General features: G+C 67.6%; 113 protein-coding genes, 1 pseudogene and 1 riboswitch (2 of these 115 only partly in view). Of the genes and pseudogenes, 63 read left to right on the top strand and 51 right to left on the bottom strand.

Features of this window, described 5'->3' with window-relative positions:
- The 6 genes in view from ACFV4R_RS03790 to ACFV4R_RS03765 are tightly spaced (at most 11 nt apart) and all read right to left on the bottom strand, a layout consistent with a single transcriptional unit that may run on beyond the window.
- Positions 1–1,551, bottom strand: the 5' portion of a protein-coding gene (locus tag ACFV4R_RS03790; RefSeq protein ID WP_377201113.1) for a dipeptide ABC transporter ATP-binding protein. It extends 156 nt beyond the left edge of the window; 1,551 of the gene's 1,707 nt are visible here — the first part of the coding sequence; it begins with the start codon at positions 1,549–1,551; the stop codon falls past the left edge of the window.
- Entirely contained in the window at positions 1,548–2,528 is a 981-nt protein-coding gene (locus tag ACFV4R_RS03785; RefSeq protein WP_377201112.1) for an ABC transporter permease, read from the bottom strand. The genes ACFV4R_RS03790 and ACFV4R_RS03785 overlap by 4 nt, the downstream gene beginning before the upstream one ends.
- Before the next feature lie 8 nt (positions 2,529–2,536).
- Positions 2,537–3,484 carry an ABC transporter permease gene (locus ACFV4R_RS03780; RefSeq protein ID WP_377201111.1) on the bottom strand — a complete coding sequence of 316 codons (948 nt, stop codon included), beginning with the start codon at positions 3,482–3,484 and terminating at the stop codon, positions 2,537–2,539.
- Positions 3,481–5,142, bottom strand: coding sequence for an ABC transporter substrate-binding protein (locus ACFV4R_RS03775; protein WP_377201110.1), 1,662 nt, complete (start codon positions 5,140–5,142; stop codon positions 3,481–3,483). Before ACFV4R_RS03775 ends, ACFV4R_RS03780 begins: the two co-directional genes overlap by 4 nt.
- Positions 5,139–6,566, bottom strand: a complete 1,428-nt coding sequence (locus tag ACFV4R_RS03770; protein WP_377201109.1) for an NtaA/DmoA family FMN-dependent monooxygenase — start codon at positions 6,564–6,566, stop codon at positions 5,139–5,141. The genes ACFV4R_RS03775 and ACFV4R_RS03770 overlap by 4 nt, the downstream gene beginning before the upstream one ends.
- A gap of 11 nt (positions 6,567–6,577) precedes the next feature.
- Positions 6,578–7,672: an LLM class flavin-dependent oxidoreductase gene (locus ACFV4R_RS03765; RefSeq protein WP_377201108.1), complete on the bottom strand. Its 1,095-nt coding sequence runs from the start codon at positions 7,670–7,672 to the stop codon at positions 6,578–6,580.
- A gap of 35 nt (positions 7,673–7,707) precedes the next feature.
- Positions 7,708–7,816, bottom strand: a riboswitch (SAM riboswitch).
- Positions 7,817–8,031: 215 nt separating this feature from the next.
- Between ACFV4R_RS03765 and ACFV4R_RS03760 the strand changes: the two genes are divergently transcribed.
- Together ACFV4R_RS03760 and ACFV4R_RS03755 are read left to right on the top strand one after the other, a co-directional pair.
- Entirely contained in the window at positions 8,032–9,276 is a 1,245-nt protein-coding gene (locus tag ACFV4R_RS03760) for an LLM class flavin-dependent oxidoreductase (protein ID WP_377201107.1), read from the top strand.
- Between the two features lie 41 nt (positions 9,277–9,317).
- Complete coding sequence (locus ACFV4R_RS03755) at positions 9,318–9,698, top strand: rhodanese-like domain-containing protein (protein ID WP_377201106.1); 381 nt, start codon at positions 9,318–9,320, stop codon at positions 9,696–9,698.
- On the opposite strand, the gene ACFV4R_RS03750 is transcribed toward ACFV4R_RS03755, so the two are convergent.
- Together ACFV4R_RS03750 and ACFV4R_RS03745 are read right to left on the bottom strand one after the other, a co-directional pair.
- Positions 9,695–11,239 carry an MFS transporter gene (locus tag ACFV4R_RS03750; RefSeq protein ID WP_377201105.1) on the bottom strand — a complete coding sequence of 515 codons (1,545 nt, stop codon included), beginning with the start codon at positions 11,237–11,239 and terminating at the stop codon, positions 9,695–9,697. The genes ACFV4R_RS03755 and ACFV4R_RS03750 overlap by 4 nt on opposite strands.
- Positions 11,236–11,412, bottom strand: coding sequence for a hypothetical protein (locus ACFV4R_RS03745; RefSeq protein WP_377201104.1), 177 nt, complete (start codon positions 11,410–11,412; stop codon positions 11,236–11,238). The genes ACFV4R_RS03750 and ACFV4R_RS03745 overlap by 4 nt, the downstream gene beginning before the upstream one ends.
- Positions 11,413–11,700: 288 nt before the next feature.
- Here ACFV4R_RS03745 and ACFV4R_RS03740 point away from each other — a divergent pair, with 288 nt between their 5' ends.
- On the top strand, positions 11,701–13,233 hold the full coding sequence (locus tag ACFV4R_RS03740) for a PLP-dependent cysteine synthase family protein (RefSeq protein ID WP_377201103.1): 1,533 nt from the start codon (positions 11,701–11,703) through the stop codon (positions 13,231–13,233).
- Between the two features lie 431 nt (positions 13,234–13,664).
- Here the strand turns inward: ACFV4R_RS03740 and ACFV4R_RS03735 are convergent, their stop codons facing one another.
- The gene (locus ACFV4R_RS03735; protein WP_377201102.1) at positions 13,665–14,192 is read right to left on the bottom strand and encodes a hypothetical protein; all 528 of its coding nucleotides are present in this window, start codon (positions 14,190–14,192) and stop codon (positions 13,665–13,667) included.
- A gap of 272 nt (positions 14,193–14,464) precedes the next feature.
- Between ACFV4R_RS03735 and ACFV4R_RS03730 the strand changes: the two genes are divergently transcribed.
- Positions 14,465–15,001 carry a GNAT family N-acetyltransferase gene (locus ACFV4R_RS03730; RefSeq protein ID WP_377201101.1) on the top strand — a complete coding sequence of 179 codons (537 nt, stop codon included), beginning with the start codon at positions 14,465–14,467 and terminating at the stop codon, positions 14,999–15,001.
- Between the two features lie 96 nt (positions 15,002–15,097).
- Here the strand turns inward: ACFV4R_RS03730 and ACFV4R_RS03725 are convergent, their stop codons facing one another.
- Both ACFV4R_RS03725 and serS read right to left on the bottom strand, forming a co-directional pair.
- A complete protein-coding gene (locus tag ACFV4R_RS03725; RefSeq protein WP_377201100.1) occupies positions 15,098–16,153 on the bottom strand; it encodes a hypothetical protein in 1,056 nt (351 codons plus the stop codon).
- A 163-nt stretch (positions 16,154–16,316) separates the two neighbouring features.
- Positions 16,317–17,597, bottom strand: a complete 1,281-nt coding sequence (serS, locus tag ACFV4R_RS03720) for a serine--tRNA ligase (protein WP_377201099.1) — start codon at positions 17,595–17,597, stop codon at positions 16,317–16,319.
- A gap of 90 nt (positions 17,598–17,687) precedes the next feature.
- On the opposite strand from serS, the gene ACFV4R_RS03715 reads away from it, so the two are divergent.
- Positions 17,688–18,767 carry a diacylglycerol/lipid kinase family protein gene (locus ACFV4R_RS03715; protein ID WP_377201098.1) on the top strand — a complete coding sequence of 360 codons (1,080 nt, stop codon included), beginning with the start codon at positions 17,688–17,690 and terminating at the stop codon, positions 18,765–18,767.
- Between the two features lie 27 nt (positions 18,768–18,794).
- Here the strand turns inward: ACFV4R_RS03715 and ACFV4R_RS03710 are convergent, their stop codons facing one another.
- The 3 genes from ACFV4R_RS03710 to ACFV4R_RS03700 form a co-directional block, all read right to left on the bottom strand.
- On the bottom strand, positions 18,795–19,013 hold the full coding sequence (locus ACFV4R_RS03710) for a hypothetical protein (protein ID WP_015935510.1): 219 nt from the start codon (positions 19,011–19,013) through the stop codon (positions 18,795–18,797).
- A 94-nt stretch (positions 19,014–19,107) separates the two neighbouring features.
- Positions 19,108–20,088, bottom strand: a complete 981-nt coding sequence (gene pheA / locus ACFV4R_RS03705; RefSeq protein WP_377201097.1) for a prephenate dehydratase — start codon at positions 20,086–20,088, stop codon at positions 19,108–19,110.
- Entirely contained in the window at positions 20,088–20,414 is a 327-nt protein-coding gene (locus tag ACFV4R_RS03700) for a rhodanese-like domain-containing protein (protein ID WP_091717352.1), read from the bottom strand. The genes pheA and ACFV4R_RS03700 overlap by 1 nt, the downstream gene beginning before the upstream one ends.
- Before the next feature lie 111 nt (positions 20,415–20,525).
- On the opposite strand from ACFV4R_RS03700, the gene ACFV4R_RS03695 reads away from it, so the two are divergent.
- The 4 genes from ACFV4R_RS03695 (at position 20,526) to ACFV4R_RS03680 (ending at position 23,245) form a co-directional block, all read left to right on the top strand.
- Positions 20,526–21,935 (top strand): amidase, encoded by a 1,410-nt coding sequence (locus ACFV4R_RS03695; RefSeq protein WP_377201096.1) that lies wholly within the window; start codon positions 20,526–20,528, stop codon positions 21,933–21,935.
- Positions 21,936–22,053: 118 nt separating this feature from the next.
- Positions 22,054–22,284 (top strand): hypothetical protein, encoded by a 231-nt coding sequence (locus tag ACFV4R_RS03690; RefSeq protein ID WP_091717348.1) that lies wholly within the window; start codon positions 22,054–22,056, stop codon positions 22,282–22,284.
- Positions 22,285–22,393: 109 nt separating this feature from the next.
- Complete coding sequence (locus tag ACFV4R_RS03685; RefSeq protein WP_377201095.1) at positions 22,394–22,597, top strand: hypothetical protein; 204 nt, start codon at positions 22,394–22,396, stop codon at positions 22,595–22,597.
- Positions 22,598–22,804: 207 nt separating this feature from the next.
- Positions 22,805–23,245, top strand: coding sequence for a lipopolysaccharide assembly LapA domain-containing protein (locus ACFV4R_RS03680; protein ID WP_377201094.1), 441 nt, complete (start codon positions 22,805–22,807; stop codon positions 23,243–23,245).
- 160 nt (positions 23,246–23,405) lie between these two features.
- Here ACFV4R_RS03680 and ACFV4R_RS03675 read toward each other — a convergent pair whose 3' ends face one another.
- From ACFV4R_RS03675 to ACFV4R_RS03665, 3 genes are all read right to left on the bottom strand, one after another.
- Positions 23,406–24,923, bottom strand: a complete 1,518-nt coding sequence (locus ACFV4R_RS03675) for a carboxyl transferase domain-containing protein (RefSeq protein WP_377201093.1) — start codon at positions 24,921–24,923, stop codon at positions 23,406–23,408.
- Between the two features lies 1 nt (position 24,924).
- Complete coding sequence (locus ACFV4R_RS03670) at positions 24,925–26,151, bottom strand: CaiB/BaiF CoA transferase family protein (RefSeq protein WP_377201092.1); 1,227 nt, start codon at positions 26,149–26,151, stop codon at positions 24,925–24,927.
- Positions 26,152–26,212: 61 nt separating this feature from the next.
- Positions 26,213–27,580, bottom strand: coding sequence for an SLC13 family permease (locus ACFV4R_RS03665; RefSeq protein ID WP_377201091.1), 1,368 nt, complete (start codon positions 27,578–27,580; stop codon positions 26,213–26,215).
- A gap of 136 nt (positions 27,581–27,716) precedes the next feature.
- On the opposite strand from ACFV4R_RS03665, the gene ACFV4R_RS03660 reads away from it, so the two are divergent.
- Complete coding sequence (locus ACFV4R_RS03660) at positions 27,717–28,415, top strand: FadR/GntR family transcriptional regulator (protein WP_091717336.1); 699 nt, start codon at positions 27,717–27,719, stop codon at positions 28,413–28,415.
- A 108-nt stretch (positions 28,416–28,523) separates the two neighbouring features.
- Here ACFV4R_RS03660 and ACFV4R_RS03655 read toward each other — a convergent pair whose 3' ends face one another.
- Entirely contained in the window at positions 28,524–29,096 is a 573-nt protein-coding gene (locus tag ACFV4R_RS03655) for a DUF4190 domain-containing protein (RefSeq protein WP_377201090.1), read from the bottom strand.
- A 59-nt stretch (positions 29,097–29,155) separates the two neighbouring features.
- The gene (locus ACFV4R_RS03650) at positions 29,156–29,728 is read right to left on the bottom strand and encodes a LysE/ArgO family amino acid transporter (RefSeq protein WP_377201332.1); all 573 of its coding nucleotides are present in this window, start codon (positions 29,726–29,728) and stop codon (positions 29,156–29,158) included.
- A gap of 94 nt (positions 29,729–29,822) precedes the next feature.
- Between ACFV4R_RS03650 and ACFV4R_RS03645 the strand changes: the two genes are divergently transcribed.
- Entirely contained in the window at positions 29,823–30,770 is a 948-nt protein-coding gene (locus tag ACFV4R_RS03645) for a LysR family transcriptional regulator ArgP (protein WP_377201089.1), read from the top strand.
- Here the strand turns inward: ACFV4R_RS03645 and ACFV4R_RS03640 are convergent.
- Positions 30,730–31,674 (bottom strand): nuclease-related domain-containing protein, encoded by a 945-nt coding sequence (locus ACFV4R_RS03640; protein ID WP_377201088.1) that lies wholly within the window; start codon positions 31,672–31,674, stop codon positions 30,730–30,732. The two genes, ACFV4R_RS03645 and ACFV4R_RS03640, sit on opposite strands and share 41 nt — an antisense overlap.
- Positions 31,675–31,947: 273 nt before the next feature.
- Between ACFV4R_RS03640 and pgm the strand changes: the two genes are divergently transcribed.
- Positions 31,948–33,609: a phosphoglucomutase (alpha-D-glucose-1,6-bisphosphate-dependent) gene (gene pgm / locus ACFV4R_RS03635; RefSeq protein WP_377201087.1), complete on the top strand. Its 1,662-nt coding sequence runs from the start codon at positions 31,948–31,950 to the stop codon at positions 33,607–33,609.
- Between the two features lie 169 nt (positions 33,610–33,778).
- Here the strand turns inward: pgm and ACFV4R_RS03630 are convergent, their stop codons facing one another.
- Positions 33,779–34,384 carry a malonic semialdehyde reductase gene (locus tag ACFV4R_RS03630; RefSeq protein ID WP_012631002.1) on the bottom strand — a complete coding sequence of 202 codons (606 nt, stop codon included), beginning with the start codon at positions 34,382–34,384 and terminating at the stop codon, positions 33,779–33,781.
- Between the two features lie 249 nt (positions 34,385–34,633).
- On the opposite strand from ACFV4R_RS03630, the gene ACFV4R_RS03625 reads away from it, so the two are divergent.
- Together ACFV4R_RS03625 and ACFV4R_RS03620 are read left to right on the top strand one after the other, a co-directional pair.
- On the top strand, positions 34,634–35,986 hold the full coding sequence (locus ACFV4R_RS03625; protein ID WP_377201086.1) for a uracil-xanthine permease family protein: 1,353 nt from the start codon (positions 34,634–34,636) through the stop codon (positions 35,984–35,986).
- 75 nt (positions 35,987–36,061) lie between these two features.
- Positions 36,062–36,550, top strand: a complete 489-nt coding sequence (locus tag ACFV4R_RS03620; protein WP_377201085.1) for a hypothetical protein — start codon at positions 36,062–36,064, stop codon at positions 36,548–36,550.
- Here ACFV4R_RS03620 and ACFV4R_RS03615 read toward each other — a convergent pair.
- A complete protein-coding gene (locus ACFV4R_RS03615; RefSeq protein WP_377201084.1) occupies positions 36,547–37,452 on the bottom strand; it encodes an SGNH/GDSL hydrolase family protein in 906 nt (301 codons plus the stop codon). The genes ACFV4R_RS03620 and ACFV4R_RS03615 overlap by 4 nt on opposite strands.
- The gene (locus ACFV4R_RS03610) at positions 37,449–38,336 is read right to left on the bottom strand and encodes a GAF domain-containing protein (RefSeq protein WP_377201083.1); all 888 of its coding nucleotides are present in this window, start codon (positions 38,334–38,336) and stop codon (positions 37,449–37,451) included. Before ACFV4R_RS03610 ends, ACFV4R_RS03615 begins: the two co-directional genes overlap by 4 nt.
- 132 nt (positions 38,337–38,468) lie before the next feature.
- Between ACFV4R_RS03610 and ACFV4R_RS03605 the strand changes: the two genes are divergently transcribed.
- A complete protein-coding gene (locus ACFV4R_RS03605) occupies positions 38,469–39,173 on the top strand; it encodes a LysE family translocator (RefSeq protein WP_377201082.1) in 705 nt (234 codons plus the stop codon).
- 11 nt (positions 39,174–39,184) lie between these two features.
- Here the strand turns inward: ACFV4R_RS03605 and ACFV4R_RS03600 are convergent, their stop codons facing one another.
- A complete protein-coding gene (locus ACFV4R_RS03600; RefSeq protein WP_377201081.1) occupies positions 39,185–41,698 on the bottom strand; it encodes a beta-glucosidase in 2,514 nt (837 codons plus the stop codon).
- A gap of 91 nt (positions 41,699–41,789) precedes the next feature.
- On the opposite strand from ACFV4R_RS03600, the gene ACFV4R_RS03595 reads away from it, so the two are divergent.
- Positions 41,790–42,377 carry a TetR/AcrR family transcriptional regulator gene (locus ACFV4R_RS03595; protein ID WP_377201080.1) on the top strand — a complete coding sequence of 196 codons (588 nt, stop codon included), beginning with the start codon at positions 41,790–41,792 and terminating at the stop codon, positions 42,375–42,377.
- A gap of 74 nt (positions 42,378–42,451) precedes the next feature.
- On the opposite strand, the gene ACFV4R_RS03590 is transcribed toward ACFV4R_RS03595, so the two are convergent.
- Positions 42,452–43,672 carry an ROK family protein gene (locus tag ACFV4R_RS03590; RefSeq protein WP_377201079.1) on the bottom strand — a complete coding sequence of 407 codons (1,221 nt, stop codon included), beginning with the start codon at positions 43,670–43,672 and terminating at the stop codon, positions 42,452–42,454.
- 193 nt (positions 43,673–43,865) lie between these two features.
- On the opposite strand from ACFV4R_RS03590, the gene ACFV4R_RS03585 reads away from it, so the two are divergent.
- The 13 genes from ACFV4R_RS03585 (at position 43,866) to ACFV4R_RS03525 (ending at position 56,503) form a co-directional block, all read left to right on the top strand.
- Positions 43,866–44,969, top strand: a complete 1,104-nt coding sequence (locus tag ACFV4R_RS03585; protein WP_377201078.1) for a Gfo/Idh/MocA family protein — start codon at positions 43,866–43,868, stop codon at positions 44,967–44,969.
- Entirely contained in the window at positions 44,966–45,793 is an 828-nt protein-coding gene (locus ACFV4R_RS03580) for a hypothetical protein (RefSeq protein ID WP_377201077.1), read from the top strand. Before ACFV4R_RS03585 ends, ACFV4R_RS03580 begins: the two co-directional genes overlap by 4 nt.
- A gap of 110 nt (positions 45,794–45,903) precedes the next feature.
- Positions 45,904–47,232, top strand: coding sequence for an ABC transporter substrate-binding protein (locus tag ACFV4R_RS03575; protein ID WP_377201076.1), 1,329 nt, complete (start codon positions 45,904–45,906; stop codon positions 47,230–47,232).
- 13 nt (positions 47,233–47,245) lie between these two features.
- Complete coding sequence (locus ACFV4R_RS03570) at positions 47,246–48,208, top strand: carbohydrate ABC transporter permease (RefSeq protein ID WP_167265100.1); 963 nt, start codon at positions 47,246–47,248, stop codon at positions 48,206–48,208.
- A complete protein-coding gene (locus tag ACFV4R_RS03565; protein ID WP_377201075.1) occupies positions 48,208–49,101 on the top strand; it encodes a carbohydrate ABC transporter permease in 894 nt (297 codons plus the stop codon). Before ACFV4R_RS03570 ends, ACFV4R_RS03565 begins: the two co-directional genes overlap by 1 nt.
- A 44-nt stretch (positions 49,102–49,145) precedes the next feature.
- On the top strand, positions 49,146–49,892 hold the full coding sequence (locus tag ACFV4R_RS03560) for a sugar phosphate isomerase/epimerase family protein (protein WP_377201074.1): 747 nt from the start codon (positions 49,146–49,148) through the stop codon (positions 49,890–49,892).
- A complete protein-coding gene (locus ACFV4R_RS03555) occupies positions 49,889–51,010 on the top strand; it encodes a Gfo/Idh/MocA family protein (RefSeq protein WP_377201073.1) in 1,122 nt (373 codons plus the stop codon). The genes ACFV4R_RS03560 and ACFV4R_RS03555 overlap by 4 nt, the downstream gene beginning before the upstream one ends.
- Positions 51,011–51,042: 32 nt before the next feature.
- Positions 51,043–52,251, top strand: coding sequence for a Gfo/Idh/MocA family protein (locus tag ACFV4R_RS03550; RefSeq protein ID WP_377201072.1), 1,209 nt, complete (start codon positions 51,043–51,045; stop codon positions 52,249–52,251).
- A 2-nt stretch (positions 52,252–52,253) separates the two neighbouring features.
- On the top strand, positions 52,254–53,255 hold the full coding sequence (locus ACFV4R_RS03545; protein ID WP_377201071.1) for a sugar phosphate isomerase/epimerase family protein: 1,002 nt from the start codon (positions 52,254–52,256) through the stop codon (positions 53,253–53,255).
- Between the two features lie 3 nt (positions 53,256–53,258).
- A complete protein-coding gene (locus ACFV4R_RS03540) occupies positions 53,259–54,131 on the top strand; it encodes a DUF1080 domain-containing protein (RefSeq protein ID WP_377201070.1) in 873 nt (290 codons plus the stop codon).
- Positions 54,132–54,133: 2 nt separating this feature from the next.
- On the top strand, positions 54,134–55,018 hold the full coding sequence (locus ACFV4R_RS03535; RefSeq protein WP_377201069.1) for a TolB family protein: 885 nt from the start codon (positions 54,134–54,136) through the stop codon (positions 55,016–55,018).
- Positions 55,019–55,022: 4 nt separating this feature from the next.
- A complete protein-coding gene (locus tag ACFV4R_RS03530; protein ID WP_377201068.1) occupies positions 55,023–56,039 on the top strand; it encodes a Gfo/Idh/MocA family protein in 1,017 nt (338 codons plus the stop codon).
- Complete coding sequence (locus tag ACFV4R_RS03525) at positions 56,036–56,503, top strand: heme-degrading domain-containing protein (protein ID WP_377201067.1); 468 nt, start codon at positions 56,036–56,038, stop codon at positions 56,501–56,503. Before ACFV4R_RS03530 ends, ACFV4R_RS03525 begins: the two co-directional genes overlap by 4 nt.
- 104 nt (positions 56,504–56,607) lie before the next feature.
- On the opposite strand, the gene ACFV4R_RS03520 is transcribed toward ACFV4R_RS03525, so the two are convergent.
- Both ACFV4R_RS03520 and ACFV4R_RS03515 read right to left on the bottom strand, forming a co-directional pair.
- Positions 56,608–56,964, bottom strand: a complete 357-nt coding sequence (locus ACFV4R_RS03520; RefSeq protein WP_377201066.1) for a hypothetical protein — start codon at positions 56,962–56,964, stop codon at positions 56,608–56,610.
- Positions 56,965–57,007: 43 nt separating this feature from the next.
- On the bottom strand, positions 57,008–57,922 hold the full coding sequence (locus ACFV4R_RS03515; protein WP_377201065.1) for an SDR family oxidoreductase: 915 nt from the start codon (positions 57,920–57,922) through the stop codon (positions 57,008–57,010).
- A 211-nt stretch (positions 57,923–58,133) separates the two neighbouring features.
- Between ACFV4R_RS03515 and ACFV4R_RS03510 the strand changes: the two genes are divergently transcribed.
- A complete protein-coding gene (locus ACFV4R_RS03510; RefSeq protein WP_377201064.1) occupies positions 58,134–58,646 on the top strand; it encodes a DUF6328 family protein in 513 nt (170 codons plus the stop codon).
- Positions 58,647–58,678: 32 nt separating this feature from the next.
- Complete coding sequence (locus ACFV4R_RS03505) at positions 58,679–59,341, top strand: DUF6766 family protein (RefSeq protein ID WP_377201063.1); 663 nt, start codon at positions 58,679–58,681, stop codon at positions 59,339–59,341.
- 57 nt (positions 59,342–59,398) lie between these two features.
- On the opposite strand, the gene ACFV4R_RS03500 is transcribed toward ACFV4R_RS03505, so the two are convergent.
- From ACFV4R_RS03500 to ACFV4R_RS03485, 4 genes are all read right to left on the bottom strand, one after another.
- The gene (locus ACFV4R_RS03500) at positions 59,399–60,523 is read right to left on the bottom strand and encodes a glycerate kinase (protein WP_377201062.1); all 1,125 of its coding nucleotides are present in this window, start codon (positions 60,521–60,523) and stop codon (positions 59,399–59,401) included.
- A 99-nt stretch (positions 60,524–60,622) separates the two neighbouring features.
- A complete protein-coding gene (locus tag ACFV4R_RS03495) occupies positions 60,623–61,075 on the bottom strand; it encodes a hypothetical protein (protein ID WP_377201061.1) in 453 nt (150 codons plus the stop codon).
- 503 nt (positions 61,076–61,578) lie between these two features.
- Positions 61,579–62,379, bottom strand: a complete 801-nt coding sequence (locus ACFV4R_RS03490; protein WP_377201331.1) for a class I SAM-dependent methyltransferase — start codon at positions 62,377–62,379, stop codon at positions 61,579–61,581.
- A gap of 141 nt (positions 62,380–62,520) precedes the next feature.
- A complete protein-coding gene (locus tag ACFV4R_RS03485; protein ID WP_377201060.1) occupies positions 62,521–62,895 on the bottom strand; it encodes an STAS/SEC14 domain-containing protein in 375 nt (124 codons plus the stop codon).
- 52 nt (positions 62,896–62,947) lie between these two features.
- Here ACFV4R_RS03485 and ACFV4R_RS03480 point away from each other — a divergent pair, with 52 nt between their 5' ends.
- The 3 genes from ACFV4R_RS03480 (at position 62,948) to ACFV4R_RS03470 (ending at position 67,448) form a co-directional block, all read left to right on the top strand.
- Positions 62,948–64,663 carry an ATP-binding protein gene (locus ACFV4R_RS03480; RefSeq protein WP_377201059.1) on the top strand — a complete coding sequence of 572 codons (1,716 nt, stop codon included), beginning with the start codon at positions 62,948–62,950 and terminating at the stop codon, positions 64,661–64,663.
- A 20-nt stretch (positions 64,664–64,683) separates the two neighbouring features.
- Entirely contained in the window at positions 64,684–66,225 is a 1,542-nt protein-coding gene (locus tag ACFV4R_RS03475) for a putative bifunctional diguanylate cyclase/phosphodiesterase (protein WP_377201058.1), read from the top strand.
- Positions 66,226–66,389: 164 nt separating this feature from the next.
- Positions 66,390–67,448 carry an EAL domain-containing protein gene (locus tag ACFV4R_RS03470; protein ID WP_377201057.1) on the top strand — a complete coding sequence of 353 codons (1,059 nt, stop codon included), beginning with the start codon at positions 66,390–66,392 and terminating at the stop codon, positions 67,446–67,448.
- An 89-nt stretch (positions 67,449–67,537) separates the two neighbouring features.
- Here ACFV4R_RS03470 and ACFV4R_RS03465 read toward each other — a convergent pair whose 3' ends face one another.
- The 3 genes from ACFV4R_RS03465 to ACFV4R_RS03455 form a co-directional block, all read right to left on the bottom strand.
- Positions 67,538–68,368 carry a glycerophosphodiester phosphodiesterase gene (locus ACFV4R_RS03465; protein WP_377201056.1) on the bottom strand — a complete coding sequence of 277 codons (831 nt, stop codon included), beginning with the start codon at positions 68,366–68,368 and terminating at the stop codon, positions 67,538–67,540.
- A 47-nt stretch (positions 68,369–68,415) separates the two neighbouring features.
- Positions 68,416–68,664 (bottom strand): hypothetical protein, encoded by a 249-nt coding sequence (locus tag ACFV4R_RS03460; RefSeq protein ID WP_377201055.1) that lies wholly within the window; start codon positions 68,662–68,664, stop codon positions 68,416–68,418.
- 126 nt (positions 68,665–68,790) lie between these two features.
- Positions 68,791–69,609 (bottom strand): HAD family hydrolase, encoded by an 819-nt coding sequence (locus tag ACFV4R_RS03455; RefSeq protein ID WP_377201054.1) that lies wholly within the window; start codon positions 69,607–69,609, stop codon positions 68,791–68,793.
- Between the two features lie 278 nt (positions 69,610–69,887).
- Between ACFV4R_RS03455 and ACFV4R_RS03450 the strand changes: the two genes are divergently transcribed.
- The 3 genes from ACFV4R_RS03450 (at position 69,888) to ACFV4R_RS03440 (ending at position 72,282) form a co-directional block, all read left to right on the top strand.
- A complete protein-coding gene (locus ACFV4R_RS03450) occupies positions 69,888–70,421 on the top strand; it encodes a hypothetical protein (RefSeq protein WP_377201053.1) in 534 nt (177 codons plus the stop codon).
- A gap of 122 nt (positions 70,422–70,543) precedes the next feature.
- Positions 70,544–70,975 (top strand): LexA family protein, encoded by a 432-nt coding sequence (locus ACFV4R_RS03445; RefSeq protein WP_377201052.1) that lies wholly within the window; start codon positions 70,544–70,546, stop codon positions 70,973–70,975.
- 26 nt (positions 70,976–71,001) lie between these two features.
- Positions 71,002–72,282, top strand: coding sequence for a Y-family DNA polymerase (locus tag ACFV4R_RS03440; protein WP_377201330.1), 1,281 nt, complete (start codon positions 71,002–71,004; stop codon positions 72,280–72,282).
- A gap of 99 nt (positions 72,283–72,381) precedes the next feature.
- Here ACFV4R_RS03440 and ACFV4R_RS03435 read toward each other — a convergent pair.
- From ACFV4R_RS03435 to ACFV4R_RS03420, 4 genes and pseudogenes are all read right to left on the bottom strand, one after another.
- Positions 72,382–72,471, bottom strand: a pseudogene (locus tag ACFV4R_RS03435) (low molecular weight phosphatase family protein); the annotation flags it as partial.
- A gap of 13 nt (positions 72,472–72,484) precedes the next feature.
- Positions 72,485–73,891: an FAD-dependent oxidoreductase gene (locus ACFV4R_RS03430; RefSeq protein WP_377201051.1), complete on the bottom strand. Its 1,407-nt coding sequence runs from the start codon at positions 73,889–73,891 to the stop codon at positions 72,485–72,487.
- A 150-nt stretch (positions 73,892–74,041) separates the two neighbouring features.
- Positions 74,042–74,464 carry an arsenate reductase ArsC gene (locus ACFV4R_RS03425; protein ID WP_377201050.1) on the bottom strand — a complete coding sequence of 141 codons (423 nt, stop codon included), beginning with the start codon at positions 74,462–74,464 and terminating at the stop codon, positions 74,042–74,044.
- Between the two features lie 157 nt (positions 74,465–74,621).
- A complete protein-coding gene (locus ACFV4R_RS03420) occupies positions 74,622–75,296 on the bottom strand; it encodes a helix-turn-helix domain-containing protein (RefSeq protein WP_377201049.1) in 675 nt (224 codons plus the stop codon).
- Positions 75,297–75,342: 46 nt separating this feature from the next.
- Between ACFV4R_RS03420 and ACFV4R_RS03415 the strand changes: the two genes are divergently transcribed.
- The 14 genes from ACFV4R_RS03415 (at position 75,343) to ACFV4R_RS03350 (ending at position 87,304) form a co-directional block, all read left to right on the top strand.
- Entirely contained in the window at positions 75,343–76,086 is a 744-nt protein-coding gene (locus tag ACFV4R_RS03415; RefSeq protein ID WP_377201048.1) for an aquaporin, read from the top strand.
- A 58-nt stretch (positions 76,087–76,144) separates the two neighbouring features.
- On the top strand, positions 76,145–76,492 hold the full coding sequence (locus ACFV4R_RS03410; protein WP_377201047.1) for an ArsR/SmtB family transcription factor: 348 nt from the start codon (positions 76,145–76,147) through the stop codon (positions 76,490–76,492).
- Between the two features lie 23 nt (positions 76,493–76,515).
- Positions 76,516–77,001, top strand: coding sequence for a GNAT family N-acetyltransferase (locus ACFV4R_RS03405; RefSeq protein WP_377201046.1), 486 nt, complete (start codon positions 76,516–76,518; stop codon positions 76,999–77,001).
- A gap of 22 nt (positions 77,002–77,023) precedes the next feature.
- Positions 77,024–77,554, top strand: a complete 531-nt coding sequence (locus ACFV4R_RS03400; protein WP_377201045.1) for a DinB family protein — start codon at positions 77,024–77,026, stop codon at positions 77,552–77,554.
- A gap of 69 nt (positions 77,555–77,623) precedes the next feature.
- Positions 77,624–78,682 (top strand): D-2-hydroxyacid dehydrogenase, encoded by a 1,059-nt coding sequence (locus tag ACFV4R_RS03395; RefSeq protein WP_377201044.1) that lies wholly within the window; start codon positions 77,624–77,626, stop codon positions 78,680–78,682.
- Positions 78,683–78,701: 19 nt separating this feature from the next.
- Positions 78,702–79,439 carry a fumarylacetoacetate hydrolase family protein gene (locus ACFV4R_RS03390; RefSeq protein WP_377201043.1) on the top strand — a complete coding sequence of 246 codons (738 nt, stop codon included), beginning with the start codon at positions 78,702–78,704 and terminating at the stop codon, positions 79,437–79,439.
- Between the two features lie 111 nt (positions 79,440–79,550).
- Positions 79,551–80,348 carry an IclR family transcriptional regulator gene (locus ACFV4R_RS03385; RefSeq protein WP_377201042.1) on the top strand — a complete coding sequence of 266 codons (798 nt, stop codon included), beginning with the start codon at positions 79,551–79,553 and terminating at the stop codon, positions 80,346–80,348.
- A 172-nt stretch (positions 80,349–80,520) separates the two neighbouring features.
- The gene (locus ACFV4R_RS03380; RefSeq protein ID WP_377201041.1) at positions 80,521–81,870 is read left to right on the top strand and encodes an MFS transporter; all 1,350 of its coding nucleotides are present in this window, start codon (positions 80,521–80,523) and stop codon (positions 81,868–81,870) included.
- A complete protein-coding gene (locus ACFV4R_RS03375; protein ID WP_377201040.1) occupies positions 81,867–82,781 on the top strand; it encodes an NAD(P)-dependent oxidoreductase in 915 nt (304 codons plus the stop codon). Before ACFV4R_RS03380 ends, ACFV4R_RS03375 begins: the two co-directional genes overlap by 4 nt.
- Positions 82,778–83,548, top strand: coding sequence for an SDR family oxidoreductase (locus ACFV4R_RS03370; protein ID WP_377201039.1), 771 nt, complete (start codon positions 82,778–82,780; stop codon positions 83,546–83,548). The genes ACFV4R_RS03375 and ACFV4R_RS03370 overlap by 4 nt, the downstream gene beginning before the upstream one ends.
- A gap of 179 nt (positions 83,549–83,727) precedes the next feature.
- Positions 83,728–84,909, top strand: a complete 1,182-nt coding sequence (locus tag ACFV4R_RS03365; RefSeq protein ID WP_377201038.1) for an ABC transporter substrate-binding protein — start codon at positions 83,728–83,730, stop codon at positions 84,907–84,909.
- 222 nt (positions 84,910–85,131) lie between these two features.
- Positions 85,132–85,953 carry a matrixin family metalloprotease gene (locus ACFV4R_RS03360; protein ID WP_377201037.1) on the top strand — a complete coding sequence of 274 codons (822 nt, stop codon included), beginning with the start codon at positions 85,132–85,134 and terminating at the stop codon, positions 85,951–85,953.
- Positions 85,954–86,046: 93 nt separating this feature from the next.
- Complete coding sequence (locus ACFV4R_RS03355) at positions 86,047–86,769, top strand: VIT family protein (RefSeq protein ID WP_377201036.1); 723 nt, start codon at positions 86,047–86,049, stop codon at positions 86,767–86,769.
- 49 nt (positions 86,770–86,818) lie between these two features.
- Positions 86,819–87,304, top strand: coding sequence for a hypothetical protein (locus tag ACFV4R_RS03350; protein WP_377201035.1), 486 nt, complete (start codon positions 86,819–86,821; stop codon positions 87,302–87,304).
- 140 nt (positions 87,305–87,444) lie between these two features.
- Here ACFV4R_RS03350 and ACFV4R_RS03345 read toward each other — a convergent pair whose 3' ends face one another.
- The 3 genes from ACFV4R_RS03345 to ACFV4R_RS03335 are packed head-to-tail and all read right to left on the bottom strand — an operon-like array spanning position 87,445 to position 90,277.
- On the bottom strand, positions 87,445–88,857 hold the full coding sequence (locus ACFV4R_RS03345; protein ID WP_377201034.1) for a rhodanese-like domain-containing protein: 1,413 nt from the start codon (positions 88,855–88,857) through the stop codon (positions 87,445–87,447).
- 50 nt (positions 88,858–88,907) lie between these two features.
- Entirely contained in the window at positions 88,908–89,666 is a 759-nt protein-coding gene (locus ACFV4R_RS03340) for a sulfite exporter TauE/SafE family protein (RefSeq protein WP_377201033.1), read from the bottom strand.
- On the bottom strand, positions 89,663–90,277 hold the full coding sequence (locus tag ACFV4R_RS03335) for a rhodanese-like domain-containing protein (RefSeq protein WP_377201032.1): 615 nt from the start codon (positions 90,275–90,277) through the stop codon (positions 89,663–89,665). Before ACFV4R_RS03335 ends, ACFV4R_RS03340 begins: the two co-directional genes overlap by 4 nt.
- Before the next feature lie 123 nt (positions 90,278–90,400).
- Between ACFV4R_RS03335 and ACFV4R_RS03330 the strand changes: the two genes are divergently transcribed.
- Complete coding sequence (locus tag ACFV4R_RS03330) at positions 90,401–90,658, top strand: metal-sensitive transcriptional regulator (RefSeq protein WP_056077164.1); 258 nt, start codon at positions 90,401–90,403, stop codon at positions 90,656–90,658.
- A gap of 182 nt (positions 90,659–90,840) precedes the next feature.
- On the opposite strand, the gene ACFV4R_RS03325 is transcribed toward ACFV4R_RS03330, so the two are convergent.
- The 4 genes from ACFV4R_RS03325 to ACFV4R_RS03310 all read right to left on the bottom strand — a co-directional run bounded on the left by ACFV4R_RS03325 (position 90,841) and on the right by ACFV4R_RS03310 (position 93,688).
- Positions 90,841–91,239, bottom strand: a complete 399-nt coding sequence (locus ACFV4R_RS03325; RefSeq protein ID WP_377201031.1) for a hypothetical protein — start codon at positions 91,237–91,239, stop codon at positions 90,841–90,843.
- Positions 91,240–91,322: 83 nt separating this feature from the next.
- On the bottom strand, positions 91,323–91,820 hold the full coding sequence (locus tag ACFV4R_RS03320; RefSeq protein WP_377201030.1) for a MarR family winged helix-turn-helix transcriptional regulator: 498 nt from the start codon (positions 91,818–91,820) through the stop codon (positions 91,323–91,325).
- A gap of 92 nt (positions 91,821–91,912) precedes the next feature.
- A complete protein-coding gene (locus ACFV4R_RS03315) occupies positions 91,913–92,851 on the bottom strand; it encodes a carbohydrate kinase (RefSeq protein ID WP_377201029.1) in 939 nt (312 codons plus the stop codon).
- A gap of 42 nt (positions 92,852–92,893) precedes the next feature.
- The gene (locus ACFV4R_RS03310; RefSeq protein ID WP_377201028.1) at positions 92,894–93,688 is read right to left on the bottom strand and encodes an alpha/beta hydrolase; all 795 of its coding nucleotides are present in this window, start codon (positions 93,686–93,688) and stop codon (positions 92,894–92,896) included.
- A 79-nt stretch (positions 93,689–93,767) separates the two neighbouring features.
- On the opposite strand from ACFV4R_RS03310, the gene ACFV4R_RS03305 reads away from it, so the two are divergent.
- The 3 genes from ACFV4R_RS03305 to ACFV4R_RS03295 all read left to right on the top strand — a co-directional run bounded on the left by ACFV4R_RS03305 (position 93,768) and on the right by ACFV4R_RS03295 (position 96,264).
- Entirely contained in the window at positions 93,768–94,424 is a 657-nt protein-coding gene (locus ACFV4R_RS03305) for a cyclodeaminase/cyclohydrolase family protein (protein WP_377201027.1), read from the top strand.
- A gap of 107 nt (positions 94,425–94,531) precedes the next feature.
- Entirely contained in the window at positions 94,532–95,455 is a 924-nt protein-coding gene (locus ACFV4R_RS03300) for an AEC family transporter (RefSeq protein WP_377201026.1), read from the top strand.
- Positions 95,456–95,523: 68 nt separating this feature from the next.
- The gene (locus ACFV4R_RS03295; RefSeq protein ID WP_377201025.1) at positions 95,524–96,264 is read left to right on the top strand and encodes an SDR family NAD(P)-dependent oxidoreductase; all 741 of its coding nucleotides are present in this window, start codon (positions 95,524–95,526) and stop codon (positions 96,262–96,264) included.
- A gap of 65 nt (positions 96,265–96,329) precedes the next feature.
- Here the strand turns inward: ACFV4R_RS03295 and ACFV4R_RS03290 are convergent, their stop codons facing one another.
- From ACFV4R_RS03290 to ACFV4R_RS03275, 4 genes are all read right to left on the bottom strand, one after another.
- Positions 96,330–97,307 carry a ribokinase gene (locus ACFV4R_RS03290; protein ID WP_377201024.1) on the bottom strand — a complete coding sequence of 326 codons (978 nt, stop codon included), beginning with the start codon at positions 97,305–97,307 and terminating at the stop codon, positions 96,330–96,332.
- On the bottom strand, positions 97,304–98,731 hold the full coding sequence (locus ACFV4R_RS03285; protein WP_377201023.1) for an MFS transporter: 1,428 nt from the start codon (positions 98,729–98,731) through the stop codon (positions 97,304–97,306). The genes ACFV4R_RS03290 and ACFV4R_RS03285 overlap by 4 nt, the downstream gene beginning before the upstream one ends.
- Entirely contained in the window at positions 98,732–99,799 is a 1,068-nt protein-coding gene (locus ACFV4R_RS03280; protein WP_377201022.1) for a nucleoside hydrolase, read from the bottom strand.
- A 357-nt stretch (positions 99,800–100,156) separates the two neighbouring features.
- Complete coding sequence (locus ACFV4R_RS03275) at positions 100,157–100,996, bottom strand: GAP family protein (RefSeq protein ID WP_377201329.1); 840 nt, start codon at positions 100,994–100,996, stop codon at positions 100,157–100,159.
- Positions 100,997–101,130: 134 nt separating this feature from the next.
- Here ACFV4R_RS03275 and ACFV4R_RS03270 point away from each other — a divergent pair, with 134 nt between their 5' ends.
- From ACFV4R_RS03270 to ACFV4R_RS03260, 3 genes are all read left to right on the top strand, one after another.
- Positions 101,131–102,276 (top strand): sensor histidine kinase, encoded by a 1,146-nt coding sequence (locus tag ACFV4R_RS03270; protein ID WP_377201021.1) that lies wholly within the window; start codon positions 101,131–101,133, stop codon positions 102,274–102,276.
- Complete coding sequence (locus ACFV4R_RS03265; protein WP_377201020.1) at positions 102,273–102,914, top strand: response regulator; 642 nt, start codon at positions 102,273–102,275, stop codon at positions 102,912–102,914. Before ACFV4R_RS03270 ends, ACFV4R_RS03265 begins: the two co-directional genes overlap by 4 nt.
- A gap of 88 nt (positions 102,915–103,002) precedes the next feature.
- A complete protein-coding gene (locus tag ACFV4R_RS03260; protein ID WP_377201019.1) occupies positions 103,003–104,040 on the top strand; it encodes a LacI family DNA-binding transcriptional regulator in 1,038 nt (345 codons plus the stop codon).
- Here ACFV4R_RS03260 and ACFV4R_RS03255 read toward each other — a convergent pair.
- The gene (locus tag ACFV4R_RS03255) at positions 104,030–105,508 is read right to left on the bottom strand and encodes a M1 family metallopeptidase (protein ID WP_377201018.1); all 1,479 of its coding nucleotides are present in this window, start codon (positions 105,506–105,508) and stop codon (positions 104,030–104,032) included. The genes ACFV4R_RS03260 and ACFV4R_RS03255 overlap by 11 nt on opposite strands.
- A gap of 263 nt (positions 105,509–105,771) precedes the next feature.
- Here ACFV4R_RS03255 and ACFV4R_RS03250 point away from each other — a divergent pair, with 263 nt between their 5' ends.
- The 3 genes from ACFV4R_RS03250 (at position 105,772) to ACFV4R_RS03240 (ending at position 107,773) form a co-directional block, all read left to right on the top strand.
- Positions 105,772–106,878, top strand: coding sequence for a GTP pyrophosphokinase family protein (locus tag ACFV4R_RS03250; protein ID WP_377201017.1), 1,107 nt, complete (start codon positions 105,772–105,774; stop codon positions 106,876–106,878).
- 172 nt (positions 106,879–107,050) lie between these two features.
- Positions 107,051–107,197 (top strand): lmo0937 family membrane protein, encoded by a 147-nt coding sequence (locus ACFV4R_RS03245; protein WP_156368333.1) that lies wholly within the window; start codon positions 107,051–107,053, stop codon positions 107,195–107,197.
- 93 nt (positions 107,198–107,290) lie between these two features.
- Positions 107,291–107,773 carry a nucleoside deaminase gene (locus ACFV4R_RS03240; RefSeq protein WP_377201016.1) on the top strand — a complete coding sequence of 161 codons (483 nt, stop codon included), beginning with the start codon at positions 107,291–107,293 and terminating at the stop codon, positions 107,771–107,773.
- Between the two features lie 31 nt (positions 107,774–107,804).
- Here ACFV4R_RS03240 and ACFV4R_RS03235 read toward each other — a convergent pair whose 3' ends face one another.
- Positions 107,805–108,482 carry a GntR family transcriptional regulator gene (locus tag ACFV4R_RS03235; protein WP_377201015.1) on the bottom strand — a complete coding sequence of 226 codons (678 nt, stop codon included), beginning with the start codon at positions 108,480–108,482 and terminating at the stop codon, positions 107,805–107,807.
- 107 nt (positions 108,483–108,589) lie between these two features.
- Here ACFV4R_RS03235 and ACFV4R_RS03230 point away from each other — a divergent pair, with 107 nt between their 5' ends.
- Together ACFV4R_RS03230 and ACFV4R_RS03225 are read left to right on the top strand one after the other, a co-directional pair.
- Positions 108,590–109,348: a LamB/YcsF family protein gene (locus tag ACFV4R_RS03230; RefSeq protein ID WP_377201014.1), complete on the top strand. Its 759-nt coding sequence runs from the start codon at positions 108,590–108,592 to the stop codon at positions 109,346–109,348.
- Between the two features lie 73 nt (positions 109,349–109,421).
- Positions 109,422–109,758 carry the beginning of an MFS transporter gene (locus ACFV4R_RS03225; protein WP_377201013.1) on the top strand. It continues 1,013 nt past the right edge of the window, so only the first 337 of its 1,350 coding nucleotides appear in the window; its start codon is at positions 109,422–109,424; the stop codon falls past the right edge of the window.

The following is a 109,758-nucleotide window of genomic DNA, read 5'->3' as shown; positions in this document are numbered from 1 at the left end:
GAGGTCGTGCGAGATGAAGAGGTAGCTCAACCTGTCCTGCACCTGGAGCTCGGCAAGAAGGGCCAGGATCTGGGCCTGCACTGACACATCCAGCGCGGACACTGCTTCATCCAGCACCACCAGTTCCGGACGCAGGGCCAGGGCGCGGGCAATGGCCACCCGTTGGCGCTGCCCGCCGGACAGTTCTGCGGGATGCCGCCGCCCGTAGTCGGCCGGCAGGTGCACCGCGTCCAGCAGCCCGGCCACCCTCGCCCGGCGGTCCGACGGCGTCCCCTCACCGAAGGCGCGCAGCGGTTCGGCCACGCTGTCCGCCACGGTGAAGCGGGGATCCAGCGAGGCGTAAGGGCTCTGGAAAACCACCTGGAAGCGGCGCCGGAGCTGTCGCAGCCGCTCACCCCGCGCGGCGGTGAGGTCCTCGCCGTCGAACGTCACGGAACCGCTGGTTGGCTTGTCCAGCCGCAGCAGCAGCCGGGCCACTGTACTTTTGCCCGATCCGCTCTCCCCCACCAGCGCCAGGGTTTCGCCGCGCAGGATCTCGAGCGAGACGTTGTTGACCGCGGTGAGGGTGCGCGGCCCCTTGGCCGTCCGCGGCAGGTGGAAGACCTTCCGCAGGTTCCGCGCCTCCACCAAGGGACCCTCGGAACCAGTAGGCCCCGGGGCAGCCGCGGCGGCGGTGCCATCCGGCCGGGTGACGCCGGCCACGGCGGGCCGGAGCCGTTTGGGGCTCAGCCCGGGTGCAGCGGCGATCAGCTGCCGGGTGTAGGCGTGCCGGGGACTGCCCAGGACCTGGGCAGCTGACCCTGCTTCCACGATCTCGCCCTGGCGCATCACGATGATCCGGTCGGCACGGTCTGCTGCCACGCCAAGATCGTGCGTGATCAGCAGGACGGCGGTCCCCAGCTCCGCGGTGAGCGCCGCAATGTTGTCCAGGATCTGCCGCTGCACGGTGACATCCAAGGCACTGGTGGGTTCGTCGGCGATCACCAGCCGGGGCCGCGCGGCGAGCGCGGAGGCAATCAGCACCCGCTGGCGCATCCCGCCGGAGAACTGGTGCGGGTACTGCCGTGCCCGGGATTCGGCGTCCCGGATGCCGCTCTCGGCCAGCAGCCGGACGGCATCCCGGCGGGCCTCCTTCTTCGGCTGCAACCGGTGGATGGTGAGGGCCTCGGCCACCTGCGCCCCCACTTTCTGCAGCGGATCCAGCGACGCCGTGGGGTCCTGCGGGATCAGGCCGATGTCCCGGCCCCGGACGCCCTGCCACTCCTTGCGGGTGAGCCGGGAGAGGTCCGCACCGGCAAAGACCACGGACCCGGAATCCGTCCGCGCGTTCCCCGGCAGCAGGTTGATGATGGCGTGCGCGGTGGTGGTTTTACCGGAGCCGGATTCGCCCACGATCGCCACCACTTCCCCGGCGTTGACCTCGAAACTTACGCCGTGCACGGCTTCCCTGGGCGTGCCGTCCACCAGGTAGCTGACGCGCAGCCCCTCGACTTTCAGGAGCGGTTCGGCGGCTCCTGTGGGCGGGCTGTCCTGCGCTGGAGTAGCCGTCATGTCCTGTTCCTTTCGGGGTCCTGGAAAGCGTGCGAGATGCGGTTGGTGGAGAGGACCACGGCGGCGATCACCAGGCCGGGCAGCGTCACCAGCCACCATGCGGCCACCAGGTAGTCGCGTCCGCCGGCCACCAGTGAACCCCATTCGGCGGCCGGCGGCGGGGCGCCGAAGCCGAGGAAGCTCAGCGAGGAGATGGACAGCACTGCCATCCCGAATTCCAGGGCGGACAGCGCCAGCACCGGCCCGGCGGCGTTCGGCAGGACATGCCGGAGCAGGATGCCGTGCCAGCGGACGCCGGAGGACCGGGCCGCCTCAACGTAGACCGCCGATCCCACGCGGAGGGATTCGGCGCGCATGATACGGGCGAAGTTGGCCACGCTGGCGATGCCCACCGCGATGGCGATGTTCACCGTGCCGAAGCCCAACACCGTGATGAGCGCCAGCGACAGCAGCAGGCTGGGGATGGCGAGCAGGACGTCCATGACGCGCATGATGGCGTCGTCCACCCATCCGCGCAGGAACCCTGCGAGCAGGCCGAGCAGCGAACCTGCCACCAGCCCCACTGCCACCGCAACGGCTGTGGCCGCCAGCGATGTCGCTGAGCCGTGCACCACCCGGGAGAACAGGTCCCGGCCCAGGCTGTCCGTCCCGAACCAGTGTTCGGCGGACGGCGGTTTTAGCCGGGCCGACGGAACGCCGGTGTCCGGCGGCCAGTGCGTGAACGCCCCCGGAATCACGGCCCACAGGATCACCACGGCGATGACCAGGACGGCCAGGACCAGTCCCGGGCTCTTGAGCAGGACCCTCCCCGTGCGGGCAAGCCGCACAACCGCAGGGGGTCCTGCAGTCCCGCGTCCGACGGCGGCGGGTGCGGTTGTCCGCCCGGCGGCGGGCAGCGGGTCCCGCACCTCATCCCTTCCGGGGTCTGGTGCGTCCGCTGCCGGTCCCGGGCTGTCCCGGAGAAGTTGCTGCGACATGATGCCTCCTAGGCGGTGGCCCTGGCCGCGGTGTTGATGCGGGGGTCCACAAGCGGGTAGATCAGGTCAACGATCAGGCTGGTGATCACGAAGATGGCGGCGGCCAGCACCACGAGCGTCTGGACCACCGGGATGTCACGGCTGTTGACGGCGGTGACGGTGAGCCGGCCAATTCCCGTGCGGGAGAAAACCGTTTCGCTGACCACGGCCCCGGCCAGCAGGTTTCCGACCAGGATGCCCAGCATGGTCAGGGTGGGAATGGCCGCGTTGCGCAGGGCGTGCCCGAAGTGGATCAGCGCGTCGCTGGCGCCCTTGGCCCGGATCTGCTCAATGTACGGTTCACCGAGGGTCTGGTGCAGGCTGCGGATCAGCAGCTGGGCAATCACCGCCGAGGTGGGGATCGCCAGGGTCAGCGCGGGAAGCACCAGGCTCTGGGCGCCGTCGTTCCCCAGTGCAGGGAACAGCCGGAGCCGGAAGGAAAAGAACTGCAGGAGCAGCAGCCCGATCCAGAACGTCGGCACCGCGATGCCCAGCGGCGGCAGCGAGGCCACCAGCTGGCGGACCCAGCGGTTGCGGCTGAACGAGGCCGCGATAGCCAGTGCACTGCCCAGCAGCACGGCCAGCGCAAACCCGGCCGCCGCGAGCTTGATGGTTTCGGGCAGGACTTCCCCCACTGCCTGGGTGGCGGCCACACCGTTCTTGATGGACACCCCGAAGTCCAGCTGCAGGGCCTTGAACAGCGCTATCACGTACTGCTCGTGCAGCGGCCGGTCCAGCCCGTACTCGCTGCGCAGCTTGGCTACCAGCGCCGGGTCCACCGAGTTCTGTTCGTCCCCGCTGGCCATGATGCTCACGGCGTCCCCGGGAAGGAGGTAGAGGATCAGGAAGGACACGGTGTACGCGGCCCAGAGGACGAACGCCCCCTGCAGCAGCCGCCGTCCGACGTAGCGGATCACTGGGACAGCCAGGCGTCGTAGAAGTCCAGGCGGCTGGAGGCTTCAAACGCCAGGCCGTGGACCTTTTCGTTGGCGGAAATGGTGGTGGACAGTTCATAGATGGGGATGGAGTGGGCGTCCTTGATCAGGGTTTCCTGCCCCTGGTCCACCAGTTTCTGGCGGGCGTCCTTGTCCAGTGCGGCTGCCTGCTCGCCCAGGGTGTCGTCCACAGGAAGCTTCTCGCGCAGGTTGCTGCCGCCGCGGGCAGTGGTGGAAGCGAAGACGGTGCGCAGCACGTCCGGGTCGCTGCGGGTCAGGTTGCCGTAGGAGAAGTCGTAATCCTTGGTGGCCTGCGCGGCGGTGACGTCGGCGATGGTGGTGAACTTCAGCTGCAGGTCCACGCCCACGGCCTTAAGCTGCTGCTGGACCAGTTCCAGGACTTCCTTGGGCGACTGCCAGTAGGTGACCTTGAAGGCGAGCTTCTCGCCGTTCTTTTCCCGGACCCCGTCCGCCCCTTCCTTCCAGCCGGCGTCCTCCAGAAGCTTCTTCGCGCCGTCGGGATCATGGCCCAGCAGCCCGCTGAAGTCCTTGAAGTACGGGGTGGTGTGGGACAGCACGCCCTTGGCGGGCTGGTCCTTTTCGGTCAGCAGCGTGGTGGTGATTTCCTCGCGGTTGATGGCCTTGGAGATCGCCTGGCGGACAGCTGTTTCCTTGAGCTTGGGCGTGGACTCGTTCGGGTACAGGTTGTAGACGACGCCGGGGTTGGCCCGGGTTTCGTTCCAGAAGCCATTGCCGTTGAAGAGGGTGATGTCCGCCGCGGAGATGGCCGCCGTCGCGTCGATCTGGCCGGACTGCAGGCTGCCGGTGCGGTTGCCGGCCTCGGGGATGATCTTGAACGTGACCGTATCCAGGTAGGCCTCGCCCGTGTTGGTGTTGGTAGCGGCCGGCCAGCTGTAGCCGGCGCGGCGTTCCAGCACCGCTTCCTTGTCCACCGTGTAGCTCTTGACGCTGAACGGGCCGGAGCCGGAGAACTTCCCGGCGCAGCGGTCCGCCTCGGACAGGGACGCTGACGACGGCGAAAGCAGGCCCAGCGTGAAGGTGGAGGTGGCCTGCAGGAACTGGGCGTTGGGCTTGCTGAAGTCCACCACAACGGTCTGCGGGTCCTTGACGGTGATGGCGCTGACGTCGCTAAGGTACGTGGAACCCAGGCTCGCCTTGGCCCCCAGTGCCTTGATCGCTTCGAAGTTGGTCTTCACGGATGCAGCGTCAATGGCCGTGCCGTCCGCGAAGGTGGCGCCGGTCCGGAGCGTAAAGGTGAAGCTGGTGGCATCGGCGTTGGATTCGAATTTCTCTGCCAGCCAGGGCACGATTTCGCCGGACTTCGGGTCCTGCGAGGTCAGTGACGCCACGGTCTGCCGGGCGATCGCGATGGCATCGTTGTTGCCCACCTGCTGCGGATCAATGCAGCCGCGGTCCACGGACAGGGCAAAGTTCAGGTTCCCGCCGGACACCGGGGTGGCGTCGGCGCTTTGCTGCGTGCCGGCGTCGGCCCCGCCGCCGCAGGCCGAGAGCAGCAGCGCTGCGGTTCCAAGAAGGCCGACGACGGCGGTCGGCCGGCGAAAGGGACCGGCGGGCAGGGTGCGGGGCTGGTTGCTGCGGGGCTGGTTGGGGCGGGTCATGCGACGTTTTCGCTTTCGGTCAGGCCGGCGCCGTTACGGCCGGAGTGCAGGGATGCGCGGCGGGTCAGTGGGGCGCGGAGGCCCAGGTTTTCGCGGAGGTTGGTGCCTTCGTATTCGGTGCGGTACACGCCGCGGTCCTGCAGGCGCGGGACCAGTTCGTTGACGATGTCGTCCAGCCCACCGGGAACAATCCAGGGGGTGATGTTGAAGCCGTCCACGGCTCCGGTGTGGGCATATTCGGCGAGCTTGTCGGCGATGCCGTCGTAGGATCCCACCAGGCCACGGCCGTTGAGCCGGGACCGCGCGGCGACGAACTGGCGGATGGACTGGCCCTTGTCCTTGGCCTCGGCGCGCCACTGGGCTGCGAGTTCCTTGGCGCTTGCGCCGTGGAAGGCGTTGCCGCGGGTGGGGTTGGTGACGTCCACAATGGGGTCCGTTTCGGGAAGCGGCCCGTCGGGGTCGTACCCGGTGAGGGTCCGGCCCCAGAACTGCTCCAGGTACGCGATGGCGGTCTCCGGGCCCACCTGCTGTTCGCGGACCCACTGGTGCTTCTCCTCGGCCTCGGCCTCGGTGGCGCCGAGGATGAACTCCTGGCCGGGGAAGATCTTGACGTCGTCCGCGGGGCGGCCGGCCTTAAGGGTGCGCGCCACGATGTCCTCGCGGAACCTCTTGGCATCCTCAAGCTCGGCATGCCGGGAGAAGATCACGTCGGCGTTCCGGACGGCGAAGTCCCGCCCGTCCGGCGAGTCGCCGGCCTGGAAGAGAACCGGGTGGTGCTGGGAGGAGCGCGGCAGGCGGCCGGTGATCTCGACGTCGAAACTTGCGTCCGTGCGCCGGACCGGAGTGATGCTGCCTTCCTCGAGCCAGCGCCCGGCATCCCGGGACCCGGCGATTGCGCCGTCGGCCCAGGAATCCCAGATCGCTTTGGCCGTCTGGACGAAGGCCTCGGCCCGGATATAGCGGTCCTCGTGCTTGAGGAACCCGCCGCGCCGGAAGTTGGCACCGGTCCAGGCGTTGTCCGTGGTGACGATATTCCAGGCCGCCCGCCCGCCAGAGAGCAGGTCCAGGCTGGCCAGGCGGTGCGCCAGGTCTGCGGGGTCGTTGTAGGTGGTGTTCTGGGTGGCCACCAGGCCGATGTTGGTGGTGACGGCGGCCAGGGCCGCGAGGGCCGTCTGGGCATCGGGGCGGCCGGCGACATCGAGGTCGTGGATCCGGCCCAGGTGCTCGCGCAGGCGGAGTCCCTCACCGAGGAAGAACGCGGTGAAAAGGCCGCGCTCCGCCGTCTGGGCCACCCGGCGGAAGGATTCGAAGTCGGTTTGGGAACCGCTCTCCGGGGTCTTCCAGACGGTGGTGTGGTTGACGCCCTGGAAGAAGACGCCAAACTGGATCTGGCCGTTGCCGGCGGTGCGGTGGTGCGTGCTCATGATGCTCTCTTTCAGGCCGCGGCGTAGCGGTTGGCGGGGCGGGGAAGGCCGAAGGTTTCGCGCAGGGTGGTTCCGGTGCGCGGCGCGGCCACACCGGCGCGGTGCAGTTCCGGCAGGACCTGGGCGGCGAGTTCGGGCAGGTCGATGTCCAGGACGGCCGGGTGGAGCCGGACCCCGTCTGCTGCGCGGAAGAGTTCAACCAGCAGCTCGACGAGCCCTGCCGCATTGCCGGCGTACCGGGCGCCGCCCTGCCAGGGTTCGTACGCATCAAGCTCCGCGAGGCGCTCCGCCGCGGACTGGCCGCGGGAGTCGAGGACGACGTCGAGCTCCACCAGGGTGCGCGGGGTTCCGGCCGCTGCTGCAGCCACCGCCGCGGCTGCCAGTCCGTCCACCGAACCGGCGGCGGCGAGCGCCACGTCCGCTTCGACGGCAGGGATCAGGTCCGCCGGTGCGAAGACCACCAGCTGCCCCTGCAGCGGCCGGGGAATGATGGACGGGCCCTTCACGGAGAATCTGTCACCGTCGAAGTCGGCGTAGTGGAGCTTGTCCCGGTCCAGGTAACGGCCGGTGGCTGCGTCCCGGATGACAGCGCCGTCCTCCCAGGAATCCCAGAGCCGGCGGCCGGCCTCCACCACGTCTGCTGCCTCGGCCAGGACATCGGCTTCGGCGAGTGCCTGGCGGCCCACGGACCGTGCCTCGGCGGGTTCGTTGGCGGCGCTGACCAGCCAGCCGGCCCGGCCGTGGGAGGAATAGTCCAGGCTGGCCAGCTGCGTGGCCACATGGAACGGCTCGGTAAACAGCGTTCCCGCCTCGGGGACCAGTCCAAGGGACCGGGTCAGCGGGGCCGCGAAGGCCGCACGCTGCACGGCGTCGATCCGGCCGGCGATGCCGGTGCTGCCGGCATCCAGGACGCGGGAATCGCGGAAGGTGGCCAGGTGGAAGCCTGCGATATCCGCGGCCTGGGCGGTTTCCCGGATCCGGCCGCCGCCCAGGAGGGCGCCGGGAAGGTGGGACGCGCGGCGCCACGCGGCCGGGTGGGCGCCGTCGCCGTCGAGCTCGAGCGCAACGATTTTGGAGCGCAGTTCAGGGACAGGTGTTGAAGCCATGGTTTCCTTCTTCAGGGCCGCAGCGCGGCCGGGACGACATTCACTTGCCGCGGTGCGGCCAGGTCTGTTTCCGGAGCACCCCGCCACAAAATGCCTGAGGGTTGCCGCAGCACCAGCCGGTCCTTGGCGTGCTGACTCTTGACCTATGGCTTGAATGTAGGAGCCGGCCCAATGCGTTGACAAACGCGGTTGTCGCGCGGCGTCAACGCAGGAAATCCCGCGTCAAACAGCGGCTTTTGGCGTCATCTTTGCACTTTTGCCCAGCATCGGAAACGGGCTCCGTGACGGCCTGTTTCCCCCGGTTGAGCCCGGTGACAGGGCCGCTTGGGACAGGGTGGGCCGGCTCGTAGGGTCATGCCATGCCTACCGCTTCCCCCGTCCCCCTGTCAGTACTCGATCTCAGTCCAGTCCCTGCCGGGCAGTCGGCCGGCGACGCGCTGCGCAACAGCATTGACCTTGCTGTAGCCGCAGAGGACCTTGGCTACCACCGCTTCTGGCTGGCCGAGCACCACCTGAACCCCGGCGTCGCCGGTTCCGCCCCGCACGTGCTCTCGGCCCTGGTTGCGGCGGCCACCCGGACCATCCGTGTGGGCACCGCCGCCACCATCCTGGGCAACTACCGGCCGCTGCAGGTGGCGGAGAACATCGGCACCCTCGCGGCCCTGTACCCGGACCGGCTGGACCTGGGGTTCGGACGGTCGGGGCAGCCCAGCACGCCGGCCGCGGATTCAACGGATGCGGGACGGACGACGCCGGAGCCCGCCGCCGCCCACGGCTCCGCTGCGGGTGCTACGCATGCGGACGGCCCCGCGCACGCCGCGGGCGCGGTCGCTGCGGCGCAGCCGGACGAGGGAGCCCGGGTGGTGGACGGGCTCCTGGTCCCGGCGGCTCGGCGGCTCTTCAATTCCGTCCTCCCGCGGAAATTCCGCCTCCAGGCCGAACTCCTGGGCCGCGAACCCGGCGACGCGGACAACTTCGAAAGCGACGTCCAGGACGTGATCGGGTTCTTCACCGGCGGCTACCGGACCCGGCACGGCGAGGAGATCACGGTAACTCCGGCACGGGGCACCACGCCCCAGTTCTGGATCCATGGCTCAACGGCCGGTCCCAGCGCCCGGCTGGCAGGGAAACTCGGCCTGCCGTTTGGGGCGAACTACCACGTCTCCCCTGCCACAGTGCTGGATTCGGTGGCAGAATACCGGACCCATTTCAAGCCGTCGGCCGCGCTGGCGGAGCCATACGTCACCGTCTCCGCGGATGTCCTGGTGGCTGACGGCGGGGAGTCCGCCCGCACCCTTGGCGCCGGTTACGCCGCCTGGGTGCACAGCATCCGCACCGGCCACGGCGCCATTCCCTACCCTGCGCCCCGTGACGGCGGCCGCCTGGATGCGCTGTCAGCCGCACCCGAAACGGGGGCTCCGGACCTCATCCGGGACCGGGTGGAGACGCGGTTCGTGGGCGGCCCGGCGCAGGTGGCCGACCAACTGCGGTCCCTGCAGCACGCCACGGGCGCCCAGGAACTGCTGATCACCACCATCGCCCACAGCCACCGGCACCGCGTGCACTCCTACGAACTGCTGGCCGCCGAGTGGGGCCTGTCCTGAAGTTTGTCCCATCACCATCCGCACAAGAGAAGGAAAGAATCATGACCACTGAAACCGAAACAGACACGCAACTCGTCACGGCCGCAGAAGCCGCCCAACTGATTGCCGGCGGTGCACTGCTGGTTGACGTCCGCAGCGATGCCGGACGCAACAGCACCGGTGCAATCCCCGGAGCGCTGGTGGTGGACCGCGGGCGCGTGGAGGAGGATTTCGGCCCCGAGTCGGAGGAACGCCTGGCGCAGGTTGAAGGCACGGACCAGAAGATCGTAGTGTTCTGCGGCTCCGTGAACGGCTCCGGCCCGGTTGCACGGAAGCTTGAGCGGCTCGGTTACGCCAACGCCGTGCACGTTGACGGCGGTTTCCCCGCCCTGCGCGACGCCGGTGTGCCCACCACCGGGCCCGTCGACGCCGCCGGCAACTAAGCGTCCGTCCGTTCCCCGGCTCCCGGGGCCGGTGAACCTGCCCGGCGGACACCGGCCCCTGCCCCCACCGGCGCCGCCGGCCGGGCACCTGGCTCGCCGGAAACCGACGCTGCAGGCACCGGGGCGCCGGGCACTGGGGTGAGGGCCGTCGTCGTACTTTCCTTTCCGGAGCGTGCGACGGCGGCCCTGGCTTTCCGTGCCGAAACAGCGATCCGCACGGCGTCCGCCGCTCCGGCCAGCAGGGCGGCGGCCAGCAACGCGCAGCACAGCACGATGCCCTGGTGGAAGGCTTCCCGGGCATTCCCGCCGGAGGCACCCTCGCCGAGGAACATGCCCGCGGCCGCGGCGGAACAGAGTGCTGCGGAGAAGCGCTGGCTGAGCTGGTAGAACCCCGCAGCCACCCCCGCCGCCCCTTGCGGCGCATGGGCCAGCGTGAGTGTTTGGTTGGGCGCCACCACAAGCCCTGTGGCCGCGCCCTGCAGGAGCCCCACCCCGGCGACAATTGCTGCGGCAGCACCGGCGTCGAACCCCTGGACCGCCCAGTCCTTTGCCGGGAGGCAGGCCAGCGCCGCGGCGATGGCAACCACTATTCCGGTCCTGCCGTACCGGCCAACGAACCTCCAGCTGAGGCTTGAAGCCAGCAGCATTCCGGCGGCCTGCGGTGCCAGGATCGCTGCGGCGGCCAGCGGAGGCAGGCCCGTTCCGGACAGGAAGTACAGCGAGGTCACTGCCGCCATGGCCGCTCCGACGCCGAACTGGCACAGCGCCACCACCGTGCCAAGGAGATACCCGGGCGACCTCACCAGCGCCGGGCTGAGCAGCGGGGTGCGGCCGCGCCGGTGATAGGAAAACTCCCATGCCGCGAAGGCCAGCACTGCGGCGGCGCCCACTCCCATCCACACGACGGCCACCGGGCCCGGGCCGTAGATGGTAGGAACCAGCGATGCCACCACCACCGCGCCCAGCAAGGCCGCCCCCGGGACGTCCACGGAGGAACGGCGCGGTGCAGCATCGCTTGGGTCCTGGATGCGGCCTGCGCTGGCTAAGCTGGCGGCATCCGTTCCGGGGGTGCGCGCGCTTCCTGACCTGGCCGGGCCGGGCTGCGGCGCCGCGCGCGGAAGGTAAACCAGCGCCAGGGGCACCAGGACCAGCACGAGCGGAACGTTGACCAGGAACAGGAGCCGCCAACTAAGGGCAGGATCGCCGGCGGAGAGAATAATGCCGCCCACAAGGGGGCCGCAGACCGCAGCCGTGCCACCGGCGGCCGCGTAGTAGCCCAGTGCCTTGGCCCGCCCGGAGCCGGTAAAAATGTCCTGGAGGAGGCCCAGTACCTGGGGGTTCAGCGTGCCGGCGCCCAGTCCCTGCAGCAGGCGGGCGGCGATGACGACGGCGGGATCCGACGCAAGCCCGCCGAGGAGGCTGAAGGCGCCGAACACTGCAACCCCGGCGATGAACAGTTTCCGGCGGCCCAGCAGGTCGCCCAACCGTCCGGCCGGAACCAGCGCGACGCCAAAAGCCAGGGAATAGCTGGCCAGGATCACTGCACCTGCCCGCTGTCCGCATGCAGGCCGGCGGCCATGGCCGGGACGGCAAGAACGAAAACCGATTGATCGAGCAGGGTCACGAACCCGGCGCCGAGGCACAGCCACAGCGCGGCACGCGGGGACGGCGTGCCCGTTGTCGGTAGTGTGCTTGTCCCAGCGATTCGGCCCATATCGGGACCCTAAGCCCGGGCAGCAGGGCGCTCCGCATCCGGCGTCGGAGCATTAATCCGGGTGAAGTCCGGTTACCTGAGGCTTCCGTGAGGGGTCCTTTTGTGACGGTTCCCGTGACGCCGGGCGGGTGGGCGGAGCCGCATTTGCACATCGGGCGAAATGCTGGGAGACGCGGCTCAAAACAGTTTGGGACGCGCCGCTGCGCCGTCCTACCGTGGCCGCATGACAGCCCTCCCCCGCACGTCCGCAGTCCATCCCCGCCCGGTTCCGGACGCGGAGGTGACAGCATGACAGTCTTCGAATCCGTCCTGGACGGCATCGGGGGCACTCCCTTGGTCCGCCTGCGCCGCCTCGGGGCGGGACTGCGTCCACGGATCTACGCCAAGCTGGAATTCCAGAACATCGGCGGCAGCGTCAAGGACCGGGCGGCGCTGTCCATGATCCGGGCCGCCGAACGCCAGGGGCAGCTCCGTCCCGGCGGAACGGTGGTGGAAGGAACCAGCGGCAACACCGGCATCGGGCTGGCCATGGTGGCAGCGCAGCTGGGGTACCGGGCAGTGATTTTCGCGCCGGCGGCAACGGCCGCGGAGAAGATCCGGCTGTTGCGGGCCTACGGCGCCGAGGTGCACCTGGTGGCCGATTTCGTTCCGCGCGACCATCCGGGCCATCTGGCTTCCCGGGCTGCCGCGTTTACGGCAGCTACTCCCGGCGCGTGGCTTGCCCAGCAGTACGACAACCCTGCCAACCCCGCGGCCCACCGTCACACCACGGGCCCTGAAATCTGGGATGACACCGAGGGGTCCGTCACCCATCTGGTGGCGAGTGTGGGAACGGGCGGCACACTGTCCGGCACCGGCGGTTTCCTGAAGGACGCCAGCGGCGGTTCGGTGCAGGTGGTGGCGGCTGATCCGGAGCATTCCCGGTACGGCGGTGGTGACGGGGCGCTGAAGTACGTGGAAGGCGCCGGCCATGCCCTGCACCCCGAATCCGTGGAGGACATTTGGCCGGAGGCCTTCGACACCAACGTTGTGGACCACTACATCCGGGTCAGCGACCGTGATGCGATTTTTACCGCCCGGCGGGCAGCCCGCGAGGAAGGGCTGCTAACCGGGGCCACCGGCGGAACGGCCCTTGCTGCCGCGCTGAGCCTGGCGGAAGGGCTGGACGAGTCCCACACCATCGTGGTGGTCCTTCCCGATTCAGGGCGTAACTACCTTTCCACGTATTTCGACGACGGCTGGCTGGCCTCGCTGGGCTTCCTTGAACCGGACAGTCCCCGCGGAACCGTGCGGTCGCTGCTTCCTTCCGTTGACACCGGCGGCCCGGCGGGCGGGGTGCCGCTTCTGCCGTCGGGGCAGGCTGTGGGCGAGTCCATCGCCCACCTCCGCGCACGGGGATTGGGGCCGGCCGATCCTGCCTTCCTTGTCCTGGACCGCGGGGCGCGGCACGGGACGGTCCACCCCAGGGAGGTCCTGGCCGCCGTGACCCTCGAGTCGCTACAGGCGTTGGATTCCCAGGCCGGGCCATCGGCGGCGGCCCTCCACGCCGCAGTGCCCTACCGTGCGGTGGGGGCTGGAACGCCGGTGCCCGGCGCTGGAGGCGGAGACGGTGGTGCTGACGGAGACGTGGCTGACGGCGATGTGGCTGAAAGCGATGCGCCCAATCGGGATGCGCTCGTTGCGGGCAACGCAGGTACCTCATCCCATGAAGTACTGGCGGTACTGGTCGATGGCCGGATCACGGCAGCCGTGCCTGCCGGCGGGAGGATCGGTTTACGGGATGCGGACGCGGCGGCGGGCTCAGTGACCTTCAGCCGGTAATGGAACACCATGCCGTCCTCGTTCTCGCGGCTCCCTGAGATGCCCGCGACGGCCATCGATGGGCCGGCCACGGCTTCGGCCCAGGCGTGGGCTTCGTCCCAAAAGACTTCCTGGGGCCAGCGCGGATAGTCCAGCAGCATGGCCACCGACAATGTCAGTTGCGGTGGCCCGTAGCCGGCGCAGGTGCCGAACCCCAGGATGTCCACCGACGAGCCTTCGGTGAGGAGCGACGGGTGCCGGGGCATCGTTGTCACGGCGCTTTCGAGCCCGTCAGCGTAGACGTCCCGCTGCGCCAGGGAGCAGAGCCGGGCGCGGAAGGCGGCCAAGTCTGCTCCGCAGAGCATGTTGATCCTATGGGTGAGGGTGGCTGGCACACGGTCTCCTGTGGTGGCTGGTGTTGAGGCTGTTGTTTGCGGTCCGGACAGGTGGCGTCACGGCACTGCGGCCCTGCCGGCCTGGGTTCCGGGCGCTGCTGCCATAGGTGCCGGGGTGCGTGGTTCTTGGGTGCCGGCTTTTGAAGAGACGGCTGTTGCAGTGCGCGCTTTTGATGAGCCTGCTGCTGCCGTCCGGCGAGCAAGGCGGACTCCTTCTAGGTGGCCGAACATCCGGCGGATGCCGGCGTCGCTCCTGATCCAGATCACGCCGGAATCAGCGGTCTTGGCGTCCACGGTTCCGTGGAATGAGAACCCGTCAGGCAGGTGGACGTCAACCAGCTGCCCCGCATCGAAGCCGTTCCAGTCCTGGCCCCGATCAGCGGCGTCCTCGTGGCCCTGGGCTGCCTTGGCCCCGGAGGATCGGCGTGGCTTAGCGGAGGAACCCCGCCGCCGTCGCGATCCCTGCCGCGCGTTCGCATCGGCACCTGGCCACACCGCATCCTTGCGGTGTTCGTCGCCGACGGTTGCTCCGCCGGCCACCTCATTGCCTGCCGCCGTGGCCGGCGGCCCCGGGTTTGCTTCCATCTGTTTCCCCCTGTTGATGCCTGTGCCACCACACAACCACCGGGGTGGGGGCATCACAACACCGGCCGCAATGCGCCGTCGTGCAAGGCAAAACATGTCCCTGTATTGCCCTAAGTGACTGCCCAAGACGCCCTGTTTCCCGCTGCTGGGATGCGGCCCTGCCCCACGGATAGCCTGTCGGTTCAAGGGCCGGTCCAGCGCCGCTCTAAAGCACAGGCTGAAAGCAACGAATAACAAGGCAGGCCGGACCCCACGGCGGAAGGGCAGGAACGTTGAGAGTCCCCACACAGGCATTGGAGACCACCGTGATCCGCGTGGCCCGGGAATCTGAATACGAAGCCGTCGGTGAGCTGACCTTCCGTGGTTTCGGGCACCATCTTCCGGGAGCCCGGCAGCCCGACGCCGAGCGGCTGGACCTGCTGGTGGACGCCGGGGCCAGGGCGGCGGCCGGCGAGCTGCTGGTGGCCGAGGACACCGCCACGGGCGAACTGCTGGGCACCATGACGGTTCTGCAGCACGGTTCGGCCTTGGCGCGCCAGGCAGAGCCGGGTGAAGCGGAAGTCCGGCTGCTGGCCGTGCTGCCGGAAGCACGGCGCCGGGGACTCGGGTGGCAGCTGCTGGACCGGGCGTCGGAACTCGCCGTGGCACAGGGTGCAGAGCGGATCGTCCTCGACACCGGCGTGGACAACCATGGGTCCCAGAACCTTTATGAGCGGTACGGATACGTGCGCCGCCCCGACCGCGAGAAACCACGCCCCGCACCCAAGGTCCAGCTCGCCGTCTTCACCCTGGACCTCGCAACCAGCTAACCACCCCCGGCTGCCCGGCCGCCGGCCCGCGCACGCCGCGCTTCGAACCCGAGCGCCGTCGAGCCCATTCCTAAGCTTCTTCGCAGAACCGCGCCTTCAGGACCCTGACCCGCGAACAAGCCTCTGACTCGTGACGTCAGGCGTGCCCGCGCCCGGGTGGATTCCGGCGGCCAACAGCTTGCGCCGGAGTTTGCTGGGATCTGCCAGGTCGGCCCAGCGCCAGCGGACGAAGCCGTGGCCCAGGGCGCGGATCCGGTCCTCGCGGAGCTTCTCCCGGTAGACGGCTTCCTCTGCAGTGATCCCGTCACGCTGCGCGGCCTCGACATATTTGCCCTTGCCGTCGAACTCCCCCACCACGCCCTGCCGCGGCCACCAGAAGTCGCTCCTCCCAATGAAGCCCGCACCGTCACTGAAGACATGCTGCAGTACGGGCTGCTCAAACCCGAGGAACTCAAACACGGCCCGGCTGTAGGACTCTCCGACGGACTCGGGCAGCGGGCTCGCAAGGTCAGCCACCCGCTCGGCGCGGCGCCGGCCAGCCGCCGAAGGAAGCTCTCCGATGCCGGCCGCAATGGCCGGCACAGCCAGCAGGCCGGCCCCGGGACCAAGGATGCCCGCCCCACTCAGCCTGCGGGCCGCGCCGTCGGCTACCACCAGGGCCTGGTCCAGCTCCTCGGATGCCAGGACATCCACCGTGGTCCGGGTCAACCCCGAACATAGGAATTCCCCAGACCGGACCGGCTCCGGCACGGCTCCGAGCCGGTACCGGAGTGGGTAGGAACGCGTCCGCCGGACTTCCTCCGCCGCGCCGCTATCACCCAGGACCAGGAGCGTGGATTTCCGGATTCCGCTGCGGCCGGGAAGGGCCGTTGCCAGCTCAACGCAGGGCGGCGTGCCCAGCGCCGGCAACCCGCTGGCAACGGCTGCCGTTTGCCCGCACAGAACCGCACCCTTGATGGACCTGGCCACCGCCGTCGTCGTCCATGCGAAGCGTTCGGAAGGACGTGCCCGCAGCCAGTCCTCTGTGGGCACGTAAAAACCGCGCCGGATCCGGACCAGCTGACCCGCCCGGAAGGCCCGGTGCAGGGCGTCGGTGGTGGCACCGGTGCGCAGGATGGCAGCGTTATCGATCAGTCCGGGCGGGATCTCCATCCCCACAGAATGCAGGTCAAACAGCTCATGCGGCAGGCAGCAAAGCCCTTATGTGGACAGCGTCGGATCGCCTCCATGAAGTCCTAAGCCTGTTCGCGGATCAGGACCGTAAAGGTTCGGATCCGCGAACAAGCCCAGGAAACGCACCCGGGACAAGCGCAACCTACAGGACCGGAAGGACCTCAAGGCCGCCCAGGTACTTCTGGAGCGCCTTCGGCACGTTGACCGAGCCGTCGGCGTTCTGGTGGTGCTCCAGCAGCGCAACGATCCAGCGCGTGGTGGCCAGGGTACCGTTCAGCGTGGCCACGGCACGGGTTCCCTTGGCGACGCCCTCGGCGTTGACCGCACGCTCACGGATGTTCAGGCGGCGGGCCTGGAACGTGGTGCAGTTCGAGGTGGAGGTCAGTTCGCGGTAGGCGCCCTGGGTGGGGACCCAGGCTTCGCAGTCGTACTTGCGTGCTGCAGAATTGCCGAGGTCGCCGGCCGCGGTGTCGATGACCCGGTAGGGCAGCTCGCACTTGGCCAGCATCTCCTCTTCCCACGCCAGCAGCCGCTGGTGCTCGGCGGCGGCCTCTTCAACAGTGGTGTAGATGAACATCTCCACCTTGTTGAACTGGTGTACGCGGATGATGCCGCGGGTGTCCTTGCCGTGCGATCCGGCCTCGCGGCGGTAGCAGGAGCTCTGCCCGGCGTAACGGATGGGGCCGGCGGAGAAGTCCAGGATCTCGTCGGCGTGGTACCCGGCCAGGGCCACCTCCGAGGTGCCCACCAGGTAAAGGTCGTCTTCGGCGAGACGGTAGATTTCGGCGTCGTGCTTCACGTCGAAGCCCGTGCCCTGCATGGTTTCGGGGCGCACCAACGTGGGCGTGATCATGGGGACGAAGCCGGCGTCGATGGCCTGTTCCATGGCCATCTGCAGCAGCGCCATCTCCAGCCGGGCACCGACGCCGCGGAGGAAGTAGAAGCGTGAACCGGAAACTTTGGCACCGCGCTCCATGTCAATGGCGCCGATCAGCTCGCCGATCTCGAGGTGGTCCTTTGGCTCGAAGTCCGGGAATTCGCGCGGGGTGCCGACGGTCTTGACCACCACGTAGTCGTCCTCGCCGCCTTCGGGAACGCCGTCCTCAACGAGGTTGGGGACGGTGCGCAGCAGTTCTTCCTGCTTGGTCTGTGCGGCATCGGCCTCGGCGGACGCGGCCTTGACTGAGTTGGCCAGCTCCTTGACCTCGGCCAGGAGTGCCTGCTTTTCCTCGCCCTTGGCCTTCGCCACCTTCTTGCCGAACGCGTTTTGCTCGGCCCGGAGGTTTTCGAAGCGGATCAGCGCGGCACGGCGGGCGGAGTCCGCGGAGATGATCGCGTCCACCACTGATTCGTCCGCGCCGCGGGCGCGCTGGCTGGCACGGAACTTGTCCGGGTTTTCGCTGAGGTCTTTTACGTCGATCACCAGACAAGGGTATCCAATACAGCGCACGACGGCGGGCGGCCGGGGCGGCTGGGTCCGGCGCGCCTTCCGCCGGGCTACTGTGGAACCACCATGAGCGACTGGATTCTCTACCTGCTGATAGCGGTGGCCCTTGCCTTTGCCATCTCCAGCTGGTGGGGCGTCCGCCGGCTGAAGGCCCTCCATATGCGCAGCGCCGTGGCCGGCGAAGCCTATGATCCCGGCCTGGAAAAGCAGCGGGTTGCGGTGATCATCAACCCCATCAAGGCCCGCGCGGCCGAGGCCCGGGCGTCCATCCAGCGGGCCTGCCTCACCGCCGGCTGGGATGAGCCGGTCTTTTACGAGACAACGGCCGAGGACCCCGGTTTCACCCAGATGCAGGCGGCTTTGGCCACCAAACCGGACGTCGTCCTGGTGGGCGGCGGCGACGGCACCGTCCGGGTGGTGGCCGAGGCACTGGCTCACACGGATGTGGCCATGGGGCTGATCCCGCTGGGGACGGGCAACCTGCTGGCACGGAACGTGGACGTGGACGTCACGGACCTGCACGGGTGCGTCCAGACCGCGCTCTTCGGCAGGCAGCGCTCCATCGACACAGCCCGGATGGCCATCGAGAATTCCCGCACGGGAACCTATTCGGAACACGTCTTCCTGGTGATTGCCGGCATCGGCATGGATGCCGAGGTCCTCGCGGATACCAATGACGGTCTGAAGAAGGCGGTGGGCTGGCTCGCCTATACCGAGTCCGGCATGCGGCATCTTCCGGGCAGGCGCAAGAAGGTGTCCATCTCCCTGGACGGCAGCCCCGAACAGGTCCGGAACATCCGCAGCGTCCTTTTCGCCAACTGCGGCCTGGTGCCCGGCGGCATCGACTTCATTCCGCAGGCCATGATCGATGACGGCATGCTGGATGTGGTGGTGATGAGCCCCCGCAGCGCTCTCGGCTGGCTGCTGATGTACGGCAAGATCATGTTCAAGCACAGCGGAAAGCTGCCGATCATGACCGTTTACCGGTCCGGCAGGATCGTCATCAAATGCCCGGAGCCGATGCCTACGCAGCTGGACGGCGACACGTCAGGTGAGGCAACCAAGCTCACGGTTCAGGTGCAGCCGGCGTCCCTGCTGGTGCGGGTCAGGGGATTTTCCAGGCCCGACGGCGGGACTGCTGTTTAGCGGATCGGTGGTCCGGGCGGGGCAGCCTCAGTGGTGGTCCGGTTTGGATTCTTTCGCAGCCTCGGCGGCGTGCTTCGCGTGGGCACGTTCCTCTGACTGCTCGCGGATCATGGCCTGCTCCTCCTCGAAGCGCAGGCGGTCGGCGCGGTCGGCGTCGTCGCCGTCCCAGTCCTGGTTGTCGGCGGAGGGCTTGGGGTTGACGATCATCCCCTGGCCATCGTTCTCGGTGCTGCTGCCGGCTGACATGACCCGCTCCCTTCGCTAGGGGCCACTCTTCCTGTGGATCAGGCAAGCATACGCACAGTGCAGAACACGGGGAAGTACCCCGGGCGGCATTTACCTACGCTGTGGGCGAAGGCCCGGAACCGCTTTCCACCTGCAATGATTCCGTGTCCAGTATGGATTCCACCCAGTTCCGGGACGCCGCGAAGGCCCGGTCCGAGGTGTGCGTTTGAACCTCGATGGGCTGCCGGTCTGCCCGCGGGTATGAGCCGAGGAAGCGGGTGGCGGGGCTGATGCGGTGGAGCCCGGCCAGAGCGTCAGCCACCCTGGCGTCACCCACGTGCCCGTCGGCGTCGATGCTGAAGAAGTAGTGCCCCAGGTACTGGCCCGTGGGCCTGGATTCGATCCGGCTCAGGTTCACGCCGCGGTTGGCGAACTGGTCCAGGATTTCCATCAGGGCGCCGGGACGGTCTTCGGGCAGCGGGACCGCCACAGTGGTCTTGTCTGCGCCAGTGCGTTCCGGAAGCTTTCCGGGACGGCTCACCAGCACGAAGCGGGTGACTGCGCCCGGGTTGTCACCAATGTTCTCGGCCAGGACCGGGAGGCCGGGCTGTTCCTGGGCAACCAACGGCGCGCAGATGGCGGCGTCATAGTGGCAATCAGGTTCCAGCAGGCCCATTGCGGCTGCAGCTGTCGAGGATCCGGGGACGTATTCCGCACCTGGAATATGCTGATCCATCCAGAGCCTGCACTGCGCCCATGCGTGGCCATGCGTGGAGATCCGGCGGACGTCGCCGAGGCGGGTGCCGGGACGTGCCACCAGAACGAAGCTGATGGGCACCAGCACCTCCCGGACGATCCGCAGTTCCTGGCCACCGGCGATCGCGTCCAGGGTGGCGGTGACTCCGCCCTCCACGGAATTCTCGATGGGCACCATCGCGGCATCGGCGGAGCCTTGCCGGACCGCGTCCAGAGCGGCGTTTACGTTGGAGGCGGGTACCCGGACGGCGTCCCCGGCACCCGGCACCTGCATCAGCGCCGCTTCGGTGAAGGTTCCTTCGGGTCCGAGGAACGAGTAGGTGGGCACAGCGCCTGGCACTAAAGCACCATCGGCTTAAGTCCGTTATCGGAGACCAGGGGCTTGCCAGACTCCAGCCACTGGTCCATGCCTCCCGAGACGTTGATGGCCGTATAGCCCTGCCCGGTCAGCCACTGCGCAGCACGGAACGAGCGGCCGCCGGTGCGGCAAATGACGTAGACGTCAGCGTCCGGGTCGAGCTCGTCGAGCCGCGCCGGAATCTGGTCCAGGGGGATGTGGAGGGCACCTTCTGCGTGGCCCGCAACCCATTCGTAGTCTTCCCGGACGTCCAGGATGACGGCGTCATCGGGAACATCGTTGACGGGTACGGAATCGAAGTCGCTCATGGGGAATCCCTTCGTGGCAGATCGAAAGTCAGCTTCAAGCCTAGTGCTTACACCCGGCTGAAGGGCCTGCGGCCGGGCACGTTACGCTTCTAGGAGACCCCAGGAGGACCAGTGCCCGAAGAGCTCCACAGCCTCTCCGCCGTCGAGTTGCGGGACGCCCTGCGCGCCGGCCAGGTCTCGGCAGTGGAAGCTGCGGAGCATTTCCTGGCCCGGATTGGGCAGCGCAATCCGCTGCTGGGGGCCTTCATCACCGTGACGGCGGAGCAGGCCATTGAACAGGGCCGTGCCGCGGACGGCCGCCACTCCCGTTCCCGCACCGGCGAACTGCCGCTGCTGCACGGGATGCCGCTGGCCTTCAAAGACCTGACCGACGTTGCCGGCGTGGTGACCACCCACGGCAGCGCCGCCCTCGAACACAAGTCCGCACCCGCGGATGCGCCCCTCGTGGCGCACCTCAGGGAAGCCGGCGTCATCTCCCTCGGCAAGACACAGGTGCCCGAATTCGGCCTGACGGCCTACTCCGAAAACCGCGTTGCACCGCCGTCGCGCAATCCGCATGCCCCCAGCAGGAGCTCGGGCGGCTCCTCCGGCGGCAGCGCTGCCGCCGTGGCCGCAGGCCTGGTCCCCTTCGCTCCCGGGACCGACGGCGGCGGTTCCGTCCGGATCCCGGCGGCGGCATGCGGACTGGTGGGCCTGAAACCGGGCCGCGGCGTGGTACCCAGCGGGGAAAGCCAGGGCGATCCGGCCCGGCTGGTGGTCGCTGGACCGCTGGCCAGGACCGCCGCCGACGCCGCCCTGATGATGGACGCGCTGGTTCCGGATGCCGGCTACCTGGCCGCCCTGGCGCGGGAGCCGCGGAAGCTGCGCATCGGCGTCACGCTGGACAGCCCGTGGTCGGCAACCTTCCCCTTCACGCCTGACCAGGAGGCCCTGGACGCCCTGGCAGCGGGCGAACAGCTCCTGGAACACGCGGGGCATACCGTTGGCGAAGCGGCGATCCGCTACGACAACAGGTACCCCGACGCATTCACCACGGCCTGGACCGCCGGGGTAGGCAGCGCCCGCATCAGCCCGCACCGCGAAGCGCTGCTCGCGCCGCTGACCCGCACCTTCCGCCGCCGGGCGCAGCAACGGAGCCCCGCCAAGCTGTCCGAGGCGCTGGCCTTCCTGCGGCAGTTCCAGCACGACACCGTGGCGCAGTACGCCGAATGGGACCTCATGCTGATGCCGGCCCTGGCGCAAACGCCCCGCCCGGTGGGCTGGTTTACCGGAACGGCCCACGGCGGCGAGCGCTGGCCGTCGGCGCAGTGGCCGGGAGACGCCGACGGCGACTACCGGAAACAGTGCGAATTCGCACCCTGGTCCTCCATGGTCAACGTGTGCGGACTGCCGGCCATCAGCCTCCCGATCCACTGGACGGGCGGAGCGCCGGGCCAGGGGTTGCCGATGGGAATCCAGCTGGTAGGGCCCATGGGATCGGAACAGCTGCTGCTGCAGGTGGGGCACCAGCTGGGCCTGTGACGGTGGCCGCCCTGTTGATGTGCTCCTAACGCTCCCTTAACCCGCACGTAACCCGGCGGGAGCAGACTGGGAAGGCGTCACGTCCATCCAGCCACCGCTCGACGGGGAGTTGCCCACTATGAACGCCGAATACCCCACCACCACGGACGCCGGCATTTCCGGGCAAGTGGACGAAACCCGGCCCGACCTGAGCAACGCCAACGTCCGTGAGGACCTGGCGCTCACCGGCCGCTGCGCCCTGGTCCATCTGCCCTCCGGCCGGACCTGCCTCCTGCCCCTCCGCCACCCGGGGCCGTGCGATTTCCACGGGCCAGCCGAGGCTGCAGACGTGGTCTCCGCCAGCCAGTAGCCTCCCCTCCGCAGTGACGCCGCCGGGCCGAAATCCGTTCCGTCCGGGTGTCGACTCCCGGGCTTTTCGGGAGGACGATTAAAGCGCAGTCACTGGAAGGAGGTCTGTGATGTGCTACGGATACAACAAGGATTTCGGGCGGAGCGACAAGAAGGAAGCCGGCCGCAAGCCTGAAGCCACGCAGGAAACCCCGGCAGGAACTCCGGAACCGCGGGTCAAGGCACAGGACTACACGTTCTGGGCTTTCCCGAGTTGGCGGAGGTCGCCAATACTCCGCACCCCCTCTGCAGAACGGAGCGAGGAGCGGGTCTGACGCCGCAGCATCGGGACGGGCCCCTCGGGCCCGTCCCGTCCCGTTTAATCGGCGAATGGATTCCACAGGGGAGAATCACGGTATGCGCTCCGCCTACGTCCACTCTGACCGCTTTGCCGGAACCTGAAGCGATATCTGTTGTGCTGCGCCGAACCACGCGGCTAGGGTTGAGTGATAAGCATGCTTAGCATCAGGAAGGGGATGAACATGAGCGCCGGACAAACCACGCCAGAATCCAACGGGCGGCAGCAGCCAGGGGCCGGAACGCCCTCCTTCGACCTCGCGGGCGGTGCCGACAGCACCGCGCCACGCAGTAATGTGCCCTCGTACTCCCCGGATCCAGCCGCTGCAGGCACCACCACCGCGTCCACCAGTGGCCCGGCCCAGCGCCAGGTTACCCGGACCGGTGTCATCTGGGCGGCCGTGGTGGCCGCATTGCTGCTGCTGATCCTGCTGATTATCTTCATCCTGCAGAATCAGGAGCAGGCCCAAGTGAAGTTCCTGGGGCTGGAGGGCTCCGTCCCGCTGGGGATGGCGCTGTTCATCGCCAGCGTGACCGGCGGGGTCCTGGTGGCGGCAGCCGGCGGCGCCCGGATACTGCAGCTCCGGGCCAGTGCGCACCGGGCACGGGTGCGGCAGCGCCGCTAAAGCAGTAACGGCAGAGCAGCGACAGCAGGGCAGCGGCGGCACCGCGCCGCACGTAATAAGCAGCCCCGGCGAGGCAGGCCGCAAAAGGCTGCCAGCAACCCAAGCAGTCCCGAAACCGTGGCGGCGGGCACCATAAGGTGCCCGCCGCCGTCGTCATGGCCTAACTGCCGAGGTTCCGGAATTTCCGGGCCCGCGACGCCACCAGTTGGGACACGGGCACCGCGGCAACGGACGCGAGCTCGTACTCGATGGCGTGCGCCATCCGAGAGCAGAATTCACGTGGTTCGAGGGACGCGTCGTGGCGCTCATCCACAATGTGGTCCACCAGCCCGTTGGCGTAAAGCGACGCCACGTTGACGCCCTGCGCCTGAGCCATTACCGGAGCGAACTCCGTGGTGCGGTGGACAATCGCGCTGGCGCCCTCGGGCGGCAGCGGTGACAGCCAGCTGTGCTGCGCCGCGATGGTCCGGTCCGCCGGCAGCAGGGCCAGCGCCCCTCCCCCGGCGCCCTGGCCCAGCAGGACCGAGACCGAGGGAGATTCGAGCCCGATCAGTTCGTGCAGCGAGCGGGCGATTTCCCCGGCCAGGCCGCCTTCCTCCGCTTCCTGTGAGAGGGCCGCGCCGGCGGTGTCGATAACGGTGAGCAGCGGCAGCCGCAGTTCCTCCGCCAGCTTGGCGCCGCGCCGCGCCTCGCGCAGCGAACCCGGCCCCATCCCGGCGGCATCCTTCCGGAGCGGGCGGGCGTGGCCCAGAACGATGCAGGACTGGGTGCCGAACCGGGCCAGGGCCAGCAGCAGCCCGGGGTCCTTTTCGCCTTGGCCTGTGCCGTTGAGCGGAAGAGCGTCGCTGGCACCGTATTTGAGGAGCTGGCGGAGGTCGGGCCGGCGCGGCTGCCGGGAAATTTCGATGGAGGTCCAGGCGTCCACCTCGGCGGGCCGGACGGCCAGCGTGGCGGGGGCATCAGGCCAGGCAGCCGAGCCGGAAGCCCGGCGGGGCATCAGGATGTCCAGCGCCCTGCCCACCAGTTCGGCGAGCTTGCCGGGTTCCACCACACCGTCGATCAGGCCCTTGCTGAACAGGTTCTCGGCCACCTGGACGTTGTCCGGGAAGGCTTCACCGTGCAGCGCCTCATAGACCCGGGGGCCCAGGAACCCCAGCAGGGAGCCCGGCTCGGCCACGTTGATGTGCCCCAGGGATCCCCAGGAGGCCATGACGCCGCCGGTGGTGGGGTGGCGCAGGTAGACCAGGTACGGCAGGCCTGCCTGCCGGTGGGCCCGGACTGCCGCGGTGATCTTGACCATGGACAGGAACGCCAGGGTGCCTTCCTGCATGCGGGTCCCGCCCGAGGCGGTACCGGCCAGCAGCGGCAGGCCCTCCGCCGTGGCGCGTTCCACCGCGGCCACGATCCGTTCGGCAGCGGCGTGGCCGATCGAGCCCGCCAGGAAGGAAAATTCGCTGACGATCAGCGCCACCCGCCGGCCGCGGATCAGGCCGGCGCCGGTCAGCACGGATTCGTCGGTGCCGCTGCGGGCCCGTGCCTTGGCGAGGTCGGCCGCGTATTCATCGCTTAAGTGCGACTGCTGCGGTTCGGCGTCCCAGGACGTGAACGAACCGTCGTCCACCACGGCGTCCAGCAGTTCGGCGGCGCTGAGGTGGCGCACCTTTTCCGACGTCGGCATGCTATTCCGCCCCGGCCGGCGCGTCCGCGGCAGCGACTGGTACCAGCCCCAGCCACTCCCTGATGGATCCGCCGTCGGCGTCCAGGAGCGGCGGCGCAGCGTGGTCCGTCACGGTCGTCTCCGCGGCGTCGCCCTGGGCGAAGAACCGCAGCGGCGGGCCGGGCAGGCTGACCGTGCCGAGCAGGGGATGCTCCACATCCACCACCAGGCCCTGCGAGGCCACCTGCTCCCAGGCGTACACCTCGTCCAGCGAGCGGACCTTCCCTGCCGGGATCCCGGCGTCGTTCAGCTTCTCCAGCAGTTCCACCGCGCCGAACTGGGCGAAGGCGCGTTCGACGGCGGCAATCACCTCCTGGCGGTTCCGCACCCTGTCGGCGTTGCTGGCAAAGCCGGGCGCGGCGGCGTCCAAGCCAAAGGCAGCCGCGAAGGACGCCCACAGCTTCTCGCTGCCCACGCTGATCTGGACGCTGCCGTCCTTGCAGTTGAACAGGCCGTAGGGCGCGATGGACGGGTGGTGGTTGCCCTGTGCCTGCGGGACTTCGCCGGCCACTGTGGCGCGCGTGCCCTGGAAGGCGTGGACCCCGATGAGGGAGGCGAGCAGTGAAGTGCGGACCACCTTGCCCTGGCCGGTGCGTTCGCGTTCAACCAGCGCGGCCAACACGCCGGTGGCGCCGTTCATACCGGCCAGCAGGTCGGCGATCGGCACTCCCACGCGCTGCGGATCGTCCGGGCCGGACCCTGTGAGGGACATCAGGCCGGCCTCGCCCTGGAGGATCTGGTCGTAACCGCTGCGCTGGGATTCGGGGCCGTCATGGCCGAAGCCGGTGATGGAGAGGATCACCAGCCGCGGGTTGAGCCCGTGCATGGCGGCAGTGGAGAAGCCCAGCCGGTCCATGACGCCGGGCCGGAAGTTCTCGATCACCACGTCCGCCCGTTCCAGCAGCCCGCGGAGCACTGCCTGCCCGTCACTGCTCTTCAGGTCCAGGCTGATGGATTCCTTGTTCCGGTTGCAGGACATGAAGTAGGTGGACTGCAGGTCATCCTCGGGGCCCACAAAGGGAGGGCCCCAGCCGCGGGTGTCATCGCCGGTTCCGGGGTTCTCCACCTTGATGACGCGGGCGCCGAGGTCGGCGAGCATCATGCCCGCGTGCGGACCGGCCAGCGCGCGGCTCAGGTCGACGACGGTGTGCCCGGCCAGGGGGCCTTGCTGACGGTCAGCTGCATTCATGTGCTGGTTCCTTTACTGAAGAGCGTGGCGCGGAGCGCTGGCGGAGTGGAAAATGTGGCGGTTACAGCCAGCCCGGGACTACCAGCGCCAGCCAGGCGAGGACCGGCCCGGCAACGATGACGATGCCGCTGTAGCCCAGGATCTGCTTGTAGAACTTGTCCTTATCCACACCCTCGGGCGCGTTGGCCAGGACCAGGGCGCCGTTGGTGGAGAACGGTGAGACGTCCACGATGGTGGCGGCCACGGCCAGTGCGCAGATGACGCCGACGGCGCCGATTTCGCCGGTGGACAGGAAAGGCACAGCGAGCGGGATGAGCGCGGCCAGGATGGCGGTGGAGGACGCGAAGGCCGAGACGATGGCGCCGATGAAGCAGATGAGGAGCGCTGCCACCAGCGGCATGCCCATGCCGGCCACGCCGTTGGAAACGAATTCGATGGTGCCTGCTTCCTCGAGCACCCCAACGAAGGTCAGCATGCCGCAGATCAGCAGCACGGTGGACCAGCTGATCTTATTGATGGCGCCCTTCTGGGCTGCAGGCGAGACGAGGGCCAGGACGATGGCGATGGTGATGGACACGAAGCCGACGTCCATCTTGAAGCCCAGGGCGACCACCGCGAGCACCACCAGGCCGGCGATGGTCACCAGCTGCGGGATCCGCGCAGAGCGTTCCCTGGTGGCGGCAACGCCGTCGCCTGCGGGGTCGCGGGGGCCGTACATGCCGGAGCCAAAGCCCTTGAAGGCAACGTCCTTGCCGGCCTTGGCGCCCACGCTGACGGACATCCGCGCTTCGGCAGCCTGCTCCACGAAGTGGCCTACGCGGGAGGACAGCAGCGCCCGGCCGCCCAGGACGGTGAAGAGCACCACGGCGATGACGACATTGAAGATCAAGCTGCTCAGGAACAGCGCCGTGGGGCTGAAGGCCAGGTCCGTCTTGGCGATGATGCCGTTTACGGTGACGCCGTAGACGGCGATGGGCGAGAAGCCGCCGGCCTGGGCACCGTGGATCACCATCATGCCCATTAGCAGCGGGCTGATCTTGTACTTGCCGGCAAAGCTGAGGGCGATGGGGGCAATAATCGCGACGGCGGCCGGGGACAGCGCGCCAACGGCGGTGATAACGGCGGTGATGGCAAACATGACCCAGGGAATGAGGGCAACCCGGCTGCCCACCAGCCTGACGGCGCCGCGGACCAGGAGGTCGATGGTGCCGTTGTTCTGCGCAATGGCGAAAAGGTAGGTGACGCCGACAATCGTCAGGAACAGGCCACCGGGGAAATTGGCCAGGATCTCATTCGTGGACATGCCCAGAACCAGGGCGCCCAGCAGGAAGGCGCCCACGAAGGCGAGGGCACCCATATTGAGGGGCAGCACTGTGGCTAACAGGAACATCGCCGCCAGGATGATGATCGATAGAACAGGAGCGGACATCGTTGGTCCTCCATTGGGAAAAGAAAAGTGTGACGTGAGTTACTGGCTCACTGGACTAGCCTCTTAGACAGTGAGTCTATCTGTCAATAGCAGCACGCTGTATTCTTGGGGGGACCGACGATGTAGTGAGGGCTTTGTGGAGAAGACAGCACGGCTGGGACTGGAACGAGTTTCGCGGCCAAGGCTTTACGAACAGCTGGTGGAGCAGATCCTTGCCTACATCGAATCGGCGCAGCTAAAGCCCGGGGACCTCCTGCCGGCAGAGCGCGACCTCGCCGAACGGCTGGGGGTCTCACGCGCCACCCTGGCCCAGGCACTCGTGGCGCTGGAGGTGCTGGGCGTCATCGATGTCCAGCACGGCACCGGAGCCGTGCTCGCCCGGCGGCCCAGCGTGGCGTCAGTGATCAAGGGCCTTCGCGAACACCGGAGCCGGCTGCCGGAAATCGTCGAGGCGCGCAGCACGCTGGAAGGAAAACTCGCCGCCCTGGCCGCCGCGAGGCGCACGGACGAGGACCTGAAGGCTATCGATCACGCCCTCGAGGTCATGGCCACGGAAATCAGCGACGGCGACCGCGGCACCCATGGCGATGAGCTCTTCCACGAAGCGATCACCGCGGCCGCGCATTCCTCGGTACTGGCGCAGCTCATGGCATTTATCGCCGAGATGATCCTGGAAACGCGGATGGAATCCCTCGGCCAGCCGGGCCGGCCGGAACAGTCGCTGGCCTCGCACCGGCGGATTGCCGACGCCATCCGGGACCAGGACGCGGAGGCCGCCGCGGAGGCGATGCTGGCGCACATCGAGCTGGTGTCCGACGTCGAACTCCTCCGCTGACCCCGCTCCCCCATCTGCGGCTAAACGCCAGATGCCCCATCAGACGGGGTTCCTATGACCGGGTTTTAGGAACCGGATCTGATAGGGCCTCCGGGGCGGGTGGGGCGGTCAGTACCCGTAACTCGAGGACGAATATGACGCCAGCCCGATTATGAGCAGCAGCCAGAAGCCGCCGTAGCCCAGCAGGCAGAGGTAGCCCAGGACCAGTCCGGTGATGGACATGCCCTTGCCCGCGGGTTCGCGCTTGAGGGCCATGTGGCCGGTGATGATGGCGGCAAGCTGCGGAAGCATCAGCCATCCCATGATCACTGACGCAATGCCGCACACCATGCTGGCGATGCTGAGGGTCTTGGGCTCGGCCTGCATGCCGTAATACGCCGGCTGCCCGTACTGGGCCTGCTGTCCGTAGGGGCTCGGCTGGGCGTAGGGGCTGGCACCGCCGTACTGGTTGCCGTACTGGTCGTTGCCATACTGCGGGCCGCCGTACTGGTTGCTGCCGTACTGCGCGGAAAGGCCCGGGTACAGCGGCGGCGGGGGAACGTCGGAGCCCGGCGCGGTGGATCCTTGCGGCGGCACGAACGGCGGCGGTTCATACCCCGACGGGGGCGCGGGCGGAGTGCCGTCGCTGCCGGACGGGTTGTGCCACTGGGAGTCAGGGCGCTGGGAAGGCTGGTCAGTCATGGTTTTCCCCCTGGAATGTTGCTTCCAGCCTATCGCCTGCGGCGGCTTTCCGGGCGCCGTCAGTGCAGGACCAGCTTGACGGCCAGGCCAAGCATGACGATGCCGATTCCAAGGTCCAGGAACCGCCAGGTGCGCGGGTTGCCGAGCACCCCGGACAGCGCCCTGGCCCCGTACCCCAGCGCCGAGAACCACGCGATGCTGCCGGCAACGGCGCCGCCGGCGAAGACCCACCGGAGGTCCGGGCCCTGCTGGTTGGCCAGGCTGCCCAGGAGCACCACCGTGTCGAGGTAGACGTGCGGGTTCAGGAAGGTCAGCGCCACCGTACTGGCCACCACCGATCCCTTGGACCGGGGCGTGCCCTGCGCAAGGGCGGACGGCCTCAGCGCCGAGATGAAGGAGCGCACCGCGAACCAGGCCAGGTAGGCAGCCCCGCCCCACCGAAAAACTTCGAGGGCTTCCGGAAAGCGGGTCACCAGCGCGCCGATCCCGGCGGTCCCGCCCAGGATCAGCGCAGCATCACCTGCCATGCACACCGCAACCACCACGCCGATGTGCTCACGGCGGACTCCCTGGCGGAGCACGAAGGCATTCTGGGCACCGATGGCCACGATCAGCGCCAGCCCCGTCAGCATTCCGGTGATCCCTGTCATCAACATGCAGTTGACGGTACGGACCTCAGCATCGGAAGACAAACGATTGATTCTAGGGTTCCATTAGAATTTCTTCATGAATCTCGAGCATCTCCGCGCACTCATCGCCGTCATTGACGAGGGCACCTTCGAGGCCGCGGCAGACCTCCTGCGCGTCACCCCGTCCGCCGTCAGCCAGCGCATCAAGGCGCTGGAGGCCTCCACGGGGCAGGTCCTGGTGCGCCGGCGGGTCCCCTGCGTTCCCACCGACGCCGGAGCAGTGCTGCTCCGGATGGCCCGGCAGGTGCAGGTCCTCGAGGCCGAAGCCTCAACCGCGCTGGGCACCGCCACAGCCTCCCGCGCCACCCTGGCTGTGGCCATCAATGCCGATTCGCTGGCCACCTGGTTCGTGCCCGTCCTCGCCGTGGCCGCCACGTGGCAGGACACCACCCTGGACCTCCACGTCGAGGACCAGGGTTTCAGCAGCCAGCTCCTGCGGCAGGGTGACGTCATGGGTGCCGTCACCTCCGATCCCGTCCCCGTCAGCGGTTGCCGGGTGGAGTTGCTGGGCCACATGCGGTACGTCCCGGTGGCCGCGGCCGCCTTGCGCCAACGGTTCGCCAAGGGCAACACGGTGGACTGGGCCCGGATGCCGGTCCTGAAATTCAATGCCAAGGACAACCTGCAGCGCGGGCTGCTGGCGGTGAAAGGCATCGGGCAGGTTCCGCCCACCCACACGGTTCCGTCGTCGGAAGGGTTCCTCGCGGCCATCAAAGCCGGCCTGGGTTGGGGCATGCTCCCTGAACTGCAGCTGGGCAACGAACTTGCCGACGGCTCGCTGGTCCTCCTCGGGAAGAACGCCCATGAGGATGTGCCGCTTTACTGGCAATCCTGGTCACTGGACTCGGAGCGGCTCCGCCGGATGGGCGAAGCGGTCCGCGACGCCGGCCTTGGCAAGCTGCGCACAGCCGCCCCGGAAAATGGCAGCACCGCAGGCAGCAAACTCAGCGCGTCCAGAACGGCAGGACGTAGACCGCAAAAATAACGAAGGCCGCCAGGAGGGCGAGCCGGCCCGCGCTGGTGCCGCCCCGCGCCTGCGGCTTCCCGTTTCGGTTCCGGCCGGCAGCGGTTCGGGCCATCCCGTCGGCGCCCGCCGACGGGATGGCACGCCCGGCGGGATGCCGGGATACACTGCCGCTGCGGCTCCGGTCAGGACCTGCTGCCCGGGGATTGTCCGCGCCGCGACGGTCCGCGGCGGGAGCGCCCGTTCGCGGCCCGGCGTTGCCTGGACCGGCCGGCGGGAGGCCACCCGCAGGCCGCACCACGGTTCCCGGCCTGACATTCCGGAACGCTGTGATGCCGGGCTCCTGCTCGTGGGTAAGCTCCTCCCCCAGTTGGGCATAAAGTCCCACGACTGCTTGGTGGTCCAGCACCGGCGGCAGCGCCTCGATGGCACCCACCACGCGCTGGCTGCCCGCGACGGCGACATCGGAGTTCGTCACGCCAAAGAGGTCAGGCTGGGCGGCCATGCAGATCAGCGGCCGGACCAGCCGGCGGTGCGGCGGCGCCAGCACGGAGGCGACGGCGGCGCACTGCGCCAGTGCGCCTTCCACCGCCTGGGTCCGCGCATACCGGCCCTGCCACAGCACTCCCGATGCCACCCGCACCTCACCGGTCCAGTTTTTGGAATCGACCACCACCACGCCGCCGGGCCCCACCAGGACGTGGTCCAGGTTGGCCTTGGGCCGGCCGGGCCAGTGCACGTCGTGCAGCACGTACCAGCCATGCGGGACCAGTTCGCTGAGCTTGTCCGCCACCACACGTTCACCTACGGCCCCCGCATCCCACGCTTTCGTGGAGCGCTCGGCCGCGTCCAGCCGGCGTTTGAGCCTGGCTACCCGCTCAGCAGCCAGCCTGGACTGTTCGGCTGCCCCGTCTCCTGCCCCCATGGTGCGTCCCTGCTTCCGTGCCGGACGGGCGAAAAGCGGCGGGCCGCCGTCGTCCCCTGCTGTGGTTGTTCGAGCCGGGAGGCCGTGGATTGCCTTCCGGATTTTTCGAAAGTAACAGCGCGCGCAGGGGCCGGTATATAGGTACTTTTCGGGGCATGTACTCAGGTTGGCTACTTGGTTAACTGCTCGTTTTCGATGACGTGCCGCCGTCACAGGGGCCGGAATGTGGCCCTGCCGTTTTGACTCCGGCGAGGTTCTGGCATGCTAGGTCCCATGGCTAGCCGCGCGGGTACAGTTGCCCAACCCCAGGACCTTGTTGACATCACAGCGCTCCTCGATGCGTACTACGACATCTCGCCGGACCTGGGTGACCCAGGCCAGCGCGTGGTGTTCGGCACGTCGGGTCACCGCGGTTCGAGCCTGAAGGCCTCGTTCAATGAAAAGCACATCGTGGCCATCAGCCAGGCCATCGTCGAATACCGGGCGGCGCAGGGCGTCACCGGCCCCCTGTTCCTCGCCAAGGACACCCATGCACTGAGCGAGCCGGCACAGAACTCGGCCCTCGAGGTCCTTGCCGCCAACGGCGTCCAGGTCCTGGTCGACGCCCGGCACGGCTACACGCCCACCCCGGCACTGAGCCACGCAATCCTCACCTACAACCGGAACGCCGGCTCCGGCGCCCCGCAGGCAGACGGCATCGTGGTCACCCCCAGCCACAACCCGCCGCAGGACGGCGGCTTCAAGTACAACCCGCCCCACGGCGGCCCGGCAGACTCCGACGCCACCGGCTGGATCGCCAACCGAGCAAACGAACTGCTCGAAAACGGCCTGCGCGGCGTCAAGCGCATCCCGCTGGCCGATGCCCAGGCAGCGGACACCACGGGCAAGTTCGATTTCCTCTCCAGCTACGTGGACGACCTTCCGTCCGTCCTGAACCTGGACGCCATCCGCGACGCCGGAGTCCGGATCGGTGCCGACCCCATGGGCGGCGCGTCCGTGGACTACTGGGGCGAGATCGCCGAGCGCCACCACCTGAACCTCACCGTGGTGAACCCCACCGTGGACCCGCAGTGGGCCTTCATGACCCTGGACTGGGATGAGAAGATCCGCATGGACTGCTCATCCCCATCGGCCATGGCCTCGCTGATTCAGCGGATGACCGTTGGCGCGGACGGGTCCACCGCCTACGACATCGCCACGGGCAACGACGCGGATGCGGACCGGCACGGCATCGTTACCCCTGACGGCGGGCTGATGAACCCGAACCACTACCTCGCCGTGGCCATCGACTACCTGTACCGTAACCGCAGCGGCTGGAACCCGGCTTCGGTGGTGGGCAAGACCCTGGTGTCCTCCTCCATCATCGACCGCGTGGCGGAAAGCCTGGGCCGCAAACTGGTGGAGGTCCCCGTGGGCTTCAAGTGGTTCGTCCCCGGGCTGCTCTCCGGCGACGGGGCGTTCGGCGGCGAGGAATCGGCCGGCGCGTCCTTCAACAAGCTGGACGGCAGCGTCTGGACCACGGACAAGGACGGCATCCTGCTGGCCTTGCTCGCATCCGAGATCACCGCCGTCACCGGCAAGTCCCCCTCGCAGCTGTACAAGGGCCTCACGGACCAGTTCGGCGCACCTGTCTACGCCCGGATCGACGCCGCTGCCACGCGTGAGCAGAAGTCGGCACTCGGCAAGCTCTCGCCGTCGGACGTCACCGCGACGGAACTGGCAGGCGAGGCAATCACCGCCAAGCTCACCGAAGCTCCCGGCAACGGCGCCTCCATTGGCGGCCTGAAGGTGGTCACGGAGAACGCCTGGTTCGCTGCCCGCCCGTCCGGCACCGAGGACGTCTACAAGATCTACGCCGAGTCCTTCAAGGGCGAGGAGCACCTGAAGCAGGTCCAGGCCGAAGCCAAGGCCCTGGTGGACAGCGTCATCGCCTGATCAGCGTCCGTTCGCCTGTGCTGGCCCCAAGCCAAACGCGCGCTCACTAACGGTCGTTAAAACGCGAACGCCCGCTCACTTGAAGTGAGCGGGCGTTCGCTTCTTAAGCCCCGGAAGTGAGCGCGCGTCCGGGGAAAAGGCCCCACAAGTGAGCGCGCGTCGGGGGGGGTTAGACGGTGCGGACGGCCTCGTCGTAGGAGAACTTGGGCTTGGCGGCGCCCCAGGCTTCCTCACCGGGCTGGCCGATGTTGACCACCAGGAAGCTCTTCTGGTCGCCGGCCGGGAAGAAGGCGGCGTCGATGGCGGCAAAGTCGGCGCCGGTCATGGGGCCTGCGGCGAAGCCGAGCGAGCGGACGGCCAGGATGAAGTAGCCGGCCTGCAGGTGGGCGTTGTTGTTGCCGGTGCTGGCGGCCAGGGCGGGATCGGCGTCGTACATGGCCTTGGGGGCGTTGTAGCCGGGGAGGAAGCTGTCCCACTTGCCGGCCCAGTCCGTCTCGTAGCTGAGGATGGCCACCAGCGGAGCGGAGGCGGTCTTGGCCTGGTTGCCGCGGGACAGGGTGTCCACCAGGGTGGCGCGGGCCTCGTCCGAGCGGACGTAGGTGACGCGCAGCGGCTGGGAGTTGAACGCGGTGGGTCCGAACTTGGTCAGTTCGTAGATGGCCTGGGCCTGCTCCTCGGTGACCTCACCGGTGAAGGAGTTGGCGGTGCGGGCCTGGGCGAAGATGGCGTCAACGGCTGCCGAATCGATAACCGCTTCTTCATGGGCAATGGTCATTCGCGTACCTTTCGCTGCGGCTCCCCCGCCTGCCGGGGTGGGCCTCTGGTTGCTTTCCATAGTTGCAACTTCAACTGCTTGCCGCCTCTTCCCGTGACGGCAGGTGACGTTGGCCACAGCGGGTCCCCGGCGCTTCACGTCATGCTGGTTGGCAGCCTGCGTCCGGCAGCCTCCCTGCAGGGCTGGCGGTATTCTGGACCAAGTTGATCTTCGCCCCCTCGCGGCACCCCCTGAAAGGCATTCCTTCCCATGAGCATGCTCGGAATCAAATGGAAGCTGCACGGCACCGGAAAATCCATCAAGCCCGGCCAGGTGGTGGCCCCGGATGAGCGTTTGGCGTGGCCGCTGACTATTGGCGTGGGCATGCAGCATGTGGTGGCCATGTTCGGCGCCACGTTCCTGGTGCCCATCATCACCGGCATGCCGCCGGCCACCACACTGTTCTTTTCCGGCATCGGCACGCTCCTTTTCCTGGTGGTCACCAAGGGCCGCGTGCCCAGCTACCTCGGCTCAAGCTTCGCGTTCATCGCGCCCATCACCGCGTCCCAGGCGCAGTTCGGCATTCCGGGTGCCCTTGGCGGCGTGGTGCTGGCCGGCGCCACCCTGGCGCTGGTGGGTGCCGTGGTGCAAAAGTTCGGCGCCGGGTGGATCAACCGGCTGATGCCGCCCATCGTCACCGGCGCCATCGTGGCGCTGATTGGCCTCAACCTTGCGCCCGCCGCGAAACAGAACTTCGATGCTGCCCCCATCACCGCCGTCATCACCCTGGCCACGATCATCCTGGTCAGCGTGCTGTTCCGCGGGATCCTGGGCCGGCTGAGCATCCTGGTGGGTGTGGTGGTGGGCTACCTGGTGGCCATGCTCCGCGGCGAGGTCAGTTACGAAAAGATGGACGCCGCCGCGTGGGTGGGCCTGCCGCATTTCCAGACACCCGAGTTCCACCTTGGCGTCCTGGGCCTGTTCGTCCCGGTGGTGCTGGTGCTGGTTGCGGAGAACATCGGCCACGTGAAGTCCGTGGCCGCCATGACGGGACAGAACCTCGACGGCGTCTCCGGACGCGCGCTGATGGCCGACGGCGCCGCGACGGTCCTGGCGGGCTTCGGCGGCGGATCCGGCACCACCACCTACGCCGAGAACATCGGCGTCATGGCCGCCACCAAGGTCTATTCAACGGCGGCCTACTGGGTGGCAGGCATGTTCGCCATCCTGCTCAGCTTCTCCCCGAAGTTCGGCGAGCTGATCGCCACGGTCCCGCAGGGAGTACTGGGCGGTGCAGCCACCATGCTGTACGGCATGATCGGTATCCTGGGCGTAAAGATCTGGGTGCAGAACAAGGTGAACTTCTCCAACCCCGTCAACCTGACCACGGCCGCCGTCGCGCTGATCATCGGCATCGCCGACTACACCTGGACCATCGGGGACCTGAAGTTCACGGGCATCGCCCTGGGCTCCGCGGCAGCATTGGTGATCTACCACGGCATGCGGGCCATCGCGAAGGCCCGCGGAACGGTGGCCGAGCCCGAAACCGAGCAGGGCGGACTGCCGCCGGCAGTGAAATCGGCGCTGAACGCGGCAACGAAGCGCGGCCCCAAGAAGCGCTGACCCTCCCATTCGGATTGCCGCTCCCGGCAGCCCGTGTAGGGTGAAAAGACGTCAAGCACTACGTCTGGGGGATCAATGCTTGAGAGTTTCATGCGCCTGCCGAAATCGACGCCGCCGGCAAACCACCGCCACGTCCAACAGGGGGATCTGCCGTCCGGCCAGATCTACACCCTGGATCCGGTACCTCGGAGCCGCGTGGCAGGATGCGTCCTCGCCGTCCTCCTCAGCGGCTGGATGCTTGCAGTGCCAATTGCCCTGATTGACCGCCTCAAGGACGCTTCCGGCCCGGGCACCGGGGTCCTGACCGCGAGCATCATCGCCTTCGCTGTGGTCACCGCGGGCCTCGGCGGTTTCCGGTTCTTCAACGCCAGGGACGTCCGAAGGCGTTTGTCCGCCGCACTGATCGCGGCCCTGGCTGCCGCCGTCACCGCGGCGGCAGCTTCTGCCCTGCTCCCCGAATACGGCCTGCTGCTGGCCGCTCCGGGCCTGTTGGCTGGAGTGCCTGCGCTCGTCGCCCTGGTAAGGGACCACCGCAGGCACCGCGCTCCCGGTACCGGGGCCTAAGCGGCCTGCCCCTGGGCCGCCGGTCCACCCGCCATACCGGAGTTCAGGCCGGCCGCGGGGTGGCCGGGTGGGAAGGGTCCTGGCCGGCCCAACCCGAAGATGGGCCCGGGCAGCGGACGCTTGGCGGTCAGCGATTCGTCCTCAGGATGCAGGATCCGTCTCAGGATCCAAGGCACGAAGTACTGCCGCGCCCACACCAGGTCCTCTGCCCGCGCGTGCTTCCAGCCCTGGGCCGGAAGGGGTTTGGGCTGGAAGGGCTCCAGGGTGTGCGGGACGCCCAGGGCATTGAGCGTGGCCACAGCAACCGCGTGGTGGCCCAGCGGTGACAGGTGCAGCCGGTCCGGGTCCCACATGGCTGCGTGCTGGAGTTCGGGCAGGCACCAGAGGTCCACCATCACGCAGTGGTGCCGGGCGCCGATGGTGTGGATGTTCTCGTTGTAGACAGCCACCTTGCCGCGGATGGCACTGAAGACGGGTGTGTTGCCCCAGTCCGGCCCGGCATAAAGCAGGACGGTGGCGCCGGTAGCGGCCAGCACGCCGACGGCCGCGTCCAGCTTTTCGGCCAGTTTGTCCGGATTTCCGCGTTTGAAGAGGATGTCGTTCCCGCCGCCGGACATGGCAATCAGGTCCGGCTTCAGCGCGAGCGCGGGAGCCAGCTGCCGGTCCAGGATCTGCCGGAGCAGCAGTCCCCGTATGGCCAGGTTGGCGTAGGCGAAGTCCGGCTGCCCGTCGCTGAGTTCCTCCGCCGCCCGGTCCGCCCAGCCGCGCAGCCCGCCCAGGCTGCGCGGTTCGGGATCGCCGATTCCCTCGGTGTAGGAGTCTCCCAAGGCGACGAAACGGTGCCAGGGATGCATCCCCTGGCCCCCGCTGGCCCTGTTCAGCCCACGATCGTCGGTGATCATGCTGTTCTCCTTCCCGCGGTTGGACGCGGGCGCTGCTTCCTTACAGCCCCCGCCCTTGGGGCGCCCTGTGAGGCGTGCCCCAGCTCGGCCGCCGGCGCAGGCTGGAAGCCCGTGACGCCGTCGTACGTTTCCGGTACAGGTGCCGCCGGTGCCGGACCGGGACGTCCCATCCCGGCGTTAGGCGCGACGACGTTCAGCGCCGCGTCCCGAAGGTCCAGTTCGTGGTGGACCGCCTGGGTCTGCAGGAACCTCAGTGCGCCCTCGCGGCTCAGCCCGTATTCGTTCATGAGGCTGCGGACGGCCAGGTCCACCAGCACCAGCGAGCTTTGCACGACGGCGATGCCGGCGGTGGCCTCGGCACGTTCGCCGACGCGCACCACCACGCGGAGCGCCCGGGCCACCTGGTGGACGTACGTGCGGCAGCGGACAAGATCGTCGCTGGTGAAGGTATGCGCGGCGGCCGCGTAAAGGTTGATGGCGGCACTTGCCCCGCCTTCGGAGGCAATGGGCGCGGACAGCAGGGATTGCACGCCGTGCGCCGCGGCGGCACTGGAGTATCCGGGCCAGCGCCAGTCCCGGCTGAGATCGGAGAGAAGGACGAACTCGCCGGTACGCATGGCTTCCATGACGGGGCCGTCCGCGAACGAACATTGCTCGCGGTCCGCCTCGCGCGCCTGCTCGGTACTCGCCGCGAGGGTGTGGGATTTTCCCAGCCTGAAGAGGGTGGCCGCCCAGCCGATGCCGCGCTGTTCACCCTTGACGTCGCGCATGAACTCATGGGTGACTTCCCAGAGATAGTTCTCAACGTCCTTGCTGTCGAAAACGGGCTCCGGGGGCGATGGAAGCGGTCCCCAGCCAACCTGCCCCGAGGGTTCAGCGGCCATGTTCCACGCCTAGGGTTTGAAAAGCTGCGGCCCACTGCAAAACCTCCTCTAAGAATACGGCCCGACAGCGCCGTATTGGGAGGTCCGGACCGCAGGTTTAGGGGAACCCGCAACCACCCCTATCCTTACCTGGTGACCATTACCCAGGCTGTGCTTTCCTTTGCCGTGGTTGCCGGGCTGCTGACGCTGGTTCCGGGCATCGACACGGCGCTGGTGCTTCGTTCATCCCTCACCAGGTCCCGCGCGTACGCGTTCGCCACGGCCGTGGGCATCAGCACCGGCGCCATGGTGTGGGGGATCGCCGCCGCGGTGGGGGTATCCGCCCTGCTTGCCGCTTCACAGTTCGCCTACCAGGCCCTCACGCTGGCCGGTGCGGCCTACATGGTGTGGCTTGGCGCGTCCCTGCTCTGGAAGAGCCGCAAAGCGGGACCGGCCGCCGCTGCGGCCTCCACGGTGGCCGGATCAGGCGGCCCTGCAGGCGCCTCTGCGGATGGCAGAGCCGCCGGCGCTGCGAAGGGCAACGCCGGCGGCCGGCAGATCCTCAGGGGCTGGCTCACGGGTACCGGCACCAACCTGCTCAACCCCAAGGTGGGAGTCTTCTACATCGCCACCATTCCGCAGTTCATCCCGCAGGGCAGTTCCCCGCTGCTGATGGGCGTCCTGCTGGCGGGCGTCCACTGCCTCCTGACCATGCTGTGGTTCGCCGGGCTGATCTTCGGCGCCGGCTACGCGTCCAAATGGCTCAACGGCCCCCGCAGCGTCCGGGTGATCGACCGGATCACCGGAACCGTCCTGGTGGGTTTCGGGCTCAAGCTCGCGCTCGAACCGCGGCACTGACGGGCAATTCCCTAGCGCACGTCGATGTCCAGCGCCTGGAAGTCGTCCGCCGAATGCCGGCCCACCAGGATCCGGAACGTTCCCGGCTCAAGCTGCCAGCCGCCGTCGTAATGGGCGAAGGCGCGCGCGGGAACCCTGACCTCAACGCTGTCCGTCCCGCCGGCGGCCAGATGCGTTCCGGCATAGCCGGCCAGCCAGCGCACGGGCCGTTCCACCGCTGACTCCTGGCGCTCAAGGTATACCTGCACCACCTCGCGGCCGGCCCTCGTGCCGGTGTTGCGGACGGGGACGTGCACCACCACGTCCTTGCCGGCCGGAACCGCCTGCGAGGCGTGCGGCGTGCACAGTTCGAACGTGGTGTAACCCAGCCCGTAACCGAACGGCAGCGCCGGGGCAGCCCCTCCGGCGGCCTGCTGCTTCAGCCAGGCCCGGTATCCCACATGGATGCCCTCGGAATAGACCACTTTGCCGTCCACCGGAACGGTGTCCAGCACCGGGACGTCCGCCAGGGCTGCCGGCCACGTGGTGGGCAGCCGGCCGCCCGGTTCCTCTGCACCGAGCAGGATGTCCGCAATGGCACGGCCGAATTCCTGGCCACCGAACCAGCCCAGCAACACCGCGCCCACCCGGTCCAGCCACGGCATGAGCACCGGGGAGCCGGAGTTCACCACCACCACGGTGCGCGGATTCGCCGCAGCCACCGCTTCCACCAGCTGGTTCTGGTGGCCGGGAAGGTCGAGGTCCTTCCGGTCGAAGCCTTCGGACTCGATGGCTGCGCTGGTGCCCACCACCACCACGGCAACGTCCGCGGCCCTGGCTGCTTCCACCGCGGCGTCAATCTCCGCCTGCGGGTCCGCCACCACGGTTTCCTCGCCCAGCAGGATGGCGGTGAACGGGATGGCCTGCTCCGCGGGCAGTTCGAAGAGTGCCTCAATCCGGACCCGCCCACCTGCCTCGGTTTCGATGGCGTGGACGGTCTTGGGCGGATCGAAAAGTGCAGCGCCGAGGACGTCCGTATCGTCCTCGATGGTCCCGTTGAACACCTCGTCGCCGCGGAGTGAGAGTCGGATTTTGCCCACGGTACCCACGCCAAGGTGGTGCGTGCCGGCGGAGGGTGCCGTCCAGTCGGTTTCCATCCGGATGGCGGCCGCGCCCTCGGGGATGCCGATCCCGAACCAGATCAGGTGGGATGCCAGCCGGTCCTCGCCGGAAAGTTCAGTGCCGTCAGCGGCCAGGAACGTCACGCGCAGGCCGGGGACGTTGGACACAGGGTTGTGGAGCGAGGTCCGCGGGAAGGCCTGCAGGCCCTCGGCCACCTTCGCGCCGCGGTGGTAGGAGACGGTGACGCCGGCGGGCAGGGCCTCACGCAGTCCCTCCAGCGGCGAGATGTTCTGCTTGGGCATGACGGTGGCGCTGCCGCCGCCCTGGGTCCGTGCTTCCTCCGCGTTGTGGCCGCTCACGGCCACGCTCCCCAGGACTGCCGGGTCCAGGGGCAGCAGGCCGTCCCGGTTCCGGACCAGGACAGCGCCGCGGACAGCTACTTCGCGGGCGACGGCGGCGGCGTTGAGAGGTGCCGGCAGTTCCGTCACAGCGGGGCTGACGCCGTCGAGCGAGCCTACGCGGGCGGCCAGCCGGAGGATGCGGACCACCTTGTCCAGGATGGCGGTGCGGCTGACGCGGCCGTCCTCGACGGCGGCCAGCAGCTTGGGCCCCCAGTGACCCACGGGTCCCGGCATTTCCAGGTCCTGGTGGGCGTTGGCGGCGTCGATGGAGCGGACGCCGGTCCAGTCGGACACCACAACGCCGTCGAAGCCCCACTCGGTGGACAGCGGGGTCTCCAGGAGCTCGTTTTCGCTGGCGGTGGTGCCGTTGATGGAGTTGTAGGAGCTCATCACCAGCCAGGCGCGGGCCTCGGTGACGGCGTCCTCGAAGGCTGCGAGGTAGAGCTCCCGCAAGGGCCGCTCGTCCACCACGGAGTCGGCGGTGAAGCGGTCGGTTTCGGCTTCGTTGGCGACGTAGTGCTTGGGGGTGGCCCCAACCCCCATGGACTGCACGCCTGCCACGTATCCGGCGGCGATGGTGGCCGTCAGCCGGGGGTCCTCGCTCATGCATTCGAAATGCCTGCCGCCCAGCGGGGAGCGGTGCAGGTTGATGGTGGGGCCCAGAACCGCGTGGACGCCTTTGCGCCGGGCTTCCTGGCCCAGGACCTGGCCGTAGCGGCGGGCAAGGCCGGCGCTCCACGTGGCGGACAGTGCCGACGACGACGGCAGCGAGACGGAGTCATGCCGCTCGTCGAAATCCTCGCCGCGGACCCCGGCGGGGCCGTCGGACATCACCACACGGGACAGCCCGATGGCGGGAAGGGCGTGCGTGGACCAGACGTCCGCACCGGTGAGCAGCTGGACCTGCTGCTCCAGGCTGAGGCTTTCCGCGAGGTCCCTGATCCGGGCTTCGGCGTCCGGGGAGCCTGCGGCCGGAGCGGCGGCAGCTGGAACGGGGGCGGCGGCGGGCAGGGTGGGGTTCACGGGGGGCTCCTTCAGGTAGTGGAAAGATCGTAACGGTAAAAACCGAGTATGACTAGGCTTTCGCCGCGCGGGGTGAAATACACTGGCTTCCGTGACCCCCAACAAGCCGCGCGGACCCTACGCCAAGGGAGCGGAACGCCGCGAACAGATCATCCAGACCGCAACCGACGTCTTCGCCACCGACGGCTTTGAGGGCACCGCCCTCAAGCGCGTGGCCGAGTTGGTGGGCGTCAAGGAGGCCACCCTGTTCCACTACTTCAGCGGCAAGCAGGAACTGTTGACCGCTGTCCTGGCCGAGCGGGACAGGCGCGGACTTGCGGACACTCCGGCGAAGGAGGCCGGGCTGGCACTGATGGCTCCGGTGGCCGCCAGGAACCGGACACAGCCGGGGCTCACCACGCTCTACGCGGTGGCATCCGCCACGGCCAGCAACCCCGGGCACGATTCCCACGGCTACTTCCAGGAGCGGTTCGCCGCCGTGGTCCGCTCCCTGGAGGACGACATCCGGGAACGGCAGGCGGCCGGCGGGGTCAGGTCCGATGTTTCCGCCACAGACCTGGCCAGGCTGGTGGTGGCGGTGTCCGACGGACTGCAGCTGCAGTGGCTCTATGACAAGGACGTGGACATGGCGGACGGGCTCGCCACCTTCATCGACGTCCTCCTCAAGCCGTCCGCCTGATCCTTTCCGGCGAGCCCGGTCATCCAGCCAAAGGTTCAAGCCAGTGCTCCAGCCTGCCGCCGTGCTGCATCGGCCTAGCCGGCGATGGCGTTGCCGGCGAGGGTGGCTTCGATGACTGCCGGGGAAAGCACGTGCTGGGTGACCATCTGACTGGCCCCCAGGATCGCCGCCTGGCCGCCGGCCATGGAAATGCCGATGCGCAGGTGTGTGGTGGCCAGCGGCAGCGACCGCCGGTACACCACTTCGCGGATGCCGGCCACCAGGTGCTCGCCGGCCTCCCCCACGCTCCCGCCGATCACGATCATGGACGGATTCAGCAGGTTGACCACGGTGGCCAGCACGTCCCCGACGTCCCGGCCGGCCTGGCGCAGCGCCTGGATGGCCTGCAGGTTCCCTTCGGCCACCAGCCGCAGGACGTCGCCGCCGGTCTTGGCTTCCAGCCCGTGGGACCGGAGCTGGTGCGCGACGGCGGGACCTGACGCGAGCGCCTCCAGGCACCCGTAGTTGCCGCAGCGGCACAGGACGTCGTCGCCGCGGGGGACGCGGACGTGGCCAAGGTCGCCGGCGGTACCGTTGGCGCCGCGCTGCAGCTCGCCGCTGCTGATGATGCCGGCACCGATTCCCGTGGCCACCTTGATGAAGAGGAAATTCTCGTGCTCGGGCCAGTGCGCGGTGCGTTCACCGAGCGCCATGATGTTCACGTCGTTGTCCACCAGGACGGGAACCGGCAGCTGCCGCTGGACGTACGGGACGACGTCGAACCCGTCCCAACCGGGCATGATGGGCGGTTTTACGGGGCGTCCGGTGTCATGTTCAACGGGACCCGGCAGTCCGATGCCGACGCCGGCCAGGTCGCCCGGCTCGCGTCCCGATTCGGCCAGGAGTTCCTTGCCGGCGGCGATCACGCGTCCCAGGACAACAGCCGGGCCGTCCGCCACCTCCTGCGCAAACCGGCGTTCGCCGAGGATGCTGCCGCCCAGGTCGGTGACGGCAACAATCACATGGGTAGCGCCGACGTCGACGGCCAGCACCACGCGGGCCTCGGGCTTGAAGGCAAAGCGCGACGGCGGCCTGCCGCCGCTCGAATTCGCCTCGCCGGCCGGGCCCACGAGGCCCGAGCCGATGAGGGCGTCAATGCGGGACGCCACGGTGGACCTGGCAAGCCCGGTGGTGAGGGCCAGTTCGGCGCGGGTCCGCGCCTGGCCGTCACGAAGAAGCTGGAAGAGGTCACCAGCGCGCGAAAGGTTGCCGGCATCGGCGTCCCTTGCAGGCAACTTTCCTGTGGCTCGAGTCATGTACAAGTCATAACACGCAGACTTGGCACTGTCACGAATACAGAAGTTTGATTTGTTACAAACAACTTTTGCTTGACTCTCGTCAAAAGTAGTTCTACGTTGTGACCAGGAGCACATCGTCCTTGCCGATGCAGCAGATTGACGGCATCGATCAACCTCCGCATCCGAGTCCGCCTACAACGAGGTAACCGACTTGCCAAGCCAGACATCGCCCGCCGAAACACCCCTCGGGGTAGGCATCCTGGGCGCCGGTCCTGTCACCCAGGCCATCCACCTTCCTGCCCTTGCCCGGCTCCGCGACATCCTCGAAGTGCGCCACATCATGGATGTTGATGAGTCAGTGGCCGCATCCGTCGCCGCCCGCGTCGGTGCCACGTCCAGCAGCAGCATGGACGCCCTGCTTGGCGACGACACCGTGGAGATCGTTGCCATCTGCAGTCCGCACCAGTTCCACGCCGAACAGGTCATCGCCGCCTGCCGGGCCGGCAAGAAAGCCATCCTGTGCGAAAAGCCGTTTGCCATGAATGCCGAGGAGGCGGCCCGCATCTCCGAGGTCAGCGCCGAAACCGGCGTTCCCATCGTGGTGGGTGCCATGCACACCTTCGATCCGGGCTGGCTCGCAGCAGAAGGGCGCTGGGAAGACCTGCCGGAGACGGCACACACCATCCGCTCCTCCATTGTGCTTCCACCCAACGCCCGCTTCGAAGACTTCGCCACGGAGATCGTGACGCGCCCCGCCGCCGGCACACCGGACTACTCGGACATCGACGTCATCAAATCCATGATGCAGGGCGGGATCATGGGGCTGGCCATCCACGACCTCCCCCTGGTCCGCCGGTTCACCCCGGACTTCGACGAAATCCAGGTGCTGCAGGCCCGGCACGTCCGCCCCTTCGGCTACGCCATCTCACTGCGCACTCCCACGCGCACCATCGAACTGCGGGCCGCCATGAACAGCACCTGGCAACCCGAGTGGAGCTTCGAAGCCATTGCCAGCCACAGCGCGCTGCGGATCGATTTCACACCTTCCTACGTCCAGGCGGGTTCCGCCACCGCCACCTTCAGCCGGGGCACCGAAACCACCACCCTCGGCCCCTACAGCCACAACGGCTACGAGGGCGAGTGGCGGGAGCTGGCAGAACTGGCGCGCGGAACCAAACAGCCGCCGTCCGCGCAGACCCTGATCGACGACCTCACCTTCGCCCTGGCCATCGCGGACGCCACCGTGGACAGCGTCGCCGCCGACCACGCCCGCCGGCCCGGCGGGATTGCCGCAACCGCAGGAGCCTCAGCATGAGCGCCACTTACTCCGTCACGGCAACCCCCGGCGCCGAGGAAGCCGGCGCCGTCGCCCTGGCCGTGGCGTCGCTGCCGGCAACCTTCGGCCCGGCGGCAGGCGGCGCCGCCACCCCGGACGTCGCCGCCATCGCCGGCGGACCCGGCTGGACCGCCGAGGCCCTGCACGCCATTGAAGCCGGCAGCCCCGGCGTCCTGGTGGTCAACCCTGTCCCCGAGGACACCGCACAGCTGTCCGCTGCCGCCGAAGCCGCGGGCACCGCCGTCGTCCTGGACCTGCGCTGGGCCTCCAACCCGGCGCTGGTCTCGCACGACGGCGGCCCGGACGCCCGTGAAGCATTCCGGAGCGCGCTGGGCACGGCGGCCATGCTGGACAGTGTCGCCACGGCGGCACCCGGCACGGACTGGCAGCGGCTCCTCGGAGAGCACCTCGCCGCGCTGCTGGAAGTGACCGGAACGCTCGACGCCGTGTCCCTGCTTCAGAGCGGGGCCACCGGTTACACGTTCAGCGGACGGCTCGCCAACGGCGCCCCGATGTCCGCCCACGGCGTGCTGACCGCGGCCCGCCCCGCCGGCGTCGACATCCGGCTGTACACGGCCGACGGCGGCGTCAGCGTCCGGCTGCCCGAGCCGGCCGCCGCCTGGCCCGCCGAAGTCCGGGTCACCGGGCCGCACGGCGGACTTTTGCTGCCCACCCTGTATGAATCAGCCCACCGGACGGCGTGGCGCCGCCTCAAGGATCACCTCACAGCCGGCACCCGGCCGGACGACCTCACCCGGTTCGCCCGGCTGACCGACCTTTACGCAACTTTCGCTGACACGTAACCAGCCCCTTCCAATACGCAACCAACCAGCAGTCCAGTCCCACCTCCACTCTCAACGATGAGCAGGACCGCACCACAACGCATCGCGCGGCGGTCCCGAAAGGACACACCATGAACGCAAACACCCACCAGAGCCGTCCCTTCTCCCGCCGCGGTTTCCTGGGCCTGACAGCCGCGGCCGCATCCGTTCCCCTGCTGGCGGCCTGTGGCGGAGGATCGGCAAGCCAGGGCGGCGGAGGCGGCGCCGGGGGAACCATCAAGTTCTGGGACATGCCGTGGGCCACGCCCGCCTACAACGATTCCGCCAAGAAGATTGCTGAGGGCTGGGCGGGCGCGAACAACAGCAAGGCCAACTACCAGATCATCCAGTGGAACAACTTCTATCAGACCTTCTCCTCGGCCATCGCGTCCAAGACCGGCCCGGCAGTGTCCACCGGTGGCGGTTTCCAGGCGTTCCAGTTCGATCAGCAGGGACAGATTGCCTACGCCGACAAGGTGATCGAAAAGATGAAGTCGAATGGCCAGTTCGACGACTTCCTGCCCGGCGTCCTGGATCCGTTCAAGTCGGACAAGGGCTACGTGGCAGTGCCGTGGCAGCTGGACATGCGCGTGTTCTGGTACCGCAAGTCCCTCTTTGAGAAGGCAAACGTTGCCCTCCCCACGGACTGGCCGTCCCTCCTCGAAGCCGGCAAGGCCCTGAAGAAGCTCGGCGCGTTCGGCTTCGCCACAGGCGCGGGTTCGGGCAACAACTACGGCAACCACTCCATGATCATGATGATGGTCAACAACGGCGGCGGCGTCTGGAACAAGAACGGCGAGCTGGACCTGCTGAACGACCGCAACGTCGAAGCCATCGAGTTCGTCCGGGAACTGGTCTCCAACGGAATCGTTGACCCGGCGGCAGTCAGCTACACCACGGACAACATGTCTGCGCAGTGGAAGGACGGCAAGGCAGGATTCGGCCTATTCCAGGTCAACGTTCCGCAGCGGGTGGGTGACACCTCCGGTGACCTCCTGGTAGCCGATCCCCTGACCGGCCCCCACGGCGACAAAGCCACCATCGTGTTCCCGAACAACATCATGATGTACAAGAACACCCCTTCGCAGGATGCCTCCGAAGAGTTCCTTGTGTACTACATGGGCCAGCTCAAGGAACTGTGGAAGCAGAAGCTGATGTCTGCACTGCCGGTCTTCAAATCGATCACGGAAATGCCCGAGTTCGCCAACGATCCCAACAACGTCAAGATCGTTAAGGACTGGCAGCCGATCGCCAAGACCTTCGCTTCCCAGGGCAGCACCCTGAACGCCAACCTCGCCGCGTTGGACGGTGGCCAGGCACTGAACCAGTTCAGCCAGTCCATCCTCACCGGCCAGGCCACGGACGCCAAGAGTGCTCTGCAGACCTTCCAGTCCGGCCTCGAATCAGTCCTGAAGAAGTAGAACGGCACCTCCCATGTCTTCCACCACCACAGCGTCAGGCCTCTCCCGGGCCCGCCGGGGGCTCGCCCCCGGCGGCTCGGGGGCCTCCCCGGGCAAGCGCAAGAGCAAGCTCAGTGCGCAGACCACCAGGACCTTCTTCTGGCTGTTGCTCCCCTCCGTGGTCCTGCTGGTCCTGATCCACGGCTACCCCTTGATTCACGCGGCCGTCCAGGCAACCCACGATGGCGACCTGCTGCAGACCGGCAACTTTGTGGGCGGCGAGAACTTTGCGTCCGTTCTGTCCTCTCCGGCCTTCTGGAAAGCCGCCCAGTTCACCCTCTGGTTCACCATTGTGGGTGTGTTCGGCTCCTGGCTGGTGGGACTGGGACTTGCCCTCCTGCTCCGGACCAAGATTCCAGCAGGAAACACCTTCAAGGTTCTCCTGCTCCTGCCCTGGGTTGTGCCGATTGTGGTCTCCTCCACGGCCTGGAACTGGCTGGTAGCCACTCCGGACAGCCTGGTTCCCGCACTCTTCCGGAGCCTGGGCCTGGGGACGCCGCTGTTCCTTGCGGATCCAACGCTTGCCTCCATCACTGTGATGGTGTTCAAGGTGTGGGTGTCTTTCCCCTTCATGATGATGATGATTTCCGCGGCGCTGGCTTCCGTGGATGGAACGGTTTACGAGGCCGCCAGCATGGACGGTGCCTCCAAATGGCAGCAATTCACGCAGATCACCCTGCCGCTGATCGCCCGGTCCACCTACATCAGCTGGATCCTCATGACGATCTTCTGCGTCAATGACTTCCCCACCATCTACCTGCTTACTGGCGGCGGACCCGTCAGCGCCACCACCTCCCTTGTGGTCCTTGCCTACCGCACGGTCTTCCAGGACTTCGCTACCGGCCCAGGCGTTGCCATCGCCTTCCTCATGACCATGACCCTGGTGGTCATCTCGGTCCTCCTGTACCGCCAGATCCGAAAGTCGAGCGTCGAATAATGAGCGCTGTACTCCACGCCCACCCCGAGTCCGGCCCGGCGCTGGGCGTCACAGAAACCGGCAAGCCGCGCCGGGTGCTCTCCGAGGCCGGCATGCGCGGACGCTGGTGGCGGTTCGTCCTGATCCTGGCCATCACGGCGATCGTCCTCATTCCCATCATGGTCACGGTGATCCTGGCCTTCACCCCCGGTCCCAACAGCACGGCCACCGGCCTGACGTTCGAAAACCTGGCCAACGTCTTCAACGGAACCCTGGCCGCTACCTGGCTGCAAAACAGCCTGGTGACCACGCTCTCCACCGTGGTGGTCTCCGTAGCAGTGGCAGCACCGGCAGGCTATGTCCTGTCCCGCGGCCGCAGCAAGGCAGTTTCCGGCTACTCACTGCTCCTCTTCGTGATGCAGTCCCTGCCGATCATCACGTCCGTGGTTCCGCTGTTCATCCTGTTCGCAGGAATGGGCCTGGTGGACAACCTGCTGGGCATCACCATCATCTACGTTGGCTCCACCATGACCGTTGCCACCTGGATGATGGCCGCCTACTTCGACTCCATCCCCATCAGCCTCGAGGAAGCCTCCTGGATTGATGGATGCTCGGTGTTTGGCTCGTTCACCAAAGTGGTGCTGCGCAACTCATTGCCCGGCATCCTGTCCACAGCGATCTTCGCCTTCCTCCTGGCCTGGAACGACTACCTGGTGGCCATCGTGTTCCTGCGTTCCAACGAAATCTTCACCCTTCCCATGGGCGTGCAGTCCTTCTTCCAGCAGAACGCCACGGACTGGACCTCGGTGATGGCCCTCGCCGTGGTCATGATGCTCCCGCCCGTCATCGTGTTCGCCACCCTGAACAAGTACTTCAGCGTCGGCGGCATCGGCGGATCCCTCGCCGGCCGCTAGCCTGCCCAACAACGTCGTCGCCAACCATCCCTGATAGGAAACCCATGTCTTATTCACTCCAGCTCTACACACTGCGCAACGCCATCGCCGAGGACCTGCCTGGGACCATCAAAAAGGTCGCGGAGATTGGCTTCACCCAGGTTGAGCCCTACAACTTCGTGGCTACGGCAAAAGAACTCGGTGCCGCGCTGACGGAGAACGGCCTCACCGCACCCTCCGGCCATGCGCCGCTGCTGTCACAGGACCAGGATGAGATCTTTACAGCGGCGAAGGACCTGGGCATCAGCACCGTTATCGATCCCTTCCTGCCCGCCGAGCACTGGCAGGACGCAGAAACCATCCAGGCCACGGCAGCCAAGCTCAACGCCGCAGCGAAGAAGGGCGCCGAATACGGCATCACCGTGGGGTACCACAACCACGCCTGGGAACTGGAGTCCAGCATCGAGGGACGCACCGCGCTGGAGTACTTCGAGTCCCTGCTGGACCCGGAGCTGGTCCTGGAGGTGGACACCTACTGGGTGGCCGTGGGCGGCCAGGACCCCGTTGATATCCTCACCAAGCTCGGAGACCGGGTGAAGTTCATCCACATCAAGGACGGCAACCTGAGCACGGACACCAAGGCCCAGCAGCCCGCCGGCCAGGGCAAGGTCCCTGTCCTGGACGTGATCGCCGCCGCGAAGTCCCTCGAAGTTGGCGTCGTGGAATTCGATGACTACTCCGGCGACATCTTCGAAGGCATCACCGAGAGCCTCGCGTACCTGAACGCCGCAGCAGAAGGAGCCAAGGCATGAGTTTCGCACCTTCCACCCGCAAGGGACCGGTTGGCGTTGCAGTGATCGGCGCGGGCAATATTTCCAAGCAGTACCTGGACAACCTGACCGTCTTCCCGGACCTGAAGGTCCTGGTCATCGCCGACCTCTTCGAAGACGCCGCCGAGGCCCGCGCCAAGGAATACGGCATCCCCGAATGGGGCGGGCCGGAAAAGGCACTGAACCACCCCGACGTCGAAATCATCGTCAACCTCACTATCCCCGCCGCCCACGTGGAGGTGGCCACCGCAGCGGTCAACGCCGGCAAGCACGTCTGGACCGAGAAGCCCTTCTCCCTTGACCGCGAATCCGGCCTGGGGCTGCTCAAGGCTGCCGACGCCGCGGGAATCCGGCTCGGCACTGCACCGGACACGTTCCTGGGCGCCGGCATCCAGACCGCGCTGCGGCTCATCCAGCGCGGCGACATCGGCACCCCGCTGACCGCCATGACCACTTTCCAGACCCCCGGCCCTGAATCCTGGCACCCCAACCCCGCGTTCCTCTTCCAGCACGGCGCCGGCCCCCTGTTCGACATGGGACCGTACTACCTCACCACCCTGGTCCAGGCCTTCGGCTCCATCCGCAAGGTGGCCGCCGTCGGGTCCAAGGCCAAGGAGGTCCGCGTCATCGGCTCCGGGCCCAAGGCCGGCGAGGAATTCACCGTAGAGGTCCCCACCCACGTCTCAGCGATGGCCCAGTTCGAATCCGGCGCCTCCTCGCACAGCGTCTTCTCCTTCGAATCCCCCCGCGCCCGGATGGGGTTCGTGGAAATCACCGGCACGGAAGCCACCATCTCCCTGCCGGACCCCAACTACTTCACCGGCGACATCAGGCTCTGGCGCGCCGGGGACGAAGACTGGACCACCATCCCCGCCACCGGCCCTGCAAACGGCCGCGGCATGGGCGCCCTGGACATGGCCCGCGCCATCCGCGCAGGCGTGCCGCACCGGGCCACCGGCGACCTCGCCTACCACGTGCTGGACAGCATGGTCTCGATCTCCGAATCCATCGAATCCGGTTCGTTCGTGGACGTGACCAGCAACGCACCTACCTCGGAGGCCATCCCCGAGGACTGGGCGCCCGAGACAGCAACTCTCTAGAAATCCCAAGCGAACCAGCGAGGAACCGAACCATGAGCACGCCCACACACTCGTCCCTGCCTTCCAACCAGCCGTTGGGCGTCGCCGCCATCGGCTACGCCTTCATGGGGAAGGCGCATTCGAATGCGTGGCGGAACGTGGCCAGTTTCTTCGACGTCCCGGCCTTCGAACAGAAAGTGCTCGTAGGCCGGGACGCCACCGCCGTGGCCGAGGCCGCAGCCAAGTACGGCTGGGCCGAGTCGGCCACAGACTGGCGTGAGGTCATCGACCGGGACGACATCCACATCATCGACATCTGCGCCCCCGGCTGGATGCACGCCGAAATCGCCATCGCTGCGCTCGAAGCCGGCAAGCACGTCCTGGTCGAAAAACCCCTCGCCAACACCCTTGCCGAAGCCGAGCTCATGACCGCCGCCGCCGCGAAGGCACGCGCCAGGGGCGTCCAGTCAATGATCGGCTTCAACTACCGCCGAGTCCCGGCCCTTGCCCTTGCCCGCGAACTCATCGCCGAGGGCCGGCTCGGCACCGTCCGGCACGTCCGCGCCGCCTACCTCCAGGACTGGCTCGCCGACGACCAATCCCCCATGACCTGGCGGCTCCGGAAGGAAACCGCCGGGTCCGGTGCCCTCGGCGACATCGCCTCCCACGCCATCGACCAGGTCCTCTACCTCCTGGGCGACCAGGTCACGGAGGTCACCGGCAGGCTCCACACGTTCGTTCCGCAGCGTCCCGGCGGCAATGCTGCCGGGGAAGGGCTGGAGGACGTCACGGTCGACGACGCCGCCTGGGCAACGCTGTCCCTCGCCTCCGGGGCCATCGCCTCAGTGGAGGTCTCCCGGGTGGCGACGGGCCAGAAGAACAGCCTCAAGCTCGAGATCTACGGCGACCAGGGCACCATCCTGTTCGACCTGGAAAGCCTCAACGAGCTCGGGTTCCTGGACGCCACCGTTCCGGTGCGCGAGCAGGGTTTCCGCCGGATCCTGGTCAACGAACCCGAGCACCCCTACCTCGAAGCGTGGTGGCCGCAGGGCCATATCATCGGCTGGGAACACACCTTTACCCACCAGGTCCGGGACTTCCTCACCGCCATCCAGGACCAAACCCCGCCATCGCCGTCGTTCGAGGAAGGACTGAACGTGCAGTACATCCTCAACGCCGTGGAGGAATCCGCCGCCGCGAAGAGCGCCCTGATCCAACTGCCGGGCACCTCCCCGGAGACCAGCCCCACCAAAGGAGCCTGACCATGCCCCGCCCGTTTACCCTGTTCACCGGCCAGTGGGCCGACCTGCCCCTCGAGGAAGTGGCCAAGCTGGCTTCCGGTTGGGGCTACGACGGCCTGGAAATCGCGGTCTCCGGCGACCACCTGGACGCCTGGCGCGTGGACGAACCCGGCTACGTCGAGTCCAAGCTCGAACTCCTGGACAAGTACAACCTCAAGGTCTGGGCCATCTCCAACCACCTCAAGGGCCAGGCCGTCTGCGATGACCCCATCGACTTCCGCCACGAAGCCATCGTCGGCTCCAAAGTCTGGGGCGACGGGAACCCCGAAGGCGTCCGCCAGCGCGCCGCCGAGGAACTCAAGCACACCGCCCGGCTCGCCCGCGCGCTGGGCGTGGACACCGTCGTCGGGTTCACCGGATCCTCCATCTGGCAATACGTGGCCATGTTCCCGCCCGTCCCCGAAAAAGTCATCGACGCCGGCTACCAGGACTTTGCCGACCGCTGGAACCCCATCCTGGACGTCTTCGACGACAACGGCGTCCGCTTCGCCCACGAAGTCCACCCCAGCGAGATCGCCTACGACTACTGGACCACCCAACGCACCCTCGAAGCGATCGGCCACCGCGAAGCGTTCGGCCTGAACTGGGACCCCTCGCACATGATGTGGCAGGGCATCGACCCCGTCTCCTTCATCTGGGACTTCAAGGACCGGATCTACCACGTGGACTGCAAGGACACCAAGATCCGCCAGACCGGCCGCAACACCGTCCTCGGCTCCCACCTGGCATGGGGCGACCCGCGCCGCGGCTGGGACTTCGTCTCCGCCGGCCGCGGCGACGTCCCCTGGGAAGCATCGTTCCGGGCCCTGGCCGCCATCGGCTACGACGGACCCATCAGCATCGAATGGGAGGACGCCGGCATGGACCGCCTCCACGGCGCCCCCGAAGCCCTCGCCGCCCTCAAGAAATACGACTTCCCCGCCTCCCAGACCAGCTTCGACGCCGCCTTCAGCAGCAAGGACTAGTTCATGCCAGACATTGGAACGCCCGACGGCGGCGACGGTTTCGTCCCGCTGTTCGACGGGTCTACCCTGGCCGGTTGGAGAACCGTACCCCGCGTCTATGGCACCGAGTATCCGGGCGGCCCCCTGCTCCTGGAGCGCTTCGAAGCCCTCGGTTTGACCCCACCGGTCGATCCCGAAAAGCACCCTGCCCACTGGTTCGCCGAGGACGGTGTCCTCATCGGTGAACAAGACACTCCCGGCAGCGGCTATGGCGGCTATTTGGTCAGCGAACAGGCTTACGGGGACTTCGAATTGGTCCTGGAGATGCGCCCGGACTGGCCGGCTGACACGGGTGTGATGCTTCGCCGGCGTCCGGACAGCTGGGAAGGCTTTCAGGTGCTGGTGGACCACCGGCCCTCCGGCGGGATCGGTGGCTTCTTCGGAAATGGGTTGGCGAGTTTTTCGGCTGTGCCGTTTGCCGTGGACGTTGCCCTCGACGCCGATGGCCGGCCGGCCGGGCTGGTGGCGGATGACCCCGCCACTTCGGTGGAACCCGTCACGGAAGAGAAGCGTGCCCGCCTCAGTTACGCCGCCGACGTCCAGGATTTCCTCAAGGCGTGGCGCTGGGACGACTGGAACGAGCTGCGCATCCGCTGCGTGGGCCCGCTGCCGGTGATCACCACGTGGATCAACGGCGTCAAGATCGCCGAGCTGGACACCGCCGCCCTCGATTCGCCCAACTACAACCCTGCGGATGTGCTGGATGTCCTCGGCCCCCGCGGGCACATCGCCCTTGAAGTGCATGACAACGACTCCATGTTCGGCGAAGCGCGCTGGGGCAAGGGCGCCCAGTGCCGGTGGCGGAACATCCGCATCAAAGAACTCGGCGGGGAGTAGCTGTGAACAGAACCCTGCAACCCGGCCAGCGCAGCGAAGTATGGATCGCGTCCGTGACCGGGGAAGCCGAGCTGCTCTACAGCTCTGACGACGTCTTGTTTGAGGCCCCGAACTGGACCCTTGACGGCACAGCACTTGTCCTCAACGGGAACGGGAAACTGTGGACACTGGACGTGGCCGGCGGCCATCCCGTGGAAGTTCCGCTGACCGGCGTCCCGGACCTCAACAACGACCACGTGTTGGCACCCGACGGCACCAGCATTTTCCTCTCGGCCAACGACGGCCACATCTACCGCGCCTCCCTGGCCGGCGGAGCGGCGACGCGCATCACCGAGGAGGACGGCACCTTCCACTTCCTCCACGGGGTCAGCCCGGATGGCAGGGAACTGGCCTACGTCAGCATCGAAGCGGGCGACTTTACCCAGCCCGGCCGCCTGATGACCATAGCGTCCGACGGCGGCGCTACCGCCAGCGTTGATGTGGGCCCCGGGCACTGCGACGGTCCGGAATACTCGCCCGACGGTAAGTGGCTGTACCTGAACACGGAATCTTTCAGCACCGCGCCCGGGCACGCCCAGTTGGCCCGGGTCCAGAGCGATGGGACCGGTTTCGAGCAACTCCTCAGCTCCGATTCCGTCGACTGGTTCCCCCATCTCTCCCCCGACGGCCGCCTGGCGACGTACATCCGCTTCCCCCGCGGAACGGAAGGGCACCCCGCCGACTTGCCGGTCGCCGTCGTACTTGTTTCGACCGGGGACTGGACCTCTCCGCTGCACACATGGCCGCTGCTGGGCGGCCAAGGTACCCTCAACGTCAACAGCTGGTCACCGGACTCGGCGCGTATCGCGTTCGTGGCCTACCCGCTCACTGACTCAACAAAGGACTAAGCACGTGACCCTCAGCAATGGCACCTCGGACGGAACAATCCGCTGGGGAGTCCTCGGCACCGGCTTTATCGCCGGGCTGCAGACGAAGGACTTGAGAGAGAACGGTTTTACGGTGCAGGCCGTCGGCTCGCGCTCCGTGGATTCGAGCAAGGCCTTCGCCGAACAGCACGGAATAGCTACTGCCCATGGCAGTTACGAAGACTTGGCGGCAGACCCGTTGGTGGACGTGGTCTATATTGCGACGCCACACCCCATGCACCACGCAAACGCCCTGTTGGCCCTGAACGCCGGCAAGCATGTGTTGATCGAGAAGTCGTTCACCATGAACGCCCGGGAGGCACAGGAAATTGTGGACCTGGCCGAATCCAGGGGGCTGGTGGCCCTGGAAGCCATGTGGACCAGGTTCCTGCCGCACATGATCCGCATCCGGGAACTCATCGCTGAAGGTGCCATCGGTGAAGTCCGGAAGGTAGTGGCAAGCCACAACCAGAGCCTGCCGCAGGACCCTGCGCACCGGCTCAACGACCCCGCCCTAGGTGGCGGCGCCCTCCTGGACCTGGGCATCTACCCGATCTCCTTCGCGTTCGACGTCCTCGGCACCCCTTCCCGCATCACGGCCAGCGCCACTATGACCGCCACCGGCGTGGACCGCCAGACCGCGGCAATTTTCGAGTACGACGGCGGTGCGCAGGCTTTGGTGGACTGCGAACTGGACGCCGCCAGCGCCAACCGGGCCATGGTGCTCGGAACCAAGGGCTGGATCGACATCGAACACACTTGGTACAACCCCGTCCCGTTCACCGTCCACGCCGTGGATGGAAGCGTTGTTGAGCGGTACGAGCAGTCCGTGACCAGCCGCGGAATGCAGTACCAGGCAGCCGAACTCGAACGCCTGGTCCGCGAGGGCGTCACGGCCGGGACCATCCTCCCGCCCAGCGAGAGCGTGGCCATCATGGCCGCCATGGACCAGATCCGCCAGCACATCGGCCTGAGCTACGACGCCGACAAGGAAAGCGCATGAGCGAATCACCCCGCCTGCTCGAACTGCGCCAGCAAGAGGAGGAATTGGTTTTCCCCAGCTTCGACCAGCATGACGCCTGGCGTTTGGGCTCGCTGATCGCCAACCACGCCATCGCCGAAAACCACGGCGTGGCCATCGACATCCGCCGTCACAATATCGTGCTGTTCCGCTGCGTCCTCCCTGGTGTCACGTCCGACCAGCAGGAATGGATCCGGCGGAAATCCAACTCGGTGCTGCGCTTCGAGCACAGCACCGCCTACCTCACCGAACAGTTCACCGACTACGACCCCACCCAAGGCGGCTGGCTCGCTCCCGAGGACTACACCCTCGCCGGCGGCTCGTTCCCCATCCGTGTGCACGGCGCAGGCGTCATCGGTGCCATCACCGCCTCCGGCCTCACCTCCGACGAAGACCACCAACTGGTAGCAGACGGCATCAGGGACTACCTGAAAACCTTGGAGTAAGGAAAACCAATACCGGACGGCGCTGACAAGCCGGGCAGGGAACGGGCCCCGCAGCCGCACCTATAGGGGTGCGGCAGCGGGGCCCGTTTACGGAATCGGTGCTGTTAGCCGGCGTTGAACTCGTCGCCGTCGTCGTCCTTGGGCGACTTTTCCTGCGGAAGGTCGTTGCCGCTGCCGTCCGGGACGCCAGCTGCTTCCTGGCCGGATTCCGAGGAGGTGGGCGCAGACCCCTTGGAGTCGTCGTTGTTCTCGTCGATTTCGGCGGCGCTGGAGGGCAGGTCGATGTCGCGAGCCACCTGCTCCTCTCCGCCGGACTGCGGTTCGTTGGTGGCCGCACCCTGGCCGCCCTGTGAACCCTGGGCGGCCTGCTGGTCCTGCCCGCCCATTTCCTGCTCAGCGGTGGGAGTGCCGTAGCCGCCCGGGTCGGTCTCGGGTGCAGCGTGCTGGTTGTCCTGCGTCATGGTTCCTCCTGGTTGCGTTGCGGTTGATGCGGTGTGAAGTGGGCTAGAGGCCCTTGCCCCCGGTAACTGGCAGTACTGCCCCGGAAATATAGGAGCCGTCCTCGGAAGCGAGCAGCACGTAGGCGGCTGCCAGTTCGGCGGGTTGGCCGGCGCGCTCCAAAGGTGTGTCCTGGCCGAAGGACGGCAGCTTGTCCGGCCATTCGGTGGCCGGAATCAGTGGAGTCCAGATGGGGCCGGGCGCTACGGCGTTGACCCGGATTCCTTTGGGCCCCAGTTCCTGGGCCAGCGCCTTGGTGAAGGCCACCTGGGCTGCCTTGGTCATGGCGTAGTCGATCAGGCCCGGCGACGGGTTGAAGGCCTGGATTGATGCCGTGGTGATGATGGAGGCGCCCGCCTTCAGGTGCGGAACGGCCGCCCGCGCCGTCCACAGCAGCGAGTACAGGTTGGTCTTGAAGACCCTGTCGAATTCTTCGGTGGGCAGCGACTCGAAGCTGTCCCGGTTCTTTTGGTACGCGGCATTCAGCACCACCACATCCAGGCGGCCAAATTCGTTGGCGGCCTCGTTCGCGATCCGGGTGCTGAACTCCTCCTCGCGCCCGTCGCCGGCAAACAGCAGCGCGCGGCGCCCCGCCTTGCGGATCCATTCGGCGGTGTCCTGGGCGTCGTCTTCCTCCTCCGGGAGGTAGGAAATGGCGACGTCGGCCCCCTCGCGGGCGAAGGCGATGGCTGCTGCCTTGCCGATTCCGGAGTCGCCGCCGGTGATCAGGGCTGCCTTGCCTTCGAGCTTTCCGTTGCCCTCGTAGGACGCTTCGCCATGGTCCGGCTTGGGATCCATGGGCGCGGTCAGGCCGGGCTGCTTCTGTTCCTGTTCAGGGAACGGCCCCAAATGGTAGCCGCCCCGCGGGTCCTTGGGCTGGTCTGTCTGCTTGCCTGTGTCCTGCTGGTCTGTGCCGCTCATAGTCCGCCTACTCAGTTGTCGGTTTCCGAAGAGCTTCGCCGGTATACCGGCTCTTCGAAGCTATCCCCCACGAAGGAACGAAGTCCACCGTTCAGAACCAATAATCAGTAAACTTATCAAATACTGGTGTTGGCGCAACGTTGCCTTGTTTCTGGGTAGGTGAAGAGTAGGAAAGGAAACAGGGTGCTGGCCGGGATTGGAGGACGCTGCAATGTCAGAGGTGGAGGATTACACCGGCAGGACCGGGCGGAACGAAACCCGCGAGGAACAGCTGGACCGCAACTGGGCCGAACTGCTGCAGGAGCTGCGTGTACTGCAGACCGGCGTGCAGATCCTTGCCGGATTCCTGCTGACGCTCCCCTTCCAGTCACGCTTCGAAGACCTGGACAGCTTTCAGGTGACGCTTTACCTGGCCAACGTGGTGGTCGCCGCACTGACCACCGCCTTCATCCTCCTCCCGGTCAGCGTCCACCGCCGGCTGTTCCGGAAGCGGCTGAAGGAAACGCTGGTCTCCAGCGCGGACTCCATCACCAAAATTGCGCTGGGCGGGATAGCCCTCCTCAGCGCCGGGACCGCCGCGCTGGTCTTCGACGTCACCGCGGGGCGGCAGGCCGGCCTGACCGCCGGAGGGGCACTGATGGCGGTGATGGTGGTCCTGCTGGTCTATGTCCCCATCCATCTCAACCGGAAGGCCGACGCCGGCAAACTCGACCGGAAGCTGTAAGCGACCGGAAGTTCCACGGAACGGAGTAGGAAATGCGCAAATGGGCTAAAGAGCACGGGCTGCTCCTGGCAAATTTGGCCCTCTTCCTGGTGTTCTTCGGAGGCATGATCCTTTCAGGGGCTGCCTCCTACAGTGAAGACCAGCAGGCCCATGGGGAACCGGCCGTTACCGTGGTCCAGTTCCTGGGCAGCGGAGAATTCGTGGAGGCCACCTTCGAAAACTGGGAGTCGGAGTTCCTGCAGATGGCCATGTACGTGGTGCTGACCATCTTCCTGTTCCAGAAGGGCTCCTCGGAGTCGAAACCCCTGGGCAAGAAGTCGCCGCAGGACGAAGACCCCCGCCATGCCGCCATCAGGAAGGCAACGCCCTGGCCGGTGAAACGCGGCGGGATAGCTCTCGGCTTCTACAAGCACTCGCTGTCCATCCTCCTGTTCACGCTGTTCCTGGCTTCCTTCACCTTGCACGGCGTGGGCGGCGCGGCGGCGTACAGCGAGGACCAGCAAAGCCACGGCCAGCCAGCCGTGACCTTCCTGCAGTACTTGGGCACCAGCCGCTTCTGGTTCGAGTCGTTCCAGAACTGGCAAAGCGAATTCCTGGCCGTCGCCGTCCTGGTGGGAGCCTCCGTCTACCTGCGGGAAAAGGGCTCCCCGGAGTCCAAGCCCGTAGCTGAACCGCACTACGAGACCGGCGCCTGAAGCAAGCCCTTCGTTGGCTGATCCACGTACCCGCCTGCGTTGGGCGAGGGGCTGTGACTAAGCCCCTTCGAGAACCTGGCTGGTTGCCCAGGTGAGATACTTGCCGGCGTTCGCGACGGCGTCTTCCGGGCTTGAGGCAACATCCAGCAACTGGGCCGCGGCCACCACGCCGTGCCCGGTGAGGTCTTCGAGGCTCACCAGGATGCGCCCGGCCACCACGATGACGGGGATGCCACGCTCCCGGGCGGCATCAGCGAGCGCGATGGGCGCCTTGCCGGTCAGCGACTGGGAATCCATGGACCCTTCGCCCGTGATCACCAGGTCCGCGCCGGCCAGTTCGCCTGCCAGGCCGGTCAGGCCGGCCACCAGCGCGAAGCCCCCTTCCAGCGTAGCGCCGGTGAAGGCGAGGAACGACGCCGGGAAGCCGCCGGCGGCGCCTGCGCCGGGGACGTTCACGTCACGGCCCGTCGCTTCCCGCAGGACTGACGCCCAGTTGCGGAGCCCGGCGTCGAGCAGTTCAACGGCGGCATCGTCCGCGCCCTTCTGGGGCGAGAAGACGTGCGCGGCGCCGGTGGGCCCGTAGAGCGGGTTGCGGACATCCACGGCGATCCGGAAGGTAGTGGCGGACAGCCGGGGATCGAGGCCGCTGGCGTCGAGCGAGACGACGTCGGCCAGCGAGCCGCCGCCGAGCGGCACCACGTTGCCGGCGGAGTCAAGCGGTTTGAGGCCCAGCGCGCGCAGGGCGCCGCTGCCGCCGTCGCTCATGGCCGAGCCGCCCAGTCCGAGCACGATCTCGGTGGCGCCCGCCTCCAGAGCCGCCGCGATGAGCTGGCCGCAGCCGTAACTGTGGGCACGGAGCGCGTTGTCCGGCGTCGGTTCCATCTCCGCCAGGCCGGAGGCCTGTGCCGTCTCGATCACCGCGGTGACCTTGCCGGCGTCGTCTTTGCGAATGGCCCACGCGGCACCCAGCGGAGCGAGGATGGGACCCACCACGGCGTTGAGCCGCTCCTCATAGCCTGCCGCGACAGCCGCCTCCAGGGTTCCCTCGCCGCCGTCGGCGATGGGGAACTGCGTGGCCACGGCGTCGGGGTAAACGCGCAGGGCGCCCTCGGCGATGGCGGAGGCAGCCTCAGCCGCGGTGAGTGAACCCTTGAACTTGTCCGGAGCGATCAGAATGCGCATGCGCCCATCATGCCAGCCTCCACCCGGAAAGCGCTTGCCCAATCCGTCATGCGGACAGTGGCTGCACTCCGGCGGACGTCCCGCCCACGGCATCGGGGGTCAGGCGGGCCGGCGCAGTTCCTGCGGCGTGTACCCTTCGTCGGAGCTGCTGTCCGCGGCGTCGGAAACATCCGCCGAGTCGGCGCCGTCCAGGGTGTCCGGAACGGCCATCAGGGGGACGGCAAAGGTGACCACGGGGCGCGCTCCGGCGTCGTCAGCGGAGCGGATGGTCAGGCTCCTGGTGCCGGGCGGCACGGAGGGTGTGAAGACCTGGAGGTTCCGTGACCCCAGCGTGGCGGAATCGCGGAGCGTGTACTCGGTTCCGAAGTGGTCCTGGAGGATGATGCGGGGCTGCGGGCCGCCGTCGGCAGCCATCTGGATGGTGACCACCAGGCCGGTGGCCCAGATCTCGACGGACAGGACGGTAAACGCCGTGGCGTCGGTGATGTGCCGGCCGTACGTGGGCGGCAGGAGCATCCCGCGAAGGGTGCCGGAGGGAATTAGTTCTCGCATTGTTTTTCCTGTGGGTCTTGCGTCCACTGCCGCCGGACCGGCCCGGAATGGTATCCCGGTGCTGCCTGTGCAGGGATGCGGGTGCGGCTTGGGCACCTCCCGGGCCGGGTTTTCCGGCTGGGAGTAGTTGCCTTTCGCTGCGCGGTTCCTGGTTGATGGAGGGTGGCCTGCCGTTTCGGTGGACTGGAAAGCCCCTTCAGGCAGGGATGGCGGAACATCGCGGTTCCGCCGCTGAAATCAATGCGGAGTGCTCCCGTCAGCCGCCGCGGCGTAATGTCCGGCGTCTCCGCCACCTGTTGCGCATCGCATTCCCCCTGCCATACGTTGGCCGCCCTTTCCATGGGCCTCAACAGCCCCAGCTGAGTGATAAGACTACTTACCATCAAGCCTCCGGTAGCTGGCCGCTGTCAAGGGGATGGCGGGGTTTCGGCGGGAACCCACAACGCCGGCGGCACGCCCAGCGCCGGCATGACCGCGCGCACAGGGCTGCCAGCAGGAACCGGTCAGTGGCGCGTTTCCCCGGGGTGCTGCCGGGTCTGTCCGGATGGGCGCACCGGGCGCAGCGCGGCCACATAGCCAGGCACCCGGCTTTGGCCTTCGACGCCGGTGACGGGGTTGGTCTCGATGACGGCGGACCCCTCCTCCAGCAGCTCCCAGGAGGCAGGCGGCAGGGCCCGCGAGCGCTCCTTCGGGCCGAAGTGGCCGGGCATCGGCAGTCCGCGGATGGCGCGCTCCAGCGGAGCGGGGATGCTGCGCTGCGTAGCGCCCAGATGGGTCACGTACTCCACGGGGTTCCCCTGGAAATTGGTTTCCGCCAGGAACACCGTCCCCCGGTCCCCGGCCAGGACCCGGAGGTTTTCGGCCAGGGCCGCCTGGTCAGCCGGCGACAGGACGTGCAGCACGCCGCGGACAAAGACGTTGGCCGGCCCGTCCACCAGGCCGGCAGCGGCACCGGGCGCCGTCATGTCGCGGACCTCAAAACGGACGTTGCCCGGGTTGCCGGGCTCCCCTGCAGCGCGGGCGGCCGCGTGCACCGAAATGTCCACGCCGATGGCCTGGGGGAAATGCGCAGCGAGGGCACGGGTAAAGCTGCCGTGGCCGCACCCCACATCCACCACCGGCAGCGCGGGGTCAAGGTGGCGGAGGATGACGTCCCGGTAACCAAGGAATTCATGGTCGCTTCCGGCGTCCCAGAGCACCTCGCCGCCCGGCCCGGTAGCTGTGATCCCCGCCCAGTAACGCTCCCACGCGAGCGGCCGGTCCTTGGGCGCGGAACGGGACAGCCGGATGAGCGTGGGAAGCATCAGGTACTTCCGCCAGCCGGTCTTCACGGGTTTTGCGGGGGTAGGCACCCCCCAAATATATGTCCTGAAGCAACTACAGCCGCGGCTGTGCAGCGTCGGCGCGGCCGGGTACTGGGGACGCGGCCGGGACCGCGGTATGGGTCAGGCGTCGCGCGCCAGCCAGGCCATCGCTTCGGTCCGGGACGTGAAGAACCGGGTGGGGCACGGCAACCTGCTCACGCCCAAGGCGAAGTTGGCCATGACCTTGTCCACGGGCGATGAGCCCAGGAGCGCAATCCGGGACGCCTGGCACGGCCGGCCGAACACGGCCCGGGCACCGCGGCTGACCTTCTCGGTGGTGGCCATGTCCACCAGCATCGGACGCCGGGTGGACCCGCACATCTCGTTGACCCGATCCATGGCGCTCTGCGCATCGTCCTCGCTGATGGACGCCCCGCGCGGCCACCGAAGCTGCAGGATCCCGCCCTCATCGATGCTGAGATCCCCTTTGACGTGCTCGGCCGGCTGGTGCGTCACTTTGTCCTCCCCCGCGATCTTTCTGGGGCCCCACGCCCCTCGTCCCCCTACAATGTACTCAACTGGGACGGAAGGGGTAGTTGTGGCGTCTGACACGCCCGAAGTTCCGAGCGCGCCCCGCACCGTCGTCGTAGCGGATCCCGACGCCGGGAGGCTGGCTCAGAACACTTCGGCCCTCCGCGCTGCCGGCTACTGTGTACACGCTGCGGCTGATGCCACAAGCCTGGCGGCATTGCTGGCGGATGATGAGCCGGCGGCCATCATCACGGACGCCACGCTGCTGCCCGGCCTCGAGACGGAGGCGCCCCTGCTGGTCATGGTGGACCTGGACGATCCCCGCCAAACATCCGTGCGCCCGCCGGGCATCCACGACTGCATCACCAAGCCAACTTCGGAGCGGGAGCTGGTGCACCGCACCACGGCCCTGATCGACCAGGTGGCACGCCGCCGGGCGTCGCGGCAGGACGCCGAGGCCCTCCGCGAGCAGCTCCGGCTGGTTTCGGCCGCCGTACGCGCCACCAACGATCCCCAGGAAATTGCGCGTCACGTAGTCGAAGGGTTCGGCCGGACCTTCAAGGCGGACCACGTCCGGCTGGAAACCTTCGAGGACAACCGCGTTCCGCGCATCACCGCCGCGTGGGACAGCGACGGGCTGGAGCCATTGTCCGACGACGACCTGCCGGACGAGGATTCCGCGCGGCGTACGGCGGACCTGCTGTGGGCCGGCGCCGAGACCCTGTCCACGGATGCCGGGGACGCGGACGACTCCGAGCCCGCCCGGGCACGCGCCGACGGCGGGCAGGCGGCGGACGGTGAGGCCCCGGCGTCGGGCATCTCCAACGCGGCATCAACGCTGGCGGTGCCCATGGGCGAGGGAAGCTCCTCACTGGGCATCATCTGGATCGCGTCCCTGGACAAACCGCGGAAATGGTCGCGTGCGGAACTCGGACTGATTCAGCACGTGGCAGGCAACGCGGCCCACGGCCTGATCCAGAGCCACCTGATCAGCAGCCAGCAGCAGGTGGTCAAGCAGCTGCAGCAGCTGGACAAGGCGAAGACAGACTTCCTGGCCACCGTGAACCACGAGCTCCGAACCCCGCTGACGTCCATCATGGCCTACCTGGACATGATCCAGGAGAGCACCGAACAGCCCGGCTCAGCGGAGATCCACCAGATGCTGGACATTGTGGTCCGCAACACCGAGCGGCTGCGCACCCTCATCGAGGACATGCTCAGCGTCTCCCGCAACGGCCTCGACGACACCCTGATGCACCTGACCCCGGTGCGCCTCGGCCACACCCTGGACCTGGTGGCCTCCGCGCTGCGGCCGCTGGCCAAACTGCAGAACGTCACCATCGCGATGGATCCGGTTCCCGAGGACCCGGAGATCCTGGCAGACGAAATCCAACTGCAGCAGGTATTCACCAACCTGGTCTCCAACGCCATCAAGTTCACCCCCAGCGGCGGGCGCATCGAGGTGGGCAGTGAATCGCACGCCGCTGCGGACGGCAGCCGCTGGGCCACCGTCAGGGTTGCCGATAACGGGATCGGCATCTCCAGTGACGAGATCGACCATGTGTTCACCCGGTTCTACCGGGCGTCCAACGCCATGTCCGGTGCCATTCCGGGGACGGGACTTGGCCTGGCCATCACCAAGGACATTGTGGCCCGCCACGGTGGGACGATTGATGTGGCATCCACACTGGGCGCGGGGACCACTGTCACGGTCAGCCTCCCCCTCGATGCAGACCGCACCCAGTCCAACTGAGCGGGGGAAGGAAGAATCCGATGTTCGCGGATAACGATCCCCGGCTCACCCAACTGCTGGACCACATAGTCCGGATCGCATCGGGTGACCTGGGCTCACGGGTTGAGGTTTCCCCTGCCCGCGATGAGCTGGATGCGATCATCATGGGCACCAACCTGCTGGCCGAGGACCTCCAGATCATCTACGAGGAACTGGAACAGCGCGTGCAGGTCCGCACCCAGATGCTGCACGAGGCACACCTCAAAATGCAGAAGATGGCCATGCAGGATCCGCTGACAGGGCTTGCCAACCGGTCCGCGCTGATCGATGCGCTCCGGGCCGCCCTGGATGCGGGCACAGCATCAGGGGAAGGGCCGGTGATCCTCCTGATGGACCTGGATGCCTTCAAGTCCATCAACGACTCCATGGGGCACACTGCCGGGGACCAGGTGCTCATCACGGTGGGCCAGCGGGTGCGGAACGCCGTGCGGGCCACTGACGTGGTGGCGCGGCTGGGCGGGGATGAGTTCGCCATCGTCATGCCGGCCGTGGCGCCCGACCAGGCTGCCATCGTGGGGCACCGGATCCTGGCGGCGCTCAGCGAACCCATCGAACTGCCGGGCAAGAGCGTGCGCTGCGGTGCCAGCATCGGGTTGAGCATCGGCTCGCCGGGCCAGACCCCGGAAGAAATGCTGATGGAGGCCGACGTGGCCATGTACGCCTCGAAGGCCGAAGGGCAAAACCGGCTGCACCGGTTCGAGCCCGGGCTGCTGCTGGTCCGCAGGCTCCGGAGCCAGCTGGTGGAAGACCTGCGGGCGGCCATCAGGAACGATGGCCTGATGCTGTACTACCAGCCGGTGGTGGACCTGGTGTCCCGCCGGTTTGAGGGCGTGGAAGCCCTGGTCCGCTGGAACCACCCCACCCGGGGGTTCATCATGCCGGACGAGTTCATTCCGCTGGCCGAAGAAGCCGGCCTGATTTCGGAGCTGGGCAACTGGGTCCTCCGCACCGCCGTGCAGCAGCTGCGCGCCTGGATCGACGATTCACTGGTGGAGGGCGATTTCTCGGTCCGGATCAACATCTCCGCCACGGACCTGCAAAGCCTCCAGTTCATCGAGGACGTCCGGAACGTCCTCCGGGAGACGGGCGTCAAACCTGAACAAGTGGTCCTCGAACTGACTGAAGTGGCCATCGTGAAAGGCAACGAGCTGGACCGCTACTCCCTGGCCGGGCTCCGCGGGCTTGGCGTGGGAATCGAGATTGACGATTTCGGAACGGGCTACTCGTCCATCAGCTACCTCCGGCGCCTGCCAGTGGACCGGGTCAAGGTGGACCGGTCGCTGATCTCCGGTTTGGGGACTGACCCCAGCCAGCCGGCACTGGTGGCAGCCGTCCTCCAGCTGGTCCGCGCCTGCGGCCTGGAAGCCGTCTGGGAAGGCGTTGAAACGGCGGAGCAGGCGGACATTCTGCGGGAACTTGGCTGCCTGAGTGCGCAGGGCTACTTCTTCAGCAGGCCCGTTCCAGCGGACGACATCCCCGCATTGCTCGCTGACCAGCAGGAAAGCGCTCACCGGCAGCCGTAAAAGTACTGCCTTTTTCACCCCGCCCGATATACGATCATCGTGCGGGGGACGGTTTTCCGGCACCGCGGAAACCGCCGTTGTCAGCACCAAACGTTAAAGGCGTTTTAGAAATTGAACATAATTGGGCCAATGGGTCATTACTTCGTCAACTGGGGGCGTAGCTAATGTCGGTTCGTGTACAGGCATGGGGAATCATCGCCGCGGTCCTGGCGGACACCGATCCGTCCGGAGCCGCTGTCCGCCAGCGCCTCAGCAACAGCCTCGACGAGAATCCGGGCGTGCCCGAGCGGGCGCTGCTGGAGTACCTGCTCGAGACCCGGCGCAGCGACGCCAACACCGAAGAGACGCTTGAGAGCGCGCGGCAAATGCGCCTCGCTCCGAACTCCATGCCGCCGAAGTTCGCGGAGCAGCTGGACGCCATCCGCAGCGTCTCCCGGATCAGCGCACTCCTGGAAAACCAGATGCTGATGACGGCGTTCCAGCCCATCTACGGGCTGGCGGACAAGAGCGTGGTGGGTGTGGAGGCGCTCTCGCGGTTCGTCAGCGATGACGGCGCCGCCGCCGAACTCTGGTTCGCAGAGGCGGCCGCCGTGGGCCTCGGCGCCAACCTTGAGTTCTCGGCCCTGGGTTCGGCTGCTGCCGCAGCAAGGGACCTGCCTGCCAACCTGTACATCTCCCTCAACATTTCCCCCACGTCCTGCCTGGACCCCCGGCTGCCGGAGCTGTTTGCGCACATTGACCTCCCCATCGACCGGGTAGTCCTCGAGTTGACCGAAACCATCCCGGATGAGGAGTATGCGCAGTTCATCGCCGCCATTAACCCGCTCCGGGACAAGGGCCTGCGGATCGCCATCGACGATACACACTCCGGCGCCGGGGCACTGAGCCGCATGGTGCACCTGCGTCCGGACTTCCTCAAGGTTGGCCGGGACGTCTTCGGCAACGTGGACAACGACGGCCTCCAGCGGGCGCTGACCACCTGCCTGGTGGACTTCACGGACCAGATCGGCACCACCTTGGTAGCCGAGGGCATCGAAACCGTGGGCGAGCTGAAGGTCCTGACGGAACTGGGCATCGACGCCGGGCAGGGATACCTGCTGGGCCGGCCGTCCGTCCGCCCGCAGGACTGGGCCTCCTGGAACACCCGGCAGGACGCTGACGGCCTCAACCGCCAGCTGTCCGAGCCCGCCGGGCGCAGTCCGCAGGAGAACGAGTCCGCCTAGGCCACTGCCTACTCGGAGTGGCCCTGGCCCCTGCTCATCTGGCCTTCAGCCGGCCGGGGTCTCCCGCGGCGGCACTCCCCCGAGCGCGGCTAGCGGTTCGGGGCCTCGTCGGCGCCGGCCGGGCCTGGCCATTCGCCGCGCTCCATGAGCACCTGGCGCAGCAGGTCCGCCCGGTCGGTGACAATGCCTGCCACGCCGAGCTCCAGGAGCCGGCGCATCTCGGCGGGATCGTTGATGGTCCACACATGGACCACCAGCCCCAGGGACTCCGCGCGCCGCAGGAGACCGGGCGTCACCACCGGCACCGCACCGTAGCGCACGGGCACCTGCAGCGCGTGCACGTCCCGCATCACCCTCCGCATCAGCCATCGGAACGCCGGGCCGGGCACCACGGGGCCCAGCAACGTGAAAAGGGCATTGGATACCACTCCCGCGGACGCGGCAACCGGACGGCTGAGCTGGTTCAGCACGGCCCGCCGCCGCCGGTCTGAAAAGCTGGCGATCAGTACGCGGTCGTGGACGCCGTGGCGTTCGATGGCCTCGACGGTGCTGCGGACAGAGCCCCAGTCCTTGACGTCCAGGTTCAGCCGCACGTCCGGCAGGGCGGTCACGAGTTCTTCGAAGGTGGGAATGGGTTCGCGTCCGCCGATCCGGGCACCGGCAACATGGTCCGCAGGGAGGTCCGCGACGAGGCCGCTGCCGTCGGTCACGCGGTCCAGGGTGCCGTCGTGGAAGAGGAGGAGCACGCCGTCGGACGTGGTGTGGACGTCTGTTTCGAGGTAGCGGCAGCCCAGCTCAGCGGCGGCGCGGAACGCAGCCATCGAGTTCTCCAGGCCGTCCGCGGAAAAGCCGCGGTGCGCCATGGCGATGGGAAGCGGGGCGCCATCGGCGCCGGCGTGGTCGAAGAACGGCAGGCTCACAAGTGTGAGCGTACCGGAGCCGGCCCGCCCGTCAGTGGTGGGCGGCCTCAGTCCCCGAACGGGAAGATTTCCACGCCGTCGCTGCAGTGCAGCAGCGTCCGGCCGCGGCCGCCATCGAGGTGGACCCACACGGCCGAATGGTCGGCGGTGATGGCGTCCACCACGCCCGCTGCGTCGAATCCCGGCGAGAGCTGGACGCCGACGCGGTCTCCCTGCCGGAGCTTCTTCCAGTGCGGCGCCGGCGTTGCCCGGCGCAGCGGTGCTTCAGCGGTCTGGTGCTTTGCGCTTCGTGCCATGTTTGTCCCCTTAGCCGGCCGGAGAGGTGCCTTCCCTCCGCGCTTCACGCTACGGAACAAAGGTGAACGGCAAGTGAGCGCAACCTGTGAAAACGGCGGCAGGTGCACCAACCGGGAACACCGGTGTCAGGAGTGCTGTACCCCAAGGGAAGCGAGGCGTTCCTCCAGGACCTGGGCCACGCCGTCGTCGTCAAAATGGGGCGCCTGCTGCCCCGCAGCGCGGATGGCCTCGGGGTGGCCGCTGGCCATGGCGTAGCCGTGCCCGGCCCAGCGGAGCATCTCGATGTCGTTGGGCATGTCCCCGAATGCCACCACGTCCGCGGCGCCGATTCCCAGCGCGGCCGCGTACTCAGCGAGGGTGACGGCTTTGTTGACGCCGGGAAGGGACAGTTCCAGCATGGCGACGCCGGGCGAGGAGTGCGTTGCGGCGGCCAGGTGTTCGACGGCGGGGGAAACCTCGGCGAGGAAGTCATCGGGGGTGCCGTCGCGGACGATGGCGAGGAACTTCACCACGGCGTCTTCCGCGGTGAGCGTTTCGCGGAGCGGCGCCGGGGTGAACTGGGCGAGCAGTTCGCTCGATTCGTTCTCGATGAAGCCCGGTTCGAGGTGGAAACCGGTGAGGGTTTCGGCGGCGAACAGCGCAGCGGGGCGGAGGTCCTTGATGATGCGGCGGATTTCCAGGACGGCGTCGATGGCCAGGGTGCGGGCGGACACCAGACGGTCGGCTTCCAGGTCCCAGACCACGGCGCCGTTGGAGCAGATGACGCGGCCGGTGTGGCCCAGCTGTTCCTCGAGCGGGTGCAGCCAGCGCGGCGGCCGGCCGGTGACGAAGACAAGCTCGACGCCGGCGGTGCGGCAGGCGTGGAAGGCGCGGATGGTGCGGGGGCTGATTTTCCCGTCGTGCCCGAGGATCGTTCCGTCAATATCGCTTGCCACCAACCGCATGCTGCCAGTCTACGTGGATTGCCGGATGGCACCTGCGTTTGCGGGCTTCGCCGGGATGGCCCGGGGGTTCCCCTACTACCGGCGCGTAGCGTAGCGCCGCGTTTTGCGGCAGGAGCATACTGGAAACGCCGCCCAACACGATGGCGCTCGGCCTTGGGGCGGCACCGTCACCGGCACTCCCGGGAAATCTGCCGGCATCTGGCGAAGGCGGGACATCCCGTTCCCGCGCTGCGCATCCCTGAGGAAAACACAGGTCTCAGAGGGGCAGAGGATCAACGATGAACCGCACAAAAAATGGGGTACTTTCCGTAGCCGCGGCAGTGCTTGCGCTGGGGCTCGCACCGGGGACTGCCGTGGCACACGGCGGATCCGGGCACGGAGGGTCCGACAAGGGTGATGACTGGCGGAACAATGACGACCAGCGCCGGCTGGTCAGGGTACTGCGCCACGTCACGGACGACTACCGCTGGCTGGAGAATGCCGAGGCGGACGGCTACAAGAAGATCACCGAATGCATCGATATGAAGGGCGTGGGGGCGATGGGATTCCACTACGCCAAGCAGGAGCTGATCGATGACAAGACCCAGGCCCGCAAGCCCGAGGTCCTCGTCTACATGCCGGACCGGAACGGGCGGTACCGGCTGGTGGCTGCCGAGTTCATTTCGACCGCGAAGAACCGGCCCTCGATTGCCGGGCTGAAGTTCGAAGACGGCCCGTTCCCGGGTTCCTTCGCACTCCATGCGTGGGTCTGGCGGGACAACCCGGACGGCATGTTTGCGGCGTTCAACCCGGACCTGAGCTGCCCGAAGTAGACAGCTGACGCAATACCGGCCGGACGGTAGCACCCGCGGCATTCACCCAATGCCGCGGGCGCATTGTCGGCGTCCGGCGCTACACTGAACTTATCGAACATATTTTCGAATAAGGGTGTGTTGTGGGCGTTATTGTCGGGCCTCGCGTGATAGATGCAGGCGCGTCGCTGTTCTCGGTATTGATCTCCCCCGTGGCAGTCGCTGCCGGCTTTCCATCGCCGGCACAGGACTACTTCGACGGGCGGATCGACCTGAACGCGCACCTGATCAAGGACATCACCAGCACCTTTGTTGTCCGGGTCACCGGCAACTCCATGGAGGGTGCCGGCATCAGCGACGGCGATGAACTGATCGTCAACAGGGCCCTGGAACCCAAGGATGGCTCGGTGGTAATTGCCGTGCTGGACGGCGAACTCACCGTCAAACGCTTGCGCATCACTGCCGCCGGGATCGTCCTGCAGGCGGAGAATCCCCGGTACCAGGACATCAAGGTGTCGGCGCTGTCCGAACTGACCATCTGGGGTGTCGCCACCAGGTGCCTGCACCATGTCTAAGGCTCACCGTGGCTAAACCTGCGCTGATGCGCCACATGCCGCAGATCGCCCACGTGGACGTCAACTGTTTCTACGCTTCAGCGGAACGGGCCTTCGACCCCTCGCTGGAGGGCCGTCCACTGGTGGTCCTGTCCAACAACGACGGCTGCGCCGTCACCCGCTCCCCCGAGGCGAAGGCACTCGGTATCACCACCGGCGAACCCTGGTTCAAGCTCGCGCCCCGGGCCAAGGAGTGGGGCCTCGTGGCGAAATCCAGCAACTACGAACTCTACGGCGACATCAGCGCCCGGGTCATGGAGCTGCTCGGCAGGTACTCGGCCTGGCTGGAGGTCTATAGCATCGACGAAGCTTTCCTGGGGGTTAAAGGGGACGCCAGCCAGTTACTCCCCCTCGGACGGACCATCAAGGACGCCGTCCGCCGGCACGTGGGCGTTCCGGTGTGCGTGGGCATTGCACCCACCAAGACGCTCGCCAAGCTCTGCAACAAGTGGGCCAAGAACAACCCGGCCTTTGGCGGGGTCTGCTTGTGGGAGGCGGTACCCCACGATGTCCGGGACAGCCTCCTGGCCCGGCTGCCCGTTGATGAGATCTGGGGCATCGCCGGAAGGCTGACCAAGCGGCTCAACGTCCTGGGGATCTTCACAGTCCAGGACCTGGTCAGCGCCGATCCGGTGATGATCCGGGACAAGTTTTCGGTGGTGCTGATGCGCACCGTCCTCGAGTTGCGGGGCACCCCCTGCATCCCCATGGAGGAGGAGCGTATCGGCCGGGACCAGCTCATTTTTTCGCGATCGTTTGCCACGCCGGTCGCCAGTACCGACGGCCTGCGGCAGGTGCTGAGCATTTACGGGCAGCAAGCGAGCGCGAGGCTATCCAAGCACGGGTTGCAGGCAAAAGTACTCACCGCATTTGCCGCCACGTCACCGTTCCGCCAACAGGAGCAGGCTTACCCGTCCGTGTGCGTGTCGCTGCCAATACCGACGGCGGACCCGCTGCTGCTGACCAGGGCAGCGCATGCCCTGCTCCCCCATATCAGGGACGGCCTCAAATATGCCAAGGCGGGCATCATGCTGACCGACCTGCGGCCCAGCGGCAACCAGCCACCGCTGGAGCCGTTCGAAAACCCGCATGAAGAACGCGGCATCGGCCCGCTGCTGGAGGACGTCAGCCGGCGCTTCGGCCGCGGGGCCATCGGGCTGGGACATGCGGGCATCAAGTCCGGCCTCGACTGGACCATGAAACGGGACATGCGCTCGCCGCGGTACACCACCCATTGGGACGAACTTCCGGTGGTCAAGGCCGCCTAAGACGCAGACCCGCCACGATCGTCGCCACGGGTCCCTCCGACCGGCGGCAGTCCCCAGCACGGCCCAGCCAGCGGTGCGGCAGAACCGCCCGCCAGCCTGCTACTCGCAGGTAAGCTCCGCATGGAGTTTCTGCACGCGGGCCTTGATGTCGTCCCGGACGAGGCGCATCCGTACCATGCCTTCGATGCCGGTTCCTTTCGCGTCAGTTGCTGCCGGAGCGGCCATGGGCCAGCCCGGTGGGTAAGCCAACCAGCACAGGCTCGGGTGTGCCGCAGCAGCCGCCCGCAGGGGAGGACGACGGCGTGACGGCACCTGCCGCCGTCGTCATTCCATCAGTGGCGGGGACGTCGCAGCTGCTGCCGGCGTCAGTGGAGCAGACGCCGGCTTCCGGGAGTTCGAGCTGCACCGTGTCGGCGGCTTCGCGATCCCCGGCCAGGGCGGCAACGACGGAGCGGACCTGTTCGTAGCCGGTGGCAAGCAGGAAGGTGGGTGCCCGGCCGTAGGACTTCATGCCCACGATATAAAAGTCCTTGTCCGGGTGGGCAAGGAGACTGGCGCCGTGCGGAGGGACGGTGCCGCACGAGTGGAACTCCGGGTCGATCAGCGGGCCGAGTTCCACGGGTGCTTCGACGGCGGGGTCGAGGTTGAGCCGGAGTTCGCGCAGCATGTCCAGGTCAGGGCGGAAGCCGGTGCATGGCACCACGATGTCGGTGTCCAAGGTGCGGCCATCCACGGCACCGACGCTCACGCCGGAGTCCAAGGGTTTGAGGGAGGCTACGCCGAACCCGGTGTGCAGTTCGATTTTGCCGGCCTCGACCAGGCGCCGGAGCCGGCCGCCCAGCTGGCCCCGGGCGGGCAGCCCGTCGGCCTCGCCGCCGCCGTAGACCTTCTCGGCGGAGGCCCCGCGGACGGCCCAGAGGATGGTAGTGTCCGGCTCTTCCTTGGCAAGGTCGGACAAAGCGATCAGGGTGTTGGCGGCGGAATGACCGGCGCCCACCACCAGCGCGCGGCGGCCGGCGAAGGAAGCGCGGTCGCGGCCGGTGACGTCGGGAAGGGGTGCGGAGATTCGGTCCGCTGCGGCCTGCTCGCCGATGGCGGGCAGGCCGGAGGTGCCGAGGGGGTTGCGGGTGGGCCAGGTTCCGGACGCGTCGATGACGGCCGCAACGGTGTGGTCACGGGTTTCGCCATCGGAATGCTCCACCCGCACCGTGAACGGGGTCTCGTCACGGTTGCGCACGTGGGTCTTGTCGAGGCCTTGCCGGGTCACGGCCACCACCCGGGCGCCGGTCTGCAGCCGTGACTCGATCTCCGGCAGCGCTGCCAGCGGCGCCAGGTAGTTGTCGATGAGTTCGCCGCCATACGGGAGGGCGGTGGGCCGGGGCGATTCCCAGCCCGAGGCCTCCAGCAGGCGAACGGCAGCGGCATCCATGTTGAACCGCCAGGGTGAGAATAGCCGGATGTGGCGCCACTGCCCGATGGCCGCGCCCGCCGTCGTACCTGCCTCGAACACGAGCGGCTCCAGGCCCCGCTCCAGCAGGTGGGCCGCAGCGGCCAGGCCCACGGGGCCCGCGCCGATCACGGCGACTGGAAGGCTTTTGCTCGAATCCATGCTGTCCTCTTTCGTCTTGTAAGCGGGTGGTGCCGCGTGGTGTGGTTTGGCAAGGCGGGAGTCAGCAGCAGTCCTGATCGTCGTCGCAGCAGCCATCGCCGCAGCATCCGGTAGTCATTCGGCTCACCTCCTCCCTGGTGCCTGGACGGATTACCTGGTGGCCGGCATGAGGGATTCGATCAGGCCCTCGATACGGGTCCTGATCTGGTCGCGGATCGGCCGGACGGACTCGACACCCTTGCCGGCAGGGTCCGCCAGCACCCAGTCCTCATAGCGCTTGCCGGGGAAGTACGGGCATTCGTCGCCGCAGCCCATGGTGATCACCACGTCCGACTCCTTCACGGCCTCGGTGGTGAGGACTTTGGGGACCTCAGCGGACATATCGATGCCCAACTCGGCCATAGCCTCGACTGCGGCCGGGTTGATCTTGTCCGCGGGCTGGGACCCGGCGGACCGGACCTCAATTTCGCCCTTGCCGAGGGTGGTGAGGAAGGCAGCAGCCATCTGGGAGCGGCCGGCGTTGTGGACGCAGACGAACAGGACGGAGGGCTTCTTGGCGGTTACGGTGCTCACGGGTGTCTCCTGGAGTCAGTTGTTGAGGGGTGAATCTGTTGAGGTGCTCACGCCCGCACGTCCTGCTATCAAATATTGATGTTGATCGATGTAAGGAGTATCGGACGCTTTATTGATAATTGTCAATATTTACTTTTGGCGACGGCGGGGCTGACGTTCAGGCCGCGCGAAGCCGGGGCGCGAGGTCGCGGATGCGGTGCGAAATCTCGGTAAAGGCACTTTCGAAGGCCTCCTCGGTGTTGCGCCGCAGCGGATCCGGCACGGACCAGTGAACGCCGCCCAGGCCGGGAAGCCCCTCGTGGGCGTTGTCGCAGACCGTCACGATGAATGCATCCTCACCGGGGGCCCACGCCAGCTTCCGCGGCGGGACGTCAGGGAGGTCCACCTTGTGGCGGCGAGCGACGTCGATGGCCCCCTTCGCGATGCGGTCCGCCGGGTGGGTGCCGGCCGAGGTGGAGGGAATGTCGCTGACTTGCCGCCACAGGGCGGCCGCCAGCTGGGAGCGGGCGCTGTTGTGGGTGCAGACGAACAGGATGCGGCCGGCACCGCGCTCGACGCCGGGCGTGAGCCCTTCCAGCGCACCGGCGGTCAGGCGCAGGTAGCTTCGGCGCTTGTCGGCCTCGGAGCGGTGTCGCGCCGCCAAACCCGCCGCCTCGAGCGTCCGCAGGTGATGGGCCAGCAGGTTGGACGGCATTCCGAGTTCGGCCTGCAGCTCCGTGGGTGAGAAGTCCCCCAGGGTCAGCAGGTCCACAATCCGGAGCCGCGCAGGATCGGCGAGCGCCGCGTGCTTTGCCACCCGGGCACGGAAGGCATCTGCTGGATCAGTTTTCATTGCCTCAATTTTGATTGAGCTATTCCGATGGGTCAAGCTTGGTGCCATGATTTCCTCCCAGCCGCCGCTCTGGCGCCGCACCCTGGCCGAACTCCTGGGCACCAGCCTGCTGGTGATGATCGTGGTGGGTTCCGGGATCATGGCCCAGCAGCTCTCCCCCAATGACGTCGGCCTGCAGTTGCTCCAGAACAGCACCGCCACCGTCCTGGGACTGACCGTCCTGATCCTCGTGTTCGGGCCTGTCAGCGGAGCGCACTTCAACCCGGTGGTATCCATCGCGGACTGGGTCCTGGGGCGCCGCGCCGGAACGGGACTGACCCTGCAGGAGGTTGGCGCGTATGTGGCGGCCCAGCTTGTGGGCGCAGTCAGCGGCAGCGTGGTGGCCAATGCAATGTTCGGCATCGCGACATCCCTCTCGGGCAAGGACCGCGCCACGGGCGGGCACCTGCTCGGCGAGGTGGTGGCAACCGCCGGGCTCATCCTGCTGATCTTCAGCCTCGCCGCGACGAAACGCGGGGTCATGGCCGCGCCGGCCGTGGGCGCCTACATCGGGGCCGCCTACTGGTTCACGTCCTCAACGTCCTTCGCCAACCCCGCCGTGACGGCCGGGCGAATCTTCAGCGACACCTTTGCCGGCATCGCTCCGGGCTCCGTACCGCCCTTCGTCGCCGCGCAACTCATCGGCGCGGCAGCGGGCCTGGGCCTGGTCCTGCTCCTGTTCCCCTCCGCAGCCCGGGCGGCAGACGCCGTCGTGCTCCCCCATGAACCGGACCAGGCCGTTTCCCCGTAGCCGCCCCGGAACCACTCCGCACATTGATGATCGTCAATATTTGGCGCATCATGGGTACATGGAACTGCTGCCCCTGCTTGAACCGACCGCAAATGAGGCCTGCTGCACACCCGCCGGCACGGCGTTGGGAGCCGAAGAGGCAAAGCAGCAGGCCGCTGTGTTCAAGGCGCTTGCCGATCCCAACCGGCTGCGGCTGCTCTCCATCATCAACTCCTCACCCTCCGGTGCAACCTGCGTGTGCGACCTGACCGAGCCGCTGGACCTGGGCCAGCCCACGGTGTCCCACCACCTCAAGATCCTGGTGGACGCCGGGCTGCTGCAGCGCGAGAAGCGCGGCACCTGGGCCTACTTCTCGCTGGTTCCGGGGGCGCTGGACGACGTCAGCGGAATCCTGGCCAACCTGTGACGGCCACGCTGACGCTCCGGGCCATGGATTCTGCCGACTGGCCTGAGGTGCGGAGCATCTACCAGGATGGCATCGAGACCGGGCAGGCAACCTTCGAATTCGAGGCGCCGGACTGGGAGTACTTCAACAGGTCCAGGCTTCCGCAGCACCGGCACGTTGCCGCGGACGCTGGCGGCGCCGTGGTGGGCTGGGCCGCCTTGCAGCCCGTTTCGACCAGGGCAGCCTACGCCGGCGTGGTGGAACATTCCGTTTACGTTTCCTCCGCCACCAGGGGGCTTGGTATCGGCAAAGCCCTCCTCGGTGAGCTCATCCGGTCCACGGAGAGCGACGGCATCTGGACCATCCAGGCCAGCATTTTTCCGGAAAACGAGGCCAGCCTGCGGCTGCATCTGACCCACGGCTTCGGGGTGGTGGGCCGGCGGGAGCGCATCGCCAGGATGACGCACGGACCGCTCAGCGGGCAGTGGCGTGACACGCTCCTGATCGAGCGCCGCTCCCCGGCCGTCTAAGCGAACGACGGCGGGACGCACCATGGAGCCAAGCACACCGGACGTCCTTGCCGGGTACGTCCGCGCCCGCACCGAGCTGACCGCCCGGTTGGAGGGCGCATCACCCGCCGACCTCGCGCGCCGCAGCAACGGCACCCGGTGGACCAACGAGGAACTGCTGTTCCATATGGTTTTCGGGTTCATGGTGGTCCGGGCACTGCTCCCGCTGGTCCGCGTCGTCAGCAGGCTCCCCCGCACCGCAGGCAAGGTCTTCGCTGCGGCCTTGAACGCCGGAACCCGGCCGTTCGACGCCGTCAATTACTGGGGCTCCCGCGGTGCAGCCCTGGTCTACAACCGGCGGCGGATGGCCCGGAAGCTCGACGCAACCATCCTCGCCATCTCGGGCCGGCTGGAACGGGAAACCGCCGAATCGCTGGCCCGGTCGATGCCGTTTCCGGACCGGTGGGACCCGTTCTTCGCCCCGGTCATGACACTCAGGGACGTCTACGCCTATCCCACCCGGCACTTCGACTTCCACGCCAAGCAGCTGAGCCTTGCTCCACCGCCTGGCTGACTGGCTTCCGCGAGAGAAACATAATCCAATCCGTTCAGCATGCTAGTCACCAGACAGTATAGTGAACAGATGACTTCTCCCAAGACTGTGGCCATCGCCGTCCCGCTCGAAGCAGAGCTCGTGGACCAGATCCGTGCCGTCGACCCGTCCATCACCGTCCTGTACGAGCCCGAGCTCCTCCCGCCGGAGCGCTTTCCCGCAGACCACGCCGGCGATCCTGCTTTCGAGCGCACGCCGGAGCAGGAGGAACGCTACTGGGCCATGCTCGGCAGGGCCGAAGTGCTCTACGGCTTCCCCAATGAGAGTCCTGCGGGGCTGGCCCGCATCGCCCGGGATAACCCCGCGCTGGAATGGATCCACGCCATGGCTGCGGGGGCGGGCGGAGCGGTCAGGGCATCCGGGCTCGGCCAGGACGTCCTCCAGAAATTCCGGATCACCACCTCCGCCGGAGTTCACGCGCTTCCCCTCGCCGAATTTGCGGCGATGGGGATCCTGAACGGCTTCAAACGGAGCGCCGAGCTGGCCCAGGACCAGGCCGCCAAGGCGTGGCCCGACCTGCGGGTACCCACCCGCCTGGTCAACGGTTCGAACCTGGTGATCAGCGGCCTGGGCGAGATAGGGCTGGAAACGGCCCGGATCGCCAGGGCGCTGGGCATGAACGTCAGTGGCACCAAGCGGACCGTTGAGCCCATTGAGGGCATCCACCGGGTAGCGGACAACGCAGGCCTGCCCGGGCTCCTCGCCACGGCAGACGCCGTCGTCAACACCCTGCCCGGAACTGAATACACGGAGAAACTGTTCAACCGCGAACTCTTCGCCGCCATGAAGCCCGGAACCACCTTCGTCAACGTTGGCCGGGGCACGGTGGTGGATGAGGATGCGCTGCTGGAGGCGCTGCACAACGGGCAGGTGGGTTACGCGTGCCTGGACGTCTTCGCGGTGGAGCCGCTACCCAAGGACAGCCCCCTGTGGAGCCACCCCGGGGTCATGGTCTCGCCCCACACGTCAGCCCTCAGCGCCGCCGAGAACCGCCTGATCACAGAACGGTTCTGCAGCAATCTCCGCACCTTCCTCGATGGCGGCGGCGACAATCTTCCCCACCTCGTGGACACCATCCACTTCTACTAAGCCAGCACCGGGAGAGCCAATGCGCATCGCCAGAATCAACACAGCGTCCGGGTTCCGGCACGCGGTGGAACGGGCCGGATCATGGGACCACATCGCCGACCCGTACGAATCACCGCTCCGTTTCACGGGCGGAACCACCCCCGCGGGCGAGGCGGAGCTCCTCGCACCCGTGGCCCCGGCAGTAGTGGTCGGCATCGGCCACAACCTGACCCTCAACGACCACCCGCTGCCCATCCAGGCGTGGCATAAGTCCGTCCACACCGTGGCCGGGCCGGGGGACCGGATCGTGGCCGCACGCGGCCGCGGCACAGTGAACGTCGAAGGTGAACTGGCCGTAGTGATCGGGAAACAGGCAGCCGACCTGACCGCTGAGAACGCCCTGGACCACGTCCTGGGCTACACCTGCGTCAACGACGTCACCAACGTTGACCAGAACGCGGTGGACGAGCGGAACTTCCAGGGCAAGGCAGGCGTCAACTACACACCCCTCGGACCATGGATCGAGACTGCCCTTCCGGATCCCGAACGTGCCGGCATCGAGGTCTACGTCAACGGAGTGGCCAAGGCCAACTCCGGGACGTTCAACCTGCCCTCCTCCGTAGTGGACTGCCTTGTCTACGTCACCTCATGGCTGACGCTTGAGCCCGGGGATGTGGTCATGACCGGCGCTCCCGGAACCGCGGTGCCAGTGGAGCCGGGCGACAGGGTGGACATTGTGGTGGAGGGCGTCGGAACCCTGACCAGCGCAGTCGGCTGACAGGCGGCCTCCGCTTTCACCGGGGTGCACACCCGCCGGGGCCCTTATGATGGATAGCGTTCAGTTGACTGAACAGACACTGCAGTCAGCCCCGGCAACCTAAGGAGAATCATGGCCGATTCCCGCACCTCCGCTTCACCGGACAAGTCGGGAGCCGCCTCGCCGGCGCCCGCAGTCACCCGTGCGGCCGCCGTCCTGGATGCGCTGGCGGCTTCTGCGACGGGCCGGCTGACCCTCAGCGACCTTTCACGGGAAGTGGGGATTCCCAAGTCCTCCACCTCCAATCTCCTGCTGGCGCTCGAAGAAGCCCGGCTGATCACCCGGCAGGGGGCGGAATTCACCCTGGGCCGCAAGCTGGTGGAACTCGGCGCCGCCTACCTGGGCCGGATGGACGAGGTCCAGGAGTTCTACCGCTACTGCGAGCAGGCCTCCGTCCTCTCCGGAGAGACCGTCCGGATCGCCATGCTGGACGGAACCAACGTCATCTACCTCGCCCGCTACGAGGGCCACCCCGCAGTCCGCCTGACGTCCAACATCGGCGACAAGATGCCGGTATCCCTCTGCGCCGTGGGCAAGGCGCTGATCGCCCGGCTCAACGTCCATGACATCGAAGGGATGTTCCCTGACGACGCCGAACTGCCGGTGCTCACACCCAAGTCGCTGCGCACGGGGGCCGAACTAAAGTCGCAGCTGCGCGAGATCCGCGAGCAGGGGTATGCCTTCGAGGACGAGGAAAGCACCACCGGCGTGGTGTGCCTGGCCGTGTCCGTGCCGACGCGCGGCGCCCACGGCCCCAGCCTGGGCCTGTCCGTGACGGCCCTGAAGGCCACCTACACCCCGGAACAGGGCTCGCAGATGGTCAAGGAGCTCAAGGAGCTGGCCCACTCGCTGGGCAACCCCATGGGCTAGCCGCAGCAGCGGACTCTCAGCCCGCAAAGGAACACCGCTTCTCAACAAAACAAAAAACTGTTGCCTGTTGTTCAGCTTGCTGTATTGTGTTCAGCATAGTGATCAACACAACAGATGTTGTCGCTATCCCACCAGGCCAACGGGGGCCTGGAGTGCATTAGAGGGAGTTCTCGTGACAACTCGTACTAAATCACCGCAGACCGATGCGGACGGCGCCGTCGTCGATCCGGAGCAGCTGCGAAGGGCAACTCTTGCCAGCTCCGTGGGTTCGGCCCTGGAGTACTACGACTTCTACATCTACGGCCTCGCATCGGCCCTGATCTTCGGCCCACTGTTCTTCGCCCCGCTGGGCGAAAGCGGAGCCGTCATCGCCTCCTTCGCCACCTACGGCGTCGGCTTCGCAGCCCGGCCGTTCGGCGGCGTGGTCTTCGGGTACATCGGAGACCGGTTCGGCCGCAAGATGGTGCTGATCCTGACCATCGGCCTGATGGGCATGGCCAGCTTCGCCATCGGGCTGCTCCCCACCTTTGAGCAGGCCGGAATGCTGGGGGCCGTTCTGCTCGTGACCCTCCGCATCCTCCAGGGCCTCGGCGCCGGAGCCGAGCAGGCAGGCGCCACAACGCTGATCTCCGAGGTGGCCCCGCGCCGCCGTCGTGGTTTCTTCGCATCGCTGCCGTTCGTGGGCATCCAACTGGGCACGCTCCTGGGTGCCGGCACCTTTGCCCTGATGGCCCTGGCGGACAAGGAAGTCCTGCAGGGCTGGCTCTGGCGCGTACCCTTCCTGGCCAGCGTCGTCCTGATCATCATTGCCGTGTTCATCCGGCTCAAGCTCAAGGAGACCCCTGTCTTCCAGGAGCTCGAAAAGCACAAGGCCGTGGTCAAGAACCCGGTGGGCCAGATCTGGAAGCACTCCAAGAAGAACGTGCTGGTGGGCATCGGCCTGCGGATGGGCGAAAACGGCAACTCCTCGATCTACTCGGCACTGCTGGTCTCCTTCATCAGCATGCCGGCCGGCGTCTTCGCCGGCGACAAGTTCATCGGCCCCACCGGCCTGCTGATCGCCGCCGGATTCGCGGCGGTCCTGGTGGTCACCTTCGGAGCGCTGTCCGACCGCTTCGGCCGGGTTCCCGTCTACCGCTACGGTGCCCTTTTCCAGGCCGTCATCGCCCTCCCGGCCTTCTACCTGGTCACGCTGGGCAACGTCACCCTGGTCTGGGTGGTCATGGTGGTGGGCATCGCGCTGGGCGTCCAGTCCATGCTCGGCCCGCAGTGCGCCCTGCTCCCGGAACTCTTCGGCTCCCAGCACCGCTTCACCGGCGTCGCCCTCAGCCGGGAAATCTCCGCAGTGCTCGCCGGCGGCTTTGCACCCATGATCGGCGTGGCACTGCTCGCCGCTACCGGCCACTCCTGGCTGGTTCCCGCGATCTACTCCCTGGTGCTGGCGTCGATCTCGTTCGCCACCACCTTCTTTACCCCCGAAACGAACGGCCGCGACCTGCTGGTCGTGGAGGATGCCAAATGACGCACGGCTCCGTCGGCTTCGTGGGGCTCGGCCTCATGGGCGCGCCGATGGCTGCCAACCTGCTCGGTGCCGGGTGGCAGGTCAAGGGGTGGAACCGCTCCCCCGCGGCCGTCCGTGACCTTGAGCTCCTGGGCGGGTCCGGCGTCGGCAACGTCGCTGACCTGCGCGACGAGCCCGTCATCATCTTCATGCTCCCCGACCTTTCCTTCATTGAAGAGTCAGCGGCCGGCCTCCTGACGGCGTGGCGGTCGGCGGCGCCCGCGCCGGGGACGCTCGTGGTGGTCATGAGCAGCGTGTCACCGGTGGGGGTGCAGGCGTTCGGCGTCGCGGTGGCTGAGGCGAGCGCCGGGAACGCCTCGGTGCTCGACGCACCGGTCAGCGGCGGCACGGACGGTGCGCGCCGGGGAACCCTGGCCATCATGGCAGGCGGCTCGGAAGCGGACTTCGCACGTGCGCTGCCGGTCCTGGAGGCCATGGGCGCGGCGGTCCGGCGGCTGGGAGGGCTGGGCGCCGGCTCACTCGCCAAAGCATGCAACCAGCTGGTGGTGGGAACCACGACGGCGGCACTCGCCGAGGCCGCGGAGCTTGCCGAACGCTCGGGCCTGGACGTTCACGCCCTCTTCGAGGTGCTGTCCGGCGGCTTGGCGGGCAGCCGGGTGCTGGACCAGGTGGGACCCCGGCTGGCGGCCAAGGATTACACGCCCACCGGGCCGGCCAAGTTCATGCGCAAGGACCTGTCCTTCGTGCTGGACAGTGCACGCAGCGCGGGTACGGCCACCCCCATGGCATCCGCCGGATTCGAGTTGTACACCGAGCTGGTGGCCCAGGGCCTGGGGGACCAGGACCTTGCGGTGGTGCGGCAGGCCGTGGCCAACCTCAGCGCCGCCGGCGCCGGGGAGGCCCGGCGATGAGCCAGCTGTTTGACCTGACAGGACGCACCGCCCTGGTCACGGGTTCCAGCCGCGGAATCGGGAATGCCCTCGCCGGGGCACTGGCAGAAGCCGGCGCCACCGTGGTCCTGAACGGGATCAATGCGGAGCGGCTCGCAGCGGCCGAGACGTCGATGGCAGCGGATTTCGCGCCGGGCCGGATCCGCAGCTGCGCGTTCGACGTCACCCGGGACAGCGAGGCTGCGCGGGGAGTTACCTGGGTGGAAGAGAACGTTGGACCCTTAGACATCCTGGTCAACAACGCCGGCATCCAGCACCGCGTCCCCATGCTGGACCTGGACGTGGCCGACTGGGAACGGGTGATCTCCACGGACCTCACCAGCGCATTTTTGGTGGGACGGGAAGCAGCACGATGCATGATCCCGCGCGGCCGCGGCAAGATCATTAACATCTGCTCCGTCCAGACGGACCTGGCCCGCCCCACCATCGCCCCGTACGTCGCCGCGAAGGGCGGGCTGCGGAACCTGACCCGTGCCATGACGGCCGAGTGGGCCGGTTCCGGCCTGCAGATCAACGGCATCGCCCCCGGGTACATCCACACAGAGATGACGCAGAACCTGGTGGACGATGAGCAGTTCAACTCCTGGATCCTGGGCCGCACCCCGGCCCACCGCTGGGGCACCCCGCAGGACCTTGCAGGGCCGGTGGTCTGGCTTGCCTCCAGCGGCTCCGACTTCGTGAACGGCCAAACAATCTTCATCGACGGTGGAATGACGGTAGTGGTTTAGCGGGAGTCCGCCCTCGGCTGTCGGGGTGCGGGCAAGACGCCGTGCGACGTTCCGTGACGCTGTACGACGCTGCGTTTCGGCTGCGCGTCGTCCCGTTAACGCCTGCTACGGGAATCATTGTGGCCCTGCTGGGCGCTCCGTAATCTCGTCTCAGCACCCGCCCCAGCAAAGGAATCCCCATGGCAGACCCCCAGGACACCAGTCCGCAGCACCCCGGAAACTCCACCCGCATCGTCGCCGGCCAGGCTGCTCCCAAGCGCCCCCTGGGCCTGAAGATCGGCATCGCCGCCGCCATCCTCGCCCTCGTGGGAGGCGGCGCCGCCGTCGCCTCCGCCGTCAACGCGAACAACACCGCCACGGCACCCGCAGCGGAAGCCGCCCCCGCCGGCAATCCGGCAGCGGAACTGAAGCTCGGCTACTTCGGCAACGTCACCCACGCCCCCGCACTGGTGGGCGTCAGCAAAGGCTTTATCAAGGACGAACTCGGCGACACCAAGCTCAGCACCCAGGTCTTCAACGCCGGCCCCGCCGCCATTGAGGCCCTCAACGCCGGTGCCATCGACGCCACGTACATCGGCCCCAATCCGGCCATCAACTCGTTCGTGAAAAGCCAGGGCGAATCCATCAACATCATCGCCGGCGCAGCCGCCGGTGGAGCGCAGCTTGTGGTGAAGCCGGAGATCAACTCGGCCGCGGACCTCAAGGGCAAGACCCTGGCCTCCCCGCAGCTTGGCGGCACCCAGGACGTGGCCCTCCGCGCCTGGCTGACCGCCCAGGGCTACAAGACCAACGTGGACGGCAGCGGCGACGTCGCCATTAACCCCACCGAGAACGCCCAGACCCTGAAACTGTTCCAGGACGGAAAGCTCGATGGCGCGTGGCTGCCCGAGCCCTGGGCTTCCCGCCTGGTGCTGACCGCCGGCGCCAAGGTGCTGGTGGACGAGAAGGACCTGTGGGACGGTTCGCTGTCCGGCAAGCCCGGCGAATTTCCCACCACCATCCTGATCGTCAACCAGAAATTCGCCGCAGACCACCCGGACACCGTCAAGGCGCTCCTGAAGGGCCACGCCAAGTCCGTTGAGTGGCTGAACGGTGCCGCCGCTGATGAGAAGGCCACCGTCATCAACGCCGCACTCAAGGAAGCTGCCGGTGCCGAGCTGAAGGCCGATGTCATCGACCGGTCGCTCAAGAACATCGTGTTCACGGTGGATCCGCTGGCCGGCACCTACCAGAAGCTGCTTGCCGACGGCGTCACCGCCGGAACCACCAAGCAGGCCGACATCAACGGCATCTTCGACCTGCGGGCACTCAACGAGGTGACCGGCGAGAAGACCTCCGCCGCCAACCTCGGCAAGGAGTAGCCGCCAACCTCCGAAGGGCGCACGCCCGGCAGGAACGGCACCAGCCGTCCGGCCGGGCGTGCGCTTTTAACTTGTGGAAATCCTGCGCCTACCCGCCGGAACGGGGGCGCCTGGCCACCCCTAAGCTGAAGGGGATTCATCGGCAGGCGGCACGGGGGATGTTGGGTGGGCGGTTCAGGCAGGGATCACGGCGCATGGCGGGGATCGCCCGAGGAACCCTGGATGCGCCAAGTCCGGCTCTACCGCCCGCAGCGGCGGAAGCGGCGCCTGCTGCCCGCGCTGGGAGTGGCGCTGGTCATCTGCCTGTACTTCACGCCGTCGTTCCTTAGCCGCGTTGTCCTTCCCTTCGCGGCACCGTACCTGCCGGGGGCATCGGTTCCGCCGCCCGGATACGAGGCTGCGTCCTCGCCCTTGGGCACTCCCCCGGCAAGCACCGGCTCCACGGCTTTCGTCCTGCAGGAGTCGCCCGATCCCGGCCAGCGGTTCGCGGCCTACGATCCATGCCGTCCGGTCCACTATGTGGTGCGCCCGGACTTCGCCCTGCCGGGTGGCGACGCACTGATCCGGGAGGCCGTAGCCGCGACCTCGGCGGCCACCGGCCTGCAGTTCGTGTACGACGGCACCTCCACCGAAGCGCCGGCCGATGAGCGGGCGGCTTTCCAGCCGGACCGCTACGGCAAGCGCTGGGCGCCGGTGCTGATCGCCTGGTCCACGCCGCAGGAGTCCCCCGGGCTCGCAGGCGACATCGCGGGCGACGGCGGCAGCACCTTCATCCAGGCACCCGGCCAGCCGATGGTCCTCGCCGCCGGCCAGATCCGGCTGGACGCACCCGACCTCGCGGGCATCCTGGCCAGCCGCCCGGACGGGACCGACCAGGTGCGGGCCATCATCATGCACGAACTCGGCCACGTTGTGGGCCTGGACCACGTCAACGATCCGGGCCAGCTGATGCATGCGGACAACATGGGCGTGGTGGATTTCGCCGCCGGGGACCGCGCCGGCCTTGCCCTGCTGGGCAGCGGGCCGTGCGTTCCCCAGCTCTGACCCCCCGGCGCATGCCAGGGCCTGCCCGGGGCCGCGGATAGGGTATGCAAACCTGCGTAGCCGGGGACGGCCGGCGGTGTTTTACTGTCCCCTATGACTGAGTTGCTGAAGCAGCACCCCAACGAGCCGCACGACGACAGCATTGCAGCGCGCCTGAACTGGCTGCGCGCGGGTGTCCTTGGAGCCAATGACGGCATCGTGTCCGTGGCCGCAACGGTGGTGGGCGTCGCCGGTGTGACCAACGATGTCACCCCCATCCTGGTGGCCGGTGCGGCCGCCGTGGTGGGTGGTGCCGTCTCCATGGCGCTGGGCGAGTATGTGTCCGTCAGCAGCCAAAGCGACAGCCAGCGGGCCCTGATCGAGAAGGAACGCCAGGAACTCCACGACGATCCCGACGGCGAACTGGAGGAGCTTGCCGCCATCTACCAGGCGAAGGGACTCACCGAAGCAACCGCCCGCACGGTGGCCCTCGAGCTCACCGAGCACGATGCACTGGGCGCGCACCTCGAAGCTGAACTGAAAATTGACGAGGGAGATGTGGCCAGCGCCTGGCATGCTGCCTTTGCCTCGGCCATCGCCTTCACCGTCGGCGCGGTGCTGCCACTGCTGGCGATCCTGCTGCCACCGGCCGAAATCCGCATCCCCCTCACCTTCGTAGCGGTGGTCATCGCCCTGGCGATCACCGGCACGGTCAGCGCCAGGATCGGCGGCAGCTCGAAGCGCAAGGCCACCCTGCGCCTGGTGGTCGGCGGAGCCCTTGCCATGGCTTTCACCTATGGCGTTGGCTTGTTGCTGGGCACCACCGGGATAGCCTGACTCCAGCACACCTGATGCGGCGTCACCGCCCAGTCCCAAGGAGCTTTGCATGGTGGAAATCGGCGGCCTTCCGGCCCACATCCTCCTGGTCCATGGCGTAGTTGTCCTTGCGCCATTGGCGGGCCTGATGGCGGTGGTCTTTGCACTCTGGCGCCGGAGCAGGGCCTACCTGGCCTGGCCCCTCGGCATCCTGGCCCTTGGCCTGGTGCCGTTGTCCATCCTCACCGCGCAGGCCGGTGAACAGCTGGAGAAGGCCAGGCCTGCCTCGGCCCTTGTCCGGGAGCACGCCGAACAGGGCGGCTTCTTCCGGTTCGTGGCGGTGATCTTCCTGGTGGTGGCGGCCGCCCAGATTCTTGCCGCCTTCCCCTCCGCAGTGAACCGCTGGCAGGCGCTCCGCGGAGCCGGACGCTTCCTCGCCGCCCGCTGGCTTCTTCCGGCCACGTCAGTCCTCGGCGTCCTTGCAGGACTGTTCCTCGTCTACGAAGCCGTTGTGACCGGCCACTCCGGTTCGGCGTCGGTCTGGAGCGGCACCTAAGCCTTCCACAGGGACTAGCTGCCTGGAAGGGTGGCCCGGGCGCGTGGGGTTACGCCCGGGCCGGGGTCCGGAAGCGCGGGGACGCCTTCGGACCCGGAGCCCGGCCAGGAGGGGGGTCCTGCCCGGGCGGTCTGTGGGGGTTACTTGGCTGAGACGGCGTTCTGTCGCGTCTGCTGCCACATGGTCCAGGCGGCGTAGCTGCCGTCGAGTTCAACCACGTTGTACCCGGCGCGGCGCAGGGCGCTGGCGGCTACGGAATTCCGCACGCCGGAGTGGCAGTAGGTCACGATGGTGCCGCCGGCTGGGAGCTCATCCAGGTGCCAAAGGAGGCGGCCGCCGGAGAGCTGGTGGGAGCCCGGGATGTGCCCGGCCTTGTGTTCTGTCTTGTTGCGGACATCCAGGAGCATGGCGGAGTCGAAGTGCTCGAGTTCCTCGGGCTGGATCAGCTTCGGCGTGAACGTGGGCAGCCCGTCGAGGCTGGTGACGTAGCCGGCAACGTTGTCGATGCCTACGCGGACCAGGTGGTCCCACATGTCCTGGGCCTGTTCCTGGCCGTCGGCCAGGAGCACCAGGGGGTTCTTGTCCGTTTCCGGGTTCACGACCCAGGCGCCGTAGCTGGCCACGGACTTCCCTGCGGGGATATTCAGGGACCGGGCTACCGTGCCTTCGTGGACCTGGGCGTTGGGGCGGGTGTCGATGAAGGTCAGGGTGTCTGCTGCCAGGCCCGTGGCAACGATCGCAGTGGAGAGCTCTGGCAGCGGCGCGCGTTCACCCATGACGTCCGGGCCGAGGCGGTTTTCGCGCTTCATGCGGCCGAAATAGGCGTGGGCGTCGGGCTGGCCGTCGAGGAGTTCGTCGATGAAGCCCTGCTCGTCGTTGGCGGCCAAGTAGGGACCCCACCAGGCGTAGAGGCGTTCGTAGCCCACAGTGGAGGACGGGATGGCGCCCAGGGCCTTGCCGCAGGCGCTGCCGGCGCCGTGGGCGGGGTGGACCTGGACGTAGTCCGGCAGGGTCAGGAACTTGTCTCGGAGGCTGGCGAAGAGTTGCCTGGCACCCTCGAAGCGGGTGTCCACGCCGCCGGCTGCCTCGTCCAGCAGGTCCGGGCGGCCCAGGTCGCCGGAGAACACAAAGTCACCGGAAAGCAGGTAGCCGGGCTGGTCGCTGAACGCGCCGTCGGTCACCAGGAAGGACAGGTGCTCGGGGGTGTGCCCGGGGGTGTGGACTGCTTTGATGCTGATGTTGCCCAGGGTGATGGCGTCGCCGTCGTAGAGCCGCACGCCGTCGAATTCGTACTGCCAGTCCGGGCCGCCCTCGCCGGAAACGTAGATCGTGGCGCCGGTGGCAGCGGCCAGTTCACGGGTGCCGGAGAGGTAGTCGGCATGGATATGGGTTTCCGTGATGGCCACAATCCTCATGCCGTTCTTCGCCGCAAGTTCCTTGTACACGGCGATGTCGCGGCGGCCGTCCACCACCATCGCTTCGCCCTTGGCCTGGCAGCCGATCAGGTAGCTGGCCTGGGCGAGGTCTTCGTCGTAAATGCGCTCGATAAGCATCTGGTGTTCTCCTTCGGAGGCGTGTTGGTTGTGTGGAACTGAAGAGTGCGTCAGGCGGTGACCGTGCCGGCGGTAACCCATGCCGCGACGGCGAAGATGAGCACGGCGAACGAAACGCGGATGTGCCTGTCCGGCAAGCGGCGGGCCAGCCTTGCAGCGATCACGGAACCCGCCACGGCGGGAACCGCGAATGCCAGGGTGGTAGCCCAGTCGATGGTGTAGCCGGCCGCGTGGGCGCTGAAGCCCGCCGCGGAGTTGATGACGATGATTGCCAGCGACGTTCCCACTGCTTCCTTCATTCGCAAACCCAGGAGGATGGTCAGTGCCGGGGTGATGAGGAAGCCGCCACCCACCCCGAGAAGTCCGGTGAGGAACCCCACCAGCAGGCCCACCGCCACCGCCTTTGGCGCGCAGGACCGGAAGGCACGGTGCGGTCCCATGCTGCAGGATCCCTCGGACTCCCGCGGCTTCATGAGCATCCGGACACCGGCCGCCAGCATGATCACGGCGAAAGCCAGCATCAGGATATTCGGGTCAAGACCCCGCCCCAGGGCTGCTCCGGCCCACGCCGCGGGAATGCCGGCGCCGCCCACCAGCGCAACCACTGGCCAGTTCAGGCCGCCCCGGATCCTGGGTATCAGCGCGGCGATCGAGGTCACCCCCACCACCAGGAGGGAGGTGGGGATCGCCTGGGCGGGACTCATCCCGACGCCGTACACCAGCGCCGGGACGGCGACGATGGACCCGCCACCGCCCACTACGCCCAGAACGATGCCGACGACGAGTCCCAGGCCCAGGGCCGGGATCATGCCGCAGCGCCCTCTTCAGCCGGCTGCACGGGCAGCTGCAGGATGGCGCTTTGGCGGGTGGGTTCCTGGCCCGCATTGTTCCACGGCATCGCCGAGAGGGCTTTGCCCATGGCGCAGGTGTTGGTGGCCGCCGAGAATGTCAGCCCGGCACCAATGGCACCGGCCAGCATGCGGACCTTGGGCGAGACAAACTTGCCTCCGGCCAGGCCCAGAATCACCAGTGAACCGGCGGCCAGCCGGACCTGGCGTTCCAAGTCCCAACGTTCCCGCCCCTTGACCACGTCGCCACCGGCGCCCGCGAAGCCGGAAACCCCACCCGTGAGGACGTAGGCGCCGTCCATGCCTGCCGTGGCCAGGCGCTGGCGGGCCTGCTCGGCGCGGACTCCTGACTGGCAGACCAGGACGACGCGGGCACCAAGCCGGGCAGCAAGTTCGTCTGTGTGCTCTGAGAGGAGTGCGAGCGGGACGTTGTAGGAGCCGCGGATGTGCAGCGACTCGAATTCCGCGGCAGAGCGTACGTCGAGGACCACCAGGTCATGGTGCTTGGCAATCCAGGAACGCAAGGTCTCGGGTGCCAGGGATGTGACGGCGGCAGTGGACGGGGAAGCCATGAGTGCACCTCTCGGAAGGGGTTGGATGAATACCCCACCGAGTATCACAGATACCCCCGGGGGTAGTCAAAACACCCCAGGGGGTATACTCAGATCATCAATCACCCGTCGCTGGAGTAGACCTTGGAACTGAACCCCGCCGAACTCACGCCCGTCATCAACCGCATGAAGCGCGCCCAGGGCCAACTTGCCGCTGTCACGCGGATGCTCGAGGAAGGCCGCGATTGCAAGGACGTGGTCACGCAACTGGCAGCGGTATCGAAGGCCCTAGACCGGGCCGGATTCGCCATCATCGCCACGGGGCTGGAGCAATGCATCGTCCAGAAGGACGAAACCCTGGACCGCAAAGAGCTGGAGAAGCTCTTCCTCTCCCTGGCCTAGCAGGCGGGCGGGGTCCAAAACCCCGCCGGGCCGCTGGGGCGGGCGGGGCACAACGCCCGCCCGGGTGCTGGGGGCGCACGACGCCGGCACATGGCTGCGGCGCGTCGTCGAAGGGCTGGGGCGGGCGGCCGCGTAGCGGTGGCGGACAACAGGCCCGCCGAAGTGGAGCTAGGTAGCTGGAGCTAGGCCTGGGCCTGCATGCCAAGCAGCGGCGGCAGGGCCGGGCCAGCCAAACCGGGAACAGCGGCAGCGTCCGCCAGCGCAGGCCGCTGCAGGTACGCCTCGAGCTCACCGGCGGTGAGGCCGGCCGTCCGGGCCAGCGCCGATGCGCTGACGCTGGAGGCCGAGGCGCCGCGGAGAGCCGCACACAGGTCCTCTTCGGCAGCGTCCAGTTCCCACTGAAGCTGCTCCAGCTTGGCGGACGCCAGCGCAACTGCTTTCATCCATCCGCCGGCTTCCGAGGGAGCGTCGGATTCCTCGACGGGATCGGTGGTGAAACCGTAGCTCTCGGGCAGCGGCAAGGCGACAACGTCAGCCATGTGGTCCTGGTTCCGGGTCTGTGGTTCTGCTACCGCTGTCATGCCGCCTCAATCCCTCGTGTACCTAATTGCTAGTTCGCCTAGTATTTAGTACATCAAGGCAATTGTCCAGCCTGATTGACGGGTCAGTCCCTGGCGACTTCATCCATGGCATGGCGCATGCGGCCGAGGAACCCGAAGACTGTTCCAAGTTCATCGTGGTCGAGCGAGGCGATAACGTCTGCGATGGGCCGCCGGGCATCATCCAGGGCCTGGACTTCCTCGGCCTCACTCAGGGCGGTACTCCGCAGGATCGACGCGCGCCGGTCAGAGGGGTGGGGCTCGCGCACCACAACGCCGCCTGCCACCAGCCTGTCAATCAGGGCAGTGATCGAAGCGGAACTTAGCCCCAGCAAGGCTGCCAGTTCGGTGGGACGCAGGCCGTCGCCACGGCGTGAGGCCTCCCTGACGTAACGCAGCGCAAGGACGTCAGTGGCACCGCGGTCCATGATGGGGCGGGTGCGCCGCAGCATCGCAGTCTCCGCGGCCCGGTATTCGCTCAGCGCATCGAGGACGTCTGTGACGGCGATCGTTCCGGCCGCCTCGCTGGTGTCCACAAATCCGGATCCACCTAAAGGAACCATGACCCTTCCCTTGATCGTCTAGTAACACGCTGGTCAAGCAAAATATACTAGAGCATTGGCACCGGCATGTCGATGCAGGGAAAGGACCCGAGTCAGCCTTCGGGTAATGCGTTCAGCTCAGCCCGCGTTGGCGGGTTGGCGCCGGGCCTGGAAACCGTCACGGCCGCGGCCCGGGCAGCATGGGCCAGAAGCTCCGCGAGGCCCTCGGCAGGCAGGTCGCGCAGGTCCTGGCGGTTTTGCGCGCCGTCCAGGCCGCGGTCCACCAGCCCGGAGAGCAGTGCGGCCATGAACGAATCACCGGCCCCCACCGTGTCCGCCACCTCAACGCCGGGCGCAGGGACCTTGGCTTCGCCGGCAGCCGTGATGCCCCATGGCCCCTCGCCACCCCGGGTCACCACCACCATCGCGGGGCCCTCGGAGCCGCCCATGGCCAGCCACTGGCGGGCGGACTCCAGGACATCCTGCCCCGGGTAGAGCCAGGCGAGGTCCTCGTCCGAGGCCTTCACCACATCGGCGAGGGAGACAAACTTTTCCGCTTGGCGGCGCGCGTAATCTACGTCGGTGATGATGCTCGGCCGGCAGTTGGGGTCGAAGCTGATGGTGGCATGCGGGTGTGCAAATTCGACGGCGGCCAGCACCTCGGTGGCGCCGGGGGCCAGCATCGTGGCGATCGATCCGGTGTGCAGCAGCGTGGTGCCCTGGAGCATGAAGCCGAGCCGGTCTGCAATACCGGGAAGCTCCCAGGCGAGGTCGAACGTGTAGGTGGCGGCGCCGTCGTCGTCAATCAAGGCGGTGGCAACGCTGGTGGGCAACTCGTCCGGACCCAGCGGGAGCATGACGGAGCTGGCGCGGAGGTGCGCGGCCACGGAATCCCCGTAGGCGTCGCGGCCGTAGCGGCCAATGAACTGCACCGGGTGGTCCAGGCGGGCCAGGCCCACCGCAACGTTGAGCGGGCTGCCGCCCACGTGGGCCTCAATTCCCGAAGCGCGCTGGACTACGTCAACAAGGCCTTCGCCGATCACTGTGAGCATGGTCATACTCTGCCAGAGAAGCGGGCGGGGCTGAATTCTGTGTCAGCGCAGCAGTTCACACACCAGTTCACGGCACGTCAGGTAGGCCGGGGCGGCGACGTCGATCAGGGCGAAGTGGTCCCCGGGGACGCTGACGAACCGTGCGGGCACCGCCGATGAACGGGCCGCTTCCACGTAGCTGGTGGACATTTCCGGCGGCACGTCCAGGTCGGTTTCGGCGTGGACGGCGTAGACGGGCACATCCAGCGGCAGGGCCGCCATGGGGCTGGCCAGCCGGTGCCGGACGGGGAATTCCGACGACGGCCCGCCCAGCAGGTTGGCCACGGCACCGTTGCTGAGGTTGAGGCGTTCGGCGCCGGCCAGGTCCAGGACGCCGGACTGGCTGACCACGCCGGTGAGCCGGACTCCGCGCTGGCCGGGGAGACTGCCGCCATTTCCCGCGCCCAGCTCAGCCACCTTGTCCCGCCCGGCGGCCCAGACGGCCAGGTGCCCTCCCGCCGAATGGCCCAAGGCCACCACTCTCTCCAGGTCCAGGGCGTGGGGTTCCGCGAGTGCGGCCAGATGGTCTATGCCCGCCAGGATGTCGTAGAACGTGCCGGGCCAGCCGCCTCCGTTTCCGGCGCGGCGGTACTCCAGGTTCCAGGCGGCGATCCCGTGCTCCGCCAGGTCCCTGGCCAGTGGTTCGCCGAGCTCGGCGCCATACTGCGCGCGCCAGTAGCCGCCATGGATCACCACCGCCACGCCCTGGTGCCGGGACCCCGCGGGGAGATCGGGGAGGAACAGTTCGCCCCACTGGCTGGGATCCGCGCCGTACTGGTAGTGGTGGCGATGAATCATGTGCCGAGACTACAGGGGGCGCGGGACGGCACGGCTCGTTCCCGTTTAGCCGGGCGCTTTCCTGGGCATCCTTAAAACCATGGAAGAACGTGAAGTGACCACCCGGAACTCCACCGTTGAGGAGTGGACGCAGGCCTTGGCCGAATCCACCGGCTCACCGGGCGGCGGTGCCGGGACCGGCGTGATGCTGGCCGCTGCCGCGTCGCTGGCCTCAATGGTGGCCGGCTACACCGAACCCGGCGCCGACCGGCAGCAAGCCGTGGATGAGCTCAGGGACCGTGCCCGGAATCTGCGGAGCGAGGCACTCCAGCTGGCCGACGAGGATTCGACCGCGTCCCGGGCCTTCGGCGCCGCCTTCCGGCTGGAGCCTGGCGAGGAACGGGACAACGCCATCCGTGAGGCCTCCGTTGACGCCGCGCACGCCTCCGCGGTGCTGGGCGCCCGGGCGGTGCAGGCCATTGACGATCTCGCCTGGCTGGCGGAGCACGGCAACAAGGCCCTGATCGCCGACGTCGTTGTCGCCTTCGGCGCCCTCCGCGCCGCCGTGGCGGGAGCCCGGACCAACGTCAGCTTCGACCTTGGAACGTTGCGCTCCACCGGGGCCTCCCTTGAGGAGATCCGTGAGCAGCAGCCGGAACTGTGGGCTTCCGTGGAGCGCCTCACCGCCGCGCTGGAGCGGATCGACGCACTGACGGAGCAAATTGATTCCCGCGCCGCCCCTACGGATAGCATCTGACAGGGCCTCCTGCCAGGAGCAGCGGCCAACGGCAGAAGTCAAAACCTCCGGTCAAAGGCTCCGCCAGGTACTGCCGCCCCAGGGGCGATGAGATTGAGGACAGCGGTGTGGACGGAGTCCTAAAGGGATTTTTCGTGGTGGGCGTGGTCATGTTCGTCGGCTACGTGCTGGGCAGGACGAACGCGCTGGGACCGCAGGGCACCAAGGTGCTTTCCAGCCTGACGTTCCTGGTGGGGCTGCCCAGCCTGATGTTCTCGATGATCGCCACCCGGCACATCTCGGAGGTCCTGAGCGAGACGGGCCTGATCTCGGTGGTCACCGCCGTGGCGATGATGGCGGTGTTCGCCCTGGTGGGTGCGATTGCCCGGTGGGGAGTCCGCCGCACCACCATCGGCGCCCTGGCCACGGGCATCGTGAACTCCACCAACCTCGGCGTTCCGCTGTCGCAATATGTCATGGGAAGTGCCACCTACGTCACGCCCATCATGCTTTTCCAGCTCGCCGTCATCACCCCGATCGCGCTGACCATCCTGGACCTCACCAACCCGGACGGGACCAAACCGTCCCTGCGGCGCGTCCTCGCCACCCCCTTCCGCAACCCCGTGACCGTGGCGGCCATCCTGGGCATCTTTGTCAGCGCCGTCGGCATCGAAATTCCGTCACTGGTGCTGGACCCGCTCAAGCTCATCGCGCAGGTGACGGTTCCGCTGATGCTGATCATCTTCGGCATGTCACTGCATGGCCTCTCGCCGCGGGCCAGCAGCAGCGACAGCGCGCCCACGTTCCTGGCCGTCGTCCTGAAATCAGCCATCCAGCCCGCCCTCGCGTGGGTCCTGGCCAGATACGTCTTCCACCTGGACGACTTCAACACCTTCGTGGTGACCGCCTGCGCCATCCTGCCCACCGGCCAGAACGTGGTCCTCTACGCGGTGCGGTACCGCGTGGGCCAAAGCCTTGCGCAGACGACGGCGGTCATCACCTCGGCGCTGGCCGTTCCGCTTTTGCTCGGGGCGGCCTGGCTGCTGAACTGAGCTCCGGTCGGCGGACTGGGGCGCGGGTATAACTGGGTACCTGGAGCACAAACAACGGAGGTTCTTCCATGGCACGGATTCTGGTGACCGGCTCAACGGACGGGCTGGGCCTGGCAACGGCGGAAACACTGGCCCGTGCAGGCCACCACGTGCTGGTCCATGCCCGGTCCGCCCGGCGCGTGCCCGCGGTGCAGCACCTGGTGGACCAGGGCGCGCAGTGCCTGGTGGGAGACCTTGCAGACGACGCCGAGGTCCGCCAACTCGCTGACGAGGCCAACCGCATCGGTGGGATCGACGCCGTGATCCACAACGCCGGAATCCTGGACGGTGCCGCGCTCCTGCCCGTCAACGTGGTGGCGCCGTACCTGCTCACCGCGCTGATCAGGGGGCCGCGCCGGCTGATCTACCTGAGCAGCGGCATGCACCGCGGCGGCAACAGCCGGCTCGACGGCCTGGACTGGTCAGGCCGCTCCGCCACGGCGTCGTATTCCACCACCAAGCTGCACATCACCACCTTCTCCGCCGCGCTGGCCCGCCTGGTGCCCGGCGTCACCAGCAATGCCGTGGACCCGGGCTGGGTGCCCACCCGGATGGGCGGACGCTCCGCCCCGGACGATCTGGAGCTCGGCCACCGCACGCAGGAGTGGCTGGCCACCAGTGATGACCCGGCTGCCCAGGGCAGCGGCGGCTACTGGTATCACCAGCGCCGGCAGACGCCGCACCCGGCCGCGGAAGATCCCGGTTTCCAGGATGCCCTGCTGGCCCGGCTGGCAGAGCATACCGGCGTCACGCTGGACGCGCCCGGCTAAACGTCGATTGCTCCGTAAGCGCCGTTTTGACGCCTGAAAGGGTGCCGGGGGACCAATCGATGGTGTTAAGACTTGCGCAGGCGCCGTTCGACGTCGGCCGTTTCCGGATAGGCCGCCTGGGTGCCCTTGCGCGTGGTGGCCAGGGCCGCGGCCACGGAGGCGAACGATGCAGCGTCGGCGAGGGCATCTCCGGCGGCGAGCCGGACGGCCACGGCACCGGTGAAGGCGTCGCCCGCGCCGGTGGTGTCCACGGCGTCCACCCTGGTGGGCTCCACGAACACCACGGATCGGCTGGCGGGCGCGTCGGAATCCAGCACCACTGACCCGTGCGCCCCGAGGGTCACCAGCACCTGCCGGATCCCCCGTTCGGCGAAGCGTTCGCGGACGGCATCCCATTGCGCGGCGTGGGCGTCGGCACCCGGGACGGAGGCCCCGGGCCCGAGGAACAGCGCGGCTTCATGCGCGTTCACCAGCAGGACGTCCACCAAGCCGGCCAGCGCTGCGGGAATGTGGGCGTACGGCGAGAGGTTCAGCAGGACCTTCGCGCCGGCGTCGTGCCCTGCCTGCGCTGCGGCCAGCACCGTGGGCATGGCAACTTCCAGGCAGAGGCTGACGACGGCGGCGCCGTCCAGGACGTCCGCGGCCTCCGCCACATCTGCCGGGGACAGTGTTCCGTTGGCGCCCGCGGAGATGATGATGTTGTTTTCGCCTCCGGCGTCGACGGCGATCACGGCGACGCCGGTGGGCTCGCTGGCGGTGCGCACCCGCCCTACGTCCACGCCGGCACCGGCCACCGAGGCCAGCAGCATGTGCCCGTTCGGGTCATCCCCCACGGCCCCCACCAGGCTGACGTGCCCGCCGAGGCGGCCGGCGGCGACGGCCTGGTTGGCGCTCTTGCCGCCGGGGTTCACGGCGAAGCCGTTGCCGTGCACCGTTTCGCCCGGCTGCGGGAGCCGTTCGCAGTAGATGGTGAGGTCCGCGTTGAGGGAGCCGACGACGACGATCCGGCCAGCGCCCAGGGAGTCAGCGGCTGCGGTACTCATTCAGCCACCTCAGCCTCAACCGGCTTGGGGATCAGCAGCGATGCAGCGAACGCGGCCACGGTCAGGGCCAAGCCCACCACCACCACGGTGAGGTAGGAGGCGGAGGCATCGCCAAGGGACGCGGTCGCCACCAGCACGGCCGGCAGGATGAGGAAGCTCAGGCCCGCACCGAGGTTGAAGGCACCGGCGTTCATGCCGGGCAGGAAGCCGGGGTTGCCGGCAGGCGAGAGGACAACGCCGAGTCCGTTGAGCATGATGTTGACCGTACCGGCGTACATGATGCCCAGCAAGACCGTGCCGGCAATCATCATCGGCAGGCTGTGCAGGCCCAGGAACCCGATGACGGCCAGGGCGGCGATGCTGCCGAGCAGGCCGATGCGGAGCACCTTGGTGTAGCCGAGGACCGGTGCGAGCTTGCCGCTGAGCGGGCCCACCACCCAGCCCAGCAGGGCATACGGGGTGAGGATGATCAGTGACATTTCGGTGGGGCCCACCCCGAAGCCGGGGTCCGCGGCCTGGACGTAGGCGGGGACTATGCCGTTGATGACGGCGAAGATGCCGGTCATGGTCAGGGTGGTGGTGAGCAGCGGGGCCCAGGTGGCGCGCTGGCGCAGGTGCACGGTTTCCACCATGGGCTGCGCGGCGCGCTGTTCGGTGCGCCAGAAGGCAAGGAACGCGACGGCGGATACGGCTACCAGCGCCAGGCTGAGGATGAGCGTGCCGGAGTTGAAGCCGCCCACCAGCTTGGAGCCTTCGTTCAGGGCGGTGAGCAGGGCGCCGACGGCCACCACGATGAAGAACACGCCCAGCCAGTCCATCCGGGTACCGGCGGCCGGTTTGCTTTCGGCGGCAAGGAACACGATGAGGGCGGTGGCAGCGACAGCCAGGACCACCATCAGCCAGAAGATGCTGCGGAAGCCGAAGTGCTCGGCGAAGTAGCCGCCAACGAAGGAGTCCACGCCTGCCACGCCGCCGTTGACGGCGGTGATCAGGCCCATGAGCGTGCCGTACTTGCGCGGGTTGCTGACGGCGGAGCGCAGCATGATGAGGCACAGCGGCACCGTGGGTCCGCTGACGCCCTGGATGATCCGGCCCACGAAGAGCCAGGTGATGTCCGGGGCGAGGGCGGCGATGACGGAACCCACCGCCATCATCACCATCATGCCCACGAGGACCTTCTTACGGCCCACGATGTCGCTCAGCCGCGGCAGGAACAGGGAGAACAGGGCGGCGGCGGTGAAGAACCAGGTCTGCGAGAGTCCGATGACGGCCTGGTCCGCTTTGAGCTCCTCGCCCATGGTCACCAGGGCGGGGCTGAGCATGGAGGCGTTGAGCTGGAACGCCACGCAGGCGGCCAGCAGCGCGGTCATGAGGGCGGCGATGTTGCCGCGGCCGGTCTTCGTTTCAGTCATGGTGGCGGCCATTTACTTGACCCCTCCGGCGGTGAGCTGGGCACTTTCGGGACGGACGACGTCGGACGCGTTGCCTTTGTTGTCCAGGTCGCCGGCGCGGGGCTCGCCGATGCGGACCAGCGCGTCGGTGACGAGGTCCCAGAACCGTGCGTGGTCCAGGTCCACGGCCACGCTGGTGTGGCAGTCGGCGGGGGCGGGGGCGCGGAAATCGGCCACGGTCATACCGAGGGTGAGGGTGCCCTGCAGTTCGATGTTGACGGGGACCTTGCGGGTGCTGACGATGCTGGGGTCGATGACGTACGCGACGGCGCAGGGATCGTGGACCGGCGGGTAGTCGAAGCCCTGGGCGTCCTTGTAGGTGTGGGCGAAGAAGTCCATGAGCTCGGTGACGAACTTCGCCGGCCCGGTGCCGATGGCGGCGATCTTCTCCACCACGTCCGGGGTGGCCAGCGCCTGGTGGGTAAGGTCCAGGCCCACCATCACTACGGGCCACTTTTCGTTGAAGACGATGTGCGCGGCCTCGGGGTCGATGATGATGTTGAATTCGGCCACGGCGCTCCAGTTGCCTACGTGGTAGCCGCCGCCCATGAGGACAACTTCCTTGACGCGTTCCACGATGCGGGGTTCCTTGCGGGCGGCCATGGCGATGTTGGTCAGGCCGGCAGTGGGGACCAACGTGACGGTGCCGGGTTCGTGCGCCATGACGGTGTCGATGATGAGGTCGACGGCGTGGCGCGGGTCCAGCTCGATGGCGGACTGGGGCAGGGCGGGGCCGTCCATGCCGGACTCGCCGTGGATATCCGGCGCGGTTTCGATGCTGCGGACCAGCGGGCGGTCACAGCCGGCAGCGAAGGGGACGCCGGTGATGCCGGCGATGGTGCCCACGGCGAGCGCGTTGCGGGTGACTTTTTCGAGGGTCTGGTTTCCCACCACCGTGGTGACGGCCAGCAGGTCGATGTCCGGGTTTCCGTGTGCGAGCAGCAACGCCACAGCGTCGTCATGCCCGGGGTCACAGTCCAGGATGATTTTCCTGCGCTCGGTGCCCTGGACCGGCTCAGGGTTCTGGAAGGTGGGTTCCATAGTGTTCTCCACGTCATTGGGGCCCGTGCCAGCTGCCTGGCGTCCGGGGAGTTGTAGCGTTCAGGAGTGATCATGGCAGCAGGTTGTGGCCTACGTCAAACGCTTAACGTCGATGCAGGTCAAGCGCTTGACGTACTGCGGTGCCTGGTAGGGACTTTTTACCGCACATGCGTGCCAAATCCCCGCGTCCACCACGCGGGCAAGGCGGCGGCCCACGCCCAGATCCAAGGGACCGCCCCCATGGCGCTGAACAGTCAGCAGGGTTAGGCGCCCGCCCACCTGCATCACCGGAACCTTCGCGCTCCCCCGCGCGTCCACGGCAGCCCTCCGCTGAACCCAGCCGCCGAGCCATGATCCTTACCCGAAGGGATTCCAGCCCGCGTCCGGGAAGAGCGCTGCCAATCCGTGGCGGAGCAGCAGGAAACCGACAATTCCCACCACCCAAAGGACCGCCTCACCGGCAACCTTGGACAGCAAGGCCGCGACGCGTTCCAACGGCCGGTCCAGGTGCCGCCCGAGCATCAACCTGGCCCCGAGGAGCAGGGCGGCGGGCAGCAGCATCACCAGGCAATAGGCGCCCAGGGCAGCTGCAGAGCCGAACCAGCCTGCCCCCGAAGCCGTCAGCAACCCCACGGCCGCCAGGTAGGGCAGCATGGTGGGCAGTTCGAGCACGCCGGCCATCAGTGCCAGGCCCAGCAGCCCCCACGGCGTACCCACGGCCCTGCCTATCCTGGCCTGCCAGCGGTGCTCGACGGCGAACGCGGGGTTCGCGGTGCTGCCGCGGGTCTCTCCGCGGGAGCCCTGCCACCTGCCGGCAGGGCGGGCCGCAGCACCACTCACCGCGAAGGGTAGGGCCGGGACGGCAGCACGGCGCGGCCCCTTTCCGCTGCTTAGCGCCCACGCCAACATGGCACAGCCGGCAAGGAGCATGGCGCACCGGACCGCGGGCAGTTCCGCCAGCGCCGCGACGTCCTTTCCCATGGCACCGGCAAGACCGGCGGAACCGGACATCAGCGCCAGGCCGATGACGTAGTAGAACACCGCCAGGATGGCCAGGTACATCGCCGCACGGCCCACCGCAGCCCGTGCCGAGCCGCCCCTGCCTGGGCGCAGGAGCAGCCAGGCAGGGATCACCAGCGTTCCGATGCTGGTGCCGTCGATGAGTGCCAGTACAGCCAATTGGGCCAGGAGTTCCATAGTCACACCCAGCACTCTTCCGCCGTGCAACTGTTTCCGAATCCCGCAGGGGAGGGAGGGGTGCCTCATCCTTTAGTCGCAGGAACAGCCGGCCGGGTTGGCGGCTCTCCGGTGGCACCGGGCAGGATAGGACCATGAATCCGCAGCCCGGGCCGGTCCGCCGTGAGGATGTCCTCTTTGCGTTGTCGTACGCCGGGATCACGTGGCTGCTGCACACCGTCAACATCACGGCGAGCAGCCAGCCCGCCGTGGCTGCCCTGACCGCCTTCTGGCCGCTCTTCACGCTGGGAGGCTGCGCCGCCGTCGTCCTCCGCCGAAGCCGGACCGGCGCCATGGTGGTGGGCTGCTCATCCGCCGGCGCTGCCCTGCTGCTCGCCGGAAGTGCAGGAGGGTTCTTCCTCCTGTTCGAGGCCGTCTTTTCGCTGGTCCTCTTCGGGACGGCACGGGCAGCCAGGATGACGGAGGTCTCCGTCCTGGCCTTGTCCGCAGCGGCAGGGGCGGGAGGGTGGCTGGCCAGCGGTTCCCTGGCGACCGGCGTGGCGGCGGTGCTGGCGGCGGCCATGGTCCTCCTGCTTCCGGCCCAGTGGGCCGGCAACCTCCGCAAGGCACGGGAACTGGCGTTCAGCGAGCATGACCTCGCCGTAGCTTCCGAGCGGCAGGACATGGCCCGCGAACTGCACGATGTGCTCTCGTCACGCTTCTCGGCGATCGCCCTGCAGTCCGCGGCGGCCCTGGGAAGCCAAGACCACCTGCTGGCCAGGGAGGTCCTGGGGCATGTGCGCGGGGAGAGCGTTGCCGGGTTGAAGGACCTGAACACCATGATCCGTGCCCTGAACTCGGGCGAACCCAGCCCCCGTGCCGGCGAAATTGCGGACCTGGACACGGTGGTTGCCGCCCACCGGGCCGCCGGCATGGACATCGAATGGCGCAACACCCTGCCGGGCAGCGGCGCTTCCCTGGATGGCCCCACCCAGGCCGCCCTGTACCGGATGGCCGTGGAATCCATCGTCAACGCCGGAAAGCATGCCGCCGGAGCCCGCGTGAGCGTCAGTCTTGACCAGGTCCCGTCCGGGGTTCGCCTCGCGGTATGCGACGACGGCGGCGCCGCACCAGCGCCTCCCCGGCGCGCCAAGGGAACCGGCACCGGCATCGCGAGTATGCAGGCCAGGGCGGAACAGTTGGGCGGGCAGGCTGCCGCCGGGCCCCGGGGGAACGGATGGGCGGTAAAGATTACCCTTCCCCTTCCGGTGTTCCCGGGTAACGGGGGCGGGCCGGCATGAGCGGCAAGGTGACGGTCCTGCTTGCCGACGACCACGCAGCCATCCGCCTTGGGATCCGCATGGTCCTTGAGGGAAGTACGGAGTTTGAGGTGGCCGGAGAGGCCGGTGACGGCTCCACCGCGGTGGCGATGGCCCGTGCGCTCCGGCCGGACATCGTCCTGATGGACCTGCGCATGCCGGTCATGGATGGGGTCGAGGCCACCCGCGCCATAGTGTCGGAGCAACTGTCCAGAGTCCTCGCCCTGACCACTTTCGATCATGATTCCTACCTCTTCGCCGTGCTGTCCGCCGGAGCTTCAGGGTTCCTTCTGAAAACTGCCGAACCGGCAGAGATCACCACCGCCCTTCGGCGCGTCCATGAAGGCGGCACCGTCATCGCACCGGAAGTCGCGGGGCGGTTGGTCGAGGCTGCCGTGCGCTCGAACACGGCCCCGCCGCCGGCCGCGGATCCCGTGGAGGACCTGACATCCCGCGAGCGCGAGGTGCTCCGCCTGCTGGGAGAAGGCCTCAGCAACGCCCGCATCGCACGCCGGCTGGGAATTTCCGAGGCAACGGTCAAGACCCATGTCTCCAACATCCTGGGCAAACTGGGCGTTGAGTCCCGCCTGCAGGCGGCGCTGGCGGCACGGGCACTTTAGGCCGGACGCTTGGCGTGCTCCGCGCCCGGTCGACGCGCACGCAACCCGCCAGCGTTCCGTGAGCTCCCACGCCCACTACGATCAACATATGGAATCCGCGGAACAGAGGCAGCAGCACGCGCGCCCACAGCGGATCACGGCGGCCATGGTCGCCGCCCGGGCAGGCGTTTCGACGGCGACAGTATCCCTGGTGGCCAACGGCAAGACGGCGGGCCGCGTGTCCGAGGACAACGTGACCCGGGTTCGTGACGCCATTGCCGAGCTCGGCTACGTGGTGGACGGAATCGGCAGCTCGCTGGCCAAGGGTGTGAGCTCCATCGTCATCCTGGTGGCGCCGGATATCTCCAATCCCTTCTTCGCCAAGGTCATCGACGGAGTTCGGGAATCACTCGGCCCGCAGTACCAGCTGCTGTTGTCCGTCACCGAAGCGGGCGAGTTTCCGCAGGCCAGCGACGTCCGGCGGCTCATGTCGCTGCGCCCGGCCGGGCTGCTGGTGGACGCACCCAACGCGGACTTCCTCGAGGACCTCGCCTCGCCGTCGCCCCTTGTCCTGCTGGACGCGCCCGGGCTGGAATCCTACGCACCGTCCGTCAACCTCGATGTGGCCAGCGGGGCCCGCCAGTTGGCAGCACACCTGGCCGCCGCCGGACACACTGAAGCGGCCTATGTGGACAGTGTGACCGGCACGGACACGTTTGCCGTGCGGCGTGCGGCGTTCCTGGAAGAAGCCGCGGCGCGAGGCATCTCCGTGAGCCCGGACCGGATCATCAGCACCACCATCGACGTCGGGACAGCGGCCGCCGCGTTCGCCGCCGCCTGGCCGGAGTGGCAGCGCGCGGGGGTGACCGCCGTCGTCTGCGGAACCGATACGCACGGTTACGGTGTGCTGCAGGAGGCTCGGGTGGCCGGGGTGCGGATCCCGGAAGAACTCGCGGTAGCCGGCTTCGACGACCTCCCCTACTCGGCCACCAGCAATCCCGGCCTGACCAGCGTCCACCTGCCCGCCACGGCCCTGGGCCAGAAGGCGGGCGAGCAGCTGCGCCGGCTGATGGAGGGCAAGTACCTGAAACCGGGCGGCGTCACGCTGGAAACGTCGCTGGTGGTGCGCGGCTCCACTACGGCATAGCCGGACGGTCCCCCTCCCGCAGCCAGTCATTGAAGAACGCGTCCAGCTGCTGGCCTGAGGCCTCTTCCATCACTGCTTCAAAATCCCCGGTTGTTGCCGAGGAATTGGCGTAGCGGTCCAGCCATTCGGCGGCCCCGGCAAAGAAGGCCGCGTCCCCGATCCTGGCCCGCAGTGCATGGAGTGTGGCGGCTCCCCGCCGGTACACCTGCTCGGCGAAGAGGTTGTCCCGTCCCGGATTGGAAATGTCCAGCGCCCAGAGGTTCTTGCTGTCCAGTTCAGCCACGGTCTCCGTGAACTGCTTTGCCACCGTTGCCTTGCCCTGGTGCTCGGCCCACAGCCATTCGACATAGGTGGCCCAGCCCTCGTTGAGCCAGATGTCCTTCCAGTCCGCCGGGCTGACGCTGTTGCCGAACCACTGGTGACCCAGTTCGTGGACAACGGTGTCCTCATCGGCAACCTCTGAATAGACCGGCCGGGTTTGCGTTTCCAGGGCGTAGTCCACCGAGTCGTCATCCACGATCGCCCCGAAGGCCTCGAACGGATACGGCCCGAACAGATCCGACAGGTAGCGGATCATCTCTGGCTGCAGTGCAAGGGCCGCAGTGGTTTTCATCAACGCGGGGCCCGTCACACCGTTGTCCACCGCATTGATGATCGGCAGGCCGCGGGGTCCCTTGCCGTATCGCAGGGTGAAGTCTCCGACACTTGCCGTGGCGAGGTAGCTGGCCATCGGGTCCGCCGCCTCCCAGCTCCAGGTTGTCCAGCCGGCGTGTGTTTCCGGGTGGTCCCCGGGCAGGCCGTTGGCCACTGCGGTTTTTCCTTCCGGGACGGTGATGCGGAAGGAGTACGTGGCTTTGTCCTGGGGGTCGTCATTCACCGGAAACCAGGTGGGTGCGCCGTCGGGTTCGTTGACCACAATGGCTCCGTCAGGGGTGGTCACCCATCCGTACAGCGCCCCTGTGGTGTCCTGGGGCCGGCCGGTGGCGCCGCCGTAGCTGATGGTGATGGTGGTTGTCCGGCCTTCCTTCAGTTTTGGCCGCAGCCCGACGCTGAGTTCCCACCGGCGGTTCGCATCGTCCTGCACCTGTGTCCATTCCGCGGTGCCCGCGCCGCGGTTGACGTCCTTGCCGTCCACGTCCACGGCGGTGGCGGTGAGTCCGCGCAGGTCGAAGTTGAGGGCGTCCAGGTCCTGGGTGGCGCGCAGGGTGATGGTGGCCTCTGCGGTGAGGTTTCCCGCTGCGCCCGGGCCCGACGGCGGCGTGTAGCGGAGATCGAGGCCGTAGTGCAGGACGTCGTACCCGCCGTTGCCCGCGTACGGGAAGTAGGGATCACCACTTCCCGCCGCACCTGGACCGTAGCGTGGGCTGCCTTGGGGTGCGGCCTGCGCCGGGGTAATTCCCGCGGCGGCGGCCGTCAAGAGTGCTACTGCTGCCGCGGCGATGCGGCGGGCCTTCGTCAGGTTGGTCATGGTTGCAGTCCTGGAATGGTGCCGGAGGAAACAGGTTGTGTGCCTTCGCGGCGACGAGACCGGTACCGGCGGCCCCTTGGCCGCTGTTGCCCCACCAGATGAATGAAAGCTAGGCCAGCCTGCCGGGCGAGTCAACACTTACGCGCCCCCTCCTTCCCCACTTCCGCCTCCGGGTCCGGGACGGGGGCGTGTCCAGTGGCGCCCCGTGACGCGTAAGGATCGGCCGCCGCCGTTCTGTCAGGGCCCGGCCGTAAGCTGGGAACATGCCGAGTAACTGGGAGAATTTGGACGAGCCGCTGCGCGAATCCGTGCAGCACAACGTGGAGCTGTACGAGCGCGTCCGCCCTGCCCTGAAGCTGGTTACCCGGGATGTGCTGCTGGTCCTGCGGGACATGCTCAAGGACAGCGAGGTCACCCCGCTGTTCGTCACCGGCCGCACCAAGACGGTGGAGTCGTTCAAGGAGAAGATCTCCCGCACCGAGGAGCCGCTGGAGCCGGGTGGGCGGCGGCTGCTGAAGTTCCCGGACCCGTTCCGGACCCTCAATGACATGGTGGGGATCCGCGTCATCACCAAGCTGCCGGCCGAAAATGCGGCGGTGGCCAATATCATCAAGCGGCAGCGGCAGCTGTTCGACTGCCGCGGGGACCGGGAAAAGGACATCGGCTCCATCGAGTCCGGCACTTACGGGTATTCGAGCCGGCACCTGATCCTGCGGTCCATCCAGAACGAGGCCGTCAAGGAGTACCAGCAGGTTTTCAACCCGGAGGCCACGCCCAACGGCAGCTATTTCTTCGAGTGCCAGATCCGCACCATCTTCGCCCACGCGTGGAGCGAGATCGAGCACGATATCCGCTTTAAGGCCGAGGATCCCCGGGCCTGGACCCCGCATTTCGACCGGCAGTTCACGGCCACGGCAGCCATGCTGGAAACGGTGGAGACGGCGTTCGCGGACCTGCACGAACGGTACGAGGAAGTTCGCAGCTTCTGGGACACCGACGGTGAGGGCGCAGCACCGCTCACACCCAACCGGGTCAGGGATGTGTGGCGCACGCTGCTGCCGCACGTGGACCGCAAGGTGGATGACGACTGGGGCTGGGCATCGGAGCTGCTCGCAGCGCACGGACTCACCCAGACCATGGAGCTGGCCGGCCTCCTCCGCGCGGAGCAGATTACGGAGGTCCGCAAGGCCCTGGACCACCGCTACTCCCCCGGCCCGGACCGGCTGCTGGATGACCTCCTGCTGTGGCAATTCGGCACCAGGCACATTGACCTCACGGCAGAAGCGGCCGACGCCGTCCCGCACCCCCGGCGCGACAGCCTCCTGCGGCGCCTCCGGCAGATCGAACGGTACCGGGTCACCCAGAAGTAGGTCCCGGCGGCTGGGGAACACCCCCGGATGGTGGCCGCGGATCGGCCCGCGGCGGCGTTGGGCAAATTAACAGCGCGGTGTGTGGCGTCCGGGGATTGTGCCGGGCGTAGGATGTGAAAATCCGCGGGCTAAAGCACAATTCCATCCGAAATTTACCCACAAGGAGAATTCCATGTTGCTTTGGATTGCCATCATCATCGCCGTGCTGTGGCTTCTGGGACTGCTCGCCAATATTGGCGGCGGCCTGATCCACATCCTGCTGGTTGTCGCCGTCGTTGTCCTGATCTTCCACTTCGTCCGCGGCAGGACCCGCGCCTGACGAAATCCCGGGCACGGCCTAACGGCCAGGAGGTCCCGGCCGCCCGGGGCCTCCTGCCGTCCGCCGGATAATCCCGCGTGCGAGAATGACCGGATGACACACGAATCCCGGCTGACGGCCGCCACGTTTCCCCCGCAGGCGACTTCCGATGCCGCTTTCGAGGCTGCCTATGCGGCGGCCCGGAAGAGCTCCAGCGAAGGCGGCATTCCCATTGGCGCCGCGCTTGCCCGCAACGGCGAGGTCATCGCCAGCGGCCACAACGAGCGGGTCCAGAACGGCGATCCGATAGCGCACGGGGAAATGTCGGCGCTCCGGGCAGCCGGGCGGCAGCGCAGCTACCGGGACACCACGCTGTACACCACCCTTGCCCCGTGTGCCATGTGCACCGGAACCATTATCCAGTTCAAGATCCCGCGGGTAGTGGTGGGCGAAGCGCGTACCTTCCCCGGAGAGTTCGACCTCCTGCGGTCCCGCGGCGTCGAAGTGATAGTCCTCGATGACCAGCGCTGCGTGGACATGATGCGCGATTTCCAGGACAACAGGCCGGAACTCTGGGCAGAGGACATCGCCGAGTAAGTTTCGGATCCGGCGGCATGAATCCAGCCGCCTACTCTCCGTGCACTGCCGCCAGGTTGTCCTCGGAGCGGTCCAGGTAGGCCAGCAGGAGATCGGCGGCCCTGTCCGGATCGCCGGCTTCCAACGCCTCACAGATTGCTTCGTTGTCCGGCAGGTAGCGCTGGTAGAACAGCGCATCAGCGGTGGCCTTGTGGAAGAACAGGCGCATCTCGGCCAGCACCTGGGCCATGATCGTGTTCAGCCGCGGGCTGCGGGCCATCGCCACGATGGCACCGTGGAAGTGCTGGTTGGCGGTTCCCCCGGCTTCATCGTCTCCGGCTGCCGCAGCGCGCTTGCCTTCCTCCACCGCGGCCCGCACGGCGGCCACATCCTCGGGGCTGCCTCCGCCGCGCATCGCGCTGATCTCGATAAACCGCCGGACCGTGTAGACATCGTGGATGTCCTCCGCCCCCAGGCTTGCCACGAAGACGCCGCGGTTGGGGTGCCGGACAACCAGCCGCTCACTGGCCAGTTCCGCAAAAGCCTCCCGCACTGTGTTCCGGGAGACGCCCAGGTCCTCGGCAATGGTGGATTCGGTGAGCCTGGCCCCCGGGATCAATGCGCCCTCGGCCAACTGCCGGCGGAGTTCCTGGGCCACGCGTTCAGCCACGGACGGCACGGCCACCCGGAGGCGGCCTGCGGAAGCGGGAGCGGAATCGATAGTGGCCATACTCGAGAATTTACACGATCGTCACATCGTTGAATCGAAGGATTGTTGAACAATCCGTAGATTTGGTGCATCCTAGATATGACCAACCAATGAGACGGGGATCACAAATGACTTCCATCGACCTCAATAGCGACGTCGGCGAGTCCTTCGGCCGCTGGACCCTCGGCGACGATGCCGCCATGTTCAGCTCGGTGTCCAGCGCCAACGTGGCCTGCGGATTCCATGCCGGGGACCCCACCGTGATCCGCCGGACCTGCCGGAACGCGGCGGAGGCCGGCGTCGTCATCGGCGCCCACGTGGGCTACCGCGACCTCGCAGGCTTCGGACGCCGCTTCCTGGACATCAGCCCAAGCGAACTGGCCGACGACGTGGTGTACCAGATCGGTGCGCTCCAGGCATTGGCCGCTGCCGAAGGTACGAAAGTCCAGTACGTAAAGCCGCACGGCGGCCTGTACAACGCGATTGTGTCGCACACCGCCCAGGCGCGCGCCGTCGTCGACGCCGTAAAGTCCGTGGATCCCAGCCTGCCCATCATGGGGCTGCCAGGCTCGGAAGTCCTGCGGCTGGCAGAGGAAGCGGGCCTGCGGGCTGTGACCGAGGCCTTCGCGGACCGTGCCTATAACCCGGACGGAACACTCGTGTCCCGCACCCAGCCGGGCGCAGTCCTTCACGATCCCGCCGAAGTGGCGGAGCATGTATTAAGGATGGCCACCGAACAGTCCGTCAGGACCATCGACGGGTCCATCCTGAAGATCCGCGCAGAAAGCATCTGCGTGCATGGTGACTCCCCAGGGGCGGTCGCAATGGCCACCGCCGTGAAGTCCGCACTCGCCGACGCCGGCATCAGCATCGGCGCGTTCGCCTAGCCAGTCCGCCCGGCTACCGCCCCCGTATCCATGGCCAACAGGCCCCGCACCACCCTCACCCCCGGAGGAACCCATGACCAGCACCAACAAGGCAGCAAAGACGGCGGCAAGGAAGCCGCCGGCCGGCGCACTGAAGGCCTACGTCGCCAGCCTCACCGGCACCTCGCTCGAGTACTACGATTTCGCCATCTACTCGGTGGCCTCGGCCCTGGTCTTCCCCAAGATCTTTTTCCCCTCGGATGACGAATTCGTGGGGCTGCTCCTGTCCTTCTCGGCCTTCGCGGTGGGCTACCTGGCCCGCCCCATTGGCGGCGTGGTGTTCGGCCGGCTCGGCGACAAGGTGGGCCGCAAGTACGTCCTCGTCTTCACCCTGGTGCTGATCGGCGCCGCCACCGTCCTCATCGGTGCGC

The organism is Pseudarthrobacter sp. NPDC059871 (assembly GCF_042731175.1).
GTDB lineage: Bacteria > Actinomycetota > Actinomycetes > Actinomycetales > Micrococcaceae > Arthrobacter.
This window is presented reverse-complemented; position numbering and strand designations above follow the sequence as displayed.

Excerpts from the sequence above, each read along its gene's own strand:
- ACFV4R_RS03555 (WP_377201073.1), top strand. The coding sequence starts at position 49,889 with ATGAGTTTCGCACCTTCCACCCGCAAGGGACCGGTTGGCGTTGCAGTG.
- ACFV4R_RS03625 (WP_377201086.1), top strand. The coding sequence starts at position 34,634 with ATGAGCATGCTCGGAATCAAATGGAAGCTGCACGGCACCGGAAAATCC.
- ACFV4R_RS03335 (WP_377201032.1), bottom strand. The coding sequence starts at position 90,277 with ATGGCTTCCCCGTCCACTGCCGCCGTCACATCCCTGGCACCCGAGACC.
- ACFV4R_RS03250 (WP_377201017.1), top strand. The coding sequence starts at position 105,772 with ATGCCGAGTAACTGGGAGAATTTGGACGAGCCGCTGCGCGAATCCGTG.
- ACFV4R_RS03500 (WP_377201062.1), bottom strand. The coding sequence starts at position 60,523 with ATGCGCATTCTGATCGCTCCGGACAAGTTCAAGGGTTCACTCACCGCG.
- ACFV4R_RS03700 (WP_091717352.1), bottom strand. The coding sequence starts at position 20,414 with ATGAGCGACTTCGATTCCGTACCCGTCAACGATGTTCCCGATGACGCC.
- ACFV4R_RS03285 (WP_377201023.1), bottom strand. The coding sequence starts at position 98,731 with ATGGCCGCCACCATGACTGAAACGAAGACCGGCCGCGGCAACATCGCC.
- ACFV4R_RS03460 (WP_377201055.1), bottom strand. The coding sequence starts at position 68,664 with ATGGCACGAAGCGCAAAGCACCAGACCGCTGAAGCACCGCTGCGCCGG.
- ACFV4R_RS03235 (WP_377201015.1), bottom strand. The coding sequence starts at position 108,482 with ATGGCCACTATCGATTCCGCTCCCGCTTCCGCAGGCCGCCTCCGGGTG.
- ACFV4R_RS03450 (WP_377201053.1), top strand. The coding sequence starts at position 69,888 with ATGAACCGCACAAAAAATGGGGTACTTTCCGTAGCCGCGGCAGTGCTT.
- ACFV4R_RS03650 (WP_377201332.1), bottom strand. The coding sequence starts at position 29,728 with ATGCTGACGGGGCTGGCGCTGATCGTGGCCATCGGTGCCCAGAATGCC.
- ACFV4R_RS03310 (WP_377201028.1), bottom strand. The coding sequence starts at position 93,688 with ATGATTCATCGCCACCACTACCAGTACGGCGCGGATCCCAGCCAGTGG.
- ACFV4R_RS03570 (WP_167265100.1), top strand. The coding sequence starts at position 47,246 with ATGTCTTCCACCACCACAGCGTCAGGCCTCTCCCGGGCCCGCCGGGGG.
- ACFV4R_RS03490 (WP_377201331.1), bottom strand. The coding sequence starts at position 62,379 with ATGCTTCCCACGCTCATCCGGCTGTCCCGTTCCGCGCCCAAGGACCGG.
- ACFV4R_RS03345 (WP_377201034.1), bottom strand. The coding sequence starts at position 88,857 with ATGCTTATCGAGCGCATTTACGACGAAGACCTCGCCCAGGCCAGCTAC.
- ACFV4R_RS03785 (WP_377201112.1), bottom strand. The coding sequence starts at position 2,528 with ATGTCGCAGCAACTTCTCCGGGACAGCCCGGGACCGGCAGCGGACGCA.
- ACFV4R_RS03760 (WP_377201107.1), top strand. The coding sequence starts at position 8,032 with ATGCCTACCGCTTCCCCCGTCCCCCTGTCAGTACTCGATCTCAGTCCA.
- ACFV4R_RS03685 (WP_377201095.1), top strand. The coding sequence starts at position 22,394 with ATGTGCTACGGATACAACAAGGATTTCGGGCGGAGCGACAAGAAGGAA.
- ACFV4R_RS03440 (WP_377201330.1), top strand. The coding sequence starts at position 71,002 with ATGCGCCACATGCCGCAGATCGCCCACGTGGACGTCAACTGTTTCTAC.
- ACFV4R_RS03340 (WP_377201033.1), bottom strand. The coding sequence starts at position 89,666 with ATGATCCCGGCCCTGGGCCTGGGACTCGTCGTCGGCATCGTTCTGGGC.
- ACFV4R_RS03690 (WP_091717348.1), top strand. The coding sequence starts at position 22,054 with ATGAACGCCGAATACCCCACCACCACGGACGCCGGCATTTCCGGGCAA.
- ACFV4R_RS03320 (WP_377201030.1), bottom strand. The coding sequence starts at position 91,820 with ATGGTTCCTTTAGGTGGATCCGGATTTGTGGACACCAGCGAGGCGGCC.
- ACFV4R_RS03360 (WP_377201037.1), top strand. The coding sequence starts at position 85,132 with ATGCGCCAAGTCCGGCTCTACCGCCCGCAGCGGCGGAAGCGGCGCCTG.
- ACFV4R_RS03280 (WP_377201022.1), bottom strand. The coding sequence starts at position 99,799 with ATGGAACCCACCTTCCAGAACCCTGAGCCGGTCCAGGGCACCGAGCGC.
- ACFV4R_RS03715 (WP_377201098.1), top strand. The coding sequence starts at position 17,688 with ATGAGCGACTGGATTCTCTACCTGCTGATAGCGGTGGCCCTTGCCTTT.
- ACFV4R_RS03610 (WP_377201083.1), bottom strand. The coding sequence starts at position 38,336 with ATGGCCGCTGAACCCTCGGGGCAGGTTGGCTGGGGACCGCTTCCATCG.
- ACFV4R_RS03470 (WP_377201057.1), top strand. The coding sequence starts at position 66,390 with ATGTCGGTTCGTGTACAGGCATGGGGAATCATCGCCGCGGTCCTGGCG.
- ACFV4R_RS03295 (WP_377201025.1), top strand. The coding sequence starts at position 95,524 with ATGGCACGGATTCTGGTGACCGGCTCAACGGACGGGCTGGGCCTGGCA.
- ACFV4R_RS03505 (WP_377201063.1), top strand. The coding sequence starts at position 58,679 with ATGCGCAAATGGGCTAAAGAGCACGGGCTGCTCCTGGCAAATTTGGCC.
- ACFV4R_RS03770 (WP_377201109.1), bottom strand. The coding sequence starts at position 6,566 with ATGAGCACGCACCACCGCACCGCCGGCAACGGCCAGATCCAGTTTGGC.
- pgm (WP_377201087.1), top strand. The coding sequence starts at position 31,948 with ATGGCTAGCCGCGCGGGTACAGTTGCCCAACCCCAGGACCTTGTTGAC.
- ACFV4R_RS03265 (WP_377201020.1), top strand. The coding sequence starts at position 102,273 with ATGAGCGGCAAGGTGACGGTCCTGCTTGCCGACGACCACGCAGCCATC.
- ACFV4R_RS03745 (WP_377201104.1), bottom strand. The coding sequence starts at position 11,412 with ATGGGCCGAATCGCTGGGACAAGCACACTACCGACAACGGGCACGCCG.
- ACFV4R_RS03255 (WP_377201018.1), bottom strand. The coding sequence starts at position 105,508 with ATGACCAACCTGACGAAGGCCCGCCGCATCGCCGCGGCAGCAGTAGCA.
- ACFV4R_RS03725 (WP_377201100.1), bottom strand. The coding sequence starts at position 16,153 with ATGGAGATCCCGCCCGGACTGATCGATAACGCTGCCATCCTGCGCACC.
- ACFV4R_RS03670 (WP_377201092.1), bottom strand. The coding sequence starts at position 26,151 with ATGAATGCAGCTGACCGTCAGCAAGGCCCCCTGGCCGGGCACACCGTC.
- ACFV4R_RS03420 (WP_377201049.1), bottom strand. The coding sequence starts at position 75,296 with ATGAAAACTGATCCAGCAGATGCCTTCCGTGCCCGGGTGGCAAAGCAC.
- ACFV4R_RS03370 (WP_377201039.1), top strand. The coding sequence starts at position 82,778 with ATGAGCCAGCTGTTTGACCTGACAGGACGCACCGCCCTGGTCACGGGT.
- ACFV4R_RS03775 (WP_377201110.1), bottom strand. The coding sequence starts at position 5,142 with ATGACCCGCCCCAACCAGCCCCGCAGCAACCAGCCCCGCACCCTGCCC.
- ACFV4R_RS03735 (WP_377201102.1), bottom strand. The coding sequence starts at position 14,192 with ATGGAAGCAAACCCGGGGCCGCCGGCCACGGCGGCAGGCAATGAGGTG.
- ACFV4R_RS03270 (WP_377201021.1), top strand. The coding sequence starts at position 101,131 with ATGAATCCGCAGCCCGGGCCGGTCCGCCGTGAGGATGTCCTCTTTGCG.
- ACFV4R_RS03305 (WP_377201027.1), top strand. The coding sequence starts at position 93,768 with ATGGAAGAACGTGAAGTGACCACCCGGAACTCCACCGTTGAGGAGTGG.
- ACFV4R_RS03395 (WP_377201044.1), top strand. The coding sequence starts at position 77,624 with ATGACTTCTCCCAAGACTGTGGCCATCGCCGTCCCGCTCGAAGCAGAG.
- ACFV4R_RS03315 (WP_377201029.1), bottom strand. The coding sequence starts at position 92,851 with ATGCTCACAGTGATCGGCGAAGGCCTTGTTGACGTAGTCCAGCGCGCT.
- ACFV4R_RS03405 (WP_377201046.1), top strand. The coding sequence starts at position 76,516 with ATGGATTCTGCCGACTGGCCTGAGGTGCGGAGCATCTACCAGGATGGC.
- ACFV4R_RS03540 (WP_377201070.1), top strand. The coding sequence starts at position 53,259 with ATGCCAGACATTGGAACGCCCGACGGCGGCGACGGTTTCGTCCCGCTG.
- ACFV4R_RS03480 (WP_377201059.1), top strand. The coding sequence starts at position 62,948 with ATGTACTCAACTGGGACGGAAGGGGTAGTTGTGGCGTCTGACACGCCC.
- ACFV4R_RS03590 (WP_377201079.1), bottom strand. The coding sequence starts at position 43,672 with ATGACTCGAGCCACAGGAAAGTTGCCTGCAAGGGACGCCGATGCCGGC.
- ACFV4R_RS03645 (WP_377201089.1), top strand. The coding sequence starts at position 29,823 with ATGAATCTCGAGCATCTCCGCGCACTCATCGCCGTCATTGACGAGGGC.
- ACFV4R_RS03375 (WP_377201040.1), top strand. The coding sequence starts at position 81,867 with ATGACGCACGGCTCCGTCGGCTTCGTGGGGCTCGGCCTCATGGGCGCG.
- ACFV4R_RS03675 (WP_377201093.1), bottom strand. The coding sequence starts at position 24,923 with ATGCCGACGTCGGAAAAGGTGCGCCACCTCAGCGCCGCCGAACTGCTG.
- ACFV4R_RS03275 (WP_377201329.1), bottom strand. The coding sequence starts at position 100,996 with ATGGAACTCCTGGCCCAATTGGCTGTACTGGCACTCATCGACGGCACC.
- ACFV4R_RS03515 (WP_377201065.1), bottom strand. The coding sequence starts at position 57,922 with ATGAGCGGCACAGACCAGCAGGACACAGGCAAGCAGACAGACCAGCCC.
- ACFV4R_RS03680 (WP_377201094.1), top strand. The coding sequence starts at position 22,805 with ATGAGCGCCGGACAAACCACGCCAGAATCCAACGGGCGGCAGCAGCCA.
- ACFV4R_RS03400 (WP_377201045.1), top strand. The coding sequence starts at position 77,024 with ATGGAGCCAAGCACACCGGACGTCCTTGCCGGGTACGTCCGCGCCCGC.
- ACFV4R_RS03565 (WP_377201075.1), top strand. The coding sequence starts at position 48,208 with ATGAGCGCTGTACTCCACGCCCACCCCGAGTCCGGCCCGGCGCTGGGC.
- ACFV4R_RS03290 (WP_377201024.1), bottom strand. The coding sequence starts at position 97,307 with ATGAGTACCGCAGCCGCTGACTCCCTGGGCGCTGGCCGGATCGTCGTC.
- ACFV4R_RS03665 (WP_377201091.1), bottom strand. The coding sequence starts at position 27,580 with ATGTCCGCTCCTGTTCTATCGATCATCATCCTGGCGGCGATGTTCCTG.
- ACFV4R_RS03240 (WP_377201016.1), top strand. The coding sequence starts at position 107,291 with ATGACACACGAATCCCGGCTGACGGCCGCCACGTTTCCCCCGCAGGCG.
- ACFV4R_RS03415 (WP_377201048.1), top strand. The coding sequence starts at position 75,343 with ATGATTTCCTCCCAGCCGCCGCTCTGGCGCCGCACCCTGGCCGAACTC.
- ACFV4R_RS03575 (WP_377201076.1), top strand. The coding sequence starts at position 45,904 with ATGAACGCAAACACCCACCAGAGCCGTCCCTTCTCCCGCCGCGGTTTC.
- ACFV4R_RS03350 (WP_377201035.1), top strand. The coding sequence starts at position 86,819 with ATGGTGGAAATCGGCGGCCTTCCGGCCCACATCCTCCTGGTCCATGGC.
- ACFV4R_RS03260 (WP_377201019.1), top strand. The coding sequence starts at position 103,003 with ATGGAATCCGCGGAACAGAGGCAGCAGCACGCGCGCCCACAGCGGATC.
- ACFV4R_RS03520 (WP_377201066.1), bottom strand. The coding sequence starts at position 56,964 with ATGACGCAGGACAACCAGCACGCTGCACCCGAGACCGACCCGGGCGGC.
- ACFV4R_RS03385 (WP_377201042.1), top strand. The coding sequence starts at position 79,551 with ATGGCCGATTCCCGCACCTCCGCTTCACCGGACAAGTCGGGAGCCGCC.
- ACFV4R_RS03560 (WP_377201074.1), top strand. The coding sequence starts at position 49,146 with ATGTCTTATTCACTCCAGCTCTACACACTGCGCAACGCCATCGCCGAG.
- ACFV4R_RS03410 (WP_377201047.1), top strand. The coding sequence starts at position 76,145 with ATGGAACTGCTGCCCCTGCTTGAACCGACCGCAAATGAGGCCTGCTGC.
- ACFV4R_RS03365 (WP_377201038.1), top strand. The coding sequence starts at position 83,728 with ATGGCAGACCCCCAGGACACCAGTCCGCAGCACCCCGGAAACTCCACC.
- ACFV4R_RS03630 (WP_012631002.1), bottom strand. The coding sequence starts at position 34,384 with ATGACCATTGCCCATGAAGAAGCGGTTATCGATTCGGCAGCCGTTGAC.
- ACFV4R_RS03550 (WP_377201072.1), top strand. The coding sequence starts at position 51,043 with ATGAGCACGCCCACACACTCGTCCCTGCCTTCCAACCAGCCGTTGGGC.
- ACFV4R_RS03230 (WP_377201014.1), top strand. The coding sequence starts at position 108,590 with ATGACTTCCATCGACCTCAATAGCGACGTCGGCGAGTCCTTCGGCCGC.
- ACFV4R_RS03655 (WP_377201090.1), bottom strand. The coding sequence starts at position 29,096 with ATGACTGACCAGCCTTCCCAGCGCCCTGACTCCCAGTGGCACAACCCG.
- ACFV4R_RS03620 (WP_377201085.1), top strand. The coding sequence starts at position 36,062 with ATGCTTGAGAGTTTCATGCGCCTGCCGAAATCGACGCCGCCGGCAAAC.
- ACFV4R_RS03510 (WP_377201064.1), top strand. The coding sequence starts at position 58,134 with ATGTCAGAGGTGGAGGATTACACCGGCAGGACCGGGCGGAACGAAACC.
- ACFV4R_RS03710 (WP_015935510.1), bottom strand. The coding sequence starts at position 19,013 with ATGTCAGCCGGCAGCAGCACCGAGAACGATGGCCAGGGGATGATCGTC.
- ACFV4R_RS03755 (WP_377201106.1), top strand. The coding sequence starts at position 9,318 with ATGACCACTGAAACCGAAACAGACACGCAACTCGTCACGGCCGCAGAA.
- ACFV4R_RS03355 (WP_377201036.1), top strand. The coding sequence starts at position 86,047 with ATGACTGAGTTGCTGAAGCAGCACCCCAACGAGCCGCACGACGACAGC.
- ACFV4R_RS03640 (WP_377201088.1), bottom strand. The coding sequence starts at position 31,674 with ATGGGGGCAGGAGACGGGGCAGCCGAACAGTCCAGGCTGGCTGCTGAG.
- ACFV4R_RS03430 (WP_377201051.1), bottom strand. The coding sequence starts at position 73,891 with ATGGATTCGAGCAAAAGCCTTCCAGTCGCCGTGATCGGCGCGGGCCCC.
- ACFV4R_RS03245 (WP_156368333.1), top strand. The coding sequence starts at position 107,051 with ATGTTGCTTTGGATTGCCATCATCATCGCCGTGCTGTGGCTTCTGGGA.
- ACFV4R_RS03765 (WP_377201108.1), bottom strand. The coding sequence starts at position 7,672 with ATGGCTTCAACACCTGTCCCTGAACTGCGCTCCAAAATCGTTGCGCTC.
- ACFV4R_RS03615 (WP_377201084.1), bottom strand. The coding sequence starts at position 37,452 with ATGATCACCGACGATCGTGGGCTGAACAGGGCCAGCGGGGGCCAGGGG.
- ACFV4R_RS03495 (WP_377201061.1), bottom strand. The coding sequence starts at position 61,075 with ATGCGAGAACTAATTCCCTCCGGCACCCTTCGCGGGATGCTCCTGCCG.
- ACFV4R_RS03475 (WP_377201058.1), top strand. The coding sequence starts at position 64,684 with ATGTTCGCGGATAACGATCCCCGGCTCACCCAACTGCTGGACCACATA.
- ACFV4R_RS03325 (WP_377201031.1), bottom strand. The coding sequence starts at position 91,239 with ATGACAGCGGTAGCAGAACCACAGACCCGGAACCAGGACCACATGGCT.
- ACFV4R_RS03525 (WP_377201067.1), top strand. The coding sequence starts at position 56,036 with ATGAGCGAATCACCCCGCCTGCTCGAACTGCGCCAGCAAGAGGAGGAA.
- ACFV4R_RS03390 (WP_377201043.1), top strand. The coding sequence starts at position 78,702 with ATGCGCATCGCCAGAATCAACACAGCGTCCGGGTTCCGGCACGCGGTG.
- ACFV4R_RS03580 (WP_377201077.1), top strand. The coding sequence starts at position 44,966 with ATGAGCGCCACTTACTCCGTCACGGCAACCCCCGGCGCCGAGGAAGCC.
- ACFV4R_RS03740 (WP_377201103.1), top strand. The coding sequence starts at position 11,701 with ATGACAGTCTTCGAATCCGTCCTGGACGGCATCGGGGGCACTCCCTTG.
- ACFV4R_RS03545 (WP_377201071.1), top strand. The coding sequence starts at position 52,254 with ATGCCCCGCCCGTTTACCCTGTTCACCGGCCAGTGGGCCGACCTGCCC.
- ACFV4R_RS03455 (WP_377201054.1), bottom strand. The coding sequence starts at position 69,609 with ATGCGGTTGGTGGCAAGCGATATTGACGGAACGATCCTCGGGCACGAC.